At 62.8% G+C, this 115,343-nt stretch carries 95 protein-coding genes, 6 tRNA genes and 6 pseudogenes (1 of these 107 only partly in view); 86 read left to right on the forward strand and 21 right to left on the reverse strand.

What is annotated here, in order from left to right:
* The 4 genes and pseudogenes from BQ7477_RS05045 to BQ7477_RS05055 form a co-directional block, all read left to right on the forward strand.
* On the forward strand, positions 1 to 236 hold a 236-nt coding region (locus tag BQ7477_RS05045; RefSeq protein ID WP_277352390.1), incomplete at its 5' end, for a YbaK/EbsC family protein.
* Positions 237 to 574: 338 nt separating this feature from the next.
* Entirely contained in the window at positions 575 to 718 is a 144-nt protein-coding gene (locus BQ7477_RS11855; RefSeq protein WP_159430583.1) for a hypothetical protein, read from the forward strand.
* The gene (locus BQ7477_RS05050) at positions 711 to 1,394 is read left to right on the forward strand and encodes a Pr6Pr family membrane protein (protein ID WP_073983050.1); all 684 of its coding nucleotides are present in this window, start codon (positions 711 to 713) and stop codon (positions 1,392 to 1,394) included. The genes BQ7477_RS11855 and BQ7477_RS05050 overlap by 8 nt, the downstream gene beginning before the upstream one ends.
* Before the next feature lie 53 nt (positions 1,395 to 1,447).
* Positions 1,448 to 1,871: pseudogene (locus BQ7477_RS05055) on the forward strand (bleomycin resistance protein).
* A gap of 121 nt (positions 1,872 to 1,992) precedes the next feature.
* On the opposite strand, the gene BQ7477_RS05060 reads toward BQ7477_RS05055, so the two are convergent.
* On the reverse strand, positions 1,993 to 2,232 hold the full coding sequence (locus BQ7477_RS05060; RefSeq protein WP_073983051.1) for a DUF3516 domain-containing protein: 240 nt from the start codon (positions 2,230 to 2,232) through the stop codon (positions 1,993 to 1,995).
* A gap of 264 nt (positions 2,233 to 2,496) precedes the next feature.
* Here BQ7477_RS05060 and BQ7477_RS05065 point away from each other — a divergent pair, with 264 nt between their 5' ends.
* Positions 2,497 to 2,886, forward strand: coding sequence for a YccF domain-containing protein (locus BQ7477_RS05065; RefSeq protein ID WP_073983052.1), 390 nt, complete (start codon positions 2,497 to 2,499; stop codon positions 2,884 to 2,886).
* Here the strand turns inward: BQ7477_RS05065 and BQ7477_RS05075 are convergent.
* The gene (locus BQ7477_RS05075; protein WP_084795675.1) at positions 2,858 to 5,530 is read right to left on the reverse strand and encodes a DEAD/DEAH box helicase; all 2,673 of its coding nucleotides are present in this window, start codon (positions 5,528 to 5,530) and stop codon (positions 2,858 to 2,860) included. The genes BQ7477_RS05065 and BQ7477_RS05075 overlap by 29 nt on opposite strands.
* Before the next feature lie 276 nt (positions 5,531 to 5,806).
* Here BQ7477_RS05075 and BQ7477_RS05080 point away from each other — a divergent pair, with 276 nt between their 5' ends.
* The 4 genes from BQ7477_RS05080 (at position 5,807) to BQ7477_RS05095 (ending at position 10,599) form a co-directional block, all read left to right on the forward strand.
* Positions 5,807 to 7,291, forward strand: coding sequence for an alanine/glycine:cation symporter family protein (locus BQ7477_RS05080; protein ID WP_084795677.1), 1,485 nt, complete (start codon positions 5,807 to 5,809; stop codon positions 7,289 to 7,291).
* A 197-nt stretch (positions 7,292 to 7,488) separates the two neighbouring features.
* The gene (locus BQ7477_RS05085) at positions 7,489 to 8,256 is read left to right on the forward strand and encodes a fumarylacetoacetate hydrolase family protein (RefSeq protein WP_073983053.1); all 768 of its coding nucleotides are present in this window, start codon (positions 7,489 to 7,491) and stop codon (positions 8,254 to 8,256) included.
* Between the two features lie 103 nt (positions 8,257 to 8,359).
* Entirely contained in the window at positions 8,360 to 9,805 is a 1,446-nt protein-coding gene (locus tag BQ7477_RS05090; RefSeq protein WP_084795737.1) for a purine-cytosine permease family protein, read from the forward strand.
* Entirely contained in the window at positions 9,802 to 10,599 is a 798-nt protein-coding gene (locus tag BQ7477_RS05095; RefSeq protein WP_073983055.1) for a purine-nucleoside phosphorylase, read from the forward strand. The genes BQ7477_RS05090 and BQ7477_RS05095 overlap by 4 nt, the downstream gene beginning before the upstream one ends.
* 19 nt (positions 10,600 to 10,618) lie before the next feature.
* On the opposite strand, the gene BQ7477_RS05100 is transcribed toward BQ7477_RS05095, so the two are convergent.
* Entirely contained in the window at positions 10,619 to 11,791 is a 1,173-nt protein-coding gene (locus tag BQ7477_RS05100; RefSeq protein ID WP_073983524.1) for a MalY/PatB family protein, read from the reverse strand.
* A gap of 143 nt (positions 11,792 to 11,934) precedes the next feature.
* On the opposite strand from BQ7477_RS05100, the gene gltX reads away from it, so the two are divergent.
* The 5 genes from gltX to pulA all read left to right on the forward strand — a co-directional run bounded on the left by gltX (position 11,935) and on the right by pulA (position 18,149).
* Entirely contained in the window at positions 11,935 to 13,440 is a 1,506-nt protein-coding gene (gene gltX / locus BQ7477_RS05105) for a glutamate--tRNA ligase (RefSeq protein WP_073983056.1), read from the forward strand.
* A gap of 213 nt (positions 13,441 to 13,653) precedes the next feature.
* A tRNA-Gln gene (locus BQ7477_RS05110) sits at positions 13,654 to 13,725 on the forward strand.
* 26 nt (positions 13,726 to 13,751) lie between these two features.
* Positions 13,752 to 13,824 (forward strand) — tRNA-Glu (locus BQ7477_RS05115).
* A gap of 20 nt (positions 13,825 to 13,844) precedes the next feature.
* A tRNA-Glu gene (locus BQ7477_RS05120) sits at positions 13,845 to 13,920 on the forward strand.
* A 191-nt stretch (positions 13,921 to 14,111) separates the two neighbouring features.
* Entirely contained in the window at positions 14,112 to 18,149 is a 4,038-nt protein-coding gene (gene pulA / locus BQ7477_RS05125) for a pullulanase-type alpha-1,6-glucosidase (protein WP_420884435.1), read from the forward strand.
* Between the two features lie 77 nt (positions 18,150 to 18,226).
* Here the strand turns inward: pulA and BQ7477_RS05130 are convergent, their stop codons facing one another.
* Complete coding sequence (locus BQ7477_RS05130) at positions 18,227 to 18,964, reverse strand: IclR family transcriptional regulator (protein ID WP_009647526.1); 738 nt, start codon at positions 18,962 to 18,964, stop codon at positions 18,227 to 18,229.
* A 173-nt stretch (positions 18,965 to 19,137) separates the two neighbouring features.
* On the opposite strand from BQ7477_RS05130, the gene leuC reads away from it, so the two are divergent.
* The 5 genes from leuC to BQ7477_RS05155 all read left to right on the forward strand — a co-directional run bounded on the left by leuC (position 19,138) and on the right by BQ7477_RS05155 (position 24,501).
* Complete coding sequence (leuC, locus tag BQ7477_RS05135; protein ID WP_073983058.1) at positions 19,138 to 20,538, forward strand: 3-isopropylmalate dehydratase large subunit; 1,401 nt, start codon at positions 19,138 to 19,140, stop codon at positions 20,536 to 20,538.
* A gap of 74 nt (positions 20,539 to 20,612) precedes the next feature.
* Complete coding sequence (leuD, locus tag BQ7477_RS05140; protein WP_073983059.1) at positions 20,613 to 21,245, forward strand: 3-isopropylmalate dehydratase small subunit; 633 nt, start codon at positions 20,613 to 20,615, stop codon at positions 21,243 to 21,245.
* Positions 21,246 to 21,313: 68 nt separating this feature from the next.
* On the forward strand, positions 21,314 to 22,639 hold the full coding sequence (murA, locus tag BQ7477_RS05145) for a UDP-N-acetylglucosamine 1-carboxyvinyltransferase (protein WP_073983060.1): 1,326 nt from the start codon (positions 21,314 to 21,316) through the stop codon (positions 22,637 to 22,639).
* A 4-nt stretch (positions 22,640 to 22,643) separates the two neighbouring features.
* Positions 22,644 to 23,612, forward strand: a complete 969-nt coding sequence (locus BQ7477_RS05150; RefSeq protein WP_073983061.1) for a diacylglycerol/lipid kinase family protein — start codon at positions 22,644 to 22,646, stop codon at positions 23,610 to 23,612.
* Positions 23,613 to 23,724: 112 nt separating this feature from the next.
* Positions 23,725 to 24,501 carry a lysophospholipid acyltransferase family protein gene (locus BQ7477_RS05155; protein WP_073983062.1) on the forward strand — a complete coding sequence of 259 codons (777 nt, stop codon included), beginning with the start codon at positions 23,725 to 23,727 and terminating at the stop codon, positions 24,499 to 24,501.
* On the opposite strand, the gene BQ7477_RS05160 is transcribed toward BQ7477_RS05155, so the two are convergent.
* Positions 24,498 to 25,157 (reverse strand): AMIN-like domain-containing (lipo)protein, encoded by a 660-nt coding sequence (locus tag BQ7477_RS05160; RefSeq protein ID WP_234968698.1) that lies wholly within the window; start codon positions 25,155 to 25,157, stop codon positions 24,498 to 24,500. The genes BQ7477_RS05155 and BQ7477_RS05160 overlap by 4 nt on opposite strands.
* 64 nt (positions 25,158 to 25,221) lie before the next feature.
* On the opposite strand from BQ7477_RS05160, the gene BQ7477_RS05165 reads away from it, so the two are divergent.
* The 4 genes from BQ7477_RS05165 (at position 25,222) to BQ7477_RS05180 (ending at position 28,602) form a co-directional block, all read left to right on the forward strand.
* The gene (locus BQ7477_RS05165) at positions 25,222 to 26,241 is read left to right on the forward strand and encodes an NAD(P)H-dependent glycerol-3-phosphate dehydrogenase (RefSeq protein ID WP_073983063.1); all 1,020 of its coding nucleotides are present in this window, start codon (positions 25,222 to 25,224) and stop codon (positions 26,239 to 26,241) included.
* 50 nt (positions 26,242 to 26,291) lie between these two features.
* Entirely contained in the window at positions 26,292 to 27,428 is a 1,137-nt protein-coding gene (locus tag BQ7477_RS05170; RefSeq protein WP_073983064.1) for a D-alanine--D-alanine ligase family protein, read from the forward strand.
* An 89-nt stretch (positions 27,429 to 27,517) separates the two neighbouring features.
* The gene (locus BQ7477_RS05175) at positions 27,518 to 28,435 is read left to right on the forward strand and encodes an ATP-grasp domain-containing protein (RefSeq protein ID WP_073983065.1); all 918 of its coding nucleotides are present in this window, start codon (positions 27,518 to 27,520) and stop codon (positions 28,433 to 28,435) included.
* A gap of 91 nt (positions 28,436 to 28,526) precedes the next feature.
* Positions 28,527 to 28,602 (forward strand) — tRNA-His (locus BQ7477_RS05180).
* A 126-nt stretch (positions 28,603 to 28,728) separates the two neighbouring features.
* Here the strand turns inward: BQ7477_RS05180 and BQ7477_RS05185 are convergent.
* Positions 28,729 to 29,922 (reverse strand): IS1249 family transposase, encoded by a 1,194-nt coding sequence (locus BQ7477_RS05185; RefSeq protein WP_338072949.1) that lies wholly within the window; start codon positions 29,920 to 29,922, stop codon positions 28,729 to 28,731.
* Positions 29,923 to 30,062: 140 nt separating this feature from the next.
* On the opposite strand from BQ7477_RS05185, the gene BQ7477_RS05190 reads away from it, so the two are divergent.
* Together BQ7477_RS05190 and BQ7477_RS05195 are read left to right on the forward strand one after the other, a co-directional pair.
* A complete protein-coding gene (locus BQ7477_RS05190; protein WP_073983067.1) occupies positions 30,063 to 31,121 on the forward strand; it encodes an NAD(P)-dependent alcohol dehydrogenase in 1,059 nt (352 codons plus the stop codon).
* A 274-nt stretch (positions 31,122 to 31,395) separates the two neighbouring features.
* Positions 31,396 to 32,358: an Abi family protein gene (locus BQ7477_RS05195; RefSeq protein ID WP_234968699.1), complete on the forward strand. Its 963-nt coding sequence runs from the start codon at positions 31,396 to 31,398 to the stop codon at positions 32,356 to 32,358.
* A gap of 934 nt (positions 32,359 to 33,292) precedes the next feature.
* On the opposite strand, the gene BQ7477_RS05200 is transcribed toward BQ7477_RS05195, so the two are convergent.
* Positions 33,293 to 33,366: transfer RNA gene (locus BQ7477_RS05200), tRNA-Gly, on the reverse strand.
* Positions 33,367 to 33,468: 102 nt separating this feature from the next.
* Between BQ7477_RS05200 and BQ7477_RS05205 the strand changes: the two genes are divergently transcribed.
* The 8 genes from BQ7477_RS05205 (at position 33,469) to BQ7477_RS05240 (ending at position 39,975) form a co-directional block, all read left to right on the forward strand.
* Positions 33,469 to 33,545 (forward strand) — tRNA-Pro (locus BQ7477_RS05205).
* Positions 33,546 to 33,592: 47 nt separating this feature from the next.
* On the forward strand, positions 33,593 to 33,874 hold the full coding sequence (locus BQ7477_RS05210; RefSeq protein ID WP_073983068.1) for an FMN-dependent dehydrogenase: 282 nt from the start codon (positions 33,593 to 33,595) through the stop codon (positions 33,872 to 33,874).
* Between the two features lie 216 nt (positions 33,875 to 34,090).
* The gene (tig, locus tag BQ7477_RS05215; protein ID WP_073983069.1) at positions 34,091 to 35,410 is read left to right on the forward strand and encodes a trigger factor; all 1,320 of its coding nucleotides are present in this window, start codon (positions 34,091 to 34,093) and stop codon (positions 35,408 to 35,410) included.
* Positions 35,411 to 35,600: 190 nt separating this feature from the next.
* A complete protein-coding gene (locus tag BQ7477_RS05220; protein WP_073983070.1) occupies positions 35,601 to 36,212 on the forward strand; it encodes an ATP-dependent Clp protease proteolytic subunit in 612 nt (203 codons plus the stop codon).
* On the forward strand, positions 36,212 to 36,856 hold the full coding sequence (locus BQ7477_RS05225; protein WP_073983071.1) for an ATP-dependent Clp protease proteolytic subunit: 645 nt from the start codon (positions 36,212 to 36,214) through the stop codon (positions 36,854 to 36,856). Before BQ7477_RS05220 ends, BQ7477_RS05225 begins: the two co-directional genes overlap by 1 nt.
* Positions 36,857 to 37,152: 296 nt before the next feature.
* Positions 37,153 to 38,412, forward strand: coding sequence for an ATP-dependent Clp protease ATP-binding subunit ClpX (gene clpX / locus BQ7477_RS05230; protein WP_073983072.1), 1,260 nt, complete (start codon positions 37,153 to 37,155; stop codon positions 38,410 to 38,412).
* 47 nt (positions 38,413 to 38,459) lie between these two features.
* Positions 38,460 to 38,816: a chorismate mutase gene (locus BQ7477_RS05235; RefSeq protein WP_073983073.1), complete on the forward strand. Its 357-nt coding sequence runs from the start codon at positions 38,460 to 38,462 to the stop codon at positions 38,814 to 38,816.
* Between the two features lie 133 nt (positions 38,817 to 38,949).
* Positions 38,950 to 39,975 (forward strand): LacI family DNA-binding transcriptional regulator, encoded by a 1,026-nt coding sequence (locus BQ7477_RS05240; RefSeq protein ID WP_073983074.1) that lies wholly within the window; start codon positions 38,950 to 38,952, stop codon positions 39,973 to 39,975.
* Positions 39,976 to 40,059: 84 nt separating this feature from the next.
* On the opposite strand, the gene lacZ is transcribed toward BQ7477_RS05240, so the two are convergent.
* Entirely contained in the window at positions 40,060 to 43,098 is a 3,039-nt protein-coding gene (lacZ, locus tag BQ7477_RS05245) for a beta-galactosidase, LacZ type (protein ID WP_073983527.1), read from the reverse strand.
* A gap of 188 nt (positions 43,099 to 43,286) precedes the next feature.
* Here lacZ and BQ7477_RS05250 point away from each other — a divergent pair, with 188 nt between their 5' ends.
* From BQ7477_RS05250 to BQ7477_RS12710, 4 genes and pseudogenes are all read left to right on the forward strand, one after another.
* On the forward strand, positions 43,287 to 44,729 hold the full coding sequence (locus BQ7477_RS05250; RefSeq protein ID WP_073983075.1) for a glycoside-pentoside-hexuronide (GPH):cation symporter: 1,443 nt from the start codon (positions 43,287 to 43,289) through the stop codon (positions 44,727 to 44,729).
* A 308-nt stretch (positions 44,730 to 45,037) separates the two neighbouring features.
* Positions 45,038 to 45,520 carry a hypothetical protein gene (locus tag BQ7477_RS05255; RefSeq protein ID WP_073983076.1) on the forward strand — a complete coding sequence of 161 codons (483 nt, stop codon included), beginning with the start codon at positions 45,038 to 45,040 and terminating at the stop codon, positions 45,518 to 45,520.
* Entirely contained in the window at positions 45,490 to 46,599 is a 1,110-nt protein-coding gene (locus BQ7477_RS05260) for a peptidoglycan-binding protein (protein ID WP_200783478.1), read from the forward strand. Before BQ7477_RS05255 ends, BQ7477_RS05260 begins: the two co-directional genes overlap by 31 nt.
* A pseudogene (locus tag BQ7477_RS12710) lies at positions 46,596 to 46,865 on the forward strand (ATP-binding cassette domain-containing protein); the annotation flags it as partial. The gene BQ7477_RS05260 and the pseudogene BQ7477_RS12710, both read left to right, overlap by 4 nt.
* A gap of 189 nt (positions 46,866 to 47,054) precedes the next feature.
* Here the strand turns inward: BQ7477_RS12710 and BQ7477_RS05270 are convergent.
* From BQ7477_RS05270 to BQ7477_RS13015, 4 genes and pseudogenes are all read right to left on the reverse strand, one after another.
* Positions 47,055 to 48,998: an AMP-dependent synthetase/ligase gene (locus BQ7477_RS05270; protein ID WP_073983077.1), complete on the reverse strand. Its 1,944-nt coding sequence runs from the start codon at positions 48,996 to 48,998 to the stop codon at positions 47,055 to 47,057.
* A 161-nt stretch (positions 48,999 to 49,159) separates the two neighbouring features.
* Positions 49,160 to 49,795, reverse strand: a complete 636-nt coding sequence (locus BQ7477_RS05275; RefSeq protein WP_073983078.1) for an iron chaperone — start codon at positions 49,793 to 49,795, stop codon at positions 49,160 to 49,162.
* A 363-nt stretch (positions 49,796 to 50,158) separates the two neighbouring features.
* Positions 50,159 to 50,443, reverse strand: a complete 285-nt coding sequence (locus BQ7477_RS05280; protein ID WP_073983079.1) for a hypothetical protein — start codon at positions 50,441 to 50,443, stop codon at positions 50,159 to 50,161.
* 165 nt (positions 50,444 to 50,608) lie between these two features.
* Positions 50,609 to 51,936, reverse strand: a pseudogene (locus BQ7477_RS13015) (ISL3 family transposase).
* A 224-nt stretch (positions 51,937 to 52,160) separates the two neighbouring features.
* Between BQ7477_RS13015 and BQ7477_RS05290 the strand changes: the two are divergent.
* Both BQ7477_RS05290 and BQ7477_RS05295 read left to right on the forward strand, forming a co-directional pair.
* A complete protein-coding gene (locus tag BQ7477_RS05290; RefSeq protein ID WP_073983080.1) occupies positions 52,161 to 53,012 on the forward strand; it encodes a HamA C-terminal domain-containing protein in 852 nt (283 codons plus the stop codon).
* Positions 53,013 to 53,016: 4 nt separating this feature from the next.
* Positions 53,017 to 55,152, forward strand: a complete 2,136-nt coding sequence (locus tag BQ7477_RS05295; RefSeq protein WP_073983081.1) for a DEAD/DEAH box helicase — start codon at positions 53,017 to 53,019, stop codon at positions 55,150 to 55,152.
* Positions 55,153 to 55,244: 92 nt separating this feature from the next.
* On the opposite strand, the gene valS is transcribed toward BQ7477_RS05295, so the two are convergent.
* From valS to proC, 4 genes are all read right to left on the reverse strand, one after another.
* Positions 55,245 to 57,953, reverse strand: coding sequence for a valine--tRNA ligase (gene valS / locus BQ7477_RS05300; RefSeq protein WP_200783496.1), 2,709 nt, complete (start codon positions 57,951 to 57,953; stop codon positions 55,245 to 55,247).
* On the reverse strand, positions 57,950 to 58,648 hold the full coding sequence (locus BQ7477_RS11860; RefSeq protein WP_159430585.1) for an NAD(P)-binding domain-containing protein: 699 nt from the start codon (positions 58,646 to 58,648) through the stop codon (positions 57,950 to 57,952). The genes valS and BQ7477_RS11860 overlap by 4 nt, the downstream gene beginning before the upstream one ends.
* A 990-nt stretch (positions 58,649 to 59,638) precedes the next feature.
* Positions 59,639 to 61,003 carry a Na+/H+ antiporter family protein gene (locus BQ7477_RS05315; protein ID WP_073983083.1) on the reverse strand — a complete coding sequence of 455 codons (1,365 nt, stop codon included), beginning with the start codon at positions 61,001 to 61,003 and terminating at the stop codon, positions 59,639 to 59,641.
* Positions 61,004 to 61,081: 78 nt separating this feature from the next.
* A complete protein-coding gene (gene proC, locus BQ7477_RS05320; protein WP_073983084.1) occupies positions 61,082 to 61,888 on the reverse strand; it encodes a pyrroline-5-carboxylate reductase in 807 nt (268 codons plus the stop codon).
* 349 nt (positions 61,889 to 62,237) lie between these two features.
* On the opposite strand from proC, the gene BQ7477_RS05325 reads away from it, so the two are divergent.
* The 5 genes and pseudogenes from BQ7477_RS05325 (at position 62,238) to BQ7477_RS05340 (ending at position 67,914) form a co-directional block, all read left to right on the forward strand.
* Entirely contained in the window at positions 62,238 to 62,984 is a 747-nt protein-coding gene (locus tag BQ7477_RS05325) for a ComEA family DNA-binding protein (protein WP_234968704.1), read from the forward strand.
* 854 nt (positions 62,985 to 63,838) lie between these two features.
* Positions 63,839 to 63,994: pseudogene (locus tag BQ7477_RS12380) on the forward strand (ComEC/Rec2 family competence protein); the annotation flags it as partial.
* 47 nt (positions 63,995 to 64,041) lie between these two features.
* A pseudogene (locus BQ7477_RS12385) lies at positions 64,042 to 64,179 on the forward strand (DNA polymerase III subunit delta); the annotation flags it as partial.
* 53 nt (positions 64,180 to 64,232) lie between these two features.
* Complete coding sequence (locus BQ7477_RS05335) at positions 64,233 to 65,981, forward strand: ABC transporter ATP-binding protein (protein ID WP_073983087.1); 1,749 nt, start codon at positions 64,233 to 64,235, stop codon at positions 65,979 to 65,981.
* Position 65,982: 1 nt separating this feature from the next.
* Complete coding sequence (locus BQ7477_RS05340) at positions 65,983 to 67,914, forward strand: ABC transporter ATP-binding protein (RefSeq protein ID WP_073983088.1); 1,932 nt, start codon at positions 65,983 to 65,985, stop codon at positions 67,912 to 67,914.
* A 233-nt stretch (positions 67,915 to 68,147) separates the two neighbouring features.
* Here the strand turns inward: BQ7477_RS05340 and rpsT are convergent, their stop codons facing one another.
* A complete protein-coding gene (rpsT, locus tag BQ7477_RS05345; protein ID WP_016461197.1) occupies positions 68,148 to 68,414 on the reverse strand; it encodes a 30S ribosomal protein S20 in 267 nt (88 codons plus the stop codon).
* A 462-nt stretch (positions 68,415 to 68,876) separates the two neighbouring features.
* On the opposite strand from rpsT, the gene BQ7477_RS05350 reads away from it, so the two are divergent.
* From BQ7477_RS05350 to BQ7477_RS05415, 14 genes are all read left to right on the forward strand, one after another.
* Positions 68,877 to 69,896 carry a hypothetical protein gene (locus BQ7477_RS05350; protein ID WP_084795681.1) on the forward strand — a complete coding sequence of 340 codons (1,020 nt, stop codon included), beginning with the start codon at positions 68,877 to 68,879 and terminating at the stop codon, positions 69,894 to 69,896.
* Between the two features lie 113 nt (positions 69,897 to 70,009).
* Positions 70,010 to 71,866 carry a translation elongation factor 4 gene (gene lepA, locus BQ7477_RS05355; protein ID WP_073983089.1) on the forward strand — a complete coding sequence of 619 codons (1,857 nt, stop codon included), beginning with the start codon at positions 70,010 to 70,012 and terminating at the stop codon, positions 71,864 to 71,866.
* 8 nt (positions 71,867 to 71,874) lie between these two features.
* Positions 71,875 to 72,690: a tRNA (guanosine(46)-N7)-methyltransferase TrmB gene (trmB, locus tag BQ7477_RS05360; RefSeq protein WP_073983090.1), complete on the forward strand. Its 816-nt coding sequence runs from the start codon at positions 71,875 to 71,877 to the stop codon at positions 72,688 to 72,690.
* A 9-nt stretch (positions 72,691 to 72,699) separates the two neighbouring features.
* Positions 72,700 to 74,010 (forward strand): radical SAM family heme chaperone HemW, encoded by a 1,311-nt coding sequence (gene hemW, locus BQ7477_RS05365; protein WP_073983091.1) that lies wholly within the window; start codon positions 72,700 to 72,702, stop codon positions 74,008 to 74,010.
* Positions 74,011 to 74,309: 299 nt separating this feature from the next.
* Positions 74,310 to 74,999: a SatD family protein gene (locus BQ7477_RS05370; RefSeq protein ID WP_073983092.1), complete on the forward strand. Its 690-nt coding sequence runs from the start codon at positions 74,310 to 74,312 to the stop codon at positions 74,997 to 74,999.
* A complete protein-coding gene (locus BQ7477_RS05375) occupies positions 74,992 to 75,846 on the forward strand; it encodes a hypothetical protein (RefSeq protein WP_073983093.1) in 855 nt (284 codons plus the stop codon). Before BQ7477_RS05370 ends, BQ7477_RS05375 begins: the two co-directional genes overlap by 8 nt.
* Before the next feature lie 25 nt (positions 75,847 to 75,871).
* Complete coding sequence (locus tag BQ7477_RS05380) at positions 75,872 to 76,774, forward strand: DUF3097 family protein (protein ID WP_073983094.1); 903 nt, start codon at positions 75,872 to 75,874, stop codon at positions 76,772 to 76,774.
* Between the two features lie 124 nt (positions 76,775 to 76,898).
* Positions 76,899 to 77,942, forward strand: a complete 1,044-nt coding sequence (gene hrcA / locus BQ7477_RS05385; RefSeq protein ID WP_073983095.1) for a heat-inducible transcriptional repressor HrcA — start codon at positions 76,899 to 76,901, stop codon at positions 77,940 to 77,942.
* 61 nt (positions 77,943 to 78,003) lie between these two features.
* Entirely contained in the window at positions 78,004 to 79,122 is a 1,119-nt protein-coding gene (gene dnaJ, locus BQ7477_RS05390) for a molecular chaperone DnaJ (protein ID WP_073983096.1), read from the forward strand.
* Positions 79,123 to 79,128: 6 nt separating this feature from the next.
* Positions 79,129 to 79,917, forward strand: a complete 789-nt coding sequence (locus tag BQ7477_RS05395; RefSeq protein WP_073983097.1) for a 16S rRNA (uracil(1498)-N(3))-methyltransferase — start codon at positions 79,129 to 79,131, stop codon at positions 79,915 to 79,917.
* Positions 79,918 to 80,085: 168 nt separating this feature from the next.
* Positions 80,086 to 81,417, forward strand: a complete 1,332-nt coding sequence (locus BQ7477_RS05400) for a C1 family peptidase (RefSeq protein ID WP_073983098.1) — start codon at positions 80,086 to 80,088, stop codon at positions 81,415 to 81,417.
* Positions 81,418 to 81,707: 290 nt separating this feature from the next.
* Entirely contained in the window at positions 81,708 to 82,484 is a 777-nt protein-coding gene (locus BQ7477_RS05405; protein WP_073983099.1) for a gamma-glutamyl-gamma-aminobutyrate hydrolase family protein, read from the forward strand.
* Complete coding sequence (locus BQ7477_RS05410) at positions 82,481 to 83,173, forward strand: sugar O-acetyltransferase (RefSeq protein ID WP_073983100.1); 693 nt, start codon at positions 82,481 to 82,483, stop codon at positions 83,171 to 83,173. The genes BQ7477_RS05405 and BQ7477_RS05410 overlap by 4 nt, the downstream gene beginning before the upstream one ends.
* Positions 83,170 to 83,802, forward strand: a complete 633-nt coding sequence (locus BQ7477_RS05415; protein WP_073983101.1) for a peptide deformylase — start codon at positions 83,170 to 83,172, stop codon at positions 83,800 to 83,802. The genes BQ7477_RS05410 and BQ7477_RS05415 overlap by 4 nt, the downstream gene beginning before the upstream one ends.
* A gap of 42 nt (positions 83,803 to 83,844) precedes the next feature.
* On the opposite strand, the gene pflA is transcribed toward BQ7477_RS05415, so the two are convergent.
* The 3 genes from pflA to pflB form a co-directional block, all read right to left on the reverse strand.
* A complete protein-coding gene (pflA, locus tag BQ7477_RS05420) occupies positions 83,845 to 84,723 on the reverse strand; it encodes a pyruvate formate-lyase-activating protein (RefSeq protein WP_073983102.1) in 879 nt (292 codons plus the stop codon).
* A gap of 131 nt (positions 84,724 to 84,854) precedes the next feature.
* Positions 84,855 to 85,106 (reverse strand): autonomous glycyl radical cofactor GrcA2, encoded by a 252-nt coding sequence (gene grcA2 / locus BQ7477_RS05425; protein WP_073983103.1) that lies wholly within the window; start codon positions 85,104 to 85,106, stop codon positions 84,855 to 84,857.
* Positions 85,107 to 85,231: 125 nt separating this feature from the next.
* Complete coding sequence (gene pflB / locus BQ7477_RS05430; protein WP_073983104.1) at positions 85,232 to 87,337, reverse strand: formate C-acetyltransferase; 2,106 nt, start codon at positions 87,335 to 87,337, stop codon at positions 85,232 to 85,234.
* Positions 87,338 to 87,612: 275 nt separating this feature from the next.
* On the opposite strand from pflB, the gene BQ7477_RS05435 reads away from it, so the two are divergent.
* From BQ7477_RS05435 to BQ7477_RS05570, 28 genes and pseudogenes are all read left to right on the forward strand, one after another.
* A complete protein-coding gene (locus BQ7477_RS05435) occupies positions 87,613 to 88,920 on the forward strand; it encodes a homoserine dehydrogenase (RefSeq protein ID WP_073983105.1) in 1,308 nt (435 codons plus the stop codon).
* A 1-nt stretch (position 88,921) separates the two neighbouring features.
* Positions 88,922 to 89,872 (forward strand): homoserine kinase, encoded by a 951-nt coding sequence (gene thrB / locus BQ7477_RS05440; protein ID WP_073983106.1) that lies wholly within the window; start codon positions 88,922 to 88,924, stop codon positions 89,870 to 89,872.
* A 483-nt stretch (positions 89,873 to 90,355) separates the two neighbouring features.
* Positions 90,356 to 91,336, forward strand: a pseudogene (gene rho / locus BQ7477_RS05445) (transcription termination factor Rho); the annotation flags it as partial.
* Between the two features lie 258 nt (positions 91,337 to 91,594).
* Positions 91,595 to 92,770 (forward strand): DUF5129 domain-containing protein, encoded by a 1,176-nt coding sequence (locus tag BQ7477_RS05450; RefSeq protein ID WP_234968705.1) that lies wholly within the window; start codon positions 91,595 to 91,597, stop codon positions 92,768 to 92,770.
* Positions 92,771 to 93,046: 276 nt separating this feature from the next.
* Complete coding sequence (locus BQ7477_RS05455; RefSeq protein WP_234968706.1) at positions 93,047 to 94,249, forward strand: DUF5129 domain-containing protein; 1,203 nt, start codon at positions 93,047 to 93,049, stop codon at positions 94,247 to 94,249.
* Positions 94,250 to 94,501: 252 nt separating this feature from the next.
* Positions 94,502 to 94,723, forward strand: a complete 222-nt coding sequence (gene rpmE / locus BQ7477_RS05460; protein WP_009055255.1) for a 50S ribosomal protein L31 — start codon at positions 94,502 to 94,504, stop codon at positions 94,721 to 94,723.
* Between the two features lie 95 nt (positions 94,724 to 94,818).
* A complete protein-coding gene (gene prfA, locus BQ7477_RS05465; protein WP_084795683.1) occupies positions 94,819 to 95,913 on the forward strand; it encodes a peptide chain release factor 1 in 1,095 nt (364 codons plus the stop codon).
* Entirely contained in the window at positions 95,910 to 96,791 is an 882-nt protein-coding gene (locus BQ7477_RS05470) for a N5-glutamine methyltransferase family protein (protein ID WP_073983109.1), read from the forward strand. The genes prfA and BQ7477_RS05470 overlap by 4 nt, the downstream gene beginning before the upstream one ends.
* A gap of 33 nt (positions 96,792 to 96,824) precedes the next feature.
* Positions 96,825 to 97,490 (forward strand): L-threonylcarbamoyladenylate synthase, encoded by a 666-nt coding sequence (locus BQ7477_RS05475; protein ID WP_073983110.1) that lies wholly within the window; start codon positions 96,825 to 96,827, stop codon positions 97,488 to 97,490.
* Positions 97,487 to 98,593, forward strand: coding sequence for an MraY family glycosyltransferase (locus tag BQ7477_RS05480; protein ID WP_073983111.1), 1,107 nt, complete (start codon positions 97,487 to 97,489; stop codon positions 98,591 to 98,593). Before BQ7477_RS05475 ends, BQ7477_RS05480 begins: the two co-directional genes overlap by 4 nt.
* The gene (locus BQ7477_RS05485) at positions 98,590 to 98,883 is read left to right on the forward strand and encodes a hypothetical protein (protein WP_073983112.1); all 294 of its coding nucleotides are present in this window, start codon (positions 98,590 to 98,592) and stop codon (positions 98,881 to 98,883) included. The genes BQ7477_RS05480 and BQ7477_RS05485 overlap by 4 nt, the downstream gene beginning before the upstream one ends.
* A 98-nt stretch (positions 98,884 to 98,981) precedes the next feature.
* The gene (gene atpB, locus BQ7477_RS05490) at positions 98,982 to 99,857 is read left to right on the forward strand and encodes a F0F1 ATP synthase subunit A (protein ID WP_073983113.1); all 876 of its coding nucleotides are present in this window, start codon (positions 98,982 to 98,984) and stop codon (positions 99,855 to 99,857) included.
* A gap of 41 nt (positions 99,858 to 99,898) precedes the next feature.
* Positions 99,899 to 100,108, forward strand: a complete 210-nt coding sequence (atpE, locus tag BQ7477_RS05495) for an ATP synthase F0 subunit C (protein ID WP_003792932.1) — start codon at positions 99,899 to 99,901, stop codon at positions 100,106 to 100,108.
* A 5-nt stretch (positions 100,109 to 100,113) separates the two neighbouring features.
* Positions 100,114 to 100,674, forward strand: coding sequence for a F0F1 ATP synthase subunit B (atpF, locus tag BQ7477_RS05500; protein ID WP_073983114.1), 561 nt, complete (start codon positions 100,114 to 100,116; stop codon positions 100,672 to 100,674).
* Complete coding sequence (locus BQ7477_RS05505; protein ID WP_073983115.1) at positions 100,671 to 101,489, forward strand: F0F1 ATP synthase subunit delta; 819 nt, start codon at positions 100,671 to 100,673, stop codon at positions 101,487 to 101,489. The genes atpF and BQ7477_RS05505 overlap by 4 nt, the downstream gene beginning before the upstream one ends.
* A 47-nt stretch (positions 101,490 to 101,536) precedes the next feature.
* Complete coding sequence (gene atpA / locus BQ7477_RS05510; protein ID WP_073983116.1) at positions 101,537 to 103,174, forward strand: F0F1 ATP synthase subunit alpha; 1,638 nt, start codon at positions 101,537 to 101,539, stop codon at positions 103,172 to 103,174.
* 3 nt (positions 103,175 to 103,177) lie between these two features.
* Positions 103,178 to 104,107 (forward strand): F0F1 ATP synthase subunit gamma, encoded by a 930-nt coding sequence (locus tag BQ7477_RS05515; protein WP_073983117.1) that lies wholly within the window; start codon positions 103,178 to 103,180, stop codon positions 104,105 to 104,107.
* 25 nt (positions 104,108 to 104,132) lie between these two features.
* A complete protein-coding gene (gene atpD / locus BQ7477_RS05520; protein ID WP_073983118.1) occupies positions 104,133 to 105,581 on the forward strand; it encodes a F0F1 ATP synthase subunit beta in 1,449 nt (482 codons plus the stop codon).
* The gene (locus BQ7477_RS05525) at positions 105,581 to 105,853 is read left to right on the forward strand and encodes a F0F1 ATP synthase subunit epsilon (RefSeq protein WP_073983119.1); all 273 of its coding nucleotides are present in this window, start codon (positions 105,581 to 105,583) and stop codon (positions 105,851 to 105,853) included. The genes atpD and BQ7477_RS05525 overlap by 1 nt, the downstream gene beginning before the upstream one ends.
* A gap of 25 nt (positions 105,854 to 105,878) precedes the next feature.
* Complete coding sequence (locus BQ7477_RS05530) at positions 105,879 to 106,283, forward strand: DUF2550 family protein (RefSeq protein ID WP_073983120.1); 405 nt, start codon at positions 105,879 to 105,881, stop codon at positions 106,281 to 106,283.
* A 22-nt stretch (positions 106,284 to 106,305) separates the two neighbouring features.
* Positions 106,306 to 106,998 (forward strand): endonuclease NucS, encoded by a 693-nt coding sequence (gene nucS / locus BQ7477_RS05535; RefSeq protein ID WP_073983121.1) that lies wholly within the window; start codon positions 106,306 to 106,308, stop codon positions 106,996 to 106,998.
* A complete protein-coding gene (locus BQ7477_RS05540; RefSeq protein ID WP_073983122.1) occupies positions 106,998 to 108,104 on the forward strand; it encodes a DNA glycosylase AlkZ-like family protein in 1,107 nt (368 codons plus the stop codon). The genes nucS and BQ7477_RS05540 overlap by 1 nt, the downstream gene beginning before the upstream one ends.
* A 27-nt stretch (positions 108,105 to 108,131) precedes the next feature.
* Entirely contained in the window at positions 108,132 to 109,322 is a 1,191-nt protein-coding gene (locus tag BQ7477_RS05545; RefSeq protein WP_129582514.1) for an N-acetylglucosamine-6-phosphate deacetylase, read from the forward strand.
* 50 nt (positions 109,323 to 109,372) lie between these two features.
* Entirely contained in the window at positions 109,373 to 109,615 is a 243-nt protein-coding gene (locus BQ7477_RS12390; RefSeq protein ID WP_073983124.1) for a hypothetical protein, read from the forward strand.
* A 151-nt stretch (positions 109,616 to 109,766) separates the two neighbouring features.
* A complete protein-coding gene (locus tag BQ7477_RS05555) occupies positions 109,767 to 111,236 on the forward strand; it encodes a hypothetical protein (protein WP_073983532.1) in 1,470 nt (489 codons plus the stop codon).
* Positions 111,233 to 112,231, forward strand: a complete 999-nt coding sequence (locus tag BQ7477_RS05560) for a hypothetical protein (protein WP_073983125.1) — start codon at positions 111,233 to 111,235, stop codon at positions 112,229 to 112,231. Before BQ7477_RS05555 ends, BQ7477_RS05560 begins: the two co-directional genes overlap by 4 nt.
* Before the next feature lie 98 nt (positions 112,232 to 112,329).
* On the forward strand, positions 112,330 to 113,235 hold the full coding sequence (locus BQ7477_RS05565) for a tetratricopeptide repeat protein (protein WP_073983126.1): 906 nt from the start codon (positions 112,330 to 112,332) through the stop codon (positions 113,233 to 113,235).
* Between the two features lie 1,270 nt (positions 113,236 to 114,505).
* The gene (locus tag BQ7477_RS05570) at positions 114,506 to 114,676 is read left to right on the forward strand and encodes a cation transporter (protein ID WP_073983533.1); all 171 of its coding nucleotides are present in this window, start codon (positions 114,506 to 114,508) and stop codon (positions 114,674 to 114,676) included.
* A 112-nt stretch (positions 114,677 to 114,788) separates the two neighbouring features.
* On the opposite strand, the gene glgB is transcribed toward BQ7477_RS05570, so the two are convergent.
* Positions 114,789 to 115,343, reverse strand: the end of a protein-coding gene (gene glgB / locus BQ7477_RS05575; protein WP_073983127.1) for a 1,4-alpha-glucan branching protein GlgB. The gene runs 1,641 nt beyond the window's last position; only the last 555 of its 2,196 coding nucleotides appear in the window; its start codon lies off the right edge, out of view; it ends in the stop codon at positions 114,789 to 114,791.

A 115,343-nucleotide genomic window follows, 5' to 3' on the forward strand; every position in this document is an offset into this window, starting at 1 on the left:
CCAAGAGCGCCGCCATGGCCGACCCGGCCGTCGCCCAGCGCCGAACCGGCTACGTCGTGGGCGGTATCAGCCCTCTCGGACAGACGACTTCCCACCGGCTGTTCATTGATTCGGCGTGCCTGGACCACGAGACCATGATCGTCTCGGGCGGGCGCCGAGGCCTCAGCGTCGAGCTGAGCCCCCTCGACCTCGTGGAGCTCACGGACGCGGAGGTCACGGACCTCGCGCAGGTCTGACCCGGCCTCGTCCTGTTTCCGTCGTCGTCCTACGCTCCTGCCTGGTCTTCGCCCCAGCCGCTGATACTCTCGTACCCCCACAATTTCGCACGTAATTCCCTCAGCCCTCCTTCAGGTTTTGAATGAGGGTCGTTGAAATCATGCGGTTTTTGAGCTCTCAGCGCGGATCCGAATAATGAATTACGTGCGACGTTGTTGGGGAACCCTGCTGGGAAGTGCTACCTCGCGTCCACGACTCGTGCTGATCCGATGCCGCGGTCCGTATTAGCGCGAAGATCGCTCGACGTACAATGGCACCCGGGTGAGTGAGATGAGAGTGGAACGAGGAGACTGTGATCGTGTCTGCAGATCTGCGGTACAGCGAAGAGACTGAAGCAGCTATGCGCGAGGCTCGCGAGATTGCTGCTGGGCTTATTTCCGCTGCGCGCTATGGCTCTGCGGCGGAGGCATTTGGGGAGAACGATGACAACCGACATGACTGAACTGAGCCGCCGCGGGCGCGCCGCCTACTGGGTGACTGCCGCCCTCGCCTGGGCGAGCGTCGCCGCCACCCTCATCATTACGGCCTTTGATGGCTACGCTCCTGCGACGTACATAGAGGAGGGTCTGTTCGCGGGTGCCCCCCACGGCTGGGCGGGCGCCCCCGAGCGCCTCATCAATTGCCTGTCCTACTTCACCGAGCTGTCCAACATCATGGTTGCGATCATCTCGACCCTCCTCGCGCGCCGAGGCAGCGTCGGAGCGTGGGGGAGAGCCACACACCTGTGTGCCCTCATGATGATCACGGTGACCGCTATTGTCTACGCGACCCTGATCGGCCCCTACGAAACACTGTCCGGCTTCGCGCTCGTCACCAACCCGCTGCAGCACATCGTCGTCCCCGCAGCCTTCGTGGGCACGGCAGCGCTCGCGGGTCCGCGCGGCGGCATCACGTGGGCGACGCTGGGGCGCGCCCTGCTGATCCCGGTCGCGTGGGTGGCGTACACGCTCGTGCGAGGCGCCTTCACGCACCAGTACCCCTACGGCTTCGTGAACGTCTGGCGCATCGGCTACGCGCAGGTCGCCATCAACATCGTGGCGATCCTGATTGGCGCCCTGCTCTTCATGGCGCTCTTCGCGGGCGCGGACTGGCTGATCCGCAAGGCGTCCCGGCGCTGACGGACTGTGCATCTGTCGACCATAGTCCCGTCCGTACCCGCTAGAGTGAGGCCATGAGCAACGAACCCGGGCTTGTTCCTGAACTTTCCGTCACCGATTACGAGGCATCGCGCCGTTTTTGGTGCGACCTCGTCGGTTTTTCCCTCCGCTATGAGCGGCCTGAGGAGGGATTCGGCTACCTCGTCCTGGGTAACGCGCACCTGATGCTCGACCAGATCGACCGCGGGAGGACGTGGGCAACCGGTCCCCTTGAGCTGCCGCTTGGCCGCGGGATCAACCTCGAGGTTCAGATCGACAATCTGGACGGTGCATGGCACCGCATCACCGAGGCAGGGTGGCCGATCTTCGCCGAACCTGAAGAGAAACCGGGCGGGCGACATCGACATTGGAGTCCGCCAGTTCCTAGTCCAGGATCCCGACGGCTACCTGCTGCGCCTCCAGCAGGAAATCGGTGAGAGGCCCGCGCGGCGAGAATAACTCGGACGGCGGGGACCACGACTCTCTGCGCCGCTCACACCCGAGTCATCCGAATTGCCACATCAACGAGGCCGTGGCAGCCCCTGACGCCCCAGCGGTGCCCCCTTGAAACCGGACGGATTTACCGCGCCCCGACCGTGATCGTTGCCAGGGCGACGCGGTTCGCCTCGTCAGAGGCGGGCACGTCCACGAGGGCGACGATGCGCCAGTCCATGTCCTCCTCGGGGTCCAACAGGGTCTGCGTGGCCAGCCAGAAGGTGCCTGCGCCAGCCTGATCGACCGCTTCCGCGATCGCCTCGATGCGCGCCACCTGGGCGCGCTCGAAATCAGAGGACACCACAGCGGGGGCCAGCTCCAGCACGTCCTCGCGGGTCGGCGCCTCGTTCAGGGAGCACAGTGACAGGGCGCGCGCCCGCTGGTCGATGCCGATCCACTCGTNGTGCGGCCGCGCGAGGACGTGGCGCGGTCGATGCGGTCGCGGGCAGCGGCGATGGCCTCGGGAATACTCATGCCTTCATGGTACGCGGGGAGGCGCTTTCAGGGGGCAATCAGGGGTGGCTCAGGGGGAACTGAGCCGATCTGCGTGGCAGACTAGAATGTTCACAGATCAAGGAAAGGACACGCCATGCGTACCCTGCTCAACATCATCTGGTTCTTCTTCGGGGGACTCCCGCTCTTCCTGGGATACCTCCTCGCGGGTGTCGTCGCCTGCATTTTCATCGTCACGATTCCCGCGGGCGTGGCCTGCTTCCGCATCGCCGGATACGTGCTGTGGCCCTTCGGAAAGCGCGTCATCGACCACCCGAGCGCGGGCGCGGGCTCTGGCCTCATGAACATCGTGTGGTTCCTGGTTGCGGGCCTCTGGCTCGCCATCGGCCACGTGACCACCGCCGCCGCGCAGGCCGTCACGATCGTCGGCATCCCGCTGGCCATCGCCAACCTGAAGATGATCCCGATCACCTGCTTCCCCTTCGGCAAGGCCGTCGTTAGTGACCCGACGGCCTCGATCCTCTGATGCGTCCTAGACTGGGGTCATGGCTCGTAAACACAGCAAAGACCACGGCGGTGGCCCCACCCGCGCCATCGAGGCGCTCACGGCGGCCGGCGTTGCTTTTACTATTCACGAGTACGAGCATGACCCGGCCGCCCGGGCGTTCGGCGAAGAAACNGTTCAGGGAGCACAGTGACAGGGCGCGCGCCCGCTGGTCGATGCCGATCCACTCGTGCTCTGCCCAGTAGCGCTCGAGCACGTCGTCCCACTGGTCCTCGCCCCACGGGGCGACCACCTGGGTGCGCGAGGCCTCGTCCAGGCGCGCCAAGGCCTCGACGTTGTCGCGACTCATCGCCTCCACACGCTCGAACAACGCGCCACGGATCGCCGTGCGGAACGCGTGACGGTTCGCGCTAAAGGGAACGGTCCCGTCCTCCCGTGCGCCAAACGCCAGCTCCGTGCCCTCCGTGCCCTCGCCATCGGACGCGGGGAGGGCCTGACCCGTGGACATGGCCTCCCACTCGTCCAGCAGCGAGGAGTCGACCGCGCGGATCAGCGCCGACAGCCACGCAATGATCGAACGCAGCTCGTCCGTCATCAGCTCGTCGGGCACGATCTGGCGCAGCGCTCGGTACGCGTCCGTCAGGTAGCGCAGCACGATGCCCTCGGAGCAGCCCACGTCGTAGCGGCCCACGATCCCCGTGAACGTCAGCGCGTTCTCGATCATCTCGCGCACGACCGACTTCGGGGAAATCTCCTGATCCTCGATCCACGGGTTCGCGTGCAGGTACACCGCGAACGCGTCCCCCAGCAGATCGGCGAGCGGGCGCGGCCACGTGACCTCTTCCAGGGCGGCCATGCGCTCGTCGTACTCCATGCCCTGCGCCTTCATCGCGGCCACGGCCTCGGCGCGCGCCGCCTTCTCCTGCGCGAACAGGAGCGGGCGCGGATCCTCCAGGACCGACTCGATGACAGAGACGACGTCCAGGGCGAAGGTCGGGGACTCCGGGTCCAGCAGCTCGAGCGCCGCCAGCGCGAACGGGGAGAGCGGCTGGTTGAGCGCGAAGTCGTCCGGCAGGTCGGTGGCCGCGCGCAGGCGAGGCTCCCCGGAGGCCGAAGCCTGCGCAGAAGACACGTGCTCGACGACGCCCGCCTGCTTCATCGACGTGTAGATCTCGCCCAGGCGGCGCAGGTGCGGGTTGCGATCCGTTGGCGGATCGTCGTTGTTGCGCGCCAGCCACACGAGGTGCTCGCCCGGGTCTCGCCCGGCCGCGGGCGCACCGGCCAGCACGTTGAGTACCATCGCGTGCGTCATCTCGAAACGGCTCGTGAGCTGCTCGGGGGCCGCGTCCACGAGTCGCTCAAAGGTCGAACGCGTCCACGAGATTTCGCCCTCGCTCGGGCCCTTGCGCTTCTTCGCCGACTTCTTCGCGGCGCGCTTGGCCTCGCGCGCGTCGCGTGCGGCCTCCTGCGCGGCGCTCAGGCGTGCGCGCTCACGGGCGGCGTCAACCTCGTGCTCGGGTGCCAGGACGCGCACGAAACCGACCGTGTCGAAGCCGGCGCGGCCCGCGCGACCCGCGATCTGGTGGAACTCGCGCGCGCTCACGTGACGCATGCGCCGACCGTCGTACTTCACGAGTGACGTCATCAGCACCGTGCGGATCGGAACGTTGATGCCCACGCCCAGCGTGTCCGTGCCGCACACGATCGGCAGCAGGCCAGCCTGCGTGAGGCGCTCGACGAGGCGGCGGTAGCGCGGCAGCATGCCCGCGTGGTGCACGCCGATGCCCTGCGCGAGCAGCGACTTCAGGGTCTGCCCGAAGCCCTTCGTAAACGACACGCCCGCCAGCTGCGCGGCAATCGCCTTCTTCTGCTCCGGCGACAACAGCGAGGAGCGGTCGAACGACTGCGCGGTCGCCACGGCCTCGCGCTGGGAGAAGTGCACGATGTAGACGGGCCAGCGGCCCTCGCCCAGCAGCCGCTCAACCGTGTCGTGCAGGCGGTCCACGACGTACTCGAACTCGAGGGGCACGGGACGCTCCGCGTCGTCGATGAGGGACACGTCGCGCCCGGTGCGCTCCTTCCATGCCCGCTCGAAACGCGTCGTGTCGCCCAGCGTCGCGCTCATCGCCACCACCTGCGGGGTCCTCAGCTCCAGGAGCGGCACCTGCCACGCCCAGCCGCGCTGGCGATCCCCGTAGAAGTGGAACTCGTCCATGACGATCATGTCCGCGTCCAGCGTGGGACCCTCGCGCAGCGACTGATTCGCCAGGATCTCGGACGTGCAGCAGATGATGGGCGCGTCGGCGTTCAAGGACACGTCGCCGGTCACCATGCCGACGTTATCCGCGCCGAACAGGGACACCAGATCAAAAAACTTCTCCGACACCAGGGCCTTGAGCGGCGCCGTGTAGTAGGAGCGCCCCCCGTGGGCCATCGACGTGAAGTGCGCGGCCAGCGCGATCATCGACTTGCCCGACCCCGTGGGGGTCGCCGCAATCACGTGGTTGCCCGCCAGGATCTCCACCAGGGCCTCCTCCTGGTGAGGGTAGAGCGGACGCCCAGTGCCCTGCGCCCAAGACGTGAAGGCCTCGTACAGGGCATCATCGTCGCCCAGACGCCCCTCATCCTCCAGGTCGTCCAGGATCTCGTTCAAAGTCGCGCTCATACCTTAATTGTCCCAGAGTGCGCCCACGTCTGCGTCCCCGCACCGCCGCGGCCTTCCCGCAGCTCATCGACGAGGCCGAGGCGGCACACACGAACATGCGACGGTGGGTGAAAGCATCGAGGCGACGGCGCGCACACATCGAGACGTTACGCGCCGTAACCTCAGCCATGTGGCAAGATGAACAGGTCCCATACAATGCGCGGGCGCGGCCCGCGAAGTGCGCGAGGTCCCGTGACGTAACCACGGCCTCGTCGATAGACACCCCGGGAGGTTCCTGTGGAACAGATAGCTGCGATCGAAAAGGACATCGCCGACTGGATCACGATGCACCTGACGATCGTCATCCTGATCGGCGTGGGCCTCTTCCTCACGGGACGTTCCCTGGCTGTCCAGGTGCGCCTCTTCCCGGAGATGATCCGCACCGTCTTGGACTCGCGCAAGGGCGCTGAGGGCGGTATTTCCTCCTTCCAGGCCTTCGCGATCTCGCTGGCCGCGCGCGTGGGCATCGGCAATGTGTTCGGCGTTGCGGCCGCGCTGCTCATGGGTGGTCCCGGCGCGATCTTCTGGATGTGGGTCGTGGCCCTGGTCGGCATGGCCACTGCGTTCTTCGAGGCGACGCTCGCCCAGATTTTCAAGGTCAAACACTCGGACGGCTCTTTTCGAGGCGGCCCCGCTTACTACATGAAGCGCGGTATGAAGAACCGCACGCTAGCCAACATTTTCGCCGTCATCACCGTCATTACTTGCGGTGTCGTCATCACCTCCGTGCAGTCCAATGCGATCGCCGGTACGCTCACGAGCGCATTCGGAGAGGCCGCTCAGCAGCCCCTGGCCGGCGCGGGCGGCTTCTCCGCGGCGCAGCTGACGATCGCGGGCCTGATCTTCGTCTTCTCGGCGATGGTCATCTTCGGCGGCATTCGTACGGTCGCCCGCGTCACAGAGTGGATGGCCCCAATCATGGCGACGATCTACGTCATCATGGTCGCGATCATCTGCCTCTTGAACATCACGCAGTTCGGCGTCGTGCTGGGCCAGATCTTTGCGTCTGCTTTCTCTGCTCAGGCAACGGTCGGCGGCCTGGGCGGCGGCATCATCGCCGCGATGATCAACGGCACCAAGCGCGGCCTCTTCTCCAACGAGGCCGGCCAGGGTACCGCTCCGAACGCGGCGGCTACCGCGACCGTGTCCCACCCTGTGCGCCAGGGCCTCATCCAGTCCCTCGGCGTCTTCATCGACACCATCGTCGTGTGCACCGCGACTGCCTTCGTGATCCTGCTCGCAGGCCCCGAGGTGTGGGGTGGCGACGGCGTTGATCCCTCGAACTTGACCACCCTGGCCGTCGCCAACGAGCTGGGCGCGTGGACGATCGTCCCCATGGCCATCCTGATCTTCGTCCTGGCGTACTCATCGGTCATCGCGGCCTACGTCTACTCCGACACCAACATGTCCTTCGTGTTCGGCGACGCGCGTTGGGCGACCTGGACTGTGCGCGTCGTGTGCGTGGCCTCGGCGACGATCGGCGCCCTGCTGAGCCTCGATGTCGTGTGGAACGCCGTCGACATCGCGATGGCCGTCATGACGATCACGAACCTGGTGGCCCTCGTGTTCCTGTCGCGCTGGGTCGTTGGCGCGCTCAAGGATTACCAGGCCCAGCGCAAGGCTGGCGTCGACGACCCCGTTTTCGTCGGTCGGGGCAACCCGCTCCTACCCGGCGACGTTCCAGGTGGCGTCTGGAAGCGTCCCAAGGAGAAGAAGCGCTGACAGTGTGGATCGTCGGGTGCGTGGGGTATGCCTCGCGCACCCGACGCGCACCCGGGTCCGGAACGCCTACGCGCGTGCCGGACCCTGTGCATTCCGCTACCGTTGCCCGGCCTCGTCTATTCCCTCTTGGCCCAGGCCTGGCAGCCGACTGCGCTTCACCCGCTCGCCTTCCGTGCCGCACGGGTTAGGCTACTGCCATGAGAATTGCACGTTTTTCCGATGGTACGAATCCGGTGTACGGTGCCCTCGAGGAGGGGTCGACGAGAATTGTGGGACTTAAAGGTGACCCGCTGTTTTCGCCCGTGGAGCCCTCCGGCCTGATCTACGAGCTGGATGAGGTGCGCCTGCTCTCCCCGGTGATCCCGCGCTCCAAGGTTGTGGGCATCGGCAACAATTACTCGGATGCACCGATTGGTTCCGATGAGCGGCCCGATCCGCCGATCTTCCTGAAGGCCAATACATCTGTCATCGGCCCGGATGATCCGATTGCGATCCCCGCATGGTCGAGCGATGTGATCTTCGAAGGTGAGCTCGCGATTGTCATCAAGTCGCTGGCCAAGGACGTGGGCGCCTCGGACGCGCCGCAGGTCATCCTCGGCTACACGATCGCCAACGATGCGACTGCCCGCGACGCCATGACGGGTGGCCCCTGGTCGCGCGGAAAGTCTTTCGACACGTCCTGCCCGCTGGGACCGTGGATCACGGTAGACCCCGCCCTTGACGTCACGAACCTGGCGATCCGCTCCTACCTGAACGGGGAGAAGGCTCAGGACAGCTCGACTGCGCACATGATCTGGGACCCCTTTGAGTTGGTTTCCTACGTGTCCCACCAGATGACGCTGTTGCCCGGCGACGTGATCGCCACGGGTGCTCCCGCGGGTTGTGGCCGCGTGGATGCTGGAGATCGCGTGGAGATCGAGATTGAGGGCATTGGACGCCTGACGAATCCCGTCGTGCGAGCCTAATCGTGTGGCCTCTGTGATAGGATTACGTCGCTTTGACAATATCTCCGTCGCATAGGAGCACACCGTGAGCGAACCCCAGTCATCGGGCGCTCTGGCCGTCGAAATGGCCGGCCTGGACGTCATCCCCGAATCCGATCGCAAGGGGAAACCCTCCGACCTGTTCATGCCGTGGTTCGCGGCGAACATCTCGGTCCTGGGTATCTCGTGGGGCTCGTGGGTCCTCGGCTTCGGCCTCTCCCTGGCCCAGGCGATCGTCGTGTCTGTCGTGGGCGTCGCGCTCTCCTTCGTCGTGTGCGGCCTCATCGCTATCGCCGGCAAGCGCGGCTCCGCGCCGACGCTGGTCCTGTCGCGCGCGGCCTTCGGCTTCAACGGCAACCGCGTGTCGGCGGCGATCTCGTGGATCCTGACGGTGGGCTGGGAGACCTTCCTGGCGATCATGGCCGTCCAGGCCACGGCCACCGTCATGGGGGCGCTCGGCTTCACGAACCATGTCGTCGCACAGATCATCGCCCTGATCCTCGTCGTCGTCCTGGCGGCAGGCTCGGGCATCCTCGGTTTCGAGGCGATCATGAAGGTTCAGACGTGGATCACGTGGGCCACGGCGGCCCTGACGATCGTCTACCTGGTGCTCGTCGCCCCGACGATCGACTTCGCGGTCCTCTCCTCGCGCCCCTCGGCGCCCCTGACGAAGGTGCTGGGTGCGGGCTGCATGCTCCTCGTGGGCTTTGGTTTCGGCTGGATCAATGCGGCCGCGGACTACTCGCGCTACCTGCCTCGCGCTGCCTCGACGCGGGGCGTGGTCGGGTGGACGACGCTCGGCGCGGCGCTGCCCACGGTCATCCTGGTCTTCTTCGGCATTCTCCTGGTCGGCTCGGCGAACGAGTCCCTCTCTGATGCAATCGGCAAGGACCCGATCGGCGCGCTCACCACGCTGCTGCCGACGTGGTTCCTGATTCCTTTCGCGCTGGTCGCGATCCTGGGCCTGATCGGCGGCATCGTCATGGACATCTACTCGTCGGGCCTGTCGCTTCTGGCCACGGGCGTGCCCGTCTCGCGCCCGGTCGCGACCGCGATTGACGGCACGATCATGACGGTCGGAACGATCGTCGTCGTGTTCTTCGCGGACTCCTTCCTGACCCCCTTCACGGCGTTCCTCACGACCCTGGGTGTTGTGATCGCCGCGTGGGGTGGCGTCATGCTCGCGGACATCGCGCTGCGTCGCAAGGACTACGACGAGCCCTCCCTCTTCACGCCGTCGGGCCGCTACGGCTCGGTGAACTGGGGTGCGGTCGCCTCCCTGATCGTCGGCTCGCTGGTGGGCTGGGGTCTCGTCGTCAACGCGAACGCGTCCTGGCTGTCCTGGCAGGGCTACCTCCTCGGCCCCCTGGGTGGTCGCGAGGGTGACTGGGCGGGCGCCAATATCGGCATCCTCCTAGCAATGGTCGTGGGTTTCGTCGGCTACTGGGCAACCAGCGCGGGCCGCGTGCGCGCGCAGGAGAAGTTGGCCTCGCGCACGTACGCGCAGGGCGCGGAAGAAGGTGAGCAATGAGCGTCGACCCGCGCTTCACGGACGCTCTCCTTGACGAGGAGGCCGTGGTCGGCGGTCGCGTCCTCACTGACCTCGCGGGACGCCCCGACGCGCTCGTCGTGCTCGGGTCCGGCCTGGCCGATGCCCTCGACGAGGCCTGGGGCGTTCCTGCGGGCATGGTTCCCCTGGGAGACATCCCCGGCGTTGTTGCGCCGGTCGCGGACGGGCACGGCGGCGAGCTGCGCGCGTACGAGACGAGCGGGGGAGTAGTCCTCGTGGCCACAGGCCGCACCCATCTCTACGAGGGGATGGGTGCCCGACCTGTCACGGCCCTGGTCCGCGCCGCCGTGGCCGCGGGTATCAGCCGCGCGGTCCTCACCAACGCGAACGGCTGTCTGAAGCCCTGGAACCTGGGTGATGTCATGGCGATTACCGACCACGTGAATCTCAGTGGCGCCTCGCCCTTCGATGGGCCGCTGTTCCTGGACGTGTCGACCGTGTGGGACGCGTGTATGACGGGGGTTCTGCGTGGGGTGTGCCAACGTGAGGGTACTTACGCGATCTTGCGCGGTCCCGAGTACCAGACCGTGGCTGAGAGCCGCATTCTCGCGGGCCTTGGTGTGGACTGCGTGGGCATGTCGACCGTCATGGAGGCGATCACCCTGCACGCCTTGGGCGTGCGCGTCGCCGGCATGTCGGTCGTTTCTGACCTGTCCTTCGCCGACGCGCCCACCGATCCGACCGCCGTTGTCGAGGCTGCGTCCGCGGCCCGGCAGACCGTGGTTGTCGGCATCGAGGCGGCTCTGAAAGCCTAAGCGGGCAGACACGAGAAGATCAGAGCAGGGCGAGTATCCGCTCCACGATCCGCGAGGCCACGTCGGGGGCGCACGCCAGGTTGATGCGAGCCCACGAGGCGTAGTCGGTGCCCAGTGTGCGCCCCTCGTTGGCGGCGATGTGTGCGCGTTCGCGCAGGGCCGCAGCGGGGGAGAGGGGTCCCAGGTCGACGCCCTCGAAGCCCCACCAGGTCAGGTAGGTGCCCTCGGGGCGCACGAAGTCGATTGGGGTGTCGGCTAGAGAGCGCTCGACGAGGTCCACGTTCGAGCGGACCAGGTCCTTCACTTCGCGCTGCCAGGCGTCGCCTCTCTCGTAGGCGGCGATCGCGCCGAGCGTGCCGATGACGTTGGCGTCGTGGCGCACGTCGGCGGCAAACACGTCCCAGCGCTCGCGCAGAGCCTCGTCGGGCAGGATCACCTGCGCGGAGGGAAGCCCTGCGATGTTCCACCCCTTCGACGCCGCGGTCGCCGTCACCGTGTGGGCGGCAAACGAGGGGCCGAGACTCGCGTAGGAGACGAAAGGAATCGACTCATCCAAGACCAGGGAGGAGTGGATTTCGTCGGAGAACACGAGGGCGTCGTAGTCGCAGACCACGTCGTGCAGGGCGCGCAGCTCCTCCTCACGCAGGACGCGGCCGACCGGGTTCCACGGGTTACACAGGATAACCAGGCCGGCCCCGGCCTCGAGCCCCGCGCGAATCCCCTCCAGATCGAGCGCCCAGCCGCGCCCGCCTGCGCGCGTGCCGCGCAGCGAGGGCACCTCGATGACGGGATGATCGAACTTGCCCGGAATCGTCAGGAAAGGCATGTAAGCGGGGGTCGGCACGATGATCGGGGCGCCCGGGCGCAGCAGGTGATCGATCGTCGCCTCAAGCGCGGGCAGGACCGAGGCCACGAGACGAACGTGCGAAGCGTTCACGTCCCAGCCGAAGCGACGCTTCTGGAACTCCGCGGTCGCCCCCGCGATGCGCGGCTCCAGCCAGGTCGGCTGGTAGCCGAGCAAGCCATCGTCGATCGCTCCTTTCATCGCGTCGGCCACTTCCGGCGCCGTCCCGAAGTCCATCTCCGCCACCCATGCGCCAATCGTTGGTTCGCCCTTCGTGGTCGTGATACCGGTCCATTTCAGGGAGCCGGTGCGGTAGAGGTGGGAGTCGGAAAAGAGTCGAACGGACACGGTGTCCTCCATTACGTTGCGGCGGATACGGCCAGGCCGATCCCTGTCATGCACCCAGCGTATCCGCGTGCCCGGCGCGCGTCGCAGCGCGCCCGCCCATCAAGCAAATGCAACAGCCAGCGCTGGAGTAGGATGGGGGAATCATGAGTGAAACAACTGCCACTGGTGCCGACGTTCGCGTCCGCTTTTGCCCTTCGCCCACTGGAACCCCTCACGTCGGCATGGTCCGCACGTGCCTGTTCAACTGGGCCTACGCCCGCCACACGGGAGGAACCTTCGTCTTCCGCATCGAAGACACGGATGCGGCCCGCGACTCCCAGGAGTCTTTCGACCAGATCATTGAGTCCCTGCAGTGGCTGGGCCTCGACTGGGACGAGGGTATCGGTAAGGGCGGCCCGCACGGCCCCTACCGTCAGAGCGAACGTATGGACATCTACCGTGATGTGGCTGCCCGACTGCTTGAGGCCGGCTACGCGTATGAGTCCTTCTCGACCCCCGAAGAGGTCGAGGAGCGCCACCGCGCCAAGGGCGAGGATCCCAAGCTTGGCTACGACGGTTTCGACCGCGACCTGACGGAGGAACAGATCGCGGCCTACCGCGCTGAGGGGCGCCAGCCGGTCCTGCGCCTGCGCATGCCGGATGAGGACATCACGTTCACGGATCTGATCCGTGGTGAGATCACTTTTAAGGCTGGCTCCGTCCCGGACTACGTCATTGTGCGCGCTAACGGTCATCCGCTCTACACGCTGGTCAACCCGATCGACGACGCGCTCATGGAAGTCACCCATGTGCTGCGCGGCGAGGATCTTCTGTCCTCGACGCCTCGCCAGATCGTCCTGTACCGCGCGCTTGAGGCCATTGGCGTCGCGAAGTTCATGCCGCGTTTCGGCCACTTGCCCTACGTCATGGGTGAGGGGAACAAGAAGCTCTCCAAGCGTGACCCTGAGTCGAATCTTCTGCTTCACAAGGCCGCCGGCATGATTCCCGAGGGCCTCAACAATTACCTGGCCCTCCTGGGATGGTCGATTGCTCCGGACCGTGACATCTTCTCCATGGAGGAGATGGCGAGTGCCTTCGATATTTCGGACGTGAATCCGAACCCGGCGCGTTTCGACCAGAAGAAGGCTGTCGCTATCAATGCTGAGCACATTCGCCTGCTCGACGGCGAGGATTTTAAGGGTCGTCTGGTGCCCTTCCTGCACCGTGATGGTCTCGTCTGTGCCGGTTCCTTTGATGAATTGACCGAGCGTGAGCGTGAGATCCTCACGCACGCTGCTCCGCTTGTTCAGACGCGTATCCAGCTGCTGGGTGAGGCCACGGGTATGCTTGGCTTCCTTTTCGTTGATGATGATGCTCTGGAAGTGGACGAGAAGGCGGTCTCCAAGCTGAAAGAGAACGCCGCGGATGTCCTGGATGTCGCCATTGAGACCGTCGAGGGCCTGGGGGAGTTCACGACCGCTGCGATTGAAGCGGCATTGCGTGAGCGCATCGTCGAAGGGATGGGCGTGAAGCCTCGTTTGGCCTTTGGCCCCCTGCGTGTGGCTGTCACCGGTCGCCAGGTTTCGCCCCCGTTGTTTGAGTCCATGGAGATTCTGGGCCGCGATTCTTCGCTGGCTCGCCTGCGCGGTCTGCGCGCTTCCTTGGCCTGATCACCGCGCTCGGCCCCGGCCTCGTCGCCCTCTTGTGGGACGAGGCCGGGCTTCGTTGTGGGGCGCGTGCCTCGAGCGGTCGCTCGGGTGTGTCGGGCGGCCACTCGCCAGGCGTGATGGGTGCCACGGTCATTCGATTTGGCAGTCGTGGGAGTGTCCGCTAGAGTTATCTCCTGTCGCCAGCGACGTGAGAGCGGAGCGGGTGATACCCAATGGGGTATGGTGTAATTGGCAACACAGCTGATTCTGGTTCAGCCATTCTAGGTTCGAGTCCTGGTACCCCAGCGATCTGAAGTTTAAACTTCGGTCATGCCCCCATCGTCTAGCGGCCTAGGACGACGCCCTCTCACGGCGTTAACACCGGTTCAAATCCGGTTGGGGGTACGGTTCATGTCTGAATCGAAGCCCCCATCGTCTAGCGGCCTAGGACGACGCCCTCTCACGGCGTTAACACCGGTTCAAATCCGGTTGGGGGTACCACAGGCCTCGTCATCGGATAGGTGACGGGGTTTTGTCTATTGGTTCCGCGTTTTTCCTTGTCCTTGATGGAAAACTGTTACTCGACGTTACTGACTGTCTAACCTAGGAACAGCCCCGACACGCGGGGATCATTTTGGACGAGGGAGTCTTTCGTGACATACCGACACAACAGGACGCTGATACGGCGAACTATGGGTGTGGGCGCCGCGCTCGCGCTGATGGGGGGCGCTCTCCCGACTGCCTGGGCTGAACCAGAGCAGGAATCGACAAACCAAGACGCGATTGCTCAGGCGGTCGATACTGGCGGGGTCGGATCGGGTGATAACCTCTTGGTGACAATCCCTGGTAACCATAACAAGGTAATGGGTTGTGATGCCGACTGGGCGCCCGAATGCGCCAAAGCAGCACTGAAGCGTGACGCGACCGGCATCTACACAGCCACATTTACCCTGCCCGCCGGCGACTACGAATACAAGGTCACAGAAGGAGGAACGTGGGATGTGTCCTTCGGCCAGGGCGGAGAACCCGGCGGCGCGAACATCGCCTACTCCCTCAAGGAAGAAACAGCTGTCACCTTCTACTACAACCATGCGACGCATCGCGTGTGGAACACAGCTACCGACCAGATGGTGACTCTGCCCGGTTCGATGCAAAAGGCCCTGGGCTGCTCGGACAACTGGAAACCCGAATGCCTGGCTCCGCTCATGGAACCGGTCGGCGGGGGAACCTACACTTACGCGACGACTGCGCTTCCCGAGGGCTCCTACGAACTCAAGGTTGCCATCGGTGGCTCATGGAACGAGAATTACGGGCAAGACGGCGCTGCTGGTGGCGCCAACTACCAGTTTGCAACGAAAGCGAACAATCTCGTGACTTTCACCTATGACTCGGCGACCCACAAGCTTGATATTGCGTCTTCCGATGTTCCGGTCGTGGGTTCGGGTGAGCAGCGCGCCTACTGGGTGAGCGCCAATATGCTGGCCTGGCCCACCTCGCTGCTGCCCCAAGGCGTGACGCGCGCCCAGGTTCTCGATGGTTCCGCGGCGCTCACCTATGAGCTGGTGACCGCCCCCGAGGGCGGCGCTACTGTCGCGGAGGGCTCCGTCACAGGGGGCAACACCACGCCTCTGAGCGTCGTCGGTGACCTTCCCGCCGACGTCACCGCAGCTCACCCGAACCTGAACGGTTACATCGCTCTTGAGGCGCCTCTCGACGAGGCCGGCGCGGGTGAGGCACTCACCGGGCAGGTTGCGCTCGCACAGAAGAGCAACGGAGCCATTAACGCCTTCACAGGCGTGCAGATCGCGCCCGCCCTCGACTCCCTGTACGCCGCCAAGGCCACCCAGGCCTCGTACGGTGTGGGATGGAACGAGGGAGGAAGCCCGACCTTCGCGCTGTGGGCGCCCACCGCCAAGGATGTGACCCTGCTGTCGTGGAATACCAGCACCCCGCGCGGCGCCGATGACGAGATCGCCCAAGACCCCGTACGTACCCCGGCCACGCGTGACGACAGTGGCCGCTGGAGCGTCGACAACGCTGACGGTGCCATTAAGGAAGGCGCCCAATACCTGTGGGAGGTACGCGTCTACGTTCCCTCCACCGGCAAGGTCGAAACCAATCAAGTGACCGACCCATACTCTGTGGGCCTGACCGTCAATTCCACGCGCTCTGTGGCTGTCAACATGGACAACCCATCGATCGCTCCCTACGGATGGACGAGTAACAAGGCCCCGGTCATCGACAACGACGCGCAGCGCTCTATCTACGAGCTACACGTGCGCGACTTCTCGGCGAATGACAAGTCTGTACCCGAGAACATGCGCGGCACCTACATGGCGTTCACGCAATACCAGTCCAACGGGATGCGTCATCTGAGCGAACTGGCACGCGCCGGCATGAACACGGTGCACCTGCTGCCCACCTTCGACATTGCGACCATCCCAGAGAAGCGCTCTGACCAACAGGTGCCCGACATCCCAAAGGATGCCGGACCGGCGTCCGAAGAACAGCAAGCTGCAGTGTCCGAAGTCGCCGACCAAGACGCCTACAACTGGGGTTATGACCCATTGCACTGGATGGCCCCGGAGGGTTCCTACGCGACCGCGCCACACCAAAACGGCGGTGCGCGTATCCGCGAGTTCCGCTCCATGGTGGGCGGCCTGCACCATATCGGGCTGCAGGTCGTCCTTGACCAGGTCTACAACCACACCCCCGCGTCCGGGCAGGATTCGAACTCGGTGCTCGACCGCGTCGTCCCCGGCTACTACCAGCGCCTGAATGCCTCAGGTGGCGTCGAAACCTCGACGTGCTGCTCGAACGTCGCAACAGAGAACGCGATGAGTGAGCGCCTCATGATCGACTCGATGATCCACTGGGCGAAGTACTACCACGTCGATGGCTTCCGCTTCGACCTGATGGGCCATCACCCGGCTGCGGCGATGAAACGCGCCAAGGAAGCCCTGTCGCAGCTGACTCTGGAGAAGGACGGCGTGGATGGGTCACGCCTGTACATCTACGGCGAAGGCTGGAACTTCGGTGAAGTTGCCAATAACGCGTTGTTTACACAGGCCACGCAGGGACAGCTCGACGGAACCGGTATCGGCTCGTTTAATGACCGTCTGCGTGACGCCGTCCACGGTGGCGGCCCCTTCGACGACGATCACCGTGTCTTCCAGGGATTTGGTTCAGGCGCTTTCTCCGACCAGAATGGACTCGATACACGCCCCGCGCAGGAGCGGCGTGCCGACTATCTCCACCGGGTTGACCTGGTGAAGCTGGGCCTGGTCGGAAACTTGAAGAACTACACGATGACGACATACGACGGTCAGACGGTATCGGGCATGAAGCTCGACTACAACGGGCAAGGCGCCGGCTTCGCATCCAGCCCGGTTGAAAACGTCAACTACGTGGATGCCCACGACAATGAGACGCTCTTCGACCTGGTGACCTACAAGATGCCGGCCAGCGCTCCGATGGAAAACCGTGTGCGCATGTCGTTGATGAGTCAGGCATCCGTCACTTTGTCGCAGTCACCCGCGTTCTGGGCATCCGGCACTGAGATGCTGCGTTCGAAGTCTTTGGACCGCGATTCCTTTAACTCGGGTGACCACTTCAACGCGATCGATTGGACGATGAAAGACAACGGTTTCGGTCGTGGCCTGCCCGTTAAATCAAAGAATGGCGCCGCGTGGGATCACATGCGCCCGCTGTTGGAGAATCCGGCTCTCAAGCCGACTCCGGAGGATATTGACACCTCGTCGGAAATCGCGATGGACTTCCTGCGTGTGCGATCCTCGACGCGCCTGTTCACGTTGGGAACTCCCGAGCTCATCAACCAGAAGGTGACATTCCCGAACTCGGGCGAGGCAGCTGTCGACGGGACGATCATCATGCTCATTGATGACCAGGCCGGTGACGCGAACGACGTCGATCCTGCTCTTGATGGTGCTCTCGTCGTGTTCAATGCGACGGACAAGCCACTCAAGCAGCGCGTCGATGGCCTCGCAGGTCGTGTGTTCACGCTCCACGAGGCCCAGGCCACGGGTGCTGACGAGATCGTCAAGGGTGCTTCCTTTAACGGTAAGACGGGTGTCGTCGAGGTTCCGGCACGTACCGTCGCCGTATTCACGCAGGCGGCGGGGGACCGTGTCGGACCCGGTCCCATTGCGAGTGACGGAACCTGGGTTCACGCTGCGGACGGGCGTTGGTGGCTGAGCTACCCGGATGGCACTTTCCCGGCGAATGAGCGCATCGAATTGAACGGTGAGACCTACGCTTTTGACTCGGACGGCTGGATGAAGACCGGGTGGGACAAGGAAGACGGCGTGTGGCGCTACTACGCTCCATCGGGTGCGATGGCGAGAGGGTGGACCGCTACCGGCGGCTCCTGGTACTACCTGGATCAGGACTCGGGGTCCATGGTAATCGGTTGGCTCAACGATGATGGCACCTGGTACTACTTGAGCGGCAGCGGTGCGATGGTTACCGGCTGGCAGTACCTGGGTTCCGCCTGGTACTACCTGAGTGGCAGTGGCGCGATGGCCACCGGTTGGGTGAACCTGGGAGGAACCTGGTACTTCCTGAACGGTAGCGGCGAGATGGCCACTGGTTGGGTCAAGGACGGCGACAGTTGGTTCTTCTGCTATCAGTCAGGTGCGATGGCTACCGGACGCGTGGTCGTGGGGGGCACCCCCTACTCCTTCGACGCGAATGGACGTTGGATTCCCTGACGGGTGAGCGACACAATGTGAGCGGGCCGGGACGATTGAATCGTCCCGGCCCGCTCGCTTGTCCGTAGCCTTAAATTTTAGAGGTCAGCGGCGTCCTCGACGGTCGCGAGAAACTCTGAGAGACGGTTAGCTGCTGCCATCACGGATGGGCCGTGCTGGCGTCCTGGCTGGCGGCCCATGCGCTCAATGGGTCCTGAGATGGACAGGGCTGCCAGGACGCGGCCTGAGGGTCCGCGCACGGGTGCAGAGACGGAGGCGACGCCCGGTTCGCGTTCGCCCACGGACTGTGCCCAGCCGCGGCGACGCACCTCGGACAGCATGGTCGCGTTGAAGGATGCGCCGTACAGACCACGGTGAAGGCGGTCGGGTTCCTCCCAGGCCAGCAACACCTGGGCGGCGGATCCTGCGCTCATCGACAGCGTGGCACCCACGGGGATGGAATCGCGTAGGCCCATCTCGCGTTCGGAGGCTGCGACGCACACGCGGTAGTCTCCTTGGCGGCGGAAGAGCTGGGAGGATTCCTTCGTGTGGTCGCGTAGCGCTTGAAGGACAGGCATAGAGGCTTGGAGGAGGCGGTCCTCTCCGGCGGCGGAGGAGAGTTCCTGCAGGCGGGGGCCCAGGATGAAACGTCCCTGCATGTCGCGGGCAACCATGCGGTGATATTCGAGGGCAACGGCTAGGCGGTGGGCGGTTGGGCGTGCAAGCCCAGTGCTGGTCACGAGTTGTGCGAGCGTCGCGGGTCCGGCTTCCAGAGCGCTGAGGACCAGCGCAGCCTTGTCGAGGACTCCGACGCCACTGGATGTTTGCTCTTCCATACAACTATTTAATATCTCATTTATTGAGATGGCAAACTGCCGGATAGTGAAACGCATCAAAGGAGCGTCCGAGAGGTGAGATCGGAACGGTTGTCAGGCGGTCAAGGCGTTTCCATTAGGGAATAACGCATGACTGACACCGCGTCTCCAAAGCGGAGACCAGAGGAGGACCAATGAGTGGAACGATGGCTGAAAAGGTGTGGCGCGACCACATCGTTTCCAAGGGCGAGAACGGCGCCCCCGACCTGCTGTACATCGACCTCCACCTGGTGCACGAGGTCACGAGTCCCCAGGCATTCGAGGGCCTACGCCTGGCTGGTCGCAAAGTTCGTCGTCCCGATCTGACGATCGCCACCGAGGACCACAACACGCCCACTGTCAACATCGACCAGCCTATCGCCGACATCACGAGCCGTACCCAGATCGACACCCTGCGCAAGAACGCGCAGGAGTTCGGCATCCGCCTGCACTCCCTGGGCGACGCTGACCAAGGCATCGTCCACGTCGTCGGCCCGCAGCTGGGCCTCACCCAGCCCGGCATGACGATCGTGTGCGGTGACTCCCACACCTCTACGCATGGCGCGTTTGGCGCGCTCGCCTTCGGCATTGGTACCAGCCAGGTCGAGCACGTGCTGGCCACCCAGACCCTGCCCATGGCCCCCTTCAAGACAATGGCAATCACCGTCAACGGCTCCCTTCCCGCGGGGTCAAGTGCGAAGGACATCATTCTCGCCGTCATCGCGAAGATCGGTACCGGCGGCGGTCAGGGCTACGTCCTGGAATACCGTGGCCAAGCGATCCGTGAACTCTCCATGGAGGGGCGCATGACCATCTGCAACATGTCGATCGAGGCAGGTGCCCGCGCCGGTATGATCGCGCCCGATCAGACGACCTTCGACTACATCAAGGGACGTCCTCACGCTCCCGAGGGCGAGGACTGGGACCGAGCCGTCAAATACTGGTCCTCCCTGGCCTCCGACGAGGACGCCGTTTTCGACGCTGAGGTCGTCCTCGAGGCCGCCGACATCGAACCCTTCGTGACCTGGGGCACCAACCCCGGTCAGGGCGTGCCCCTGTCCGCAACCGTCCCCGCCCCCGAGGACTTCACCGACGAAACCGCCCGCGCAGCAGCCGAGCGTGCCCTGGAATACATGGACCTTAAGGCCCGCACCCCGATGCGCGAAATCGCCGTCAACACTGTGTTCATCGGCAGCTGCACGAACGGTCGCATCGAAGACCTGCGCGCCGCCGCCGCCGTCGTCAAGGGCCGGCACAAGGCCGAGGGCGTGCGCGTCATGGTTGTTCCCGGCTCCGCCCGCGTGCGCCTCCAGGCCGAGGCCGAGGGCCTCGACACCATCTTCACTGACTTCGGCGCCGAATGGCGAAACGCCGGCTGCTCCATGTGCCTGGGTATGAACCCCGACACGATGAACGCGGGGGACCGCTCCGCCTCCACCTCGAACCGCAACTTTGAAGGCCGCCAGGGCAAAGGCAGCCGCACGCACCTGGTGTCCCCGCTCGTTGCAGCCGCCACCGCCGTGCGAGGCACCTTGTCCTCCCCGGCCGACCTCTGAGGCCCGACCTCCCGCCACCCGACAGCGGGGAGGGCCCCGGCCTCGTCCCCCACGGAAGAAAAGACTGACGCACCATGGAAAAGTTCATTACACACACCGGCGTCGGCGTCCCGCTGCGCCGCTCCAACGTCGACACCGACCAGATCATCCCCGCCGTCTACTTGAAGCGCGTGACCCGCACCGGCTTCGAGGATGCCCTCTTCGCCGCGTGGAGAAACGACCCCGACTTCGTCCTCAACCAGGACGCCTACAAGAACGGCTCCGTCCTGGTCGCCGGCCCTGACTTCGGCACCGGCTCCTCCCGTGAGCACGCCGTGTGGGCACTCAAAGACTACGGATTCCGCGTCGTTCTGGCCCCCAAATTCGCCGACATTTTCCGCGGGAACTCCGGCAAGCAGGGCCTGGTCACCGGCATCATCTCCCAGGAGGACTGCGAGTCGTTGTGGAAGCTCCTCGAGGCCGAGCCAGGCACCGAAGTCACCGTGTCCCTCGAGGATAAAACCTGGCGCGCCGGCGCACTGTCCGGCACCTTCCAGATCGACGACTACGTGCGCTGGACCCTCATGGAGGGCCTCGACGACATCGCCTTGACTCTGCGCCACGAAAAGGAAATCGAGGACTACGAAGCCGCACGCCCCGCCTTCAAACCACGCACGCTTCCAGCGAAATTTTTACCAAAGCAAGAGGTGGTATCCGCTCGCGACTGAACGCACCTCGCACACTGGCCCCTACCTAGCTAGAGTAGGGGCCAGTTACGTCATAGTGAGGAGCACTCATGTCATCCATCCTTCAGGTCGAAGGCGGCCATCCCCTCCGCGGCGAGATCACCGTGCGCGGTGCCAAGAACTTCGTGCCCAAAGCGATGGTTGCCTCGCTGCTGGCCGACACCCCCTCCGAGCTGTACAACGTGCCGCTCATTCGCGACACAGACGTGGTTTCTGACCTGCTGAGCCTGCACGGCGTGGCGATCGATTTCGATCAGGACCGCGGCACGCTGCGCATGGATACATCCAACGTGAAGGTTGCCTCTCGTTCCGACATCGACACGCTCGCTGGTGCTTCGCGCATCCCGATTCTCTTTTGTGGTCCGCTCCTGCACCAGCTGGGCGAGGCGTTCATTCCTGAACTGGGTGGCTGTGCCATCGGCGGTCGTCCCATCGACTTCCACCTCGATACGCTGCGCAAGTTCGGCGCGATTATCGACAAGCAGCCTGACGGCGTGCACATCAAGCGCCCTGCCTCCGGTCTTCGTGGCGCGATCATTGAGCTACCCTTCCCTTCCGTCGGTGCCACCGAGCAGACCCTGCTGACGGCTGTTCGCAACGAGGGCATCACGACCCTGAAGGGCGCGGCCATTGAACCCGAGATTCTCGACCTCATTAACGTCTTGCAGAAGATGGGCGCGATTATTTCAGTGGACACGGACCGAACGATCCGTATCGAGGGGGTGGACAAGCTCACCGGTTACCGTCACACGGCCCTGCCGGATCGCATCGAGGCCGCCTCGTGGGCTTCCGCCGCGTTGGCGACCCATGGTGACATCTATGTGCGCGGCGCCCGCCAGCCCGATATGACGACCTTCCTGAACACATTCCGCAAGGTGGGTGGTGCTTTCGACATTGACGCAGACGGTATTCGCTTTTACCATCCGGGTGAGCCGCTTCATTCGATTGCGTTGGAGACGGCGGTGCACCCGGGTTTCATGACTGACTGGCAGCAGCCTCTTGTTGTTGCGCTCACCCAGGCCGAGGGTTTGTCCATCGTGCACGAGACCGTGTACGAGAATCGTTTTGGCTTCACTGAGGCGCTGCGTAAGATGGGCGCGAACATTCAGGTCTACCGCGAATGCCTGGGTGGCACGCCCTGTCGCTTCGGTCAGAGGAACTACTACCATTCGGCTGTCATTTCGGGTCCGACCCCGCTGCATAGCGCGGATATTGAGGTTCCGGACCTGCGCGGCGGCTTCTCGCATTTGATTGCGGCGCTGGCTGCGTCGGGCACGTCCACCGTGTCGGGTATCGATGTGATTTCGCGCGGCTATGAGCATTTCACGCGCAAGCTCCATCAGTTGGATGCGCGCGTGAGCTACGTGGACAACTGACACGATGAGTGTGCGGGGAGCGCGACGGAGCATTCTGCTGCTGGTGTCGTCGATGTCGGCGGGTGGGCGCAGTGTGCGCTTGGGGCCGCGTATCGTGCGTATCTTGCGCGGGGGCGGCTGGGAGGTCGCTGTTCGGCTGACGACGCCGGGCGACGACCCGTCCGCGATCGCCGGCGGGGTGGGTGCCGATTCAATTGTTGGTGCACTTGGCGGGGATGGGTACCTGAGTGCGGTTGCGCGCGGGTGTCACGAGTCTGGCGCTTTGTTTGTTCCCATGCCCGGCGGGCGTGGTAACGATTTGTGCCGCGCCCTTCACGTTGGTACGGATCCTCTCGCTCGCGCTCGTGATCTTGCGCAGTTGGGTTTTGTTCATGCGTCGCGCGGGGACGAGGCCGGGGTTGGGATCTCTCGGTCGTGTTCCGATGGGCTGGAGGAGCGCGTGCGTCCCCTGGATGGCATGTGGGTGCGTTCGCGTGAGGGGGTGCGTCTCGCGCTCGGTATCGTGTCGATCGGCTTGGATGCTCGTGCGAACGTCCTCGCTAACGAGTCTTCTGTGACGTCTGGCCCGTTGGCGTACGGCTACGGGGCTTTTGCTGCATTGGCGTCGCACGAACCGGTTGACGTCGTGGCGACTGTTGATGGCCGTGAGCGCAACATGAGTGGGTGGATTGCGTCCGTGTCGAACTCGGGGTGTTTCGGTGGGGGCATTACTCTCGTGGATTCTTCAGACATGAGCGACGGTATTGTCGAGGTGTGTCACGTGGGGTCCTTGTCGGTCGTGCGGGCCCTACCGATTCTGGCTCGGGTGGTTGCCGGACGCGCGAAGAATCATCCTGCCATCGAGGTTGAGAGTGCGCGGGTGGTGTCTTTCGCTGCCCCTGAGGGCATGGTCGCCATGGCGGATGGGGACCGTGTTGCGTCGATTCCCTTCACGGTGGATGTGGCACCCGGGGTGGTGTCGGTCCTCGTGTGAGGCGTCGGTTTTCCCGTGGTCGCCTGCCAGGTGTGTGAGCTGCATTCGGTTGCTCGTTAACCTAGTGTTGGGGTTTTGCGTTGGAGGGCGGTGCTCCCATTAGAATTGAGCCATGAGTGCTGTCTCCGGCTTTTACGCTTTCGCCAAGGGTGTCTTGACGCCCATCATGACGCCCTGGATTAAGTTCACCGTGAGCGGTGAAGAGAACCTGCCCGCGCAGGGCGGCTACCTCCTGGTGCCGAACCACCTGTCGAACGTTGATCCGCTGTGCCTGTGCTGGTACTTCATGAAGCGTGACACTGCCGTTCGTTTTCTGGCGAAAAAGTCGATGTTTTCGGTGCCGGTGTTCGGGTGGATCATCAAGGGCATGGGTTTGATTCCCGTTAATCGCGATTCGAATCCTGCCGCTGTCTTGGCACCCACCCGTGATGCCCTGAGAGCGGGCGAGGTCGTCGGCATTTTCCCGGAGGGTACCCTCACGCGTGACCCTGACCAGTGGCCCATGCAGTTCAAGTCCGGTGCTGCCCGCCTGGCCCTGGACACGGGTGTTGCGGTTATCCCCGTGTCGCAGTGGGGGCCGCAGGCCATTATGGCTCCCTACAATGCCAAGGGCATGGATATGCGCCCGGGCCGCCGTGTTTCCTACCATTTCGGCGCACCTGTTGATCTGTCTGATCTGATGAGTCCTGCCGGGTCTGAGGACCATGATGCTGTCAACGAGGCGACGCGGCGCATCAGCGACGCTGTGCGCGCGGGCGTCGGGAAGCTGCGCGGCCTGCCCGTGCCTGAGAAGGTCTGGGATCCCGCGACTCAGGCCGGCCCCTGGTGGGAGGAAGTGCAGGCCAAGCGAGCCAAGAAGGCGAAGAAAGCCACCAAGCACAGAGGTTAGTGTCGAATATCAACAATTAGACGCACTGGATTGGTGAGGAAACCGATCTGGAACTGGCGCTGCGTGGGCGAACCGATAGCGATGTGCGTATTGTCCTCGAAGGTGCCGTCCGAGACGATGTCGAGGTCGCCCGCGCGCGTGTGCTCGCCGCTCGGGTAGTTCCCTTTCGGTGAGGTTGCCGTCATCGGTGTGCCATCGATGATCAGTTCCAGCACGGTCGCCCCTTCGACTTCGATGGGTAGCCCCCGGCCCTGCTCGAGCACCTGGTCGCTCCACTGGGCCAGACGAATGCCAGGTGAGCCGTCGCCGTCAAACTCGAGCACGACGCGGGTGAAGCCCTCGTGGGAGGCTGCCCGGATCGCTGTCAGGACCAGCGCTTTGTTGGGGTCTTCGGCTCGCACGGGAGGCAGCATTGATACCGAGGACATCCAATTGTCCGCGTTGATCGGCCTGGTTGAGTCCAGGTCTGTTTCACCCGGCACGTTTGCCGTGCTCGATTGGGCATCCTCGGAAGAGGCGGGGGAGGGGACCTGAATGGACGAGGCCGGGGCGGGCCGTACGGTCGGCTGCACCTGCGGGGACGCGGGCGTGCAGGCGGCGAGTGCGAGGATAGCGGCGGTGAACCCCGCGGCTGGAATGACACGACGGTGAGACAAAGCCCCTCCTTGGGGTGTGACGGTTTTCCCATCCTAGTAGACTGGGCCTGACAGGGAGGTCTCGATGAGTATGACAACAGCAGCGGTTCTGGGAACGGGCGCATGGGGAACGACGTTCGCTCAGGTACTCGCGGACGCTGGCGTGGAAGTCACTATGTGGGGGCGCAACGCCGACACTGTTTCGTTCATTAATGGGCGGGAAAACCCGTCCTATCTGCCGGGTATCACCCTTTCTGAGCGTATTTCGGCGACCAGTGACATTGCCGATGCTGTTGAGGGAAAGCCCCTCGTGGTGGTCGCTGTGCCGGTCAAAGCGGTCCGTCGAACCTTGGAGTCCGCCCGAGATTATTTGGCTCCCGAGGTCGTATTGCTTTCTTTAGCCAAGGGCCTCGAGCTGGGGACGTTGCGGCGTGTGGATGAGATTATTGCCGACGCTTCCGGCGTCCCCGGGAGGCGCATCGCGGTCCTGTCTGGCCCGAATCTCTCGCGCGAAATCGCTGATCGGCAGCCCACTGCGACGGTTGTCGCATCGGGCGACGTGGAACTCGCCAAGGAGATTGCCAGGACGTGTCACAACCCCTATTTCCGGCCCTACGTCTCCACGGATGTCGTGGGCACGGAGATGGCGGGTGCCACGAAGAACGTTATCGCCGTTGCTATTGGTGCCGCCGAAGGTATGGGGTTGGGACTCAACACGCGTTCGACGCTCATCACCCGCGGCCTTGCGGAAATGACCAGGCTCGGTACGGCGCTCGGAGCGGACCCTGCGACCTTCGCCGGTCTGTCCGGCATCGGTGACCTGGTCGCCACCTGCTCCTCGCGTCTGTCCCGTAACTTCTCGCTGGGGCATCGGCTGGGATCCGGCATGAGCATGGCCGAGGCCATGGCGCTGTCTCCGGGTGTCGTCGAGGGCGTCGCGTCGGCTGGGCCGATCCTCCAGGTGGCTGCCTCTGTCGGCGTCGATATGCCGATTACGGGTGCCGTCGTCGAGGTCGTCGAGGGGCGTGCCACGATCGAGGACATGGGACGTATGCTGCTTGCACGCCCGCAGAAGATGGATGGGTGGAAGATCGAACTGGTTTAAAAAGCACACGCGCGGGCGGGGGAAGCATGACGCGCGGTAGGCTTAGACTCATGACTGCACCTTTACGCCCCCGCGTCCTCATTGTGTTCGGTGGACGCTCCTCAGAGCACGAAATCTCCTGTGCGACTGCCGCCGGTATCCTCACCGCCATCGACCGCACCAAGTGGGATGTGATCCCCTTGGGAATTACGCGCGATGGCCAATGGGTGCGTGTTGCCGACGATCCGTCTGCCCTGACATTCAAGGATGGGAAAGGACAGTCGATTACTGCTGGATCCACCCGCGTCGCCTTGACCCCCGGCGAAGGTAACCTCGTTGAACTCACCTACGATGGCGACCCTGATGCTTGCGACTCCCGCGTCGTCGGTGTGGAGGATCTGGGTCACGTCGACATCGTTTTTCCGCTCCTGCACGGCCCCTATGGCGAGGACGGCACCATTCAAGGTCTCTTTGAGATGGCTGGGGCGCGCTACGTCGGCTGCGGTGTCACCTCCTCGGCAATCTCCATGGACAAACACCTGACCAAGACCGTTTTGGCGGCCGCTGGTATTGACGTGGGCCGCTGGGTTCTGGTGACTGCGCGTCAATGGGAAACAGATCCCGCTTCGTGCATGGACCGCATCGAACGCCTCGGCTTCCCTGTGTTCGTCAAGCCCTGCCGCGCCGGCTCCTCCGTGGGTATCTCGCGCGTGACCTGCCGCGAGGACCTACCCGTGGCTATCAAGGAGGCCGCGAACCACGACCCGCGCGTCATCGTCGAGGCCTCCATCTCGGGCCGCGAGGTCGAGTGCGGCGTGCTGGGCTCGCGCCCCGACTGGCGCAGCGGCACCGCGCCCCTGGGCGAGATCGTCGTCCCCGAGGGCGAGTTCTACGACTACGAGCACAAGTACGTGGACGATGTCGTAGGCCTGTCTTGCCCGGCCGACGTCACCCCCGAGTATTCCGAGCGCATTCGCCAGACCGCGTGGCGTGCCTTCGACGCCCTCGAATGCGAGGGCCTGGCGCGCGTCGACTTCTTCCTCGACGAGGCCACCGACACCGTCATCATCAACGAAGTCAACACGATGCCCGGCTTCACGCCCATCTCGATGTACCCGCAGATGTGGGCGGCCGCGGGCCTGTCCTACCCGGACCTGCTCAGTGAGCTCCTCACCGAAGCGTTGCAGCGCCCTCTCGGCCTGCGCTAAAGGAACGGACCCGCCGACCCGCTTCAGTGTGTGTCCAGCGACGAAGCCCCGGCCTCGTCAATTCCTAACACCGACCCCAAAGGAAACAGATGACGACCAACCCTAAAGTAACCCTGGTGACCTGTCAGTCCATGCCTAATCTCTTCCCCGGCGAGCAGGGCTTGCTTGACGAGCTGGCGTCGCGCGGATGCGACCCGCAGATCAAGATATGGAATGATCCCGACGTTGATTGGGCCGATGCCGGCATGGTCGTTGTTCGCTCCGTATCCGATTACGCGCAGGATCGTCCCGCGTTCCTGGAATGGACGAAGCAACTGCGTCGCGTGCAAAATTCCGCTGACGTGCTCAACTGGAACACGGACAAGCATTACCTGAAGGAATTGTCCGCGTTGGGGCTGCCAACAATTCCCACCAACTGGCTCGAAGCCGAACAGAAGCTGACAAAACATCAGATCCACACGCGTTTTCCCGCATTCGGTGAGTTCGTCGTCAAGCCCGCCGTCTCTTCCGGCGTTCGCGACATTGGACGCTACACGACCGTGGATATTCGCCAGCGCCAGGCAGCGATGCGTCAGGTTCAGGGGTTGCTCGGCGAGGGGCGTTCCGTCATGCTCCAGCGTTACGTCGAGGAAATCGACCTGCACGGTGAAATTTCGCTGGTGTTCTTCAACGGGCTTGTCTCACACGCCGTCGAGAAGCGCTCCGCCCTGCACCCCGCCTCCGTCACCAACCCCGAGATGCACGAGGCCGTGGTGACCGCAGATGTCGCTGACTCCGTCGCGTGGCAGTGGGGTGAGGAAATCCGCCGTGTCTTGCATGACTATGTGCGTATCCGCCGGGGCCATGATGAACAGTTCCTATTTAACCGCGTGGATCTCGTTCCCGACGGCAGGGGTTCCTTCCTGGTCATGGAAGTGTCCCTTGTGGATGCTGACCTGTACCTGGGCGCCACCCCCCACGCGCTCGGTAATTTCGCCGACGCGATCTCCGCTCGCGCTCACTGGTGACGCACGCCACCGCCGTGAGGGTAGTGCTCGATTTTTCAAGCTCGGGCGGGTAGTGCTAAGCTCTATCCGTTGCCTTCACGGCGACGCGATGGTGGCTGTAGTTCAGTTGGTAGAGCACCTGGTTGTGGTCCAGGACGTCGCGGGTTCGAGTCCCGTCAGCCACCCCACTGCCCCGACGCATGTGCGTCGGGGTTTTTGTTGTTGGAGTATCTTGGACGTATCTCCAATTGATCGGACGAAGGAGTTGCGGGCTATAGGCGCAAACGTGGTGCTTTAGACGGCGTGTCGTGGGTCTAGTGGGCGCGTCCGGCCCAGCCTTTGCGTGGCCAGAGTCCTTCTTCTGGGGTGGGGGTTCCTTCCGGGATTCCGTGGCGTTTCTGATCGGTGTGGTTGGGGTGTTTGGGTGTGGGGATCCGGCGGGGTGTGGGGCGCCCGTCGTGTTCCCATTGGGTCAGGACTTCGGTGGGGGTCGGGGGTTGTGGGGTGCGCAGGAGGAGAGCCCATTCGGCGATGACGGCTTGGTGGTAGGCACTGGCACCGCGGTGAGCGTGGAGGAGTTCACGCACGACAGCGTTGATGGATTCGACGTGGTTGGTGGTGGCGCAGGCCGGCGGGTCGGCTGGTGTGCCGTCGGGGTTGGTCAGGTAGGTGAACAGCACTCCTTGGCGTGCCAGTCGTGCCAAGCGTCGGTAGGCGCGGCGCGTGCGTTCATGCGTGTACCACCAGGTTTTACCGGTTTTTGACGCCCATGCAGGGTCTTGAGCGGCGAAGGTGCGCTGTGACATCCATTCTCGGAAGGTGTGCCCAAAGTCGTGGAGCATCGTCAACCACGCGCTGGCTTGGTCGACGCTGGTGATGCTCGTCAAGCGTCGTGACAAGGCCAGCAACGCCCGTGCGGGTTCGGTTCTGGGATGCATGGTGAGGTCGCGGATGATGTCACGATGAACGTGGACCAGGCAGCGTTGCACGCGCGTGGAGGGCCATAGGTGCGCGATAGCCGCCAAGGCGCCTGCAGCACCGTCGGTGGTGACCACATCGGCAGGAGCGAGGCGTTCAAGTAGGGCCGTGTAGGCCTGCGCGGATTCGTTGGCCGCCCACTGCCACTCCAGCACATGCTCGCGGTCTCGGGCGATCAGCAGCACCCATTCGCCTGACAGGTGCATGCCGTCAATGAAGATCTGATCGTGGACCTGCCCGGTGACGGGCGGGTGAGGTACCGGCACCTGCCAGCACCAACAGGTACGACGCCGGAAAGCGCGCGCTGAGCCTTCCTGTTCGTCTTGGGTGTGCCGAGACGTCGCCCACGCGATGAAGTCTGCCAGCTCATCGGCTTGTTCGTGTCGGCGCGCACGCCCTGATGGACATGTGGTTGACAGGGCGCACGAGGTGCATTTCCACCGTTGAGCGCCCGCCGCGGTGTGTCCATTCTTCTTCATCGGCACAGCGCACACCGGGCAACGCCGAGCACGATTCGATCGTGTTCTCACCCACTACACGATCACCCCAGAAAGTCAAGGAAGCTGCGCGATTAACCGCCCGAACCTAAATAACAGCGACTTTCGCCCGCAATCCCAACCTAAACCCGGAACTTAAGCACCACGTTCGTGACCGATAGTCCGGAGTTGCGATGCCCAGCGTGATCGCCTACGGCTGCGACGACGCCACCACCCAGTTCCACCCCCTCCAGATCGACATCCGAGAACCCAGCGAAGGCGAAATCTACCTCGATGTCGCCTACGCGGGCATCTGCCACTCCGACATCCACTCCGCCCGAGGCGAGTGGGGTCCCGTGGCCTACCCGCTCGTGCCCGGCCACGAGTTCGTCGGCACCGTCGCCAAGGTCGGCCCCGGCGTCACCAAGTTCAAGGTGGGGGACCGCGTGGGCGTAGGCTGCCTGGTCGGCTCCTGCGGTATCTGCGAGATGTGCGAATCCGGCTACGAGCAGTGGTGCACGTCGACGCCGGGCACCCTGTGGACCTACCGCGCCGACGCTGACGGTAACCCGACGACCGGCGGCTACTCGCGCGGCTTCACCGTGCGCGAGGACTTCGCGCTCCGCATCCCGTCCGAACTGGATTTTTCGGCCTGCGCGCCCCTCCTGTGCGCCGGTATCACCACCTACTCGCCGCTGAAGCACTATCAGGTGGGTCCCGGCTCGCGCGTTGCCATCCTCGGCATGGGCGGCCTCGGACATGTGGGCGTGCAGATCGCCAAAGCCATGGGCGCGGAGGTCTCCGTCATCTCCCACGGTTGCTCGAAGGAAGCCGACGCCCGCCGCTTCGGCGCCGACCACTTCTACGCGACCAGCGAAGAGGGGACTCTTGAATCGCTGCGCGGATCCTTCGACCTCATCCTGTGCACCGTCTCCGCGGACGGCCTCGACTACGCCGGTTACATGGCCGCCCTGCGCCCCTACGGCGTCTTCGTCGATGTGGGTCTGCCCACCGAGCCGGTCTCGCTGCCGCTGCGTGCCTTCGTCAACGGCGGCAAGTCCTTCGCGGGTTCCCAGATCGGCGGCATCGCTGAGACCCAGGAGATGCTGGACTTCTGCGCAGAGCACGGCGTCATCCCGCAGGTTGAGATGATCACCGGTGAGGAGATCACGGAGGCCTACGACAACGTCGTCGCTTCGCGGGTGCGCTACCGCTACGTTGTTGACACCTCCACGTTCCCCGAGACCGCGTGAGCGTGAGGGGGGTAACGCGGAAGCCCCGGGCCACTTGGCCCGGGGCTTTCCGATTCTCTGGGTGAACGATGCTACTCACAGCTAACTCTTCGACACTAAGACAAATATTGAGTGTTTGAGATCACTTCAGATACCATGGATGCTAGTTGTGTTCCCTGGCTGCGTCGTGTATTCTGTCGTCTTGACAGACCCCCGGCCAGGCCTCTGGTGTGGTATAATTCTTACTACGCACATGCACAAATGGCCGGGGCCATTTTATGCAGGGAAGCCTGAAGTGAGTTCAGAAGTCGGTAAAGTTCGGCTGACATACGGTGAACAGCTTGATCTACTAAAGCGTCGTGGCATGCTCATTGAGGATGAGGTAGAAGCCGCAGCTATCTTATCTCGTGTCAACTACTATCGCCTATCCGGCTATTTTCGCTATTGGCAGGTCGATCCGGATCATCAAGACGATTCCTTCGTTGATGGGACAAGCTTCAATGCTGTCTATCGGCTGTATGAGATGGAGCGTCTGCTCAGTCATGAGTGCTCAATGTTGCTAGCCTCATGTGAAATTTTCCTGCGAAATCGATTTGCGTATCATTACGCGGAGCACTTTGCTCCTGTTGCCTCTTATGCTCATGGTGAAGGTTTTAGTCAACCCCAGTCTTTCTCTAAAGAGGAACCCGTGCAGGAACGCATACTGTCCGACCTGGATCGCAGTAGTGATCAGTTCGTTCTGCACTATCGTGATGAGATTAAGTCTGGAACATCGTATCTTCCTCAGGCCTACGACAGGATGCCGATATGGGTTGCTGTTGAGGTTCTTAGTTTTGGGACACTATCGCGTATGATTCAGGCCTCAGGAGTATCTGGTGTTTTAGATTCAATTGTTGCACCCCCGCTTAGTATGTCGCGAAGTAGTTTTCCCTCCCAAGTTCGATCGTTAGTTTATTTGCGAAATCGCTGTTCGCACTTCAACCGGCTTTGGAATATTTCTGTGTCGGATGCACCTGCGTTGAGTCGAAATATTGCAAATAGGATCAAAAAGAACTATCGGACGTTTGATGACCGTTCGATTTATAAGATCCTGGCGGTGATGCATCATTTTGTTCAGAATGCAGGAATTTGTGATGATTGGTTGGGGGTGCAAATCGAGCCCTTGCTGCAGGAGAACCCGCTTCTTGCGTATGGGATTGCGACGCCAAAGAAATACGGGGAAATGCCACGCGATGTTCTGATCGATGCAAACTCGTGATCCGCATGATGGGTCAGTGCCGCGCTACCGCTACGTCATCGACACCTCCGCGTTCGCCGAAACCGTTTGAGCGTGAGGGTGTAACGCTCAAGCCCCGGTCAAAGGTCATAATGTGTTGGTCGCGGTTCGGTCCCAGGCATCATCGAGGGCGGTGTCGTTGGGCTAGTGTGCTCGCGCCACAAGTCTTCAGACAGGATGCGCCCCATCGGGAAGATTTCACCCGATCAGTAGGGGTTGGTTCTTCCCGATCGGGTGTTACACCTCATCGGCAACAAGCGTCGTCGTGGGGCTAGTCGACCGTGACATTCCCCTTCAATGTCGGCGACGCCTCACCGACGTTAAACTGCACCTGGTCGGGCAGCGCTGCACTAGTTAGGGGTCTTACACCAGTTAGCAACAAGCCGCGTCTCGGAGTCGTGAGTCGACGCAGCATCGAAGAGACACTTCGCCCCAAGCGTCAGACCCCACGTCGAGCGCAGGCGGTGTGCCTCGGCCCCGGCAAGGCACCGCGGCGCGCGTCCGTTAGCCCCTGAGATGCGCACGTTAACCCTCTAATTGGTGCGTTAACCCTCTAATGTGAGCGTGGGCGGGGCTGCCCAGGCTCGCATTAGCGGGCCCACGTGCGAGTTAGCGGGCCCGTGTGCGTATTAGCGGGCCCCGTGCGCGGCGAGGAGCGCAGGAAGCTAGCACGCCTCGGCGAACTGCGCCCCTGAACCTGAGCGCCTACACCAGGCCGCGCTTTCGACCACGCATCAGGCATATGGGGCATCCACCCTTCCACGATGGAACAACCACCTGCAACACCGATTTTCCCGCACCAACACAACGAAAAGTCACCCCTCCAGCAACATGTTGTGTCCTATAACCCATAATCCACACGTTGTGTCCTGTAACGCGAAAGCCCCGGGCCGGTGGCCCGGGGCTTTCCCAGTTCTGGAGCGGATGACGGGAATCGAACCCGCGTGATCTGCTTGGAAGGCAGAGGCTCTACCATTGAGCTACATCCGCGTACCCCCGAAGGGGACGTGGATGATCCTAGCGGTAATTTTCCGCGTACGCGACATTTAGCATCACCTCCCGTATGATAGGGCAGCGGACATACGTATCCATCGGGGTGTAGCGCAGCTTGGTAGCGCATCTGCTTTGGGAGCAGAGGGTCGCAGGTTCAAATCCTGTCACCCCGACCATCAGCGACGACACTGTCGCACCCGCCAACGCGAGCAGGAGAGCTGTCATGCCGTCCTACCGGACCATCCTGACGGTCACGACCCTCGCGCCCGGGCGTGCCCCCGAAGAAGTCGAACAGGCGGCGCGCACAGTGACACGGCTCGAATCCTGGGACATCGCCATTGTCGCGAGGCAGCCACGCATCACAGCACGATTCACAGCCGTCGACGACGCAGAAGCACGAACCATCCACGCCGCAATCACCGACGCAGTCCGTGAGGTCGCCGACGTTCCCCGCGCGCGGCTGGCCGCTGTCATGCGCGGCCGCTCCCACTACCTGACCCCCTGAGGACAGCAGACCACTAAGCCCGCCCAGGCCTCGTCCCGGACGAAACAAACACAACAGTGGTGTGCAATTGCGCACGCGTTAGGCCCGTGAGGAGCTCCATACGCCCATTTGCCTACGGCGAAGAGAGACATTAAGCAAAGCGTGGCGTAAACTGGCCAGGTTGTTATGCGCCCGACATGGGCGTTCCCCTATTCGTAGACTACGGAGCGTACGCACGTGAAGAGCACCGTTGAAACCCTCGAGCCCACCAAGGTTCGCCTGACTGTTGAAGTTCCCTTCGAGGAACTGAAGTCCGAAATGGACAAGGCGTACAAGGAGATCGCCGGACAAGTCAACATCCCTGGCTTCCGTAAGGGCCACGTGCCTCCGCGCATCATCGATCAGCGTTTCGGTCGCGCCGCCGTCATCGAGCAGGTCGTTAACCAGGTCCTGCCCGGCCACTACTCTGACGCCGTCAACCAGAACGAGCTGCGCCCCATGGCCCAGCCAGAGGTCGACGTCACCGAGATCCCGAACGTGACCGGTCCCCAGGGCGGCCAGCTCGTCTTCACCGCCGAAGTCGCCGTCGTTCCTCCCTTTGAACTGCCTGAGATTGACGAATCCATCGTCGTCGAGGTCGCGCCCACCGAGGTCACCGAGGAAGATGTCCAGAAGGAGCTCGACGACCTGCGCGGTCGCTTCGCGACCCTGAAGACCATCAACCGCAAGGCCAAGACCGGCGACTTCGCGACCATCGACCTGGTCGCCACCATCAACGGCGAGCAGGTTGACTCCGCCTCCGACGTCTCCTACGAAATCGGATCCGGCACCATGCTTGACGGCCAGGACACCGCCCTGCGCGGCACCAAGGTCGGCGACGAGGTCACCTTCACTTCCACCCTCAAGGGCGGCGACCACGAAGGCGAAGAAGCCGAGGTGACTATCACTGTGAAGGCCATGAAGGCGCGCGAGCTGCCCAAGGCTGACGACGACTTCGCCCAGATGGTATCTGAGTTCGACACCATCGATGAGCTGACTGAGGACTTGAAGAAGCAGGCCGGCGAATCCAAGGAATCCCAGCAGGCCCTCGCCGCGCGTGACGCCCTCATCGACGTCCTCCTCGACAAGGTTGAGATCGTCCTGCCCGAGTCCGCGGTCGATGACCAGGTTGAGCACCGCGTCGGCGAAGATGCTAAGCCCAAGGCCAAGAAGGAGGCCCGCGAAGCAGTCGAGAAGGAGATGCGCACCGAACTGCTCTCCGAGGCCCTGGCCAAGAAGTTCGACGTTCAGGTTTCCCAGCAGGAACTCATCGACTACGCGATCCAGATGTCGCAGAACTTCGGGGTCGACATCAACCAGCTCTTCTCCTCCTCGCAGCAGATGGCCAACGTTGTTGCCGACCTTGGTCGCTCCAAGGCTCTCATTGAGGCCCTCAAGGTCGTCACCGTCAAGGACACGAATGGCGCCGACGTTGACCTCACCAAGTTCTTCGGCGCTGATCCTGGCGCCGAATCCGGCGCGGAGATCGTTACCGAGCCTGCCGACGAGCAGGAATGAGTGGAGGCGCGGTACTTTCCGCGCTGACGAGCATCCCACTGTGATCGCGAGGGGCGAGGCTTAAGCCTCGCCCCTCGCGGCATGTGCCCACAGCGAAACAGCGGCACGGCGCGTGCGCCGTGGGGCGCGCAGCGGGTACGGTTGACACCAATGGGGCCGCCTGGGCCCGTGAACAGACGAGGAGGTACGCGTGAGCGTGCAGAATACCGGTGCTGTCGGCGAAGGCTCGCAGCTGGGACTGGGGGACTCGGTCTACCAGCGCCTGCTCAAGGAACGCATCATTTGGCTGGGCGGCGAGGTCCGCGACGAAAACGCGAACGCGATCTGCGCGCAGCTGCTGCTGCTCGCGGCTGAGGACCCGGACCGCGACATCTACCTGTACATTAATTCCCCCGGTGGCTCGGTGACCGCCGGTATGGCGATCTACGACACGATGCAGTACATCAAGCCGGATGTTGTCACGGTGGGTATGGGCCTGGCCGCATCGATGGGACAGTTCTTGCTGACGTCGGGTGCGCCCGGCAAACGTTACATCACACCTCACACCAGGGTTTTGCTGCATCAACCCCTCGGTGGTGCGGGTGGCTCCGCGACGGAGATTCGCATTAACGCGGACCTGATCTTGGGCATGAAGAAGGAATTGGCGGCCATTACGGCGTCTCGTACGGGTAAGACCGTCGAGCAGGTCGAAGCAGACGGTGATCGCGACCACTGGTTCACCGCGCAGGAGGCGCTCGAGTACGGCTTCGTCGATCGCGTGATCGACAGCCCGCAGGAGATTGGAACGCGAGGAGAGAACTGATGAGCACCCAGCCCTACTTTGAGGCGGTCGCCCGCCAGATGCCCCAGGCCCGCTACGTGCTGCCCGACTTCGAGGAGCGCACGGCCTACGGTTTCCGTCGCCAGAACCCGTACACGAAGCTGTTTGAGGATCGCATCGTGTTCCTGGGTGTGCAGGTCGATGACGCGAGCGCCGACGACGTCATGGCGCAGCTGCTGGTTCTTGAGTCTCAGGACCCGGATTCGCTCATCACCATGTACATCAACTCGCCTGGTGGTTCCTTCACGGCACTGACCGCCATCTATGACACGATGCAGTACATCAAGCCGCAGATTCAGACGGTGTGCCTGGGGCAGGCGGCGTCGGCGGCGGCCGTGCTGCTGGCTGCTGGTTCGCCTGGTAAGCGTCTGGCTCTGCCGAATGCTCGTGTCCTCATTCACCAGCCCGCGATGGAGGGAATGCAAGGGCAGGCCTCGGACATTCAGATTGTCGCGGACGAGATCGACCGCATGCGCGCGTGGCTTGAAGACACTATTTCGGAGCATTCTGGCAAGCCGGTGGAGCAGGTGCGTCGCGACATTGAGCGTGACAAGATTCTTACCGCTCCTCAGGCCGCTGAATACGGTCTGATTGACCAGGTGTTGGAGTCTCGTAAGGCTCTGTGACCCGTTCATCATGGACGAGGCCGTGGCTGTCCCACGCGTAATTGTGTGGTGCGTGCCACGGCCTCGTTGCTGATAGAACAGACGATGGTGTCTGACGAAAGGGGAGTGTGGGCCGACTCGGACAGGTGGTTTCGCCCCGAAAGATTGGTTTGTTTATCGAATGTGGTGATGTGTGACCATTTCATAACGATGTGCGTGCCTGCGTGGAATTTTCCGCTCCGTGCATTAGTTTATTTTCTAGTAAGTGCGAAAGCGTCTCCGACCGAACGGAAAGCGCTCAACCAAGTGGAGGTCTCGTGGCTCGTCTGACTGATGGCGCGGAACTGCTCAAGTGCTCCTTCTGCGGCAAGAGCCAGAAGCAAGTGCGTAAGCTTATTGGTGGCTCCGGTGCGTATATCTGCGACGAGTGTATCGAGTTGTGTAACGAGATTATCGAGGAAGAACTCGGAGCTCAGCAGGCTTCGTCCTCGGCGACACCCCTGCCTAAGCCTCGTGAGATCAACGAATTCCTGAACACGTGGGTGATCGGCCAGGATCGAGCTAAGCGTGCTTTGTCCGTGGCCGTGTATAACCACTACAAGCGTGTGCGCTCGCGCGAGGCGGGCAACGCCGAGGACATGCTGGGCACCAAGTCCAACATTCTTCTCCTGGGTCCCACGGGCACGGGTAAGACGCACCTGGCGCGTTGCCTGGCCCGCCTCCTCGATGTGCCGTTTGCTATCGTGGATGCGACCGCCCTCACGGAGGCCGGGTATGTTGGCGAGGATGTGGAGAATATCCTCCTGCGCCTCATCCAAGAGGCCGATGGGGACATTAAGAAGGCCGAGAAGGGCATTATTTACGTCGACGAGATCGACAAGATTGGCCGCAAGGCTGAGAATGCCTCCATTACCCGCGACGTGTCGGGGGAGGGCGTGCAGCAGGCCCTGCTGAAAATTATTGAGGGGACGGTCGCGTCAGTACCGCCTACGGGTGGGCGCAAGCACCCCCACCAGCAGTTCTTGGAAATTGACACATCCGGCATTCTGTTCATTGCGGCGGGGGCTTTCGCGGGCATCGAGGACATTGTGAAGGCGCGCTTGGGGCGTCGCTCCACAGGCTTTGGTTCCGAGCTGAAGAGTGCTTCGGAAATGGGTGACTTGTACGAGGCCGTGTCCGCCGAGGATCTGCACAAGTTCGGTATGATTCCCGAGTTCATCGGCCGTCTGCCCATCCTGACCTCCACGAAGGAACTCACGGAGGAGGACCTGGTGCGAGTCCTCACTGAACCGTCGAACTCTCTGGTGCGCCAGTACCAGCACCTCTTTGAGCTTGACGACATGGACCTGGAGTTCACCCACGAGGCCCTCCTGGCAATCGCCGCGCGCGCGAACGAGCGCAAGACCGGTGCGCGTGGCCTGTCCTCGATCATGGAGCAGACCCTGTCCGACCTCATGTTTGACCTGCCCAGCCGCGACGACGTCGCGCGCGTGGTCGTCACCCGCGACCTGGTGGAGGGTGTGGGCGAGGCCGAGCTGTACCCCGAACGCTCCTCGGAAGGTAAGCGCAGTGCCTGAGTCTCGCCGCTAGACTGGTGTTAGTGGCGATGAACCAGGAGGGTCCCATGCTGGGAAGTGACGAGGCCGGGGTGGCTGCATCAGCAGACCGCGCAGTAGGTGGTGTTCCCGCCGAGCTGGCGGAGGCGCGCGCAACGATCGACAACATCGACGCCGCCCTCGTGCACATTCTCGCCGAACGTTTCCGCTGTACTCAGCGTGTTGGCCACATCAAGGCGCGCCTGGACCTTCCTCCCGCCGACCCCGCCCGCGAAGCTCGCCAAGTGGAGCGCTTGCGTGCCCTTGCCGCCGCCTCCGGCCTTGACCCCGATTTCGCGGAGAAGTTCCTGGGTTTCATGGTCCGTGAGGTCATCCGTCACCATGAGGACATCAAGGCCGAATACGACGAGGCTTCGCGTCCCTGAGTGTGGGTGGGCAAACCTTGCCCCGGCCTCGTCCATCACACGGGCGGCGAGCCGGTGCGTTGGTTGCCCTGGGGACCCAGCCGGTCGGCTACACTGTCTCGCGTCGAACATCAGGTGTTGGGAATAGGGAGTCATGGTTAATCTAGGCGACATTGCCAAGGCGACGGGATTCTCGAAGGCCACCGTGTCTCGCGTCCTGTCGGGCGATCCGAGCTTCACCGCGAAAGAATCCACCCGACACCGAGTGATTCAGGTCGCCAACGAGCTCGGCTACGCGCTGCGCACATCCCGCTCCAGCATCCCCCTGACCATCGCCGTGCTCGAAAACTTCGACCCGTCCAACGGGCCCCAAGACTCCTACTTTTCCGACGTACGCGAGGCGCTGCGCGAACGAGCAGCCGAGAACATGATGTCTCTGACGTTCTTCCCGGACGTGCGCGCCCTGGTCGAGGCCGGGCAAGACTACTCCGGCTTCGTGTCCCTTGGCCCCGCGCCCCTGACGCGGGACAACCTGGAGGCGCTGCACGAGGCGCTGCCCCACGGCGTGTTCATCGACATCAATCCCGCTCCCACGCTCTTCCACTCCGTGCGCCCCGACCTGCAACAGACCGTCATTGAAGCGATCTATGCGCTGCGCGAGAGCGGCCGGGAGCGCATCGCGTTCATCGGTGGCGACGGGCACGTGATGGGCAGCCACGTGTTCGGCCAGGACCCGCGTACCGTCGCCTTTGACGAGTGGGCGCGCCTGCTGGCCATGCCCATCGAGGGTCTTGTCCGCGCCTCCGGTCCCTTCTCTGTGGACAACGGCCGACGCCAGGTCGACGAGCTGGTTGAGTCCCTGGGCGAGGACCTGCCCGACGCGATCCTGGTCGCCGCAGACTCCCTCGCCGTGGGCGTCCTCCAGGCGCTATCTGCGAGAGCGATCCGCGTGCCCGATCAGGTCGCCGTCGTCTCCATCGACAACCTCGAGGTGTGCCAGTACACGGCTCCGCCGCTGAGCTCCTACGCGATAAAACCTTCCGAGCTGGCCGAGACGGCCCTCATGCTGCTGTCCGACTCGATCGTGGGGCGCTTCACGCACAAGCATCACGTGCTTCTATCGACTCAGCTGGTTGCGCGCCAGAGTTTCGTGCCCGCCACGGCCGAACCCGAGTCCTGAGCGCCGGGCAGAACTCGCGTCGAGGGCCAATAGGCAGCCGGCGGCGGCGCGGTGGGCACTCACCGCGCCGCCGCCGGTTTCATCTCAGATGAGCGAGAGCGTCACGTCGAGGACCTGCGTGCCACTCGCGTCGACGTGGAACTCATCGTGGACCGGTGAGCCCCACGAGTCGTCGCCGCCGACCCCCATCTGAGCGGTGAGGAGGCGCAGGTAGGTCGCCGCGCGCTGCTCAGGTGCGGGCATCTCCCACCAGTGCGCGGCCTGCTCAATCTGGGCCGAGGAGTAGGGCAGGAGCGAGACGCCCAGCTCACCGCGCGCCTCGATGTGCAGGCCGTGGCCCTCGGCGTCCCTCACCTCGCACCAGCGGGCTCCCGGGTGGTAGCCGGTCTCCTGGGGCACCGCGTAGGGCGCGAGTCCCTGCACCGCGCTGGCCTCCCACACGCCGAGGTTCGCCCCGTCCAGGCGATCCGCGTACGCCTCAACGGGGCCGAGGCCGTAGAAGCGCAGGTGGTCAATCGAGGACGGCAGTGCCCACTCCACGCCGAAGCAGGGCATCGTCGGGAGTCCCTGTGCGCCCGGGTAGGTCGCGGTCAAGCGGATCGTGCCGTCAGCGCGCAGCTCGTAGCAGACCGGAACGATCACGTCCTCCACGCCCGCGAGCTTGTACTCGTAGGTCACGACAACGTCGCCGGGTCCCTCCTCGACACTGGTGTCCACGCAGCGCGCGTAGGCACCCGCCGTCGTCCAGCACGCGCGATCGAATCCGTGGCCGCACCCACGGTCGTTGTCCGTGAGCGGACGGAAGGTGGTCAGGCGCGGCGGGCGCAACACCATGGCCGTCTGGCCGCGCTTCCACTGGACGATGCCGCCCGCCGTGCGAGACAGCAGCGCCTCGTTGTCGCCCTCGCGCATGCCGATGTTCCAGCGGCCCACCGTGAAGGAGGCCCCGCCCGCAGGCGCGGTGTCGGCCACCTCGGGACGCGAGTGGATCGTCTGCCCGACGGACACGACGTGTCCGGCCTCGCACCAGGGCGTATCGGAGGCCAGGACGAGCGCGGCCTCCAAAACGATCTCGCGCTGCGTGTCGGCCAGGAGGTCGCTCGGCCAACCCACGGCCACGGCGTTCTCCTCGCCGGGGGCAGCCACGACCTCGTACGTCTCCTCCCACGCGACCTCGCCGTCGGCGAGCACGCGGGCGCGGATACACAGATCGGAGGCAGGGGCGGGCAACGCCACCGCGGACACCGCGATCCCATCCGAGCTCGGGGTGAGCGTCACGGGGGAGTAGAGGGCCTTGACGGCCTGCGCCTGGGGCTTAAGCGTACGATCCGCAAACAGGATGCCGTCGCAGGAGAACTCCCAGTCGCACGGGCGATCGCCGAAGTCGCCGCCGTAGGCCAGGAACTCCCCACCCGACGCGGCCGTGGCCTCGTGGTACAAGGCCTGATCAACCAGATCCCAGATGAAACCACCTCCGTAGGCGGGGTAACGCTCCAAGGCCGTGTAGAGCTGCAGGCCGCCCACCGAGTTACCCATCGAGTGCATGTACTCGCACGACAGGTAGGGCTTCTTGGGAGCAGAGCGCAGGTACTCCTCAATCGCGTCGGGCAGCGCGTACATGCGCGATTCGATATCGGAGGTGTCGTCGAACTCGCGATCCCAGGTCACGCCCTCGTAGTGGACCGGGCGCGCCGGATCCAGCTCGCGCGAGCGGCGGTACATCGAGCGGAACACCTCACCGCCATACGATTCGTTGCCCAGCGACCAGATCAGCACGCTCGCGTGGTTACGATCCTGGAGCACCATCGACTCCACGCGATCCACGCACGCGCCCTCCCACTCCATCTTCGAACCCGGAATCGCCGTCTCGGGCGTCGGAATGTCGCCCGGCGTGCACCACGAGCCGTGGGTCTCCAGGTTCGCCTCGTCGATGATGTACAGCCCAAACTCGTCGCACAGATCCAGGAAACGCGTGTCGTTGGGGTAGTGGCTCGTACGAATCGCGTTGATGTTGAGCTGCTTGCACAGCTTAACGTCCGTGATCATGGTCTCCAGCGACACCGTGCGGCCCGTGCGCGGATCGAACTCGTGACGGTTGGCTCCGCGGAAGATCAGGCGGCGCCCATTGAGCATGAAGACGCCATCGACAATCTCGAAGCGACGGAATCCCACGCGCTGGCTCACGCGCTCCACGCTCACCCCGTCGGGGCCGCGCAGCTCGAGGGTCAGCGTGTACAGAGCCGGCGACTCCGCACTCCACGGGGACACCTCCGCCAGGTCGGCAGTCAGCTCCAGGCGCTCCGCGCTCGCGGGCCCCTCGGTGCGCCATGCGACCTTCCCGTCCGGGTCCGTCAGCTCGGCGGCCACGGTCATGCCCTCGCAGGCCCCCGCGATGGTGGCCGCGACGCTCAGGCTGCCCGAGCCGCTCGTGTGGTCGTAGTCGGCGCCCACCTCGAGGTTCTCCACGTGGGCCGCGGGCAGCGCCACCAGGCAGACCGAGCGGAACAGGCCGTGGAATCGCCAGGAGTCCTGGTCCTCCAGCCAGGAGGCGCTGGAGTACTCGTAGCACACGACGACGATGTCGTGCTGCTCCCGGTCGTCGGCCAGGGCACCCGTGATGTCGAACTCGCTGGCCGTGTAGCCGTCCTCGCAGTAGCCGACGAACGTGCCGTCCATCCAGATGTAGAGGGCCGTCGCGAAGCCGTCGAAGCGCACTCGCACGCTGCCGCGCGTGTCCAGGGTCTGCGCCACGGCCTCGTCCAGTGTGAAGGAACGGCGGTAGACAGCGACGCGGCAGTCACTGGGGGCGGCGGGGGCCTGAGGGTCCTCGTGCCCATCCCAGGGCATCTGGATGTTGACGTATGCCGGTGGCCACAGTCCCTCGGTTTCAAGCGTGGAGGGGACGGGCACTGCATGCACGTGCCCCTGAGTGAACGCACTGGTGGGGTTCTCCAGCGACACGCGCGTGCCCGAGGTCAGCGCCACCTCCCAGGTGCCGTCGAGGCTCTGGCGGGGCGCTGTGGAACGGTGTGCGGAGCGGGCGCTCAGTCGATTGACAGCGAAGGCCTGCGGATCGTGGAGCCAGGCCGGGTCGGGCGTGTGGATAAGAGTGGTGCGGGACATGGAGACCTCCGAACGTGCGACGTTGCGTATGGAGCGAACTTGCTCCACTATCAGGGTAACCGGTTGTTTCGATGAACGCAACTAGGTAACCGCTAAACTGTCTGTAATCAAGAACACTGTTGGGATACTCGGGTAAATATGTTAACTTAAAGGTGTCCAACTAAGAGTTGCTTCGAAGGAGAGGGACCATGTCGCACGAACAGGGTGCACACAAGAGCTGGGTATCGCGCATCTGCTACGCGATCGGCAATTTGGGACAGGCTGCGTACTACAACGCGCTGTCGACTTTCTTTGTCACGTACTACGCGGCGCAGACCCTGTTCCGCGACTATGAGGACTCTGAAGCGAAGGCGATGCTCGCCATCATTACGGCACTCGTCTTCATCATCCGCATCGCTGAGATCTTCATCGACCCGCTCCTGGGGAACCTGGTTGACAACACGACCACGCGCTGGGGCCGCTTCAAGCCCTGGCAGGTGATCGGCGGCGTCGGCTCATCGATCCTGCTCTTCGCGATCTTCACCGGACTTTTTGGCCTGGTCAACGTCAACAAGGGTGTTTTCATCGTCGTCTTCATCATCGTCTTCGTGGTGCTCGACGTCCTGTACTCGCTGCGTGACATCTCCTACTGGGGCATGATCCCCGCCCTGTCCTCCTCCTCGGAAGAGCGAAGCGTCTATACCGCCCTGGGTACCTTCACCGGCTCGATCGGCTACAACGGTGTCACCGCCATCGTCGTCCCCGTCGTCGCGTTCTTCGGTGCCATCGCCGGAGCGGGCTCCGAGAGCCAGGAAGGCTGGAGCGGTTTTGGCGCGGTCATTGGAATCCTCGGTATCGTCACCTGCCTCGCCGTCGCATTCGGTACCCGCGAGGAGGAAAGCGTCCTGCGCGATCCGGGAGACAAGTCCAACCCGCTGCAGGCGTTCCAGGCGATCGGGCGTAACGACCAGCTGCTGTGGGTGTCCCTGTCCTACGTCCTGTACTCCATCGCCAACGTCGCGACCACAGGCTTCATGATCTACCTCTTCAAGTTCGTGCTCAAAAAGCCTGACAACTACTCGGTTGTCGGCATCATCGCCTTCGTCGTTGGCCTGATTGTCACGCCCCTGTACCCAGCGATTAACCGCCGCGTGCCGCGTCGCTACCTTTACCTCGGCGGTATGGTGCTCATGGCTATCGCCTACATCTTGTTCATCCTCTTCTCCGCGAAATACCAGATCGTTTTCATCGCCCTGGTTCTCTTCTACCTGCCTGCCACTTGCATCCAGATGACGGCGATCCTGACCATTACTGACTCTGTCGAGTACGGCCAGCTCAAGACCGGCAAGCGCAACGAAGCCGTGACCCTGTCTGTCCGACCCATGCTGGACAAGATCGCCGGCGCCCTGTCCAACTCCATCGTCGGTTTTGTCGCCATTGCGGCCGCCATGACCAACGACGTCGATCCCGACCTACTGACCACCGCGAACATCGAGACCTTCAAGACTGCGGCCTTCTACGCGCCCCTCGGCGTCATCGTCCTATCCTTCCTGGTTTTCGCCTTCAAGGTCAGCCTGACGGAGAAGAAGCACGGCGAGATCGTCGAGAACCTCAAGCAGAACATGAGTCGCGCCGACATCACGGAGGGCTAAGCTCTCGCGGTCCTGACAAGAGGCTTGTTGGGTGAGGAAAGGGGGCGGGGGACGCGCGGGCGTTCCCCGCCCCGCTTTGTGTCAAGGATCGACGAGGCCGGAGCTGGCCTCGCTCTCACCATGCCCCACGCGAGGCTCAGCCCTGTGCGTACGCGGCCGCCACGGCCTCGTACCGGTGTTTCCAGGGTTGTCTGACGAAACTCTGCGCGCGCTCCCCGATAGTTTTCAGGTAGCTTTCAGGATAGAGGGCTGTAATCTAGGCAGGTAGTGAGAACCATTGCCGATAAGCATTCCTCAAGGAGTTTTCGATGAAGAATTGCGCACAGACGCGCGCCCTTGCCGTCATTGCCATCACCCTGGCGGCGGCCCTCAGCGCCTGCGGATCGACCGGATCGTCTGGTTCGTCCACCTCGTCCACGTCCACGAAGAGCCCGAGCGCGGCGGCCACGAACGCCGCCAGCGGCGACCCGAACCTGGTGTTCGCCCAGTGCATGCGTGAGAAGGGCTTCGACGTGCCCGACACGGGCCTGACGCCCGAGAACCTCAAGGACACGTCCGACGCCTTCAACTCGGCCCTCAACGAGTGCATGGACAAGGTATCCGGCATGACAGGCGACGACAGTGTCGTGAATGACCAGGCTGCGCGTGAGACGCTGGTGAAGGGGGCGGAGTGCTTGCGCGGCCTCGGCTATGACGTGAAGGACCCCGATGCTAGCGGTGGCATCAACCTGCAGGACATCCCCCAGGACGCGATCAACAAATGCTTCACTCAGACCGGAGCGGCCAAGTGAGGACAGCGGGTTCGCCGTGTGCCTTCGTCGCAGCAGCACTGGTTGCCCTCTGCGCTCTGTCCCTGTCCGCGTGCTCGGGAGCCACAGCCAATTCCGATGCGCCGCAGTCCTTCGACGGTGCCACCGCGACGATCACGCGCGGCGACCTGGTGGGGGAGACAACCGTGCAGGGAAACTTGCGTTACGCGGATTCCTACGTGCAAAAGAGCTCCTTTGAGGGCGTCGTCACCGCCCTGCCCACGCCCGGCACGGCGCTGGGCCAGGGCGATCACGTCTACACGGTTGCCGGTGCCAACAGCTATCTGCTCCACGGGGCGATCCCCGCGTGGCGTGCATTCGGTGAAGGTATGAGTGATGGCCAGGATGTGACCCAGTTGGAGAACGCCCTGTCCGAACTCGGCTACTTCGAGGCGACCCCTAACGCTCACTTCGATTGGTACACGACCGCGGCGATCAAGCGTTGGCAGAAGGCCCTCAACCTGCCCCAGGATGGCACCCTGCCCCTCGGCTCTGTCCTCTTCGCCCCCGAGGACCTGCGCGTCGGTGCGTTGAAATCTCGTGTGGGTGATACAGCGACGACGGAAACGGAACTGTTTGCGGTCTCGTCTTCACGCCAGATCATCTCCGCTAACCTGAAGCTCTCCGACCAGGCTCTGGGTGTCGTCGGAAACTCAGTGACCATTCGCCTGCCCGGTTCTGCAACCTCCACGACCGGAACGATCACCTCGGTGGAGCCGCCGACGGACAAGCCCGGCGACGCGTCGTCTAGTAATAGGGAAGCGTCGAAGGAACGCATCGTGCCAGTCACGATCACCCCGGATGATCCGTCCGCCCTCGAAGGCTTGCAGGAGGCGTCTGTCTCCCTCGGATTTACTTCCGAGTCGCGCAAGGACGTCCTCTCCGTGCCCCTGGGTGCGCTCGTTGCGCTGACCTCAGAGCAGTTCGGCGTCGAGGTCGTTGACGAGGCCGGTGCTGTGACACGGGTTCCCGTCACCGTCGGCCTGTTCGCGGGCGACCGCGTCGAAGTGAGCGGCGACGACATCGCCGAAGGCCAGCGCGTGGTGGTACCCAACCGATGAGCCACATCCTGGAATTGACCGACGTGCACCGGTCCTTTGGCTCACCGCCCGTGCACGCCTGCAACGGAGTATCCCTGAGCGTCGATGAGGGCGAGTTCGTCGCCATCGTCGGACCCTCGGGTTCCGGGAAATCGACTCTGCTGAACCTGATCGGAACGCTGGATAGACCCACCTCCGGGAGCGTGTGCATCGGCGGAACCGACGTGTCTTCGCTGCGCGACACTGAACTGTCCGGCGTGCGCTCCTCCCTCATCGGTTTCGTTTTCNCGCCGTCGCCGGGCTCTACCCCGCGATCCGTGCGGCGCGCACGCCTCCGACGGCGGCCCTCGCATCGCAGTAGCCGCACTTACGCACGAGGCCGTGGCCGACTCGCAGTTCCCCTACCCTTCACGGGGGAGCGTGAGCCAGCCACGGCCTCGTCTATGCGCGACGGATCGGGGTGAGCCGGGTGCCGCTCAGGCTTGCACCGGGCCGCCGTAGATCTCGTCAATGATCGGTGCGAGGCGGCGCGTGGCCTCCAGGCGCTTGACCTTCAGCGAGGGGGTCAGCAGGCCGTTCGCCTCCGTGAAGTCGGTCGTGAGGACCTTGATCTTGCGGATCGACTCGGCGCGCGAAACGTGCTCGTTCGCTGAGGCCACCGCCTTTTCCAGGGAGGCCAGGACCTCGACGTTCGTGGCCGCCTCGGCCACGCTCATCGGGGGCAGCGAGTGGGCGGCGAGCCAATCGGGCAGCATCTCCGCGTCCAGCGTGATGAGCGCGGCGATGAACGGTCGCTGGTCGCCCACAACCAGGACCTGGGAGATGAGCGGGTGGGAGCGCATCGGATTCTCGAGGGCGGCCGGGGCGACGTTCTTGCCGCCCGCCGTCACGATGATTTCCTTCGCGCGGCCCGTGATGGACACGTAGCCGTCGCGGTCGAGGGATCCCAGGTCGCCCGTGCGGAACCAGCCGTCTTCGGTGAAGCAGGCGGCCGTGGCCTCGGGGTCGTTGTGGTAGCGCTGGAAGACGCTGGGGCCCTGCAGGAGGATCTCGCCTTCGTCGCTGATCTTGAAGGACATGGGCGGCAGGGCCGGTCCCACGGTGCCGATCTTGGACAGGCGGGGCGTGTTGACGGAGACCGGGCCGACCGTCTCGGTCAGGCCGTAGCCTTCCAGGACGGGGATGCCGACGCCGCGGTAGAAGTGCGCGAGCCAGGGGGCCAGGGGCGCGCCGCCAGAGACGATGTAGTCTGCGTTGCCGCCCACCAGGCGGATGATTTGCTGATAGACGAGCTTGTCCGCCAGCGCGTGCTGGGCCTTGAGCGACGCGGTCGGTCCCTCTTCCGTGTCCAGGGCCTGGGAGTAGGCGATCGCGACCTTGGCTGCCCAGCGGAAGATCTTCTGCTTCGGGCCGCGCGCCTTCGTGTCCGCCGAGTTGTAGATCTTCTCCAGGACGCGCGGGACGACCAGGAGGTAGCTCGGCTTGAAGGACGCCAGGTCGGGTAGGAGGTTCTTGATGTTGGGCGCGTGGCCGAGGACGCCGTTGCCGCTGATCTGGAAGACCTGCAGGAAACGCGCGAACACGTGGGCGAGGGGCAGGAAGAGGAGTAGGCGCGAGTTCTTGCCCGCCGCGATTTCCGGCATCCACGCGTGGGCGTTGAGGCACAGGTTCGTGAAGTTCTCGTGGCTCAGGACCGTGCCCTTGGGCGTGCCCGTCGTGCCCGACGTGTAGACGATGGTGGCGATGTCGTCCTTCGTGAGGGCTTCGGAGCGGGCGAGGACGCGCTCGCGCGGGGTGGCCGAGCCTTCCGCGATGAGGGTTTCGATGGCCTCGGAATCCAGGGAGAGGACGTGCGTGTTGTCGCGGTTTTCTCGTTCGGCGGCGGCGCGCACGATCTCCGCCATGGACACGGACTCAGTGATGATGAGGTGGACATCCGCGTCGACGAGGACGTGGGCGACCTGGTCGATGGAGCTGGTCTCGTAGATGGGCACGGGCACCAGGCCGGCCGCCCAGCACGCGAAGTCGAGGAGCGTCCACTCGTAGCGGGTACGGCTCATGATCGCGACCCGGTCGCCGGGCTCGAGGCCGCGCGCGATGAGGCCGGCGGCGAGCGCGTGCACCTCGTCGTAGAACTCGCGCGCCGTGATGGAGCGCCACGTGTCGCCGATGCCGACCTTGCGCAGGATCAGCGGGCGGGTGGCGCCGCGCTGCACGCGCTCCTTGAGCAGGTGGGGGATCGTCGTGTGCTCGTCAATGCGCACCAGGACGGGGGCGTGCCACTCGAGGGCTTCGGTCGCGGGGGCGGCCTCCTGTGAGTCGGCGGTCGCGTCGGGCGTGTCGGTCGTGACGTCTGTGGTCGTCTGCGCCTGCGTCGTCCCGTCCTCGGTGGACGAGGCCGGGGTTTCCTTCGTGGTCATGCGTGCTCCCTGGAGGCTTGAGTGAGCGCCACCGGGCGAGGCCTGAGCGGCGCGATGCTGCTGGCCCTATCCTACGCGCCAGTAGGGTGGGGGAGTGGAGCCGTCTTTAGGGGTGGCTGCCTGCGTCCGCTGTGGCCGGACGGAGCAAACCTGTGTAGCTGCTAGTTCAGGCCGAGCTCGGCCTTCACCTCGTCGAGCGTGTAGACATCGTCCGGGTGTTCCTCGTAATCGCGAACAGACTGCTTGATGAGAGCATCAAACTCTTCGAGAGTGTGCGCGCTTTCTGGATGTGCGAGGTAGTGCTCGAGCGCGGGCAGGACGGTGGCGCGGAGCCACTCGTCGTCGTCTTCGGTGTACTCGCGAACGACAGGTGGCTGCGCGCCGGATGCGACGGCCTCGGCGGCCGCGAGTTCGTGGTCCTTGGGGCGCCAGAACGATGTGATGTCCTGCTTTTCCGTGAGCTGGTGCTGAATGAAGGCGTCGAGGAGTTCGTAGTCGAAGGGCTTGTTCCACGGTTGGCGGGCGAACATCTTTCCGAAGTCCGTGCCTCGCTCGCGCATGACCGGCTCGAAGCGGATCATGGTGGCGCGCTCGGGTGCAATCGCCATGTGCTTGGACGCGGCGGAGAACCCGATGATGTATGTCCCGTGGTGGGTGAACATCGGTTGGTTCCATGCGATGCGCAGCTTCAGCTCCGGGTAGGTGAATCCCACCCACACTAGGACGTCGACCATCCGCTCACGGTTGTCGTCGTCGGGGATGGTCGCGAGGAACTCGTCGAGCGTCTTGATTGCCATGGCTTCACCCTAACAACGTCCATGCACACCTGCGGTGCGCGTGGTGAAGGAAACCTTGGCATTGGGCCCTGCGCCGCCACCTGATGTGCGAGGGGGTCGCCCGTGGTTTCCCACGGGCGACCCCCAGCAGCCCAAGGTAAAGAGGCGTGATGCCTGAGCAAATGACGTTGCTAACAATGCTAAGTTGAGCGTGAAAGTGTTGGTTATAGTGAGGTGGTGCGGATTCCTTGAAGATCCGAAGGAAAGCGCGAGTCATCAATGGTCTAAAACTCTCACTACAACCTTGGCTAACAGTCACGGGACCACTTAACGGTAGAAGAATCGTATATGGAGCTGTGGCTGAGTTGAAGTACCAAGTTGTTACTAATTCTCTAAATCTTTTCTCATAACCCAGGAGCTGCTCTCAGAGTTCAATTTGTTGGCCAGCTCGGTAAATGTTCTTGACTCGATGGAGGGGAATAGATGCTCAATAGCATCTTCAGTGGTCCACTCCCTTACGGTCCAGACGTACTCGCCTTGGTCCACTGGTTGACTCTCAACTGGATCGGAAAAAGTGCATGTAAATTGTGTTACATAGTCGGAAATGGCAAGTGAATCACCGAACTCCTCTGGTTCAGGAAAGTGATCGGTATGTTGTTGAAGAGACATCAGAGTTCCTTTCTGGTACTACGTTTTCGTAGTGAATTGCTACGAGATTTCGAATTCTAGCATCATGCGTTGTTATTGAGGGTCCTGTGGGGGGCGTGTTGGCCTGATGTTGTGAGCAGTGTTCTTTCTTAGGTGGTGGCAATAGGTTGATCGAATACTGGCTCTTCATAGTTGGGTGTGGGTGGAGGCGTCTAGGCCTCCTGCGATGAGGAGCATTCGGAGTTGGTCGTTGGTGGGGTTGCGGTAGCCTCTGGCGGTGCGTCTGCCTAGTTCGATGATTCCGTTGATGGCTTCTGTTGGGCCGTTGCTTGCTCCGCCGGTATCGAAGTAGGCCAAGAATGCGTCCTTCCACTTGCGTAGGGTCCGGCCCAGGCGAGCGATTTCGGGGATGGAACAGGCTGGTAGGCTCTCGATGAGACGAGCGGCCAGGCGTTGGCCTTGGGCGGGTGTGTCTTGATGGAAGACGTCTCGGACTTGCCCGGTGAAGGTAGGCGACTTCGACACTGATATGCGCCTCATCTGCCGTGAAGGCCTCACGGAGGCGTTCCTTTTGACGCTTCGTGAGCCGATCACGCGAGGCGCGCAAAAGATTGCGGATCTGATAGAGGGGGTCACCTTTGCGCCCGCGGTGACCGGTCGTGTCTTGCTGGACGCGGCGACGCACCTCGTCAAGGGCGTCGCCAGCGAGCTTGACGATATGGAAGGCGTCGAGGACGCTGGTGGCGTCTTGGAGTTGATCGTCGATGGCGTTCTTGCTGTCCCTGGAAGGGATCCAGCGTCGCGATCTGGATACCGGAGCGAAACTCTTCGCCGCGCTCTTCGAGCCAGTTCTCATGCGCGGTGCCAGACCTGCCTGGGACCAGGTCTAACAAGCGGGCCGTGGGGTGATCCTCCCCTCGCGTCAGGTCTACGATGCCGGTGAGCTCACGGGGCCCTCGTCGGCGTCGGTCCTGGTGATGCCATACGTGCTCATCAACCCCCAATACCTGCACGCCTGCGAACCGGGCGGGGTCATCAGATGCGGCTTGCAGGCACGGCTTGATGTGGGACCACACGGTGTTCCATGTGGTTGCCAGTTGTCGAGCCAGGCCAGCGATGGTGGCTCCCTCGAAACGCAACTGTCGGATCGCCCAGCGGATCGCCCGGGCGCCCAGACGCGCCCGGGGTGCGCACACCCGCTCGTCGTGTTCCAGGAATGTCACCGTCTGGCAGGCGTGTTCGCGGCATATCCAGCGTCGTTTATGCCACCGGATACGCGCCGGGACCCCGGCCCAGGGCGCGTCGATCACCTCCATGACCATGCGCCCGTGGCCTTGAGCAATCACCCCACAACCAGGGCAGCCAACCAGCTGGTTGCACGACTCAACATCGAGCACCAGGGCCCCTGGGGTGCGAGTCACGCTCATCAGATGGAAGCCCTCCAAACCGACGAGCAGATCACACCGATCACAACGATCAAGCGACACGGAGCAGCAGCAGGTAGGGTGAGACATTGTCGAGGTCCTTTGAAGATCGCGGGGGTTGAAGTCCGCTCATCATCAAGGACCTCGACCTCTACCCGCAACCCCCGACCAACACCCGGTCACCCACACTCAACTCTGAAGAGCCCATATTCGCATGCATCAAGCAACTGGTATTGGGCCTGTGGCGGCGTGCCGTCCTAGGAAGGTGTGTGATCGCCAGTACGATGGCCCCGTCTTCAAGATGAAGGGTTAGCATGGGAAAAAAGCCGCTCCTTATTTGTCGTGAATCTGACATCCAATGTGAGCCGAAGTTCAGTGTTTTCTGTGTCGGCTATGAAAATAAGCGTTGGCGCGCTAAAGAACTTGTTCGAGACTTCTTTCGACGTCATCTTGCTTCATTTGCGCTTTGTTACTCAGAATGGAAAGAGATAGATGCAGATAGTGCAGCAGCTGCACTATCTAGGTCAGCTAGAATGGTCTATGCAACGGACAAATATGAGCGGAGGGGTGAAATTGGTGAACTTATTTTGCATGGGATCTTGCGAGACTTTTATGATGCTGAGCCGGCAGTAAGTAAGCTGTACTATGCGGATGGGCCGAACGAAACAGCAAAGGGATTTGATGCTGTTCATGTGGTTGTGAATGATGAGCATCAACTAGACCTATGGCTCGGGGAGGCTAAACTGTATGATAATATGAATGATGCGATCAGAGCTATCGTTGCAAGTCTTCAAGAGCATGTTGACCAAGATTTTCTGCGTCGCGAATTTTTAGCAGTTACTAATAAATTTGACGCTGGCTGGCAGTATAAAGAAGAGCTTTCTGATCTGCTCGATGATAATACCTCACTTGATGTAATTGTGGAGCGTATTGTGATGCCGGTTCTTCTTACTTACGGGTCTGATGTGGTTAGTCGCTACGATGCGGTGTCTGACGCTTATGCGCTGGATCTAATTGAGGAAGCTCGTAATGCATGGCGGAAGTTTCAGGCGAAGCTACCAATAGACTTTCCGGTCACAATATATTTCATTGTTTTGCCATTGGAAGATACTGCAGAAGTTCGTGATATAGCTCATGAGGTTCTTATGCAGTATCAAAGTCTTTAGAGAGGTGAAGTGGTTAGAAATGGGAATGGTGGTCTTCGAGGAGTTGAAAGCACTAGTTCGATATACGCGGATGCCGGATAGGGTAGAAGAGGGGCGTGATCGACTCATTCGCTTTCTTGATTCGTTTGACGGTGGTACAGATACTGAGGTGGCAATCGTAGATTCGCTCTGTGCATATTTCGGACTGTTTCCCTATGTGACACAAGGATCTAAGTTTCTGTCGACTGCTGAGGCGATGGCGTATGAGTTTCATCGGCCAGATATTGATCTTGGTAATGAGAGTTTTGTATTTCATGAGGATCAGGCCAAGGTCTATTTTCGACTGTTGGATGGTGAGAGCGTTATTCTATCTGCTCCAACATCATTTGGGAAGTCGGCCATTTTGGATGCGCTCGTGGCCTCCCGCAGGTGGAATAACTTTGTTGTGATTGTGCCGACGGTGGCACTAATCGATGAAGTTCGGAGACGGCTCACTGCTTTTTCGACAAGTTATTGCATGGTGACTCATCCAACTCAGCCCACCGGTGAGCGCAATATCTACGTTTTAACGCAAGAGCGTTTCCTTGATTTACCGACTGTTCCGCAGGTCGATTTTTTTATGATTGATGAATTCTATAAGCTATGTTCGACTGGGGCAGATGTTCAGCGGATGAGTTTGTTGAATATTGCGTGGAAGCAGCTGCGTTCGACGGGAGCTCAGTATTACTTGGCGGGTCCGAATGTTGACAGGCTAGCGGAGGATCTTGATGAGGGTTTACGTCGTAGCCTGTTTGTGTCGCGTTATCAGACAGTTGCTGTAGATGTTGAATATCGTTATAATGTTGCGGATGGTCAGATATTAGACGATATGTGCCAGCTTTGGCAGGAACTGCAAGGGTCAACGCTTGTCTTCGTCTCAGCTCCTTCAAGAGCCGAGAGGGTGGCGGTACAGGTTGCTGGCTTTCCTGCTGTTTTGGAGCCGACGTGCTTTGCTAAGAAGGTTGCTGAGTGGTTGAGCGAAAACTATCATCCAGAATGGCGTGTTGTTCAAGCTCTTCGTTCGGGTGTTGCAGTTCATACAGGTCCTATGCCGCGCAGTCTCCAGCGCGTTATGATTCGCTTATTCGGCCAGGGTTCCGTTTCTGTCTTAGTGTGTACGTCGACTTTAATCGAAGGTGTTAACACCTCCGCAAAAAATGTTATTGTTTATGATAAGAAAATAAACAACAAGCCAATCGACTACTTTACATTTAGTAACGTTCGTGGTCGGGCAGGGCGTATGTTTCGGCATTTTCTTGGGCGCGTGATTTCATATATGGACCCGCCGGCAGAGGTTCTTACCGAAGTTGATATTCCTATTGATTCGCAAGGAGATGCTGCTCCTGTTTCAGCTATCGTTCAGTTGCCGAGTAAGGAGCTTACTGACTCGTCTCGTAAACGGCTCGGGCCTATTTTTGAGCAATCCTATCTCTCTCTCGCTACAATTCGTGCAAATAAAGGATTTGATCCTGAGTTGCAGATCGAAGCAGCAAAGCTCATTTATGAAGATTCCTCGTTACGTGCCAAGTTGGCGAGGTCTGGTGGTTTGAGTATTCGGGAGATGCGTCCAGTGATCGACTTCTGCTTTAATAACATTCTCATGCCCTCGCAGAGGAGGGGGATGAATGTATCACGTCTCGTGGGCATGGTTGATGCAGTGCGTAAAAGCGGTGGCTGCTTAGGTGAGCTCGTTTCAAACCAGGAGCAGTATAAATTTCCTAATGAGGATGTTAGTGATCTTGTTTCTAGGGTCCTATCTTTTGAGCGGAATTGGATGGGTTTCACAATTCCATCTATGTTGCGTTCTTTGCAGCGCATTTACAATGAGATTGCGTCGAATCTCGGTGAACGGGTTGCAAACTATCAGTTTTTCATTTCGCAGGTTGAGAGTTTATTTCTTCCAGCCGGCGTTCTGGATTTGGATGAGTATGGTTTACCAGTTCCGATTGCGATGCGCTTTTATCGTATGGGAATGGTCCAAAGCTCAGATGTTTCACTTGTCCTCTCTTCGTTTGTCTCTCTTGCGAAACGGCCCGAGGTGCGTTCGAAGTTATCGGATGTCGAGCTGTGGATAGTGGATGATGTGCTTGATGGACTCGGAGAATCGTATGTTGTTTCCTAGCAATTTGTGCCTGATTCTACGTTTGTTCGTCTTTTGAGTCAGGGGACCGCCCGTGGATTCCTACGGGCGGCCCCCCAAGGCCAGCTGAAGCGTCAGGCCTTCTTGCGCTTAGCAGGAGCCTCGCCTAGCTCGAAGGACTCGACAACAGCCTCGGTGGCCTCAGCATCGTCGGAGGCAGCCACGGTCAGGGCACCCACGGCCTTCGATGCGGCCTCCAGGTCACCCTTCACGGACTCCAGAGCCTCCACCTGAGCCTGCGGGGCGCGCACCGTCACCGCCAGGAACGGCGTACGCGGCGACACCTTCGCCTCAGACTTCACGCGACGCAGCGCAATCAGAGCAGACGACGCGGCCTCCAGCACCGAAGGATCGCCCTCGACGCCAGCCAGGTCGGACCCGACCGGCCACGGAGCGGTGTGCACGCTTCCCTCGCGGTACCAGCTCCACACCTCCTCCGTCACATACGGCAGGTAGGGGGCCAACAGACGCACCACGTTATCAATAACGATCGCCAGAGCCGCACGGGCAGACGCAGCCGAAGCCTCGTCCCACGCGCCATCACGGTTGTAGGCGCGCTCCTTGACCAGCTCCAGGTAGTCGTCGCAGAACGTCCAGAAGAACGACTCCGTGACCTCCAGCGCGCGAGAGTGCTCGTAAGACGCCAGCGCAGCCGAGGCCTCGTCAATGACGGAAGCCAGCGCCGCCAGCACCGAACGATCCAGCGGCACCGTCACCAGCGCCGGATCCAGATCGATCGCCGCGCCCTCGCCGCCCATCGTGAGCGCAAACTTCGACGCGTTCAGCACCTTGATCGCCAGGCGGCGACCAATCTTCATCTGCTGCTCGTCGAACGCCGCATCCAAGCCCAGGCGAGCCGACGCCGCCCAGTAACGCACGGCATCCGACCCATACTTCTCCAAGATGCCCATGGGAGTCACGACATTGCCCTTGGACTTCGACATCTTCTTGTGGTCCGAATCCAGGATCCAGCCCGACAGGCCCGCGTGCTTCCACGGCAGCGCACCGAACTCCAGGTCCGCGCGCACCACGGTCGAGAACAGCCACGTGCGAATGATGTCCTGGCCCTGCGGACGCAGATCCATCGGGTACGTGCGAGCAAACAGATCCTCGTCATCCAGCCAGCCACACGCCAGCTGCGGAGACAGCGAAGACGTCGCCCACGTGTCCATGATGTCCAGCTCGCCCACGAAGCCGCCGGCCACGCCGCGCTGATCCTCCGTGAAGCCCTCCGGCACGTCCGTCGACGGATCAACCGGCAGAGCAGCCTCAGACGGGGTGATGATGTCGTCGTAGTTCACCTGGCCGTCCGCATCCACGCGGTACCACAGCGGGAACGGCACGCCGAAGAAACGCTGACGCGACACCAGCCAGTCGCCCTTCAGGCCCTTCACCCAGTTCTCGTAGCGCACGCGCATGAAGTCCGGGTGGAACTCCAGCTCGCGGCCGCGGCCGATCAGCTCCTCGTTCAGATCCTTGCCCGAGGCCGGGTTCGTCCACGCGCGGCCACCATTACGGATGTACCACTGGCGCGAGGTGACGATCTCCAGGGGCTTGTCGCCCTTCTCGAAGAAGTTGGTCTGACGCATCGTCTTGGTCGGCTCGCCCTTCAGCTCGCCCGACTCGCGCAGGGCGGCCACCACGGCCTCGCGCGCGGAGAACGTCGTCTTACCGGTGATCTCCTCGAAAGCCGCGCGGCCCGCATCGGTCGTGATCCACTCGGGGGTCTCGGTGATGATGCGGCCGTCCTTGCGCAGGATCGCGCGCAGCGGCAGCTCCAGGTCACGCCACCAGTCGATGTCGGTCGTGTCACCGAAGGTACAGCACATCGCGATGCCCGCGCCCTTGTCCATCTCGGCCTCGGGGTGGGGCAGGATCGGCACCTCGACGCCGTACACGGGGGAGGCGACCGTCGTGCCGAACAGCGGCTTGTAGCGCTCGTCGTCCGGGTGGGCGATCAGGGCCACGCAGGCGGCTAGCAGCTCGGGGCGCGTCGTCTCGATGCACACGTCCACGCCGTCCTCGACGGGCGCACCGGCGGCGGCAGCCTTCGCCGCAGCCTCGGCGTCCGTGATGTGGAAGGCCAGGCGGTGGTAGAAGCCCGGGTACTCGCGGCTCTCCAGCTCAGCCTGGGCGACCGCCGTCTGGAAGGTGACATCCCACAGGCCCGGGGCCTCGGCCTGGTAGGCTTCGCCGCGCGCCAGGTTACGCAAGAAAGCGGCCTGGGCGACCTTGCGGGCACGCGCGCCGATCGTCTGGTAGTTCTGCTTCCAGTCCACGCTCAGACCCAGGTAGCGCCACAGCGCCTCAAACTGAGCCTCGTCCTCGACGGTGAGGCGCTCGCACAGCTCCACGAAGTTCTTACGGGAAATCGGCAACTGGTCGCGAGCCTTGATCGACTTGCCGTCGCCGCCCACGTGCGGGGGCTCAAAGTCGGGGTCGTAGGGCAGCGTCGCATCCACGCGCACGCCGAAGTAGTTCTGCACGCGGCGCTCGGTCGGCAGGCCGTTGTCGTCCCACCCCATCGGGTAGAACACGGACTTGCCCATCATGCGCTGGTAGCGGGCCACGACGTCGGTGTGCGTGTAGGAGAAAACATGGCCGATGTGCAGGGAGCCGGATACCGTCGGCGGGGGAGTGTCGATCGAGTACACCTGCTCGCGCGTCGCGGTGCGGTCAAAAGCGTAGGTGCCCTGGTCCTCCCAGGCCTCACCCCACTTCGCTTCGAGGCCTTCGGGGGCGGCGCGGTCGGGCACGCGAGGCGCCTGCGCACGGGTGTTCANCTCGTCACCCGGTCGATGAGTTGCGCGGGGATCGTTCCCGTCTCGCGCTCGGCGAGGAGCAGCGCGGCGGACCCCGCCATCGCCTGCGCAGCGATCTCGACGGCGCTGTCCTTGGACAGCCCGTACTTCAAGCCCGCGCGTGCGAAAGAATCAATGATCTGAAAATACCAAGCCGGTGAGCACGAGGCCAGGGCTTGGAAAACAGGGAAATAGTCCTCGTCAATGAGGATGGTTCGACCGACTGAGTTCATGAGGTCGCGCACGGCGTTGACCTGTTCGTCGGTCGTTCGACAGGAGGTGAGGGCAGTCATGGACTGTCTGACGGTGGCTGCCACGTTCGGCATGACGCGCACCAGAGGAATCCCCGCACCAAAGTCCTGCGTAATCTGGTCGAGAGTGCGCCCCGCAGCCAGGGACGCGACGCACACGTCGGGGCGTCCGACCACGGTGTGGGCGATCTCCTTGATGACCGTACGCTGGTCCTTCGGCTTGACGGCCAGAACGACGACATCGACCTGGCGGGCCAAGGACACATTCGAGGACGCGGCTACCGCCCCCAATTCGTCCGCCAGGTCGCAGGCCTTGTCGGGCGTGCGGTTGGAGAAGACCAGCGTCGCGGGATCGACACCGGACGCAACGGCGCCGCGAGCGATGGCCTGCGCCATGGCTCCCGTCCCGATAAACCCGATGCGCATGAGCTTCTCCCTGCGTGTGTTGGTCACTTGCCAGGCAGCCTACCCGTGTTTTGCCTTCTCTTGGTGCAGTGGTCGAACTGTGAGACGAGGCCGGGGCGAAGGCACCTGAAACGGCGATCTCAGCCCCGGCCTCGTCGCGGAAAACAACGAAAAACGCTCCTTTGCGCTTGTGCGCGTCGCGGCTTGATCGCTACCACACCGGCACCCCCGGGACACCCGCACCATGCCCTCCTGGACGAACAAGACAGCCTCGTGACTTTTATCCACAGGGGAATACGCCCCATCGCGGCTATCCACAGGGGAGCGTTTGCGGCGTGACATCCCCGATGCCTTGGCCTAGCGTCGAAGGATGGACCTCTCACGATGGCTCGCGCGCCGCAAAATGGCTGCTCTGACCAAGGCCTTCTACGACAGTGCGATCAAAGACGACGACGAACCACCCGAACCGAGAGCCGTACGGCTACTGCCCGGAAGTGCCACCGTCGCCGCGCTCCTAGTCGTGCTCGTCGCACTCGCCCTCATCGGCGTGTGGCGGCACGCGCGGTCCACCGAACTGGCGCGCGCAAACCAGCAAGCAACCGAACAATCAGCCGAACGACAGGCCGAGGAAACGCCGCACGAGGACAACAGGGACGAGCGCTTCAACCCCACAGCAACCGTCACCGCTCCCACCGAGCAGGTCGTCGTGTACGTCTCGGGAGCAGTCGCCACACCCGGTGTCCTCACCCNGGGTGCGCCGGTCCAACGCAGCGCCGACGCGGCGGGTGCGGGTTGCTCACACGAGGCCGGGGCCGCCGTTGTGGGTGCATCGTTACTTTCGCACGTAATTCGTCGGACTTTCATGTCACTTCGTCATGGTTCATCAAGGGTAGTAACGGAATTACGTGCGACTTTTGGTGAAGAGAGCGCACGCGACGACCAACAAACGAGGCCGGGGCCAGGCCACCTCAGCAGTGAACCCAGCCCCGGCCTCGTCAATGAGAGACGGTATTACAGAACCATCGCGGCGATCCAGCCGCCAATGAGCAGCGGAATGTTGTAGTGAATGAACTCGGGGATGACCGTGTCCCGCATGTGGTCGTGCTGGCCATCCACGTTCAGACCGGATGTCGGGCCGAGCGTCGAGTCGGACGCGGGAGAACCGGCGTCGCCCAGCGCGCCCGCCGTGCCGATAATAGAGACGGTCGCGACAGGGGAGAAACCCAATGTCATACACAGCGGAACGTAGATCGCGGAAATAATCGGCAGCGTTGAAAAAGACGAGCCGATACCCATCGTGATCACCAAACCGACCAGCAACATGATCATGGCGGCCAGAGCCTTCGAACCGTTGAACATCGCGGAAGTCTGCTGAACAAGCGGCTCGATCTGGCCCGACTCCTTCAACACCGCCGCATACCCCTGGGCAGTAATCATGATGAGGCCGATGAGGCTCATCATCCGCATACCACCCGAAAAGACGTCATCCGCCTGCTGCCACGGCACGACTCGCATAGCGAGCATGAGGCACAGGCCCACGAGTGCACCCACGAGAAGCGGGTCCGCTTCAGAGTCCATCTTGGTCATGACAGCTTGGATGACGAAACAGGCAACGAGGGCGATGACGGCAGCCCAAGCCTTCATCATGCTGACAGGTTTGTCGTCATTCGTGCTGAACTCAGTTTCGCGCTGCTCGTACTCGCGCGGCTTCCGGTAGGAGACGAAGAGGGCAATGAAGCAACCCACGGCCATTGAGGCGGCGGGGATGGCCATGGCAGCCATCGGGTTGACGACGCCCTCGACGGGCAGGCCAGCGTCCTCAATGTTCTTGTAGAGAATGTCGTGCAGGAAGATACGACCAAAGCCAATCGGCACGAACATGTAGGTGGTGACGATACCGAACGTGATCGCGCAGGCCACCAGGCGTCGGTCCATCTTCAGCTCGTTCATGACGCCAATGAGCGGAGGCACCAGCAGCGGAATGAACGCGATGTGAATCGGGATCAGGTTCTGACTCATCACGCCCATGATGAGGACACCACCGAGGATGCCCCACTTCGCGGAGCGCGCCACACGCGCCGAATTAGACTGATCAGCGTTGCGCAGCTTTTTGATGATCCAATTCGCCAGCAGGCGAGGCAAACCCGAGTGAGCGACCGACATAGCGAACGCTCCCAGAAGCGCATAGGACAGGGCGATCTTGGCACCACCGGCAAGGCCTTCCTGGAAAGCAACCATCGTACCGGAAAGACCCATTCCGGCCACCAGGCCACCCACCAGTGAGGCGACGAAAAGAGAGATGACGACGTGCACGCGAGCGATGCTGAGGGCCAGCATGACGATCACGGAGAGCACGACTGCGTTGAAAAGCAACATGAGCGTTCCTGTGTTGAGGGTGCGCGAGTGCACCAAATGAGGGGGAAAGTAAGCCGCTTCGCGGCAGGTGGTGTGGTGTCAGCCGAGATGAGAATCGGCGTGGATGGAGGCGTCGACGGCACCTACCAGTGCACTCGACAAACCACCTTCCTCGGCGGCCAGCAATCCTGCGATCGTGGTACCGCCGGGGCTCGTCACCCGGTCGATGAGTTGCGCGGGGATCGTTCCCGTCTCGCGCTCGGCGAGGAGCAGCGCGGCGGACCCCGCCATCGCCTGCGCAGCGATCTCGACGGCGCTGTCCTTGGACAGCCCGTACTTCAAGCCCGCGCGTGCGAAAGAATCAATGATCTGAAAATACCAAGCCGGTGAGCACGAGGCCAGGGCTTGGAAAACAGGGAAATAGTCCTCGTCAATGAGGATGGTTCGACCGACTGAGTTCATGAGGTCGCGCACGGCGTTGACCTGTTCGTCGGTCGTTCGACAGGAGGTGAGGGCAGTCATGGACTGTCTGACGGTGGCTGCCACGTTCGGCATGACGCGCACCAGAGGAATCCCCGCACCAAAGTCCTGCGTAATCTGGTCGAGAGTGCGCCCCGCAGCCAGGGACGCGACGCACACGTCGGGGCGTCCGACCACGGTGTGGGCGATCTCCTTGATGACCGTACGCTGGTCCTTCGGCTTGACGGCCAGAACGACGACATCGACCTGGCGGGCCAAGGACACATTCGAGGACGCGGCTACCGCCCCCAATTCGTCCGCCAGGTCGCAGGCCTTGTCGGGCGTGCGGTTGGAGAAGACCAGCGTCGCGGGATCGACACCGGACGCAACGGCGCCGCGAGCGATGGCCTGCGCCATGGCTCCCGTCCCGATAAACCCGATGCGCATGAGCTTCTCCCTGCGTGTGTTGGTCACTTGCCAGGCAGCCTACCCGTGTTTTGCCTTCTCTTGGTGCAGTGGTCGAACTGTGAGACGAGGCCGGGGCGAAGGCACCTGAAACGGCGATCTCAGCCCCGGCCTCGTCGCGGAAAACAACGAAAAACGCTCCTTTGCGCTTGTGCGCGTCGCGGCTTGATCGCTACCACACCGGCACCCCCGGGACACCCGCACCATGCCCTCCTGGACGAACAAGACAGCCTCGTGACTTTTATCCACAGGGGAATACGCCCCATCGCGGCTATCCACAGGGGAGCGTTTGCGGCGTGACATCCCCGATGCCTTGGCCTAGCGTCGAAGGATGGACCTCTCACGATGGCTCGCGCGCCGCAAAATGGCTGCTCTGACCAAGGCCTTCTACGACAGTGCGATCAAAGACGACGACGAACCACCCGAACCGAGAGCCGTACGGCTACTGCCCGGAAGTGCCACCGTCGCCGCGCTCCTAGTCGTGCTCGTCGCACTCGCCCTCATCGGCGTGTGGCGGCACGCGCGGTCCACCGAACTGGCGCGCGCAAACCAGCAAGCAACCGAACAATCAGCCGAACGACAGGCCGAGGAAACGCCGCACGAGGACAACAGGGACGAGCGCTTCAACCCCACAGCAACCGTCACCGCTCCCACCGAGCAGGTCGTCGTGTACGTCTCGGGAGCAGTCGCCACACCCGGTGTCCTCACCCTGCCCGCATCCTCACGTGTCACAGACGCCATCACCGCAGCGGGCGGGGCACTCGACGGTGCCGACCTGACCACCATCAACCTCGCCCGCCCCCTCGTCGACGGCGAGCATATTCACGTCGCAGTCGCCGGTGAATCCCCGCCTCTCGCGCCGGGCAGCGAAGACAACACCCATGCCGCGTGCATCCGCCTCGATACAGCCACCGCCACCGAACTGCAAACACTGCCCGGAATCGGACCCGCTCTGGCCTCGCGCATCATCGACTACCGAGCAACCCACCCGCACATTCCTTCCGTCGACTCCCTCGACGACATTCCCGGCATCGGCCCATCTCTCATCGAGAAAATACGACCGGGGGTCTGCCCATGAGTAATGACATTGAGGGAGAAGAGACGGGTGGCGAGGAACTCCTTCCCATCGCACAGTCGCCGCAACCAACAACCGTTCATCAGTCCTCCCCTGGAGCTGGCAAGCGAGCGCACCAAGTCACCGACCAAAGCGCCCCTCGCATGATCGACCTGCGCCTACTGCCCGCGGCTGTCGCGACGTGGGCGGCCACTTGGTGGGCCACCGCTCACCCCGTAGCACGGCCAGCGATCGTTTTGTGTGCGCTCGCGGCCCTGTCGAGCGCCGCCTCCTACGCGTGGAACCGACGACATGCCCTGCCACCCCGCCACGCGCTCACCCCTTCCCGGTCAGCGCGGCTTGCCGCAACGCTCCTCCTCGCCTCCACCGCCTGCGCGCTTGCGGTCGCCTCCGCGGCCGGCCAATCCTCTCTCTTGGACCCCGCCCGCAGCGACGAAAGTCCCGTGCACGTGCGGGTCCGTCTGCTCCGCGACCCGACACCAGCCTCGTCGGGGTTCTCAAGGCGGAGTCGAGCGCGAGTGCGCATCCTCGCCGTTGAGGTAGGCCAGCGATGGCTCACATCCAACGCGACTGCACTGGTCAGCGCCCCGGGGTGGCGTGACGGCGCGCGCGGTGACGTGTATCAGCTTGAGGGGAGCCTGGATACCTCCTTCGCTGCCCGGCCACCCTCCGTGGGGGTGATTCGCGCGAGGAAAACTCAACTGCTTTGGCGCCCGGGTGGTCTTGATGCCTGGAGGCGAGAAACACACCGGGCCTTCGGCAGTGCATGCGGTAGCCTGCCGCGCGACGCGCGTGGACTCGTTCCCGGCATGTCGATTGGCGATGACCGCCTGGTTCCCTCCGATCTGGCAGACGCTATGAAAGCTACCTCGCTCACACACCTGACGGCCGTGTCCGGCTCCCACATCGTCATCATCCTGGCCACCCTCAACCTCCTCCTGCCCGCGCGCAAGCCCCTGCGCGTCGGAGCAACGATCCTCGTCCTGGCCACCATCGTCATCCTCGTCGGCCCCGAAGCATCCGTGCTCCGATCCGTCTGCGTCGCCTCAGTCGCCTCCCTGGGCCTGGTNACGCCTCGCTGGCAGGGGCCTTCGGCGCCATCGCCACGGCAGACGCCGAAACAAAGGGTGCGTCGCGGGACCCGCAGCGCGCCATCGAAAAAGCCATTATCACCATCTGCAGGCTGCACGGGCGCTGAAAGCTGCCCCGGCCTCGTCTATCGGACGCCCGTAGGGAACGAAGAGGAGATACATGAAAACCATCCGCACACTGGTGGGGAGGCTACGCGAATTTAAGACCGCCTCGATCCTGACCCCGCTGTTCATCATCGGGGAGGTCATCCTCGAGTGCCTGATCCCGCTCACCATGGTCTCGCTCGTAGATGCACTCGACGGCGTATCCCTGAGTCCCGTCATGCGCCTGGGCCTGATCCTGACCGGGCTGGCCTTCGCCTCGCTTGCCTGCGGTATCCTCTCCGCACGCTTCGCGGCGACCGCCTCGGTGGGCCTGGCGAAGAACCTGCGCCAGGATCTCTTCTTTAAGGTGCAGGACTTCTCCTTCGCCGACATCGACCGCTTCTCCACGTCCTCGCTGGTCACCCGCATGACCACGGACGTCACCAACGTGCAAAACGCCTTCGGCATGCTCATCCGCATCGCCGTGCGTGTGCCCCTCATGATCGTCTTCTCGATCGTCATGGCGTGGCGTATCAACGTGCAGATGGCCCTCATCTTCCTCGGCATGGTGCCGGTGCTCGCCATCATCCTGGCAGCCATCGTGCTCATCGCCTTCCCGATCTTCCGCCGTATTTTCAAGAAGTACGATGCCCTGAACAACTCCGTCCAGGAGAACGTTGCGGCGATTCGCGTGGTGAAGTCCTTCGTCACCGAGGACTACGAGACCACCAAGTTCCGCGCTGCCTCGCAGGACGTGCGCAAGGACTTCACGAACGCCGAGAAGCTCATCGCGCTCAACAGCCCCGTCATGATGTTCTTCATCTTCGCCGCGATCACGGCCGTCGACTACGTGGGCGCCTCGATCATTATCAACTCGGGAGCGACCGAGCTGACGAAGGGTGGACTGACCGCGCTCATCACCTACGGCATCCAGATTCTGACACATATGCTGATGCTCGCCTTCATCTTCGTCATGACGACGATGGCCGCCGAGTCCGCGCATCGTATCGCAGAGGTCCTCAACCACGAGCCGTCGCTGACGTCACCTGAGAACGGCGCGACCGATGTTGCGGATGGTTCCGTCGTCTTCGAGGACGTGTCCTTCAAGTATTCGGCGAGCGCCGAAGAAAACGCGCTGTCCGACATCAACCTACGCGTCGAATCCGGGCAAACGCTCGGTATCGTCGGCGGCACGGGCTCCTCCAAGACCTCGCTCATCCAGCTGATCTGCCGACTCTACGACGTCTCCGAAGGCTCCGTGAAGGTCGGCGGGCGCGACGTGCGCGACTACGACCTGAGCGCCCTGCGCGACGCCGTCTCCGTGGTCCTGCAGAAGAACGTGCTCTTCTCCGGCACCATCAAGGACAACATGCGCTGGGGAAACCCGGAGGCCACCGACGAACAGATCGTCCGCGCCTGCAAGCTCGCGCAGGCCGACGAGTTCATCCAGCAGCTGCCCGGCGGCTACGACTACGTCATCGCGCGAGGCGGCACCAACGTCTCCGGCGGCCAGAAGCAGCGCCTGTGCATCGCACGCGCGCTCCTGAAGAACCCCAAAATCCTCATCCTGGACGACTCCACTTCCGCGGTGGACACCAGGACGGATTCGCTGATCCGAAGTGCCTTCGAGACCGAGATCCCGGGCACGACGACCATCATCATCGCCCAGCGTCTGTCCTCGGTGAGCCACGCCGACCAGATCATCGTGCTCGACGACGGTCGTATCAAGGAACGTGGCACCCACGACGAGCTGATGGCGGCGGGCGGGGAGTACCGCGAGATCTACGAGTCCCAGAACGCCGCGAGCGAAAGCGAGGTGGCCTGACATGGCGCGCACGCGCAACTCCCGGATCGACGATGGCGAGAAGCTCGAAGGCATCGATCGTCCCTTCGGTCGTCTCCTGCGATACGTCTTCCGCCATTACCCGGTGCGTATCAGCCTGACAGTCGTGTGCATCATTACGTCCGCCGTGGCCTCGGCCGTCGGCTCGATCTTCATGCAGCAGATCGTCGATAATGTCGTGACGCCGGGCCTCGAGAGCGGCTTTGACGCTGTGCGCGCAACGCTCGTGCGCCTCGTCGTCACCATGGGCGTCATCTTCAGCGCCGGCGTCATCGGTAGCTTCATCTACACCCGCGCCATGGCGATCGTGACCCAAGGGACGCTCAAGCACATGCGAGACGACATGTTCGACTCCATGGAGCGCCTGCCCCTGCGTTTCTTCGACACGCATCCGCACGGCGCGATCATGTCGACCTACACGAACGATACAGACGCGATCCGCCAGCTGATCGGTCAGTCGATCCCGACACTCATCCAGTCGGGCCTGACCATCGTCGTGCTCATCGCCACGATGCTCTACTACTCGGTGTGGCTCTTCCTCGTCGTCCTCATCGTGGGCGCCCTCATGGCCTTCCTGACGGGCAAGCTCGGTGGCCTCTCGGGGCGCTTCATGAAGGCGCAGCAGGCGGCCCTGGCTGACGAAGAGGGCTTCATCGAAGAGATGATGGACGGCCAGAAGGTCGTCCAGGTCTTCAACCACGAGCAGGACGCCAAGAACGAGTTCGTCGAGTACAACCAGAAGCTCTTCGACTCCTCCCAGAAGGCCAACATCTACGGCAACGTCCTGATGCCCGCCCTGGGCAACATCGGCAACATCATGTACGTCGTGGTCGCGATCGTCGGCGGCATCATGATCCTGGAACAGACGCCGAACATCCACCTTGTCGGCATCGACGTCATCACGGTCGGAATCGTCGTGTCCTTCCTGGGCATGGTCCGTAACTTCTCGCAGACGATCGGACAGATGTCGATGCAGGTGCCCATGATCGCGCTCGGCATGGCGGGGGCGGGCCGCGTGTTCGCCCTCATCGACCAGGAGCCCGAGGAGGACCACGGCTACGTGACCCTCGTGAGGGCCCGCGAGCTGCCCGACGGCTCGGTCGAGCCGACCGAGGAACGTACCGGAATCTGGGCCTGGCGTCACCCCCACCAGGCGGACGGCACCGTCACCTACACGCGCCTGCGCGGCGAGCTCGTCATGGAGGGCGTGGACTTCTCCTACGACGGCAAGAAGGAGGTCCTGCACGACATCTCCCTGTGGGCGAAGCCCGGCCAGAAGATCGCTTTCGTGGGCGCGACGGGTGCCGGCAAGACGACGATCACGAACCTGATCAACCGCTTCTACGACATCGCCGACGGCAAGATCCGCTACGACGGCATCAACATCAACAAGATCCGCAAGTCGGACCTGCGTCGCTCCCTGGGCGTCGTCCTGCAGGACGTCAAGCTCTTCACGGGCACAGTCATGGAGAATATCCGCTACGGCCGCCTGGACGCCACGGACGAGCAGTGCATTGAGGCCGCGAAGCTGGCTAACGCGGACTCCTTCATCCGGCGTCTGCCGGACGGATACGACACGATGCTGACGGGCAACGGCTCGAACCTGTCGCAGGGGCAGGCTCAGCTGCTGTCGATTGCCCGCGCGGCCGTGGCCGATCCGCCGGCGATGATCCTGGACGAGGCCACCTCTTCGATCGACACGCGCACAGAGGCACTCGTGCAGGCGGGCATGGACAACCTGATGGAGGGACGCACGGTCTTCGTGATCGCCCACCGTCTCTCGACGGTGCGTAACTCGGACGCGATCATGGTCCTGGAGCAGGGACGCATCATTGAGCGCGGCAGCCACGACGATCTGATCGCTCAGAAGGGCGTGTACTACCAGCTGTACACGGGCGCCTTCGAGCTCGACTAGGATGGGCGGCGTCCGCCCGCCCGCTCAGCCCCGGCCTCGTCCTGCACGAGGCTGGGGCCTCGTCGTGTGCTCGTGTGTTGCCACGTGCGGGTGGGGTGTTTCCTGGCGCCTGGCGTGGTGGGCGCTGCTCGCAACGTGAGGTTATTTGCCAGGTGACGAAGTAGGGAATGAATATACGACAGCGGGCCGCCCCGAAGGGCGACCCGCTATGCGTCAAACGAAAGCGTCTGCGATCAGTCAGCGATCGAGGCGACGCGACGAGCAAGCTTGGACTTGCGGTTCGCGGCCTGATTCTTGTGGATGACGCCCTTGGAGACGGCGACGTCCAGCTTGCGCGAAGCGATGCGCAGAGCGGCGAGAGCCTTGTCCTTGTCGCCGGCCTCGACGGCCTCACGGGTGTGACGGACCAGGGTCTTCAGCTCGGACTTCACGGACTGGTTACGAACGCGGCGCTTCTCGTTGGTGAGAATGCGCTTCTTCTGGGACTTAATGTTTGCCACAGTCGGATTTCTCCTTGATGTATGTCTGACAGGGTCGGTGAGGGCTGTGTCAAGACCGGGACTTAGGCGTGGGGACACCCGCAAACGGTCNATGGAGGTGTGGGGCCTGTTCGACGTGGCGGGGTCCTGATGCGTGCTGGTGCGCGTGTGGGCGCGCTGCGCGGGCTTAGGAGTGGGGGCGGAGGGCTGCGTGGGCGGGTGAGGACGGGGCTGTGGGAGAGTTGTCGTCGAGTCGGTGTTGGTTGGGGAGTTCATGGTCGAAATGAATCCGACGAGTGCGTGCAGAACTCCGTTGACGAATGAACTCATGGCACCAGCATACGTGAGACGCATCGAACACTGGTTATCCACAGGTGGTCGGAGAGGTGAGTTATGCACAGGGTTCTTTCCAACGCGTGACAGTGGTTATATGTCGGTACCACTCTAGATATGTTCGTAGATAAACCTTTGACTGAAAGACGGGTGACAACAATGTCGGCCACATCAATCCACGGGGTGAGTATCCCACTGGACTCCTTCGGGCAGGCGAGCGCTCTGGGCGCAACGGACGCCGAAATGGAGGCCCGCGCCTCGCTCAGGGAAGCCTTGCGGTGCGCCGCTTCGGGTAGGATCGATCGTGCGCTCGCTCAAGCGCGCGATGTGTTCGGTAACGACGCTGCTTCGATGGAGCTGCGCCTCGAGGCAGCCAAGCTCTGCGTCGACTGGCATGCCAGCCTCGGTGCATACGAACAGTGTCGCAAGGTTGCGGCGGATGCCGCCCGGCTGGGTGCTAGCCGCCTCGAACGCGATCATCCTCTCATCCTCATGCTTCGCAACTCAGAAGCATACTGGCTTGCCGTCCTGGGAAATGCGGACATGGCGGCCCGTAAATTCTCGGCCCTGGTGTGCGATGTTAAAAATTGCCCGAACCTGGACCCGCAGATCGCCTTCGCGATTCGAAATAACTCTGCCATGCCGTGGAAGAACACCGGCAAGTGGGCGCGTGCCGCGCGCGTGTATCGCGAACTCCTTGCTGACATGGAACACCAGTGCGACGAGGAGGACATGACGGTGCTGACTGTGCGCGACAACCTCGCAGAAGTGCTCTCTGCTGACCGTCAGTACGAGGAGGCGATCCGGTTGTACGAAACCAATATGGACATTTTGCTACGCTTCGTCGACCATGGCGATTGGCGGGTTCTGCGTCTGCGCAGTGAGATCGCGCGTAACACCTGGATGGGAGGAGATCGCGCGGTGGGGGAGCAACTGTGGACTGTCCTGGCGGAGGACTGCCGCAGATACCTTGGAGATCGAGACGAACTCACGGCGCGCATTCGCACGATTTTGCTGACCCTGGCCACACTGCGTGGAGACGAGGACACTGCGATGTCCATCGCGCGGAAACTGAAGGATGATCATCCCGATGACTGGGCAGACGTGGACATTAGCGAGGCTATCGCGATGATCGCCGAATCTGGTCTCACGGAGAAAGACTTCCAGTAGGGAAAAACGAGCGTGAGTCTGGGAGACTGTGCGCGACCTCCCGGACGCATAACTAGCACAAAAGGCCTCGCCAATGGGACGATAAGGAGGTTAACGACTTCACGGAGGTACACGTGCCCATCCCCACGCCCGCGCAGCAGGAACAGATTCGCCCGTCCCGCACCCCGCAGGCGCAGATTCGTAACTTTTGTATCATCGCCCATATCGATCATGGGAAGTCGACGCTTGCGGACCGTATGCTTCAGCTCACCGGTGTCGTCGAGGCTCGCGAGATGCGGGACCAATACCTGGATCGCATGGACATTGAACGTGAGCGTGGCATCACAATCAAGAGTCAGGCGGTGCGCATGCCGTGGGCGCACGAGGACACCCCTTACGCGCTCAACATGATCGATACTCCCGGGCACGTGGACTTCACCTACGAGGTGTCCCGCTCCCTGGCAGCCTGCGAGGGTGCGGTTCTCCTTATCGACTCCGCCCAGGGGATCGAAGCCCAGACTTTGGCGAACTTGTACCTGGCACTCGAGAACGACCTGGCGATCATTCCTGTCCTCAACAAGATCGACCTCCCGGGCGCGCAACCCGAGAAGTACGCACACGAGGTCGCCCAGCTAATTGGCTGCGACGAAGACGAAGTCCTGAAGGTCTCCGGCAAGACCGGTGAGGGCGTCGAAGCCCTCCTTGACCGCATTGTCGAGGTCGTCCCCGCCCCCGCGGGAGAACCCGATGCGCCGACGCGCGCCATGATCTTCGATTCCGTCTACGACACCTACCGGGGCGTCGTCACGTACGTGCGCGTCGTCGACGGCGTGCTTACCACCCGCCAGCGTGTGCGCATGATGTCGACGGGTGCCACCCACGAGCTCCTTGAACTCGGTGTTATCTCACCCGAGCCGAAGCCCGAAGAGGGGATCGGTGCCGGCGAGGTCGGCTACCTCATCACGGGCGTCAAGGACGTGCGTCAATCCCGCGTCGGTGACACCGTCACCAGTCAGGTGCGTGGGGCAACCGATGCGCTCGCGGGCTACCGTGATCCGAATCCGATGGTGTTCTCCGGTATTTACCCGGTTGATGGTTCGGACTTTCCGGACCTGCGCGACGCGCTGGAGCGGCTCCAGCTCAATGATGCTGCCCTGACCTTCGAGCCGGAATCCTCGGCCGCACTCGGTTTCGGCTTCCGCTGTGGATTCCTGGGCTTGCTGCACCTGGAGATTATCCGAGAGCGACTCGAGCGCGAGTTTAATCTGGATCTGATCGCGACCGCGCCGAACGTTGTCTACAACGTTGTGACGGAGGACGGGACGCTGGTTCGCGTCGATAACCCAAGCGAGTTTCCTGAGGGCAAGATCGCGGAGGTGCGCGAACCGGTTGTCAACGCTACGATCCTGACGCCTACGGAGTTTACGGGCACGATCATGGAGTTGTGTCAGGATCGGCGTGGGTCGATGCGGGGAATGGATTATCTGAGCGAGGATCGTGTCGAGTTGCATTACCAGCTGCCCCTGGCTGAGATCGTCTTCGACTTCTTCGATCAGCTCAAGTCCCGTACGCGCGGCTATGCCTCCTTGGACTACCAGGAGAGCGGCGAGCAGAGCGCTGACCTCGTCAAGGTCGACATCTTGCTCAACGGTGACCGTGTGGATGCGTTCAGCGCGATCGTGCACCGCGACGGTGCCTACAACTATGGTCAGCGGATGACGAAGCGGTTGAAGGAGCTGATTCCTCGGCAGCAGTTTGAGATCCCGGTCCAGGCCGCGGTCGGCGCGCGTGTCATCGCCCGCGAGACCATTAAGGCTCTGCGCAAGGATATGCTGGCCAAGTGTTACGGCGGCGACATCAGCCGTAAGCGTAAGCTGCTGGAGAAGCAGAAGGAAGGCAAGAAGCGCATGAAGTCGATCGGCCGCGTGGACGTGCCGCAGGAGGCGTTCATCGCCGCTCTTACTTCCGACGTGCCGACGGGCAAGAAGTGAGTGGGCATATGGACGAGGCCGTGGCGGGCAACGCCGGGAGCGAGCGTCGTCCGGGCGAGGCCCCCGAGGGCACCGTCTTCATGAGCCGCACGAAGTCTTTCACGCGTCGAACGCGCGAGCTGCCCGCGAATCTGGCTCGCACGTGGGAGGCGCACGCCAGCCGTTACGTGGTCGAGCCGCGCCGAGGCGTCGGCTACACGACTGTCGCGCAGGATTTCACGCTGGACCTGGCCGAGCTCTTCGGGCGCCGTGCCCCCGTCACCCTCGAGATCGGGTCGGGCACGGGTGAGCAGATCGTCGCGGCGGCCTCGGCGCACCCCGAGCGCGACTTCCTGGCCCTCGAGGTGTGGGTTCCGGGCATCGCGAAGCTGATCTCCAAGGCCGTCGAGGCCGGTGTGGATAACATCCGCGTCATTGAGGCGGACGCCGCCCAGGCGCTGCCGATCATGCTGGGGGAGGCCTGCCTCGACGAGGTGTGGACCTTCTTCCCGGATCCGTGGCGCAAGGCCCGCCATCGCAAGCGCCGCCTCGTCTCGGACGCGTTCGCTCTCGAGGTCGCGCGCCTCCTGCGCGATGGGGGCGCCTGGCGTCTGGCGACGGACTGGGACGACTACGCCTGGCAGATGCGCGACGTCGTGGAGGCGTGTGAGCTTTTCGAGAACCCGCACGCGGGGGAGCGCCCGGACCCGGCGGATCCCCAGCCCGAGCGTGGCGGCTTCGCGCCGCGCTACGACGGGCGCGTCGTCACCCACTTCGAGACGCGCGGTATCGACGCGGGGCGTCATGCCCATGACATCGTCGGCGTGCGCCGCCCGCGCGGCTGACGGGCACGCATGAGTCCCGCCCAACCCGACGGAATGCGCTGGCCGGATAGCGGCTCGCTGGACCCCGGCCTCGTTGAGGCGGAGCGGGGGCGCCCCCTGTCCCTGTACGTGCACGTGCCTTTTTGTCGTGTGCGCTGCGGGTACTGTGACTTCAACACGTACACGGTGGGTTTTGGTCCGGGGGCACAGATCGGTGACTATGCTCCTTCGGTTCTCGCCGAGGCGGATCTGGCCGCCCGTGTCTTGGCGGACGCGGGAGTGTCAGGGCGGCTGGCACAGACAGTGTTTTTTGGTGGCGGAACGCCGACGATGCTCGACGCGGGTGAGTTGATCGCTATCTTGGATGGCCTGCGTGAGCGTATCGGTATTGCGGGGGGTGCCGAGGTGACACTCGAGGCCAACCCTGACACGGTGACGCGTGAGGACTTGCGTGCCTTTGCTGACTCTGGCTTCACTCGAGTGTCTTTCGGCATGCAGTCGGCTGTTCCGCGTATTTTGGCAATCCTAGACCGTACGCACACGCCGAAGCGCGTTCCCCTCGTCATTGAGTGGGCGAAGGAGGCGGGGCTGAGCACGTCCGTTGACCTCATTTACGGGACGCCGGGGGAGAGCCTTGCGGATTGGGAGACCTCGGTGCGCGCGGCTCTGTCCTACGACCCCGATCACATCAGCGCCTACGCGCTGGTCGTGGAGGAGGGGACCAAGATGGGCGCGCAGGTTGCTCGGGGCGAGCTGCCGACGCCGGACCCCGACGATGAGGCGGCGAAGTACGAGCTCGTCGATGAGCTCCTGGGTGAGGCGGGGTACGCCTGGTACGAGATCTCGAATTTTGCCCGCGCGAGCGCGTCGGATCGCGCCTCCGGGCGCGCCTCGACGACGTTTGAGCACGCGTCGCGCCATAACCTCGCGTACTGGCGTGACTGGGATTGGTGGGGCTTCGGCCCGGGCGCGCACTCGCACGTGGGGCGGATGCGCTGGTGGAACGTGAAGAATCCGGGTGCTTACGCAGGGCGCCTGCGCGCGGGCGTCTCGCCGGCTGCCGCGGGGGAGATTTTGGGCGAGGAGGAGCGTGAGCTTGAACGCGTCATGCTGGGGCTTCGTACCGCTGAGGGCGTGGAGCTTGACGGAGTGCCCGCAATGGCGATGCGGGATGGCATCGTCTCGGGTTTGTCTGTTTGTCAATCTTTGAGTGGGCGTGTTGCTTCGCTCATTTCGGATGGGTTCATCGACGGTGTGGCAGCCCTTGATGGACGCGCCGTGTTGACCCTGCGCGGTCGGCTTCTGGCCGACTATGTGACGCGTGAATTGATGGGTTATTGAGGTCGCGGGATGGTCTGCGACACGTAATATCCATTGCGTGGTAAACATTCGCGAGTGTTCAGACAAATCGTGAATAAGCTTGTATATGCCGCGATACAAGGGGATGTATGTCAATCTATACCGGCCATTTGACAGTTGTGATCCTTCCCTTGTGTGACAAGCTGCGATTACGTGACAATAATGTTGACATCCTGGTTGAAGTATGTTTGCCTAGAGGTGCCATGTGAAGCCGTGCTGTCTGCAGGCCTTCTCCGCGAAGGGGCTTGTAGGGGGTCTGATACAAGGAAAAGTGTGGAACTGTGACTCTGCGATACGCGGTCATTGCTGACATCGTGGGTTCTCGTACGTTGACCAATCGTGCAGAGGCCCAGAAAACCTTTGAGGCTGTCCTTGAGCGGGCTGCCGAGGGACTCGCCCTCCTGGAGACACCCTGCGCCACTGTTGGCGACGAGTTCCAGGCTGTCGCGTACTCTCTCGAAGATGCGTTGCTCTTGACGCTGCGCGCTCAGCTCCTTCTCCCTCCCCAGCTTCAACTACGCTTCGGCATCGGTGTGGGGCGCATTGAAGAGTTCGCTTCCGGCGTGCACCGCCAGGCGCCCGCACGTCCCCGCCTTAGTGAGGGAGCCTCCCTCCAGGACGGTTCGGCGTGGTGGGCGGCGCGCGCCGCAATCAACCGCGCTCATGACGTCCAGGACTCTTCCAACCCGTTCATTCGCACGTGGTTCGTTGCTCACGCCTCCGTCGAGCCGTATATTTCTGCGACCTGCCAGACTGCTGTCAACGCCCTGCTGAGCTTACGCGATCATGCGATTTTGAAGCTTTCGGCGCGCCACCGCCGCATCACTGCTTCGCTGCTGCTGGGTAAGACGCAGGTGGAGATTGCTCGCGTTGAAAAACTCTCCCAGCAGGCTATTTCTGACTTCGCTCGGGGCACGGGGGCAGGTCTCATCCAGTCCTCTCTCCTCATTGCGGAGGCCGCCCGTGCATGAAACTCTCCTCCTGGGCATTGCAGCCTCGGAGCTCACTGTTTTGCTGACGTCCGACCCGCGACGGTGGTCGCGTCGCCTGATCCTTTTCCTGACGCTGATGATCGCGGTCATCTTCTATTCGTGGCTCGTTCTCGGTGTCAGCGTCCTAGCAAACGTCCTTGGAACTGTGTTCGCCTTCGTGTGGTTCGGCTGGGATCTGGCAGACGGCTCAGCGCGCAGTGTTTTGGCGAGGTGGGCGTTGGCTGCGCTCGGCTTTGTTGCCCTGACGAGTGCCAATGTTGATGCCGTGCCTTCCCTGTCACTGCAGAGCGGACGAGCGATCGATCTCATTATTGCCGTCGTGTTCCTAGTGACGGGACCGGTCAACCACCTGATCTCGGCTGTTCTGTTGTGCGCCCGCGGACGTGCAAACGACCCCGTGCCCGGGTGGATTAACGCCCCCGTTCTGCCCTCGATGCCATCTGTTTCCCGAACCCCCCAAGACGAGGCCTCGGCGCAGGATCACGCGGAAGAAAAGAGTGAGGCGCGCGGTGGTGTGGATCCGGAGGCTCTGGGTGCCCTGCCGACCGTTTCCGAGGTGAGTGCTGGCGCGATCAACACGGGACCTTCCCTGCGTGGTGGACGCTGGATCGGTCCCCTCGAACGGCTTCTTATTATCATCTTGGCCGGAGCTGGGGCCGATGTGGCGATTGGTGCCGTCGTTGCCGCCAAGGGAGTCATTCGATTCCCCGAAATCTCTCAGGATGCGTCAGGTGAAAAAGCTGAGGAGTTCCTCATCGGATCGGTCTCCTCATGGATTCTTGCCGCGCTCGTGGCGATATTCATTCGCGTCAATCTCAACTCCTGAGTTCACCCCCGTTAGAGTATGCCGGGTGAGTGCACCAGATCCCTACGGGAACAATATTTTTGTCTATGACCCGCACAGGGACGGCCCGGGGGCGCGCCGCCCCCGATCGGTGGCCGTTCACGTCGAGATCGGCATGGTCCTCGAAGACGTGGGATCGGGCTGGGTCGGCGCGGTCACGCGCGTCGAAAAGTCCGGCGGCGTCTACCTGGTCGAGCTCGAAGATCGGCGCGGGGTGCGTCGCTCCTTCCCCCTCGGCCCCGGCTTCTGGCTCGACGGTCGCCCCATCGAGGCCCTTCCTCCCAAGCCCAAGCCCGCCCAGGCCTCGCCCGGGGTGCAGCGGAGCGCCGCGGGGCGCCGAATCACCAACTCGGGGTCCTTCGCGCCAGCCTCCAGCGCCCCCACGGTCGCCAAGCGCTCGCGAATCTGGGTGGAGGGGCGCCACGACGCCGAGCTCGTCCAGCACGTGTGGGGCGAGGACCTGGCCGCGGCCGGCATCGCCGTCCAGCTGCTCGAGGGCGTGGATAACCTCGAGGACGTCCTTGAGATCTTCGGGCCCACCGACACCGCCCGAGCGGGCGTGCTCGTCGACCACATGGTGCCCGGTTCGAAAGAATCGCGCATCGCCGACGCAGTCTCCAAGCGCTGGCCTGGCTCTGTTCTGGTCGTGGGGCACCCCTTCGTTGACATCTGGCAGGCCGTTAAGCCCGAGCGGGTCGGCCTTGCCGCCTGGCCGGATATTCCCCGTGGTACCGACATCAAACATGGCACTCTCGGCGCGCTTGGATGGCCCAACGCGGACCAACGAGACATTGCGATGGGGTGGAAGCGCATCCTCGGCACTGTGCGCACCTATCGCGACCTGGAACCCGCCCTGCTGGGGCGCGTCGAAGAACTTATCGATTTTGTGACGGTGCCCTGGGCGCAGTGATGTGCGGACGTGCGTGAGGTTCGCAATGAGCGCACGCCCAGTGCACTGTCCGGCTCGCCGCCGTTCACAGGCGGGGAGTAGCATTGGCACTCAGAAGTAGGGAGTGCCAGACGGAGGGAGTGACATGGCACGCAACAGCGCGCAGAGCCGCAGGCTTGACGTCCTTCGCGCCATCGTCACCCAATACGTCGCCACCCGCGAACCCGTCGGATCGAAGGCCATTGCGACCGGGGGTCTGGGCGTCTCTTCTGCGACGATTCGTAACGACATGGCTGTCTTGGAGGAAGCTGGTCTCATCTACCAGCCCCATACCTCCGCCGGACGAGTCCCCACCGACAGGGGCTACCGCGTCTTCGTTGACCGGCTCGCCCGACTCAAGCCCATGAGCGCCCCGGAACGTCAGGCATTAGAAGCCTTCCTCTCCGAATCCGTTGACATCGACGACGTTGTGGAGCGTTCCGTCCGTCTCCTCGCGCAGGTTACTCACCAAGTAGCCCTCGTCCAGTACCCGGGATCGCGCGTGCGTACACTGAAGCATCTTGAGGTCCTCGGGATCGCCCCCGGTCGCATTCTCACCGTCGTCATCACGACTGATGGGGAAGTAGGGGAGCGCACCCTCACCCTTGATACCCCCCTCGACGACGCTCAGCTCGTCGCCGTGCGTGACCACATGCGCGCCCACTGCGACACCGCTACCTCACAGACCGCGCGCTCCTGTGTGGACGCCGCCACCGCCTCGTGCCGACCGGAACTCGCGGCGGCCGTCACCGCGGTCGGCGCCGCGCTTACCGAGGTCCTTCGTGGGACCGGAGATGCAAAGATTGTTGTCGCCGGCGCGGCTAATCTAGCACGTGGGGCACTGGACTTTCGTGACATTGCCCCCGTCCTTGACGCGCTCGAAGAGCAGGTCGTCCTCATGCGGCTCTTCTCTGAGGCGGATCCAGGCGAGGACCTGCACGTGAGCATCGGTACGGAAAATCCGCACGACGCCCTGGCCGAGGCCGCGGTCGTCACGGGCACCTACCGCGCTGGAGCTGATAACAGCGGCGGTTCGGCACACCTTGGCATCGTAGGACCCATGCGGATGGACTATGCGCACACTATGAGTTCCGTCCGTGCCGTCGCCGCCTACCTGTCCAGGTATCTGGCGCAGGACACCGATCAGTGACCATGTATACGACCGCCTACCAAATCATGACGATTGCCCCCCACGGGAAGGAAGAGCAAGCGTGAGAGACTATTACGAGGTCCTCGGCGTCGCCCGCGATGCGAGCCAGGAAGAGATCAAGAAGGCATACCGCAAGCGTGCGCGTAAGCTTCACCCCGATTATGCGGGGGCCGACTCGGAAGAGGCCTTCAAAGAACTCTCGGTTGCCTACGAGACCCTGTCCGACCCGGAGAAGCGTCAGATGTACGACATCGGTGGCCCAGACGCGCTGCGCGGCGGAGGAGCTGGCGCGGGCGCACCCTTCACCGGCTTCTCCGATATTTTCGAGGCCATGTTCAGCGGCGGCTTCGGAGCTTCCGCGCAGGGTCCTGCCTCGCGCGTACGTCGCGGTAAGGACCAGCAGGTGACCGTTGACATTACGCTCGAAGATGCCACCTTCGGAGCCGCGAAAGAGGTGTCCTTCAAGACGCACGTCCTGTGTGACACCTGCCATGGCGCAATGTGTCAGCCGGGTACATCACCCGAGCGGTGTGCGACCTGTCAGGGCTCCGGTTTTGTGATGCAGGTTCAGAACTCGCTGTTTGGTCGCATGCAGACGCAGGCGCCCTGTCCCACATGTCAGGGTTACGGCTCCACGATCGCTCAGCCCTGCACTGAGTGCAACGGCGCGGGTCGCATTGCAACCCGCCGCACCCTCAACATTAATATTCCGGCAGGTGCCAGCGAGGGTACTCAGATTCGCGTCAGCGGCGAGGCTGAGATCGGTATGGGTGGCGGCCCGAATGGTGATCTGTACCTGATGATTCACGAGAAGAAGCATCCTGTCTTCGATCGTCGTGGCGACGACCTGCACACGTGGATCACGATCCCGATGACGACGGCGGCGCTGGGAACCGAGTTCGAGTTGGAAACCATGGATGGGAAGAAGACTGTCACGATCAACGCGGGCACACAGCCCAACGACGACATTGTCTTGGAGGGACTCGGTGTCGGCCACTTGCAGCGTTCGGGGCGCGGCGCGATGCACGTGCACGTGGACGTGGAGATCCCCAAGAAACTGGATGAGACCTCGCGGACCCTGCTCGAACAGCTGGCGAAGGCGCGCGGTGAAGTCCGTGTCGAGCCACATCGTCAGCAGGCGACATTCTTCGATAAGCTACGCGACACCTTCATGGGCTGATTGGCCATGACGCTGCCTGTTTTCCTCAGTGAGGATTTGACTCCCGAGCCCGCTCGCCTCACTGTCGGGGATAGTGCGACGCTGTCCGGCGCGGAGGGGCGCCACGCCGCCTCCGTGCGCCGTATCGGTGCGGGAGAATGGGTGGATGTCGTGGACGGGGCTGGTCTGCGCTTGAGGTGTGAGGTCAGTGAGGCCGATAAGTCGTCGTTGTCTCTCCTCGTGCGTGAGATTGTGCGGGAGAGTGCGCCTGACCCCGAGGTGGTGCTGGTCCAGGCCCTTGCCAAGGGCGGGCGAGATGAGGATGCCGTGGAGATCTGTACGGAGATTGGCGTCGACCGCGTGATTCCGTGGGCTTCCCAGCGCGCGATCGTCCGGTGGAAGGGGGCGAAGGCGCACAAGGGTCGGTCTAAGTGGGAGGGCGTCGCTCGAGCCGCCGCGAAGCAGTCGCGTCGTGCCTTCGTGCCGACCATTGAGGCGGTCATGGACAGTTGTGAACTAGCGTCGTGGGTTGCCTCCCTCACGCGCGAGGCCGGGGTAGCTTTCGTATGTCACGAGGAGGCAACTGTCTCGCTTGGGGCAGTGCTCGCGCAGGTTCAGGACTCGTGCGCGAATGGGGTTCTGCCTGCGCGCATTGCTCTGATCGTGGGTCCCGAAGGTGGGATCGGTCCGGAGGAGACTGCGTTGCTGGTTGCGGTCGGTGCTCGTACGATCGGGCTGGGGGCCAACGTGCTGCGCTCTTCGACGGCTGGCGCGGTCGCGCTGACGCTGATACGCGCAGCAGCTGGAGCCTACTAGTCCCGTATGGTGCGCAGAAATACGTCGCGCCGCGACGCGCCATCGGTACGTTTCGGCTCCTGTTCTTTGTCTCATGGCGGCGCTCTAGTCAGGGATGGGTCGTCCGTGTCCCAGGGTTCGGAGTATTCTTATAGAGAATGACTCTCGATTGAAAGGAAGCCGTCACTCATGGCCCACGAGATCACCGACGAGCTGATCGATCGCCTCCACGCATACTCGGACACTGCCCGCACGGTCGCCCGTAACGCCGTCGCCCACGCCGGGGTTGAATCAGTAGCTGTCGACCGCGACAAGGTCGTGGGCACGCCCACCGTCGTCTCACACAAGGTGGACGACTGGACGGTCACCTCCCAGAAGAAGTCCGGTCGCTGCTGGCTCTTTTCCTCCCTTAACCTCCTGCGTTCAACTACCCGCACCCACCTGGGACTGAAAAACTTTGAGTTCTCGCAGAACTACGTGCTCTTCTGGGACAAATTTGAACGCGCCAACTTCTTTCTCACCTCTGTCATCTCCACCGCGACGACAGAGAAACTCGATGGCCGCCTTCTACAGTTCCTCCTCGGTGACGTGCTCTCCGACGGTGGACAGTGGGACATGGCGGTATCCCTCTACCTCAAGCATGGACTCGTCCCCAAGATGGCGATGCCCGAAACCGAGTCTTCGGGTCACACGGCTCCCATGAACGCTCGTCTGAAGGTTCTCCTGCGCCGCACCGCCCTGGAACTGCGTGCACTCGTCGCCGAAGGCGCCTGTGAGGAAGAAATTAACGAAGTCAAGGACGCGGCCTTGGCCGACGTGTGGCGCATCCTCGTCATCTGCCTGGGTGAGCCTCCTGCTTCCTTCGAGTGGGAGTGGCGTGACGATGCAGGCGAGTTCCACCGTGACGGCATCCTCACCCCCCGCGAGTTCTATGAACGCTATGTGGATGTGGACCTGACACAGTACGTGTGCCTCGTCGACGATCCGCGCACCTGCCACCCCAAGGGCCACACACTGACCGTTGACTACATGGGCAACGTTGTCGGCGGACGCCCGATCCTCTACGTGAACGCCCCCATTAGGCAGATCCGTGCGATCACTACCTCGGTCCTGACATCGGGCCGCGCCGTCTGGTTCGGCGCCGACTGCCACCCGAACTCTGATCGCGCCTCCGGCCTGTTTGTTGACGGCCTCTACGACTTCGATAACCTTTTCGGCGTAGACTTTTCCACCTCGAAAGAGCAGCGCGTGGACACCGGCGAATCAGCGATGAACCACGCGATGCTTTTCACGGGCGTCGACGTAAACGAGGCAGGGGAGGGACGCCGCTTCCGTGTGGAAAACTCGTGGAGCGAGGAGCCTGGCGACAAAGGATTCTTCACGATGGATGCCCCCTGGTTCGACGCAAACGTCTTTGAGGTAGCAGTGCACGTGGATGACCTGCCCGCCGAGCTGCGCGCCGTTATCTCCGAAGAACCGACGCACCTGCCAGCGTGGGATCCGATGGGCGCACTTGCCTGAATGAGTCGCGCCTGACACAGGTCAGCGAATCCCTTTGTGTGGGACGGGTGATGTGGGACAATTGTTCTGCGGCACTCGTCCCACATCCGCAAGGAGATCATCGACATCGCGTGGCTTCCAGACGAGCAGAAGGAAGCGATGTGTGCCCGAGCGCACCGAACCGTCGCGCAACACTGACAGAGCCGAAGTAACGGGACAAGAAGGATCCTGCGCGCAGACCCCACTGTCACAATAGGTCACCCCGTGAACGCTGCGCGCAGACGCGAGTCCGGCCTGCCATGATAGGAATCATGACGAACCACACGAAGCCGACGTTGTTGATTTCCAACGTCCTTCCGGCACGCCCGGGGGACGAGGCATACAACAACATTTGCATGCGCCTGTGGGATCGTCTGCTTCAAGCCGCCCTGCCCACCTGGAATGTCATTCGCGAATACGCGCAAGAAGACGGTGCTGAGGGGGCACCTCTGCGAGCACGCAGCGCAGACGCGATCATCATCATGGGCGGCGAAGACGTCCACCCCGTCCACTATGGTGCTTCCCAGGGGTACAACCGTGAGGGACACCACTGGTATCGTGCTGACCTCGGTCAGCTTGCCCTCGTCGACTATGCGGCTTCGACCGGCACCCCACTACTGGGTATCTGCCGCGGCATGCAACTCATCAACACCGCATTCGGCGGCACCCTCGAGCAGGACATCGCGGACGGCACCCACACGAATCCCTCCATCCTCACCGACCACCTTTTTGTCCGCCACAACGTGCGTGTGGAAGCTGAAAGCCACCTTCAGCGGGTCCTGTCGCCCGTCCTGCGCGACTCTCAGCTGACCATTTCCTCGGCCCACCATCAGCGCGTGGATCGTCTCGGAGACAACCTGCGCATCAGCGCCTACGCCCCCGATGGCACGGTCGAAGCCATCGAATCCCCCGACGCTCCCATCATCGGCGTCCAGTGGCACCCCGAGGATCCCGCTGACGACATCGCCCAGCTGCTAGTCTTACTCCGACACATGGATGCGCGCCGTGTACCCCGACTCGCGAAGGCATCGACTACCCTGGTCGCATGAGCACCTCACCGGGTACGAACTTTGATGATGCCCGTTTTCACGCTGACGCGCGCACACCCTCCCAACGCATGACGGACGGGGATTACTACGTGGCCGACGATGAACTGTCAGCCCACACGAAGCGCGCCGTGCGACTCCTCTCGCTCTACGAGCAGGCGCATCCCACCGATCCAGACATCGCTCGCTACCTCCTCGCCCAAGTTCTCGGCGAGGTAGGGCAGGACGTCGAGATTCGCCCACCCCTGTGGGTCGACTACGGGTACAACATCGCAATCGGCGACGGTTCCTGGGGCAACTACGGTCTCACCGCCCTCGACGTCGCTCCTATCGCCATTGGTGCAGATGTCCTTATCGGACCCAACTGCTCGCTCTACACCGCGGTCCACCCGACCGAGCCCGGGCCTCGTCGCGCCAAGTGGGAATCCTGCGAACCCATCACTCTGGAAGACAACGTCTGGCTGGGTGGCTCGGTCACCGTGTGTCCGGGCGTGACCATCGGCGAGAATTCAATAATCGGGGCCGGTGCCGTCGTTACGCGTTCCATCCCGGCCAACTCCATCGCCGTCGGCAACCCTGCCCGCGTCATCAAAGCACTGGACCCGCGCGCGCCGCGCCCCATTGAAGCAGTGAGCGTCGGTGTCATCAACGAGTACGCAGTGCCGAAACGAATGACCAGGAAACGGACATGAGCATCCTCCCGATCTACATCACGGGCCAATCCGTCCTGCACAGAGCCGCCGAACCCGTCGAACGCTTCGACTCCTCCCTCTCCGATCTGGTCACCGACATGATCGACACAATGCACGCAGCCCCCGGCGTCGGCCTCGCAGCGCCGCAAATCGGCGTAGGACGACAAGCTTTCGTCTGGTCCTATCGGGGAGGCGGTGCCTTTGACCGGCGCTACCGGCACATTCTCCAACTCGAACGTGCCTCGGCTCTCGGCTTCAACAATGCGGTGAGCGGAGTCGTCGTCAACCCGATTCTCGACCTCATCTGGGACGATTCAGGAGCGCGTGCGATCCTGCCCACCGATCTCGACATCGCGTGTGAATCCGAAGGATGCCTGTCCGTTCCCGGACTCCAGTACCCGCTGCGCCGAGCACTCGGTGCCGTCCTTCGCGGCTACGACACCACAGGGACACCAATCACCGTGGCCGCGCGCGGATGGCTCGCGCGTATCTTCCAGCACGAATACGACCACCTCCAGGGAACACTCTACGTTGACCGGCTCGAAGACCCCTACACGCAGATCGCCCGTCAGGCTGAAGCGGATAAAGGCTGGGGGCGCCCCGGATGCACGTGGACCCCAGGGGAGTGAACCTAAGCCACCCCGCTGGGATCCCTCTACGTGCGTCGACCCTCAGTGGACTTCGAAACCCAGTGAGCGGAAGCACTCGCGAACGTTCTCTGTCGCTTCCGGTGTAGGGGCCTTCGCATCCTCAAGCTGATAGTTCAGACCCAGCGAATGCCACTTGTCTTTGCCCAGCTGGTGGAAGGGAAGAACCTCAATGCGGTCGATGACCTCCTTCCAACGCGTCACAATGTTGCCAACCTTGCGAATGTTCTCAGGGTCGTCGGTCAGACCCGGGACCAGGACGAAACGAATCCACATACGCGTCGCGCCGCCGCGCGCAGCAATACGATCGCCAAAGGCAATTGTGGGGGCAAGGTCACGCCCAGTCGTCTTCTTGTAGGTCTGTTCATCGCCGCTCTTGACATCTAACAGCACCAGGTCAGTTGCATCAAGCATCTCGTCGTCGCAGTTCGCGCCCAAGTAGCCGGAGGTGTCGATGCACGTGTGGACGCCCATCTCTTTGGCGCCGAGCAAGATCCGCTTAGCGAAATGAGGCTGCATAAGGACTTCGCCACCGGACAGAGTGATTCCGCCCTTCGTTGTGCGGAAAATACGCCGGTAGCGCGCAATCCGGGACAGCAGTTCTGTGTCCGATACGGGCGCTCCGTCCTTCATGAGGAAAGTGTCGGGATTATGACAGTACAGGCAGCGCAGTGGGCAGCCGTTGAGGAAGACCGTCATACGCGTCCCGGGACCGTCGACAGCGGTGACAAGCTCCCAGGAATGAATTGAGCCGAGCGTTCCCTCACGCATGCGCCTCAGGCGTTCAGACCGCTCCAGGTCCGTGATCTCTTCCAAACCTTCGACGCCGGCTCCGACAGTACGGGACTGGGGGGCTTGGAAGTCCTGTTCACGGAACGTGGGGATGGCAAGAGACTGCGTCATGTTATCTTCTTCGATGTCGTGTGGGCTCTGCGAATGCTTGATCGGGGGAAAGCGCCGGAGGAACGCGGGCACCCGCGGGTATAGCGGTGGGGCGCTGGGCGCACGCCCAGCGCCCCACCGCGTCGCACCGATCAGGCCGAGTGGTGGAAAGTGCGGGACAGGACGTCCAGCTGCTGCTCACGGGTGAGCTTAACGAAATTGACGGCGTAGCCGGAAACACGAACGGTCAGGTTCGGGTACTTCTCCGGATGCTCCATGGCATCCTTCAGTGTGGACTCCTCAAGAACGTTGATGTTCGCGTGATAGAGGCCATCCTTCTCGCCGCGCTCCTCGCGGGCGGCCTTCATGTCAGCGAGGCGCTCCTCGTAGGTCTTGGTTGCCATAACATTTCTCCTTAATTGTGTGATACCGGTGCTTCCGGCTCGGGTAACGCCGGATCGCGACGTTACCCACGGGTGGGGTGGCGGGGATCAACGAGGGTGTCGGCTGATCCCCGCCGACGAGTCGATCAGTAACCCTTGGTGCCGTCGTAGGCGCAGGAATCATCCGGGACGAAACCAGCGTCGAGAATACCGACCAGGTTCTGAATCTGCTCTTCCTTCGAACGACCCAGGCCCTGGGGCGTGATCGTGTTGGTCAGCGAGATACCGTCGAGTGCGTCGTTGTAGTCCAGCTTGCCGACCGACAGCATGGAGGCAACCATGCCGTGCGTGTCAATGCCGTTCTCCGGGTTCGCGCCGGGGGCGAAGGGGGTGCCCTTCTCGTGGCCCGACGGGAAGGCGCCGGTGGCCTTGCCGTAGACGACGTTCGAGGTAATCGTCAGGACAGACTGGGTCGGGATGGCATCACGGTACATGGGGATCTGACGAATCTTGTCCATGACGGTGTGGACCACGGTCGCGGCGATGTCGTCGGCACGATCATCGTCATTGCCGTAGGTCGGGAAGTCGCCTTCGGTGCGGTAGTCGACGACAAGGCCGGTTTCGTCGCGGATCGGGTAGACCTTCGCGTACTTGATCGCGGACAGAGAGTCAGCGACGATGGACAGACCGGCGATACCGCAACCCATGGTGCGGACGATCTCGGCGTCGTGCAGAGCCATTTCGACGGCCTCGTAGGCGTAGCGGTCGTGACAGTAATGGATGATGTTGAGAGCCTCAACGTAGGTGCCGACGACCCAGTCCAGCATTTCCTCGTAGCGCTTCCACACGTCGTCGAAGTCGAGGGGGCCATCGCCCTGAACGGGTTCGTAGCCGTCCATAATCTGCTTGCCGCTCATCTCGTCACGACCACCGTTGATGGCGTAGAGCAGAGCCTTGGCGGCGTTGACGCGGGCACCGAAGAACTGCATCTGCTTGCCGACCCTCATGGGGGACACGCAGCAGGCGATGGCGGCATCGTCGCCCCAGTGGGCGCGAATCTGCGGATCGGACTCGTATTGGATCGAGGAGGTCTCGATGGAAATGCGAGCGCAGAATTCCTTGTAACCGCGGGGCAGGTTCTCGTCCCAGAAGATCGTGATGTTCGGCTCGGGCGCGGGGCCGAGGTTCACCAGAGTCTGGAGCAGACGGAACGAGGTCTTGGTCACCAGCGTGCGGCCATCGTCGCCGAAGCCAGCGTCGGACCACGTGGCCCAGTAGGGGTCACCGGAGAAGATCTGGTCGTAGGCGATGGTGCGCAGGAAGCGCGTGATGCGAAGCTTGATAACAAGAGCGTCGATGATCTCCTGCGCGCCGGACTCATCCAGCGTGCCGTTCTTCAGGTCGCGTTCGAAGTAGCAGTCGAAGAAGCCGGACAGGCGACCGATCGACATGGCGGCGCCGTCCTGAGACTTCACCGAGGCCAGGTAGCCGAAGTAGGTCCACTGGACGGCCTCGTGCGCGTTGGTGGCCGGTCCGGAGATGTCGTAACCGTAGGATGCGGCCAGGTTCTTCAGCTTCTTCAGAGCCTTGATCTGCTCTGCGTGTTCCTCGCGGTAGCGCGCCCAGTGCTCAGAGAAAGGCTGGTCGGCGTAGCGATCCTTGTCCTTCTGCTTTTCGGCGATGAGATGGTCCACGCCGTACAGGGCCACGCGGCGGTAGTCGCCGATAATGCGACCGCGACCGTAGGCATCCGGCAGGCCGGTGATGATGTGAGACGAGCGGGCGGCGCGGATGCGCGGGGTGTAGATGTCGAAGACCGCGTCGTTGTGGGTCTTGCGGTACTTGGTGAAGATTTTCTTCACCTCGGGGTTGTATTCCTTGCCGGCCTCGTGGATAGCGGTCTCGACCATGCGCCATCCGCCGTTGGGCATCATTGCACGCTTGAGTGGGGCATCGGTCTGCAGGCCGACGATCACATTGTCGTCCTCGCAAATGTAACCGGGCTTGAAAGCATCGATGTCGGCCGGGGTGTCCGTGTCAACGTCAAGGATTCGAACCTTGCGCTCTTCGGAGAGGTACTTCTCCTCAAGGGTGTTCCAGACCCGCATCGTCTTGTCGGTGGGGCCGGACAGGAACGAGGCGTCGCCCTCGTACGGCGTGTAGTTCAGCTGGATGAAGTCGCGAACATCGATTTCATCGCACCAGTTACCCTTGACAAAACCTTCCCAGGCTTTCTGGTCTGCTGTCGTCATTCTTCCTCTTCTCGAATGTTCCGTAATCCCTGTGGGGACGGTCGTTGGGAGCGAAGCTCCGTCAGTGCGTCGGATTCCGGCGCTTGGGTCTATTGTCCTACGGTCTGTGGGTGAGCGACAAGCCGTTTCGTCGATCGACCTATGTTCTCTGTCTCAGGATGTGGGTCGAAGGTTTCCTGCGCCGCAATTATAGGACGAAGGTCCCCGCAAGGGAAGTGGAGCTGCCGACCACATACACTGGTACCAGTGCCCGTTTCACGAAGGAGAACATTCCCATGTCTGCACCCCGCCCGGTACTCGGAGTTGGCGTTCTTGGAGCTGGAACCGTCGGTAGCCAGGTCATTCGCATCCTGCAGGCGAGCCGCGAGGATTTCGCCGCCCGTTCCGGTGCCGAAATGGACGTGCGTCGCGTTCTTGTCCGTAATGTGGATGCACCGCGCGACTCGCCGATTGACCGCGAGCTGCTGACGACGGACCCGGCTGAGGCCATTGACGGAATGGATCTGGTGGTCGAACTCATCGGCGGTATCGAACCCGCACGCACGCTGGTTCTGCGGGCGCTCAACCAGGGGATCTCGGTCGTCACCGGGAATAAAGCCCTGCTGGCTGCCCACGGTCCCGAACTCTACGAGGCCGCTGCATCCAACGATGCCGACCTCTACTACGAGGCTGCCGTCGCCGGCGCTGTGCCCGTCGTTTACGGCCTGCGCGAATCGCTGGCCGGCGACCGCGTCACCACCGTGATGGGCATCGTGAACGGTACGACGAACTTCATCCTGGATGCGATGAGTTCCAAGGGCCTGAGCTATGAAGAAGCCCTCAAACAAGCCCAGGACCTAGGATTCGCTGAGGCCGATCCCACAGCTGATGTCGAGGGCCTGGATGCGGCTGCGAAGTGCTCGATCCTGGCGTCCCTTGCCTTCCACACCCGCGTCGGCATCGACGACGTCGCGGTCGAAGGTATTTCGAACATTACCAAGGAAGACATGGAGGAAGCCGCGCGCGTCGGCCACACCATCAAGCTCCTGGCGATCGCCGAACGCCGCATCGGCGAGGATGGTCGCGAGGGCGTTGCAATGCGCGTCCACCCCGCCCTGGTCCCCTCTGATCACCCCCTCGCTTCCGTCGACGGTGCCTTCAACGCGATCCTCGTTGAGGGGGAGAACGCTGGACGCCTCATGTTCTATGGCCAGGGTGCCGGCGGCGCCCCCACGGCCTCGGCCGTCCTGTCTGACCTGGTGGCCGCGGCGCATCACCGTGCCTTTGGCGGTCACGCACCGCGCGAGTCCGTTTATGCGCACCTGCCGATCCTCGATCCCGGCTCGACCTACACGCGTTACCAGATCCGCCTCCAGGTGGAGGATCGCCTGGGCGTCCTGTCCGACGTAGCCGGTATCTTCGCCCGCCACGGTGTCTCCATCCAGTCGGTGCATCAACGCAACGACGAGGTGCCCGGTGCCTGCGTTATCGTCGTGACCAGCCACCAGGCCCGAGAAGCCGACCTGCGCGCGGTCGCCCGAGCGCTTGCCGTCTCTGACGCGGTGCGCGAGGTGACCTCCACGATCCGGGTTGAGGGTGAGTGACGTGCGCGTGCGTGACGACTTCGTCGCGGTGACAGTTCCTGCGACCAGCGCGAACCTGGGTCCTGGGTTTGATTGCATGGGCCTGGCCCTCGACCTGTGGGACGACGTTTCGGTCCATGCGATGACGGGGCCGACGTCGGTCATCGTCGAGGGGGAGGGTGCCGGAAACGTCGAACAGGGCGAAGACAATCTCGTCGTTCGTGCACTGCGCTTTGCCCTCGACCGCGTGGGTGCCCCCCAGGTCGGAGTGCGCATGCATTGCACGAACCGAATCCCCCATTCACGAGGCCTGGGTTCCTCTGCGAGTGCGATCGTCGCCGGTGTGGCGCTTGCCCGTGCGCTCGTCGGTGAAGAGGACGTGCTCGGGCGACAGGAGATTCTTCAGATCGGCACCCAGATGGAGGGGCACCCCGACAACGTGGCACCCGCCGTCTTTGGCGGTGCAACGGTCGCGTGGATGGACGAGGAGACGAACGCAGTGGGATCGCTGCGGCTGACCCCGCCCGCGGGCGTTGAACCCGTCGTCTTTATCCCGGATTTTAAGCTGCGCACCGCAACCGCGCGCGCCGCATTGCCGGATACTATCGCGCACGTTGACGCGCGTTTTAATGTCGCGCGCGCCGCTGCGCTCGCAGCAGCCCTGTCGGGACAGGCGCAAGCTAGCGGGGGAGCGGACATGCACTGCGTGCTGATGGAGGCCACACGCGATCGTCTGCACCAGGAACAGCGTCGAAGCGTCATGGAACCCTCTCTCGCGCTCGTCGACTGGCTGCGCGGTGCCGGCTATGCGGCCGTGGTGTCAGGTGCTGGCCCCACTGTGCTCTCTCTCGAAGCTGTTGGGGCGGATGTTCGCCGTGAGGCAGCGGCATCGGGGTGGCGTGTGCTGCCGCTGGGAGTTGCCGCTACTGGAGTTCAGATCACCCGAGGATCCCTTGCGAAAGTTGCCTTCTAAGTGGCTTCTCAGCTGTGAGTTTCTCCGCAAGCACCGCCAGTCGCGCCGTCTACATGACAGTGGGCTGGCGGTCTTGCTATATTCTTCCTAGGTTCGAATCGACAGTTCGACTCCGACCGTTGTGGTGCGTTTTTTACGCATCTTCCTTATCAAGCTTTTTCTTGTGCTTGAGCAATTCACCTCGCCCCATTTCGGGCGCATTCCAGTAAGGATCACTTCGTGAGCAACGAAACCCCCGCCGAGATGACGACCGCGTCGCTGTCGGCGATGAAGCTGCCCGAGCTCAAAGCTCTGGCTGTGTCCCGAGGATTGAAGGGCATCTCCCAGCTTCGTAAGTCCCAGCTGATCGAGCTTCTGAGCAATGGTGCCGGCGCTCCGACCACGCCCAATGCCGATACCCGTGAGGAGGTTCAGGGCGTCGAGGAAACATCGTCAGTTGCCCTCACCCTCGAGGAAAGCTCAACCCAGGCTCCGATCTCCNCCGGGGCCGTTCGTCTGCCCCGCGAAGGTGAGCGTCAGCGCCAAAAGTACAACGCCCTCGTGCGCGTCGACTCCGTGAACGGCATGACGATCGAGCAAGCGCAGGCGCGCCGCGAATTCGGTAAGCTCACCCCGGTCTACCCTTCCGAACAGCTGCGCATGGAGACCTCACCGAAGGCTTACACGCCGCGCGTCATCGACCTGGTCGCCCCCGTGGGCAAGGGGCAGCGTGGTCTCATCGTCTCGCCGCCTAAGGCCGGAAAGACCATGGTCATCCAGCAGATGGCCAAGGCCATCGAGCTGAATAACCCCGAGGTGCACCTCATGGTCGTCCTGGTGGACGAGCGCCCCGAAGAGGTCACCGACATGCGTTCGATCGTCAAGGGCGAGGTCATCGCCTCCACCTTCGACCGTCCTGCCTCCGACCATACAACCGTCGCCGAGCTTGCGATTGAGCGCGCCAAGCGCCTCGTCGAGCTTGGGCAGGACGTTGTCGTCCTCCTTGATTCGTTGACGCGTCTGTCGCGTGCCTACAACCTGGCTGCGCCCGCATCGGGTCGTATTCTCTCCGGTGGCGTCGACGCCTCGGCCCTGTACCCGCCTAAGAAGTTCTTTGGAGCGGCCCGAAACATTTCTGAAGGTGGCTCACTCACGATCATCGCATCCGCATTGGTGGAGACGGGTTCGAAGATGGACGAGGTCATCTTTGAGGAGTTCAAGGGAACTGGCAACATGGAACTGCGTCTGTCGCGTCAGCTCGCCGAACGCCGCATCTTCCCAGCCATCGACCTCAATGCGTCGGGTACCCGCCGCGAGGAACTCCTGTTCAAGCCTGAAGAGCTGCGCATCATGTGGAAGCTGCGCCGTGTTCTGGGTACGCTCGATCAACAGCAGGGTCTCGAACTGGTGCTCGACAAGCTCAAGGAGACCCAGTCGAACGCAGAGTTCCTCATGCTCATCCAAAAGACCACGCCCTCCGAGTGATCGGAGCGTAGGAGGCGGGGCGAGTGGCGAGAGCCGCTCGCCCCGTTTTCTGATGAGGCGCACCTGCTNAAGGACTCTGGCCACGCAAAGGCTGGGCCGGACGCGCCCACTAGACCCACGACACGCCGTCTAAAGCACCACGTTTGCGCCTATAGCCCCCACTAGACCCACGACACGCCGTCTAAAGCACCACGTTTGCGCCTATAGCCCCACCTGCTCATACCGGACAACTAATAAGGCCTGTGCCAGAATTGGCGCATGGTGAACACGACACCGAGTGTGGCCAGTACGCGGGTGGAACGGGGGACCTCGCGCCGATCCTGGAGCGCTGCGCGCGGACTTCTGCGCCTCGTTGTAGGGCTCTTTCTCTTGCTGACGGCTCCCCTTCAGCTGGCAATCGCCATCTACGATCAGGCCCATCACGGGATGGGGGCGGCGGTTGACTGGCCGAATTGGACCGGCTGGGTCATGACGCTATGCGGAATCGGCGTGCTGTGGAGCGGAGTCAGTCGGCGGCGCTCGGGGCGTCAGAAGATGACGACGATTGCGCAGACGTGGGCATCCTTGGAAAAGCAGCGGGCGCAGGTCGAGCGCGTGTTCTCCGCGCTCGTTCGCGCCGGGCACTACGAGAGCGGACTGACGGCGCGCTATGAGTGTGCCCGAGCCGAACGCGTCAGGGTTGGCACTCGAATCGAGGAGTACAGGTCGCCGGGTTTCCTCGCGTCGCTCAGCGAGGCATCCGCAGGCGCGGGGGATGAGATTTTGTCTGAGATGACTCGCCTGGCGGACGCGGATACCGCGATCATGGCGGCGCACGACTTGTTCGCGTTCGCGCCCGGCTGGCGCGACGTGTGGGACAACGAGATTGGCCCGCTCATCGAAGACTTGGACGTCCTCGATGACGTCGCAGACAGCCTCGAAGCAATCGGCACGGACCCGCACATCCTGACGGACATTGAGGCGTTCCGAGAGCGTGTGGGGGATGACAAGGACACGGTGATCAACCTTGGAGAACGCCTCGAGGGCAGGCAGCTCGATCCTGCCCAGGCGCTGGAAGAACTCGACCGGATAGCCAACGAGGCGCGAGGACGCACCGCCGAGCTCATCGAGGCGACTCTCGCCGCCGATGCCTCGTCGCAGGGGCGCGCACGCTACGCGCGATGGAAGGGTGCGGGAATCAGCCTGACCGCGGCTAATGCGGAGTACGACAGGGCCTACTGGAGCGAGGAGGCAGACACTGACGTCGAGTACAATCCGGCAGCCACGATCCGACTGATCGCAAACTCTGCGGGCGTTGACCTGAACGGGCTGCCAGCACCGGCGACCGGTGTTCTGACGGCTGGCCGCTCATCCATCTATCTGCTGCCGATGTATCTCGATCGATACCTGACTGGCGAGGTGGATGCGGCGGGCGATGGCTGGTCCTCGGACTGAGTGGTAGCGAGGGTCACTTGCGCCGTTGCTGCGTCTCGAAAACGCTTGTGCCACCGTGCGTGAACCTGACCGGCATGTCAGTGTAAAGGTATGACGTCTTCGACGTGCGATGCAATGAACACCGGTTTCGAGGGACGTGGATCCCGGAGCATGAGCCTCAGCGCACGCGGTTTTCTGTGAGTCATGGTGGGGCTTCTCAGGATCGGGCTCGTCCTCGTCCTTCTGATGACATCACAGTGCTGAGCGGATGGGGGCGAAACATGCCAGAGTGGAGCCATGACGTCAGTGACAAACGCTCCGATGAACAACGCCGCCACCCCCGGCGAGCTGTCGCCCAGCGCGCGCGGTTGTCTGCGCCTCGGAGCGGGCCTGCCCCTGTTCCTCGCGGCCCCCGCGTGGCTCGGCATCGCTTCACTGTTGGACGCTTCACACGCGATCCAGTGGCCCGCCTGGTACGCGTGGGTGGCCTCGATCGTGGGCGTTGTCGTCCTGGTGCGTGGCGCGATGCTGCGGCGCCGCTCGCGTGAGAGCATGCGAGAGGCCATCCGGGGGTGGGACGACCTGGAGAGGTGCCATGCGTCGGTCGAACTCGCTGTCGCGACGCTCCTCACAAGTGGGCGCTACGAGCGCGGCGTGAACGCGCGCTACCAGGCCGCCCGCGCGCAGCGTGAGAGGGCGCGAGCCGTGATCGCCTCGTGTGGTGCGTTATCCTTCCCCGCGTCGCTGAGCGCGGCGACGTCGCGGAGCGTGGAGCGGGCCGTCGCAAGCTTTCCCTCGCTGATGGATGCCGACGCCGCGATGATGGCCGCGTGCGAGTTCTTCGATCGCGGTCCCAATTGGCGGCGGATATGGGACAACGAGATGGGCGTCGTCTTTGAGGACATGACCGTTATCGAGACCATCACGGACTCCATCCAGTGGCGAAGCAGGGTGCCGATGGTGAGGGCCATGGTCGCCTCCCTCGTCGAGTGGATGGATCAGCAACGCCTGGCCGTCATCGACATCTCAGAGAGCCTCGATCGCGTAGCGATTACTCCCGGGCAGGCCCTGGAGCGCCTCGACGCCATCGCCGACGAGGCCAGGGTGCGTTTGGTGGAACTCATCGAGGCGGTTCTCGCCTCCGACACGTCGATGCTTGGGCGCAGGCGCTACAAGCGTTGGCGCAATGGGGCAGGGGAAAAGCTGCGCGCGAACGAGACTCGCTACATCGGCGCGTACCGTATCGCTGGCGTGACGTACTCCTACAATCCCGCCCAGGCGGTTCGCCTGACGGCAAACAGCGCGGGTATCGATCTTGCGGGAAGCGCCGCCCATTCCACCGCGCGTTTCGTGGCGTTCAACGCCGAGGTCTACGTGCCACCCGCGTACCTCCACCGCTACCTCGTCTGGGATGGGATGTCGCGGTACGGATCCTCGCGCGCGACGTACCTGACGTCGGCCGCGAACATTGGTCCGCACAGGAGCGAGATCGCGTTCTAATCGAGGCCGGCGCCTCGTCGTCCAACTGGCGGGCAAGGGGGACGATGGTCGGGCTTCGCCCATAGCTGATCTCACGCCCACGGGGGGCTGTCGTCGTTGAAGCTGATGGGGCGCTGTGCCATAATGACGTGTCGGCTTACCGGTTCACCGGCATGCCCCAGGCGCTTGCGCGCGCTGGAGGGCGAGTCCCCGTCGGATGCGGGGGACGCTGCATGTCCGGACCCGGAGCACCAAACGATCCAGGAGAATTCCATGCGAAAGGGCATCCACCCCGAATACGTGGACACCGTCGTGACCTGCACGTGCGGCAACTCGTTCCACACCCGTTCCACGATCACCTCCGGCGAGATGCGCGTGGACGTGTGCTCTGCCTGCCACCCGTTCTACACGGGCAAGCAGAAGATTCTCGACACCGGCGGCCGCGTCGCCAAGTTCGAAGCCCGCTACGGCAAGCGCGTGCGTCCCTCCAAGTGAGGGTGAGCGGATAGCTCGACGGCGGTGTCGTCGGCCTGAAGGCTGGCGGCACCGCCGCGTTTTTAACACTGTGTAGGCGAAGGATGTGGTGAATCGTGGCCGCGACTGATGAGCTGGGCGCTCTGGGGCCACTGCTGGAGGAATATGCGCAGGTCGAGGAGCAGATGGCCGATCCTGTGACCCTGACAAACCCACAGCTGATGCGTCGCGTGGGCAGACGATACGCCGAACTCGGTCGCATCAAGGCTGCCGCCGATCGCCTGAATATCGCGGCGGGGGACCTTGAGGCTGCGCGCGAGCTTGCCGCTGAGGACCGCTCATTTGCAGACGAAATCCCGGCCCTTGAGAAGGAAGAAACCGCTGCCCATGAGGCGCTCGTAAAGATTCTCGCGCCGCGCGATCCAGAGGACGCCATGGACGTCATCCTCGAAATTAAGGCTGGTGAAGGCGGTGAGGAGTCCGCGCTCTTCGCTGCCGACTTGGCGCGCATGTACGGGCGCTACGCGGAGGAGCATGGCTGGAGCGTCACCCAGATGAGTGCGACCCACACCGAGTTGGGTGGCTTCAAAGACATTACGTTGGCGATCCGCGCGAAGGGGACGCCCGCTCCCGATGAGGGCGTGTGGGCTCACTTGAAGTATGAGGGGGGCGTGCACCGCGTACAAAGAGTGCCCGTCACCGAGTCGCAGGGGCGCATCCACACGAGTGCCGTCGGTGTCTTCGTCATGCCTGAACTTGAAGACGATGATGACATTGTTATCGACCCGAACGATTTGCGCATTGACGTGTATCGATCAAGTGGCCCTGGAGGGCAGTCTGTCAACACGACGGACTCAGCTGTGCGTATCACTCACCTTCCCTCGGGTATCGTCGTGTCGATGCAAAACGAAAAGTCGCAGCTGCAGAATAAGGAAGCAGCCATGCGCGTGCTCGCCTCACGCCTCGCGGCCGAAGCGCGCGCGAAAAAGGAAGCTGAGGCTTCGGCTCAGCGCCTGTCCCAGGTACGCACCGTGGACCGATCGGAGCGCATCCGCACGTATAACTTCCCGGAGAACCGCATCGCTGATCACCGCACGGGCTTTAAAGCCCACAACCTTGACCAGGTTCTGTCGGGCGCGCTTGACGGAGTCATCGCGTCGCTGCAGGAAGCTGACGAAGCTGAACGCCTGGCGGCAGTGGCACACGCATGAGCGGGCAGAACGAGGGACAGTGGGGTCTGCACGAGGCCAGGGCCTGGGCGCGCGCTCGCCTGGGCGAGGCCGGGATTGACTCGGTGGATGCAGATACGCGTGAACTCCTCGAGTGGGCGTGCAATGCGTCTTCGCAGTGGGAACTACCGACCGCTCTCACGCAGCGTCAGTCCGAGGCGCTGCGGTCAGGTGTTCGCGAGCGCTCCCTGCGCATTCCCCTCCAGCATGTCACGGGCCGCATGTTCTTCCGTTCCCTGACGCTGCGTTCCATGCCCGGCGTGTTCGTTGTGCGTCCCGAGACCGAGATCTTGGCTGGCTTCGCCATAGAAGAGGCGTGCCGAGTCGTCGCAGATCGTGGCGAAGCGCGTGTCGTCGACCTGTGCACCGGCTCCGGTGCGATTGCCCTAGCAGTGGCTGCCGAGGCTCCCTGCACTGAGGTCTGGGCGGTCGAGAAGGAACCCGACCCCTTCGCCTTGGCGTGCCGCAACCGGGATCTCACCGGTTGTCATGACGTGCACTTAGAACGCGGCGATGCGACTGAACCCATTACCCTCGACTTCCTTGATGGCCTTGTCGATATTGTGGTCACCAACCCACCCTATGTTCCAGCTAACGAGATGCCCACACAGCCCGAGGCCTCAGCCGACCCGCACTGCGCCCTCTACGGTGGCAGTGCGGACGGGACACAGATTCCCAGCAAGATTATCCGACGCGCACTCACCCTCCTACGCCCGGGCGGCCTTTTGCTCATGGAGCACTCGCCCAGCCAAGCTGCTGTCCTGCGCGAACATGCCACCCGCGTCGGTATGGTTGACGTGTCCACCGCACCCGATATGACCGGACGGTTGCGCTTCCTGCGAGCACGCGCGCCTCAATGACGGGCACCGGACAATCTGACACAATGAGCCGTGATGAGTACTGAGACGATCCTACGAGCGATACCGTCGCTGAGCGCCGATGACCTGGCCGTGGCAAGCCGCGAACTGCGAAACGGTCGCCTCCTCGTCGTCCCCACGGACACCGTCTACGGTATCGGATGCGACGCCGCTAACCCCAGCGCCGTCGCCGATGTGCTCGCAGCAAAAGGTCGTGGCCGCCAGATGCCGCCCCCCGTCCTCGTCTCCTGCGCGAACGCACTCGACGACTTGTGCGTCGACGTTCCTGACTATGCGCGCGCTCTCGCACGCGCATTCTGGCCCGGTGGCTTGACCCTGATTCTGCGTGCACGCCCCGACCTCGGCTGGGACCTCGGTGAGACGGGTGGCACGATCGGGGTGCGTATGCCTGATCAGCCCGCTCTGCTCGCCCTCCTGCGCACGTTCGGCCCAATGGCCGTGACATCGGCGAACCTCACTGGAGAGCCGCCGGCCACGTCGATCACAGAAGCGGTGAGTTCCTTCGGCTCTTGTGTCGCCGCCTATCTGGATGCCGGACCGACCGAGAGCGCCACGGCCTCGTCCATCGTCGACTGTTCCCATGGCGATCCCCGCATGATCCGCAGAGGAACCATCAGCCTCGAGGAGCTGACGAGCGCCGCTGGCTTATCAATCGTGGACGTGCAGGGGGCGCGTCCGTGAAGGTCTACCTGCTGCTGGCTGCCATCGCGATGGCACTCACGATCCTCCTGACACCCGTCGTTCGCTGGGGATGCCTGCGCTTCAACATTTTGCCTCCCCTACGAGGGCGCGACCTCCAAAAGAAACCGATCCCGCGTCTCGGTGGTGTCGCCATGACACTCGCCCTGATCATCACGATGGCGCTGGCCTCGCGTATTCCCTACATGGCACCGCTCTTTGAGGGAACCATTCCGTGGGCTGTCATGGCGGGGGCCGGAGCGATGTGCCTCCTCGGTATCGTCGATGACATCATCGAGCTGGACTGGATGGCCAAACTCGGCGGACAAGTCCTCATCGCGGGGGGCATGGCCTTCGGGGGCGTCCAACTCGCTTCGTTCCCGATCTTCGGTTTGACGCTAGGGTCATCACGTCTGTGGCTCTTCGTCTCCGTCTTTTTCATCGTTGGCATCATGAACGCCGTTAACTTCATTGACGGTCTCGATGGGTTGGCGTCGGGAATGATCGCCATCGGAGCAGGATCCTTTTTCATCTACTCGTACATCATTACCCGGCTGATGGGAGCAGTGTCATACGCGACGACCGCGAGCCTCACTGTCATCGCCCTGCTCGGCGTGTGCGCCGGCTTCCTCTGGTTCAACTTCCACCCGAGTTCCATCATGATGGGCGGGGGAGCGGAGACCATGGGCCTCGTCCTGGCGTCTGCTGGCATCATCGTCACCGGCAAGATTGATCCATCGCTGCTTGAAAGCCAGCAGAAACTCGTTTCCGCGTTGCCCCTGATCTTGCCGATGTCGGTCATCTTTATGCCCGTTCTTGACCTGGTCGTAACCTCTATCCGTCGTATGAGACGAGGCAAGAGTCCATTTGTGGCTGATCGGTCACACTTTCATGACCGACTCCTCGTTGCCGGGCACTCTCACCGCGGTGTCGTTGCGATCTTGTGGATGTGGACCGCCATCGTGTGTATTCCGGCCGTCGGCCTCCTCGTCTTCGACTGGTGGGGTGTTGCCCTGGTCGCGATTATCGCCGCATCGATTGGTGTCGCCATCACGACCCGCGAATTCCCTAAGGAAGACGCAACCGCACAGGAGCACACCGCATGACCTTAATCCTCGCACTCATCATGGTTGTCCTGATCGGTGGGGCCCAATGGTTCTTCACCTCGCGTGCCCTGCGATCACCCGCCCATTTCGTCGGCTGGGTGAGCGGCGGATACGCGGCAAAGATCGCTCTGCTCGTCACTGGGCTCTATGTGCCCCGAGTCCTCGGAGTGGACGTACGTATGGCCGCTCTCGCCACGATCATCGCGATAATTGTGTCCTCGACCGTGGAGATGGGCGTCATGATGCGAAGGCGCACCATGAACGTCGATCCTCGCCCCGACGACGAGTAGTTGTTGCAGGTGCCGTGGGTCCACAGTCTGTATAGAATGGAATGTGTTGCTAGCGCAGCGAACACCCCACTGGAGTTCAGACGAAGGAGGCACGTTCCGTGTCCAATAACGCGCCCGCTCGCACCGCCGCAGCGTCCAAGCCGCGTTGGTATTGGGTGAGTCTCGCAATCCTTCTCCTCCTCATTGGCGCGACCGCCTATCCGGCGTTTACTCAGCATCCCCACCAGCCCGCTCTGAAGGATTTTTTTCCATCGGTAATCTTTGGAGAGGGAACGTTCTTCGAATTCAACCGACTGACGCTGGCCCGCGTCATCATGGGGTTCCTCGTGTGCATCGTGCTCGTTGCCGTTGCACGTAAGCCGAAGCTCGTGCCTTCGCGCGGTCAGATGGCCGTTGAAGCCGTCGCCGGGTACATCCGCGACAACGTCGCTCTCGACATGCTCGGACCAACGACCGGACGGAAGTTCTCCGGCTTCGTCGGCTTCCTGTTCTTTGGTGTCCTTGCCATGAACATCGCTGGCGTTATTCCAGGCATCAACATCGCGGCCTCCTCCGTGGTGGCAGTCCCCATGGTCTTCGCGATCATCACCTACGTAACCTTCATCGGTGCGGGTATCGCTAAGCAGGGCGTCGGAAGATTCTTCGCTGCCCAGCTTTTCCCGCCCGGGCTGCCCGTGCCAATGTACTTGCTGATCACGCCGATCGAGTTCCTCTCCAACTTCATCGTTCGACCCGTAACGTTGACGCTGCGACTCCTGTGCAACATGATCTCCGGTCACCTCCTGCTGGGCATGACCTACTTCGGCACAGCGATGCTGTTGCACGAGCTTTCCATCCTGAGTGCTGCCTCCGCTCTGACCGGTGCCGCTGTCTTCATCATGACTGGCTTCGAAGTTTTCGTGGCCTTCCTGCAGGCCTACATTTTCACGATCCTGTCGACCGTGTACATCAAGCTTTCCGTCGAACACCACTGACCCCTAACGCCACCCGGCGTTACTAACAGAAGGAAACCACTATGGGAACCGCTGCATTCGCCTACATCGGCTACGGCCTCGCCACCCTGGGCCCCGGCCTCGGTATTGGCCTGATGGTCGGCAAGACCCAGGAAGCGACTGCCCGCCAGCCTGAGGTTGCCGGTCGTCTCTTCACCAACATGATCATCGGCGCCGGCATGGTCGAGGCACTCGGCCTCATCGGCTTCGTTCTGCCGCTCATCGTTAAGTGATCGCCATGTACCAGATTGTCGCCGCTGCGGACCAGGAGGTCGGCGGACTCGCCGTTATCCTGCCGCCGCTGTACGAGATTTTCTGGTCGGCTGTTGTTCTGCTCATCGTCCTGCTTCTCGTTGGACGCTACGCGCTTCCTCGCATCTACAAGACGATGGACGAGCGCGCTGCGGCGATCGAGGAGGGGCTTGGCGCCGCTGAGCAAGCGAAGGCTGACCAGGCAGCCGCTGCGCGCGAACGCGAGGAGATCATTCGCCAGGCACATGCCGAGGCACACACGATTCGAGAGCGGGCCAACGACGAAGCGAAAGCCATCGTGGCCGCCGCTCGCAACGAGGCCACCGGCGAAGCAAACCGCATCCTGGAGGGTGCGCAGCGCCAGGTTCTGGCCGAGAAGCAGGCTGCGCAGATCTCTCTGCGTTCCGAGGTGGGCCTGCTCGCCTCCGAGCTCGCCGAGAAGATCATCGGGGAGCAGCTTAAAGACACGGCCCTGACCTCTCGTGTGGTCGATCGTTTCCTCGACGAACTCGAGGCCGATAACGCGCTCGTCGAGGAGAAGCGATGACGCAGGTGCGCACGATCGAGTCCGTCCCGTTTGCATCCGACCTCGCGGCGGCCCTCGCCGACCCGGGCGTCGATGCGATGCGGGTCGCCGAAGACTTCTTCGGTTTGGCCGACCTGTTCAAAGAGAACGCCCGCCTCGGACGTGCGCTGACCGACCCGGCGCGGACAACCGCTGACAAGCAGGCCCTCGCCGCACAGGCATTCTCCCCGCATATCACGAGCGCGACCATGTCCGTCATCAATGTCGTCGTGGCACACCATTGGCGTCACCCCGCTGACGTTACCGACGCACTCGAAGTCCTCGGTATCCTCGGCGTGCTGAACGCGGCTGGCGCTCACGACGACCTCGACCTGGTTCGTGAGGAGTTATTCCAGGTGCGCTACTTCTTGGCCCACAACCGCGAGGTGCGTGTGCGCCTCTCAGACAAGGCCAAGGGCAACTCCCACGAGCGCGGCGATATTGCGACCGCACTCTTCGGATCGCGTGTCAGCGCATGGACGATGCGCCTCGTTCGCCGAGCTGTCGGTCGATCGAACCACGGTCGTCTGCTGCACAACCTTCGCCGGTACGCGCAGTGGGCGGCGACCATGCAGGACCGCCTCTTCGTCACTGTTGCCACGGCCTCGCCGATGAGCCAAGCCCAGGTTGAGCGCCTGCGGGACATTCTGACCAAACGCTACGGCGTCACTGTCGACCTGGCGATCTCCGTCGATCCCGATATTATCGGGGGTTTCCGCCTGCGCGCAGGGATGACCGCCATCGATGCGTCGCTTGCCTCCAGGCTCAGCGCCGCACGGGACGCGATCGCTAGTTAGCGCCCCTCGTACACCACATTCATCATTTTTCTTAGTTAGGAATCCTCATGGCTGACCTCAGCATCTCCCCGGAGGAAATCCGAGGAGCACTGGACTCCTTCATGGAGTCCTACCGTCCGGCGGACGTGGCCACCGAAGAGGTGGGGCACGTCATCGAAACAGCCGATGGTATCGCTCACGTCGAGGGCCTGCCCGGCACCATGGCGAACGAACTGCTGCGTTTCGAGGACGGGACGCTAGGTCTGGCCATGAACCTGGACCAGCGCGAGATTGGCGCCGTCATCCTCGGCGATTTCGGAGGTATCGAAGAAGGACAGGTCGTCCACCGAACGGGCGAGGTTCTCTCCGTCCCGGTCGGTGACGGGTACCTCGGTCGCACGGTCGATCCCCTCGGTCGGCCCATCGACGGCCTCGGCGACATCACCAATCTGGAAGGACGCCGCGCGCTCGAGCTGCAGGCCCCCGGCGTCATGATGCGTAAGAGCGTCCACGAGCCCCTCGCCACCGGCCTGAAGGCCATCGACTCTATGATCCCGGTTGGTCGCGGCCAGCGTCAGCTCATCATCGGTGACCGTAAAACCGGTAAGACCGCCATCGCCTTGGATACGATCCTGAACCAGCGCGAGAACTGGAAGAGCGGCGACCCGAACAAGCAAGTGCGCTGCATCTACGTTGCCATCGGCCAGAAGGGGTCGACGATCGCATCCGTGCGCTCGACGCTTCAGGACGCCGGCGCGATGGAATACACGACAATCGTGGCATCCCCGGCCTCGGACCCCGCCGGTTACAAGTACATGGCCCCCTACACGGGTTCCGCCATCGGTCAGCACTGGATGTATCAGGGCAAGCACGTCCTCATCGTCTTCGATGACCTCTCGAAGCAGGCCGAGGCCTACCGCGCGGTGTCGCTGCTGCTGCGCCGCCCGCCGGGGCGTGAGGCCTACCCGGGAGATGTTTTCTATCTGCACTCGCGTCTGCTGGAGCGCTGCGCGAAGCTGTCGGATGCCCTCGGCGGTGGCTCCATGACGGGCCTGCCGATCATCGAGACGAAGGCGAACGACGTGTCGGCCTACATCCCGACCAATGTCATTTCGATCACCGATGGCCAAATCTTCCTCCAATCGGACCTGTTCAACGCGAACCAGCGCCCCGCAGTCGATGTCGGTATTTCGGTGTCACGCGTCGGTGGTGCCGCGCAGCCTAAGGCCATGAAGAAGGTCGCCGGCACACTCAAGCTCACGCTCGCCCAGTACCGTTCGATGGCCGCCTTTGCCATGTTTGCCTCCGATCTGGATGCTGCAACCCGCCGCCAGCTGACCCGCGGCGAGCGCCTCATGGAGCTGCTCAAGCAGCCCCAGTCCACGCCGTACGCGCTGGAGGACCAAGTCGCGTCGATCTGGATGGGTACGAAGGGCTACCTCGACGACATTGAGGTCTCGGACGTGCTGCGCTTCGAGCGCGGCCTGCTCGATCACCTGCACGCCAACTCGACGGTTCTAGACACTATCGCAGCGAGCGGTGACCTGACCTCCGAGACGGAGGAAGCGCTGAAGGATGCCGTCGAGGAATTCCACCGTCAATGGCTGAGCGCCGGTCGCGGTGTGGACGACCTTGAAGACGGCCAGGTCGAGGCAGAGCGCACCCGCGAGGAAATTTCGCGCGGTCGCACGAACGAGAAGGCCTAAACGATGGGCGGACAGCAGAGGATCTACAAGCAGCGCATCGCCTCAACGACGACGCTCGCCAAGGTCTTCCGCGCCATGGAGATGATCGCTGCGTCTCGCATTGGCGCGGCGCGGCGCGCTGCCACCGAGGCGGGTCCCTACGAAAAGGCACTCACCCAGGCGGTCGCGGCGGTCGCGGTCCACACAGACCTCGACCATCCGCTGACGGAGGAACGCGAGGATACCAAGCGCGTCGCCGTCCTGGTCGTCGCCTCGGACCGCGGTATGGCCGGCGCCTACTCGGCGACCATCCTACGTGAGTCGGAGAAGCTCATTAGCGACCTGAAGGCTGAGGGACGCGAACCCGTCCTCTACACCTTCGGGCGCAGGGCGGCGGCGTATTTCCGTTTCCGTGGCGTGGTTATCGAACGCGAGTGGGAGGGCGAATCGGATTCGCCGAGTCCCGACACATCGCGCGACATTTCTCGCGTCTTGCTTGAACGATTCTTGGACACGGACCCCTCCACCGGCGTCGGCGAGCTTCATCTCGTCTACACGCGTTTCAAGACGGTCATGAGTCAGGTTCCCGAGGTACGCCAGATGCTGCCGCTCACGGTTGTGGATACCCCCGAGTCCGACGAGGAGCGCACGGTCGAACGCGGCTACGCCGATGATCCGGCCTCGGCGCTGCCCGAGTACGAGTTCATTCCCTCGCCCGAGGCAGTCCTGGACACGCTGCTGCCCCTCTACGTCGAGGCACGCATCCACAACGTCCTGCTTCAGTCGGCGGCGTCCGAACTCGCGTCGCGCCAGCGCGCCATGCACACGGCGACGGACAACGCCCAGGAACTCATCACGAAGTACACACGTCTGGCGAACTCGGCCCGCCAGGCGGAAATCACCCAGGAAATCACCGAAATCGTGGGCGGGGCCGACGCTCTGGGCGCGAGCTGAGCCCTTCGAGACACGGAGTAACACAATGACTGATACACCTGCAATCGCCGAGGGACGCGTCGCCCGCGTCGTCGGCCCTGTCGTCGATGTCGAGTTTCCCCCGGACCGCATCCCGCCCCTGTACAACGCGCTGACCGTCGAGGTTAACCTCGCCGGTCAGGGAGAGGGCGAGTCGAGCTTCACGATGACCCTCGAGGTCGCCCAGCACCTCGGCGATAACCTTGTTCGCGCAATTGCTTTGAAGCCTACGGACGGCTTGGTTCGCGGCGCCCCCGTCACCGACACCGGTGCACCCATCTCCGTTCCCGTCGGTGACGTGACCAAGGGCCACGTCTTCAACGTGACCGGCGATGTGCTCAACCTCGAAGAGGGCGAGACCCTTGAGATCACCGAGCGTTGGCCTATTCACCGCCAGCCACCGGCTTTCGATCAGCTCGAGGCACGCACCAAGATGTTCGAGACCGGTATCAAGGTGATCGACCTGTTGACCCCCTACGTGCAGGGCGGGAAGATCGGCCTGTTCGGTGGCGCAGGCGTCGGCAAGACGGTCCTCATCCAGGAGATGATCCAGCGCGTGGCCCAGGACCACGGAGGCGTCTCCGTGTTCGCTGGCGTCGGCGAGCGTACTCGTGAGGGTAACGATCTGATCGGTGAGATGGAAGAGGCTGGCGTCTTCGATAAGACCGCTCTCGTCTTTGGCCAAATGGATGAGCCGCCGGGGACGCGTCTGCGCATCGCCCTGACCGGCCTGACGATGGCGGAGTACTTCCGCGATGTTCAGCACCAGGACGTGCTGCTGTTCATCGACAACATCTTCCGCTTCACTCAGGCGGGATCCGAGGTGTCCACGCTGCTGGGTCGAATGCCTTCGGCCGTGGGTTACCAGCCGAACCTGGCTGACGAGATGGGGCAACTCCAGGAGCGCATCACCTCCGCCGGTGGCCACTCGATCACCTCCCTGCAGGCGATCTACGTGCCCGCCGACGACTACACCGACCCTGCGCCGGCGACGACCTTCGCACACCTGGACGCGACGACCGAGCTCTCCCGAGAGATTGCGGCTAAGGGTATTTACCCGGCCGTGGACCCCCTGGCCTCGTCCTCTCGTATTCTCGATCCGGCCTTGGTTGGACGCGAGCATTACGACGTTGCCACGCACGTCAAGGCGATTCTGCAGAAGAACAAGGAACTGCAGGACATCATCGCGATCCTCGGCGTGGACGAACTGAGTGAGGACGATAAGGTTACGGTCGCACGCGCGCGCCGCATCGAACAGTTCCTCTCGCAGAACATGTACATGGCCGAGAAGTTCACGGGAGTGCCCGGCTCTACCGTGCCCTTGTCGGAAACCATCGAGGCGTTCAAGCGTATCGCCGAAGGTCACTATGACGATGTTCCCGAGCAGGCGTTCTACAACTGCGGTGGCATCGACGACCTGGAGCGCAACGCCCACGAACTGGCCAAGGAAGCCTGATGGCATCGAGCAAGTCCTTGCAGGTGGAGGTCGTCTCTCACGAGGGACGACTGTGGCACGGAGCGGCACTGTCCGTGCGGATTCCGACGGTGGATGGCGCCCTGGGCATCCTGCCGGGGCGGCAGCCGCTGCTCGCGCAGTTGGGCGAGGGAACAGTCACGGTGACTCGCGCGGACGAGGTCGTATCCTTCGAGGTCAATGGGGGATTCGCCTCAGTTGACTTCGACTTTGTCACGCTTGTCGCTGATAGCGCTACAGTGGCAGCACAATAAGTTGACGCAACGCGAGGAGGACCTCATGAACCTGACGCATTTTTCGATCTGGTGTGTGGTTCTCCTGGTGTGTGTTGGGGTGATCCTGTGGGCGTACATGAATGTGCGCGCCCGCAGGATCACGTCGCGTTTGGGCGCGTTTCGGTGTTGGTCGCGCCCCGACCATCACTCGGGTTGGACGGCCGGGATAGGCGTGTACGGGGTCGAGGAACTCTCGTGGTATCGGTTAGTTGGCCTCACGTTCACGCCCGTCTATACGATTCCTCGGCGTGGGATGGAGGTCTCCGCTCCGATCTCGCACACCGCCGACGGGGCGATGGTCGAGGTGCGCTTGGCCTATGGTGAGCATCGTTACGAGGTGGCCGTGGAACGCCTGACATATAACGGGTTAGTGTCCTGGGTGGAGTCGGGTCCTCCACGCCGCCCGTGAGCGGGATTGGTAAGCTCACGGAGTGCGTATTGTTATTGCCTCTTGCACCGTTGATTATTCCGGTCGTCTGAGCGCCCACCTTGACGCCGCCAAGCGCGTCATCATGCTCAAGGGTGACGGCTCGGTTCTCATTCATTCCGAGGGTGGCTCCTACAAGCCGCTCAACTGGATGACGGCGCCGTGCACGGTCTCCGTTGGCGATCCTTCCGAGGACGAGGAGGACGTGGAGGCCGTGTGGACGGTGCAGGCCGATAAGACGGATGACAAGCTGATCATCCGCATTCACGAGGTGATCGCGGACGTCAGCGAGGACCTGGGTGTGGACCCCGGCCTCGTGAAGGACGGAGTGGAGGCGCACCTGCAAGAGCTACTGGCCGAGCAGGTTCCGCAGATCCTCGGAGAGGGCTGGGAATTGGTGCGCCGGGAGTATCCGACGCCCGTGGGCCCCGTGGATCTCATGGTGCGCGACGCCGACGGCAATCACGTGGCGATCGAGGTCAAGCGTCGCGGCGGCATCGACGGCGTCGAACAGCTGACGCGCTACCTGTCGCTGCTGGGGCGCGACGCGCTCTTGGGTGACGTGACGGGTATCTTCGCCGCGCAGGAGATCACGAAGCAGGCGCGCACCCTCGCGGAGGATCGCGGGATCCGCTGCGTCATCCTGGATTATGACGCGATGCGAGGTTTTGATGACCCCGAGTCGCGTCTGTTCTGATGGTGTTATCTGCGCGGGTCAGCCTGGGGAGAATCGTCGCCCAAGGACTCGTCTCCGCGACCGCTTCGCGCTCACCGCTGGATGCCGTTGAGAATCTGGTGGCGCTGCAAGGCCAGCAGGCCAGCGCGATCCCGTGGGCGATCGGAGTGCGCTGCCAGGTCGCGTCGCGCGCCGATATTGAGGATTCGTTTGCGCGTGGGGAGCTGGTTCGTTCCTGGCCGATGCGTGGCACCGTTCACGTGACGAGCGCTCGTGACCACCACTGGCTGCGTCGCTTGCTGCGCCATCGACGTGCGGCGTGGGAACGCCAGGCGAACGCCCTCGGCCTCGATGATGCGATTGTCGAGCGCGCGGCTCAGGTGGCGTGCGAGCTGCTGGAAGCGTCGCCGATGGGGGTGAGCCGCGGGGAGCTGGTTGAGGCGTGGGCGCGCAGCGGGATCGACACTGTGACGGTCTCTTCCTCCGGGGCGGGCCTGCGTCGTCGCCACCTCGTGATGCGCCTGCACGTGGACGGGCTGGTGACCTCGGGTCCCGTGCGCGGCGGGGAGCATCTGATCGTTGACGCTCGACCGCTGCCCGGAGCCCCGGGAGTGGCGAAGGGGGAGCCGGGGCACGAAGAAGCTCTCGCTGTCCTGGCAGCGCGCTACGCCTGGGGTCACGGACCTATCGACGAGGCCGACTTAGCCAGGTGGACCGGGTTGACTGTGACGGAGGCGCGTCGGGCGATGGACGGCGCGCGCGAGGCGGGGGAGAGCATCGGTCTACCCGTCGCAGAGTTCGACGGCGCTTTGGCGCGCGCAGACCTCGCGGACCTCGTAGAGGAGAACCGTGCCGAGGCCGAAGCGATGCTCGCGTTGCCCTCGTTCGACGAGCTGCACGTTGGGTACAAGGACCGCTCCTGCCTGACTGACGAGGCGGTTGAGGCCCTGATCTGCCCGGCGAAAAACGGCATGTTTCGTCCGATCATCGTCGAGGGAGGTCGAGTGGTGGCCGTGCGGGCTCCTGGGCGTCAGGTCGTGATGGCCGCAGGATGCCAGTCCTTGCAGCAATTGGCGCGTTGCGCGTTCATCGAATGGGAGAAATGGTTGTCTGAGACACAGCGATGACGTGTCAGGTGTGCCACAATGAGGATCATGACTGTTTCTGTGCTGCGCGGTCGTCTGGTTCTGGAAGATTCCATCGTTGAGGATGGAATTATTGAGATCGACGGCCCGACCATTACTCGTGTGTGTCCCGTGTCAGATTATGAGGTTGAGGCGCCAGAAGCTACCGATTCGACCTTCCTGCCCGGCCTCGTCGATGTGCATTGCCACGGTGGTGGAGGGGAATCCTTCCCTAATGCTGAAAGTGCCGAAGCTGCGCTCGTGGCTGTCATGGAGCATCGCCGCCACGGTACGACGACGTTGGTTGCTTCCTGCGTGACCGCCTCTGCGCAGGTGCTGCGCGCTCGCGCGAAGACCCTCGCGGAGCTGGCGAAGGCAGACGAGATTGCCGGCATTCACTTCGAAGGTCCCTTCGTGTCCCACGAGCGCTGCGGTGCCCAGGATCCGACCTTCATCATCGATCCCGACACGGAGTTGACGCGCACGCTCCTGCAGGACTGCGAGGGATACGCGCTCTCGATGACGCTAGCACCCGAGAAACCGAATGCCTATGGGCCGGGTTCGGTCGCCGAGGCATTGATCGCGGGGGGAGCGATTCCCTCGTGGGGGCACACCGACTCGAATTCAATGAAGGCCCGCGAGGCACTGGCATACTCACGCGAGCGTTTCTCCCAGGTGGTGACTAAGCGTGGCCCCCGCGCAACGATCACGCACCTCTTCAATGGCATGCGTCCTCTGCACCACCGTGATACGGGTCCTATCGCCGAATTCCTTTCCGATGCGGCCCGCGGTGGCGCGGTCGCGGAACTCATCTGTGACTCGATCCACGTCGATCCGACTCTTGTACGCGATGTCTATGAGATGGTGGGGCGCGAGCACGTCGTCTTCATTACTGACGCGATGGCAGCCGCTGGCATGGCCGACGGCCAGTACACGCTGGGACCGCAAGATGTTGTCGTGAAAGACGGCGTGGCGCGCCTGGCACAGGGCAATGCGATCGCTGGCGGTACCGCACACCTGATGGACTGCGTGCGCGTAGCCGTCACCCATGGTGGTATCCCCCTCGTCGATGCCGTTTACATGGCGTCCATGCAGGGTGCCACGATCCTGGGAGATCGTACAGTCGGCTCGCTTGCACCCGGTAAGAAGGCCGACATTGTTGAGGTGAGTGGGGATCTGAACGTGCGCCGCGTGTGGCGCCGTGGCACTGTGGTTGAGTGAGAGGTAAACGGAGCAAAAAACGACCGTGGGGCCAGGCGCGTCCGCTGCAGATGGACCGCCTCGCCTCCGTGCCGCGCACCGAGCGCGGCCCGGATGGGATTGATTACCAGGTTCGTCACCTACCCCGTGCGGCGAAGGAATATACGTGTCCGGCGTGCCTGCGTCCGATCCCTCGGGGCACAGCGCACGTCGTGGCCTGGCCACAGGAGGCTCCCTACGGTTTGCCTCAGGGCGTGGAAGGGCGTCGCCACTGGCATTCGGAGTGTTGGCGTCGGAGGCTTCGACCACTGTGACAAGAGATGTGATGCATCACTGCCCCGCCTGCGAATGTGCCTGTTCACACGGTTTGCACGTAGAGTGGGGGCTGAAGAATGCCCGCTGTGTGGGCGTTGGACCTGAGGAGCAACCGTGGAACTCTTGAAGCGATACGTGGCGGCATCGTCGATGGGCGCTGTCGCACTCGTATGCGTCCTTATCGGGCTGCTTGGCGTGACCGTGCTACGGCCGCCGACGCAGCAGGTCTCGTCGGTGGACTCTGCGACAGACCTGATTATGACGCGTGACAACGTGTTGTCGATCGTCAAGGATGACGTTACGGTGACTGCGACATCGAAGTCGGGTGCCCCGGTGACGCTCGTCATCGGCACGTCGCAGGATGCGAAAGGCTGGATCGGGAACGCCGCCTACACCGAGGTCATCGGTGTGGAGGCGGACCGCAATAAGCTCAAAGCGGAATCACACGAGGCGAACGGTACCGGCATGGTGAACACGCAGCCGCCCGCTCAGAAGTCAGCCCAGTCGGGCGCGCAGGCGAACGTTCAGTCCGGTGCCCAGCCCATCGCAGATCCGACGTCGGCTCAGCTGACTGATGAGCTGGCCAAGTCGCCTATGTGGTTCAAGCAGGAAAGCGGCACGGGTAGCGTGGCTATCGATTTGGAGAACGTTCCCAGTGGTCGTTCCGCGGTGGCGGCCTCCGCTGGAGGCCCCGGCGACTTGACACTGACGCTGACATGGAAGATCGAGCAGACGAACATGCTCGCGATTATCGCTTTCCTCGCGGCCTGCGTCTTTGCTCTCATCGCCCTCGCGATGTTCCTGACCCGCTGGCAGCTGTTGCGTTTGCGTAAGATTCGTGCAGCTCGCATCGAGGAACGCCGCAAGGCCGACTCACTGGAGACCTCGTCGATCAACACCGCAGAGGTTGCCGAGCGCATGGCTGCCGCTCGCGATTCTTCTTCCACTTCGGCACCCGAACCCGTCACTCAGGAAGCCGCCGTTGACGACGTCGGAGTGCAGGGAAGCGACGAGGAGCCGGTTGCGGAAAAAGCAGAGACAGACGATGAGGAAGCAGCTGCGCCCGCGTGGGGTGCAGCAGTTTTCGCAGCGACGTCCGGTGAAACGAACGAACCGAGTGCAGACGATACTGCCATTCGTGAGGCTCTCACACAAGAACCCGTACACCAGACGGTCATTCGTGAATCCATCGTGGGCATCCCAGCACCGGACCATAGCGCCGCGTTGGCTCAGGACGAGTATGTTCCCGACCCGATGACCGACACTTTTGAACGCCGAGGACGCCACGGCCTCGACAATGGCCCCATCGATCAGGATCCGCCCGAGCGCGCTACAAGTGACACGGGTGTCATCGACTTGTCTGGCATTCGTGGCGGTCGTACCCTGCCGTCGCGCCGCGCCTTGCGTGAAGCGCGCAACAAGGGTGAGGAGGTCGTGGTTGTTGACGGGCAAGAGTTCAATACCGGCCTGATTCCGATCACTCGCCCACGCAACGCAGCCGAGCAGACTCCCACGCCTACGGCACCCACCTCCGCCCCCGACGACGACGCATCAGCGACCGGCGGGTGGACCTCGATCATGTCCGGTTGGCTTAAGGACCGCCAGGGAGGAAAACAATGAAACGACGAACCCTTGCGGCCGCAACGGCCCTCGTGCTCATGACGTCCACGCTCGGCCTGAGCGCCTGCTCCAAAGAACTTGTTGCCCAATCCGGCTCCGACGCGCAGAGCACCGCTAACCTCGATCTTGAGCGCATCTCATCCGTCCTAGATGATGTCGGCAGCGCGATGGCGAGCGCCGATGCATCGCAGAATGCTGCCGATCTGGGCGATAAAGTGACGAATGGGGCCCTGGAAACGAGGACCGCGCAGTACGCGTTGGCCACCGCCACCGGGCAGGCTCCTCTGACCCTCGATTTCACACCAGCGTCCCTGGCGATCACGAACTCCGACTCGTGGCCGCGCGCGATCTTCAATATTTCCGCGTCCACCAAAACAGCTCTGCCTGTTGTGCAGGTGTACGTACAGGATTCGGCCCGTTCGGACTACAAGCTGACGAACTTTGCGCGTCTGCTGGGTGGAACCCAGCTGACCCTTCCTCCCGTCGGAACCGGCTCCGCTTACGTGACCGGCGACTCCGAGGGGTTTACCGTCAGCCCCGACACTGCTCTCGCGCAGTACATCACGATGCTGAATTCCGGCACACAGGACACGAGTCAGTTCGTGGCCGATGAGTTTACGAAGCAGACCCTCCAGCAGGTCACCGATTTGAACTCGTCGGTCAGCGCTGCTGGCTCCGTGACGATGGCGGCGTCCGCGACTGATTATCCAATCTCCGGGCTGGTCCTGCAGGACGGCTCCGCGCTGGTGGCCGCGAACGTTGCGTACACGCTCACCTACCAGCGCACGGTCGCGGGTTCCACAATGAACCTGGGAGGCGCGACCGCCTCGCTAAGTAAGGACGGCACGACAGTCGAAGGCACGGCAACGGTCGACTACATCGAGACCGTCATCATGCGAATCCCTTCCCAGAAGGCGGGCGGCAACGTTCAGATCGTTGGTGGAGATCGCGCCATCGTGAAGGTTGCGCTCGATTCCTCGTCGAGTCCGGGCTGATTTTCACCCGTAGCGCACACGTCGTCCCCGCGCCCTGTGGCGCGGGGACGACGCATATTATCGTTATGGACACTCAACGCGATCCGGAGAGGACACTCATGAACACGCCAGACCCACGCAAAGCTGCCCCAGCTGCGCCCGTCGTTCCCGCCGACTCTTACGGTGCTTATGACCTCGCGGAACGCGCGAGCCTGCCTGCCAACGACGAGCAGACGCCCGCGACGGGGGAGGGACTCCACATCCCGCTCATTACATCCGCGGACGAGGCCGGTTTCCAGGACGTCATGTCAACGTCCCAGGCGGTGCCGGTCATCCTGGCTCTGTGGTCGTCTCGCTCACTTGAATCGAAGCCGACGCTGGCGATGCTTGAAGAGATAACGCGTGAGCATGCGGGTGCCTTCCAGCTCGTCGAGGTGGACATCGACAAGGCTCCAGCGATCGCACAGGCCTTCCAGATTCAGGCAGTGCCCACGGTCGTTGCTCTTGTCGGAGGGCGACCTGTGCCCCTCTTCCAGGGCAGCGCAGGTAAAGATCAGGTTGCTCCCGTCATTTCCCAGATTCTTGAGGCTGGAGCCCAGATGGGCCTCACCGCTCGGATCGCCGTGGCCGCGCAAGACACCGTCGCTCCGATCCCTCCCGAGCACGAGGCACCGTTAGCAGCCGAGGAAGAGGGACGCCTAGACGAAGCGATCACCCTGTGGGAGCGGGTCGTGGAACTCAATCCGCGCGACGAGGACGCGAAGTCTCATCTGTCTCGCGTGCGCTTCGCTGCACGCGCCTACGGGGAGTCCGATGCGAGTGATCCGGCGGCCCGCGCCGATGCGCTCTTCGCCGCCGGCGATGCCACCGGAGCATTCGACGTACTGCTCGAACTCCTCGCAGGCACCACGAACGCCGAAGAACGAGACGCGCTGCGCGTGCGTCTCCTCGACCTTTTCCGCGTCGCCGGCTCATCCCCCGAGGTGTCCAAGGCGCGCACGCGCCTAGCGATGCTCCTTATGTGACGGTGCACGAAGCGGCTCCTAGCCGTACTGCATTTCAGCTGCACCACAAGAGAACCGAGGCCGGAGTAGGAATCCCTACCCCGGTCTCGTCATATCAGCTCATGCGGCAACGCCTCTCGGCATTCTAAAGAACGAGCTAGAGGACAAAACGTGTTGGTTGGGGCTCGGTCCCCTGGCATTGTTGCCGGAGGCATCGGTGGCGCTGGCGTGCTCGCGCCGCCGATGGGGGTTGGCCGTGACGTGCGCTTGCGTCGTCCGTCATTGTGCTTGCGTGCTTGCATCGCCGATGGGAGGCATCCCATCGGAGGGTTCCACGTGATCGGGAGGATTGCACCCGTTAGGGAGGATTGCACGTGATCCGTTGGGGTTGGATCTTCCCGATCGGGTGTTTCGCCTCATCGGCAACAAGCGTCGCCTGGGAGCTGGCCGCCCGTGCCCCGGCCCCGTTTCTGTCGGCGACGCCGTTCGGACATTAGCGGCGCCTCGCCTTACACGCGCCCGTGCGGCAGGGTCCCGTCGGCGACTCCTTACCGGTGTTTATCGGCACCCCGCCGGGCAGTCCTGCACCAGTGAGGGAGCATAACACCAGTGAGGGAGCATGACACCGGGGGTAGTGGTGGGGGTTTTGCAGCATTAGGAGCCTCCCTTCGGCGTGTCGCCGGCGTGTCGCGCCTCTAATGGTGCAATTCCCCCCGTTTGGTGGCGATGTCATCGGCTGGCAAGTCACGCACGGGTCCCCGTGTAGCGCACAACCCCACCTGGCACAGCGGCCTGGCACGGTGGATACCGCCGACGCAAACAACCTGCCCAAGCTCCACCGAGACAGATCAAGGGACCACGCACAGACTCACAATAAAACAAACAACTTCAATGTTGATTTTCCCGCACTAACAAGCCGAAAAGCCACCACAAAACCAGCACGTTTTGTCTATCCTTCAAGTTGGCTACCACCACCTCCAACACCAACTTCCCCGCACTAACACGCCGAAAAGTTACCACAAAACCAACACACTTTGCCCATCCTCCATGTTGGCACCCGCCACCTCCAACACCGACTTTCCCACGCGACAAAGCCGAAAAGTCACCCCTCCAGCAACACGTCTTGTCCTTTAACCGTTAAAGAACGGGCATACTACTTGAATACTGGAAACCGCGTCGACTGGTACCCCAGTCTGTGGGTATGCTTGAACATCTGGGATCCCACTCATGAGGATTATCAGGTTGCGCAACGTCTCACTTGGTTGGGCTATGGCTCGAGGGGGTGAAACCGGTGAAGTGGTTCATTATTGCGATCGTCTTCGTTGTGGTTGCCGTTTGGTACGGGTGGCATTCCACGCACAACGAACTGACGAAGAAGATCGATCGAGAGCCTGACCCGGAAGTCAGGAGCGAACTCATCAAACTACAGGGGCAAATAGACCGGGGGAGGGCTGGCTTCTGACCGGTGCCCGCACACAACGCCGCGCCCCCAAACCTACACGTACAACGAATAGGCAACGAGACAGGCCGGGGCAGGAATCCCTACCCCGGCCTCGTCGTATCACTCTATGGCGTCAGCGCACCTGCGAGGCGGGTACCAGCCAGAGGGCACCCAGCGGCGGCACGCGCAGCTGCGCGGAGACCGGGCGACCGTTCCACGGGGTGTCCTCGGCGATGATCGGGCCGACATTTACCACGCCGGAGCCACCGAACTCCTCGGCATCCGTATTGAGGATCTCGACCCACTCGCCGCCAAACGGCAGACCAACGCGGTAGCCTTCGTGCGGGTTGCCCGCGAAGTTGGACACGCAGACAACGACCTCGCGGTCACCATCCGTATTCGTCCCCTTACGCAGGTAGGAGATCAGGTTGTGATCGCCGTCGGAGGCGTCGATCCACTCGAAGCCCGTGTAGTCGTCGTCCCACATGGCGGGGCTGTCCGTGTAGATCGCGTTGAGACGCTCGACCAGCGCTGCGACACCGGCGTGGCCCTCCTGGTCCAGCAGCCACCAGTCAAGAGAGTAGGATTCATTCCACTCCTGCTCCTGACCGATCTCCTGGCCCATGAAGAGGAGCTGCTTACCCGGGTGACTCCACTGGTACGCGTAGAGGGAACGCAGACCCGCCAG

It is taken from the genome of Actinomyces bouchesdurhonensis (genome assembly GCF_900128465.1).
Lineage (GTDB): Bacteria > Actinomycetota > Actinomycetes > Actinomycetales > Actinomycetaceae > Pauljensenia > Pauljensenia bouchesdurhonensis.

Bases quoted from the DNA above. Each gene is read 5' to 3' on its own strand.
- leuC (WP_073983058.1), top strand. From the start codon at position 19,138: ATGAGTGGAACGATGGCTGAAAAGGTGTGGCGCGACCACATCGTTTCC.
- pflB (WP_073983104.1), bottom strand. From the start codon at position 87,337: ATGACGACAGCAGACCAGAAAGCCTGGGAAGGTTTTGTCAAGGGTAAC.
- grcA2 (WP_073983103.1), bottom strand. From the start codon at position 85,106: ATGGCAACCAAGACCTACGAGGAGCGCCTCGCTGACATGAAGGCCGCC.
- BQ7477_RS05240 (WP_073983074.1), top strand. From the start codon at position 38,950: ATGGTTAATCTAGGCGACATTGCCAAGGCGACGGGATTCTCGAAGGCC.
- BQ7477_RS05280 (WP_073983079.1), bottom strand. From the start codon at position 50,443: ATGTCTCTTCAACAACATACCGATCACTTTCCTGAACCAGAGGAGTTC.
- hemW (WP_073983091.1), top strand. From the start codon at position 72,700: ATGAGTCCCGCCCAACCCGACGGAATGCGCTGGCCGGATAGCGGCTCG.
- BQ7477_RS05450 (WP_234968705.1), top strand. From the start codon at position 91,595: ATGGTGAACACGACACCGAGTGTGGCCAGTACGCGGGTGGAACGGGGG.
- BQ7477_RS05415 (WP_073983101.1), top strand. From the start codon at position 83,170: ATGAGCATCCTCCCGATCTACATCACGGGCCAATCCGTCCTGCACAGA.
- BQ7477_RS05475 (WP_073983110.1), top strand. From the start codon at position 96,825: ATGAGTACTGAGACGATCCTACGAGCGATACCGTCGCTGAGCGCCGAT.
- BQ7477_RS05485 (WP_073983112.1), top strand. From the start codon at position 98,590: ATGACCTTAATCCTCGCACTCATCATGGTTGTCCTGATCGGTGGGGCC.
- BQ7477_RS05470 (WP_073983109.1), top strand. From the start codon at position 95,910: ATGAGCGGGCAGAACGAGGGACAGTGGGGTCTGCACGAGGCCAGGGCC.
- BQ7477_RS05225 (WP_073983071.1), top strand. From the start codon at position 36,212: ATGAGCACCCAGCCCTACTTTGAGGCGGTCGCCCGCCAGATGCCCCAG.
- murA (WP_073983060.1), top strand. From the start codon at position 21,314: ATGTCATCCATCCTTCAGGTCGAAGGCGGCCATCCCCTCCGCGGCGAG.
- BQ7477_RS05540 (WP_073983122.1), top strand. From the start codon at position 106,998: ATGGTGTTATCTGCGCGGGTCAGCCTGGGGAGAATCGTCGCCCAAGGA.
- BQ7477_RS05250 (WP_073983075.1), top strand. From the start codon at position 43,287: ATGTCGCACGAACAGGGTGCACACAAGAGCTGGGTATCGCGCATCTGC.
- BQ7477_RS05150 (WP_073983061.1), top strand. From the start codon at position 22,644: ATGAGTGTGCGGGGAGCGCGACGGAGCATTCTGCTGCTGGTGTCGTCG.
- lacZ (WP_073983527.1), bottom strand. From the start codon at position 43,098: ATGTCCCGCACCACTCTTATCCACACGCCCGACCCGGCCTGGCTCCAC.
- BQ7477_RS05270 (WP_073983077.1), bottom strand. From the start codon at position 48,998: ATGACCACGAAGGAAACCCCGGCCTCGTCCACCGAGGACGGGACGACG.
- BQ7477_RS05505 (WP_073983115.1), top strand. From the start codon at position 100,671: ATGACGCAGGTGCGCACGATCGAGTCCGTCCCGTTTGCATCCGACCTC.
- pflA (WP_073983102.1), bottom strand. From the start codon at position 84,723: ATGACGCAGTCTCTTGCCATCCCCACGTTCCGTGAACAGGACTTCCAA.
- BQ7477_RS05545 (WP_129582514.1), top strand. From the start codon at position 108,132: ATGACTGTTTCTGTGCTGCGCGGTCGTCTGGTTCTGGAAGATTCCATC.
- BQ7477_RS05165 (WP_073983063.1), top strand. From the start codon at position 25,222: ATGAGTATGACAACAGCAGCGGTTCTGGGAACGGGCGCATGGGGAACG.
- BQ7477_RS05130 (WP_009647526.1), bottom strand. From the start codon at position 18,964: ATGGAAGAGCAAACATCCAGTGGCGTCGGAGTCCTCGACAAGGCTGCG.
- atpA (WP_073983116.1), top strand. From the start codon at position 101,537: ATGGCTGACCTCAGCATCTCCCCGGAGGAAATCCGAGGAGCACTGGAC.
- BQ7477_RS05275 (WP_073983078.1), bottom strand. From the start codon at position 49,795: ATGGCAATCAAGACGCTCGACGAGTTCCTCGCGACCATCCCCGACGAC.
- BQ7477_RS05405 (WP_073983099.1), top strand. From the start codon at position 81,708: ATGACGAACCACACGAAGCCGACGTTGTTGATTTCCAACGTCCTTCCG.
- trmB (WP_073983090.1), top strand. From the start codon at position 71,875: ATGGACGAGGCCGTGGCGGGCAACGCCGGGAGCGAGCGTCGTCCGGGC.
- BQ7477_RS05410 (WP_073983100.1), top strand. From the start codon at position 82,481: ATGAGCACCTCACCGGGTACGAACTTTGATGATGCCCGTTTTCACGCT.
- atpF (WP_073983114.1), top strand. From the start codon at position 100,114: ATGTACCAGATTGTCGCCGCTGCGGACCAGGAGGTCGGCGGACTCGCC.
- rpmE (WP_009055255.1), top strand. From the start codon at position 94,502: ATGCGAAAGGGCATCCACCCCGAATACGTGGACACCGTCGTGACCTGC.
- BQ7477_RS05190 (WP_073983067.1), top strand. From the start codon at position 30,063: ATGCCCAGCGTGATCGCCTACGGCTGCGACGACGCCACCACCCAGTTC.
- BQ7477_RS05515 (WP_073983117.1), top strand. From the start codon at position 103,178: ATGGGCGGACAGCAGAGGATCTACAAGCAGCGCATCGCCTCAACGACG.
- BQ7477_RS05175 (WP_073983065.1), top strand. From the start codon at position 27,518: ATGACGACCAACCCTAAAGTAACCCTGGTGACCTGTCAGTCCATGCCT.
- atpD (WP_073983118.1), top strand. From the start codon at position 104,133: ATGACTGATACACCTGCAATCGCCGAGGGACGCGTCGCCCGCGTCGTC.
- BQ7477_RS05065 (WP_073983052.1), top strand. From the start codon at position 2,497: ATGCGTACCCTGCTCAACATCATCTGGTTCTTCTTCGGGGGACTCCCG.
- BQ7477_RS05525 (WP_073983119.1), top strand. From the start codon at position 105,581: ATGGCATCGAGCAAGTCCTTGCAGGTGGAGGTCGTCTCTCACGAGGGA.
- BQ7477_RS05400 (WP_073983098.1), top strand. From the start codon at position 80,086: ATGGCCCACGAGATCACCGACGAGCTGATCGATCGCCTCCACGCATAC.
- BQ7477_RS05435 (WP_073983105.1), top strand. From the start codon at position 87,613: ATGTCTGCACCCCGCCCGGTACTCGGAGTTGGCGTTCTTGGAGCTGGA.
- BQ7477_RS05085 (WP_073983053.1), top strand. From the start codon at position 7,489: ATGAGAATTGCACGTTTTTCCGATGGTACGAATCCGGTGTACGGTGCC.
- hrcA (WP_073983095.1), top strand. From the start codon at position 76,899: ATGGCACGCAACAGCGCGCAGAGCCGCAGGCTTGACGTCCTTCGCGCC.
- BQ7477_RS05170 (WP_073983064.1), top strand. From the start codon at position 26,292: ATGACTGCACCTTTACGCCCCCGCGTCCTCATTGTGTTCGGTGGACGC.
- gltX (WP_073983056.1), top strand. From the start codon at position 11,935: ATGAGTGAAACAACTGCCACTGGTGCCGACGTTCGCGTCCGCTTTTGC.
- atpE (WP_003792932.1), top strand. From the start codon at position 99,899: ATGGGAACCGCTGCATTCGCCTACATCGGCTACGGCCTCGCCACCCTG.
- BQ7477_RS05050 (WP_073983050.1), top strand. From the start codon at position 711: ATGACTGAACTGAGCCGCCGCGGGCGCGCCGCCTACTGGGTGACTGCC.
- BQ7477_RS05210 (WP_073983068.1), top strand. From the start codon at position 33,593: ATGCCGTCCTACCGGACCATCCTGACGGTCACGACCCTCGCGCCCGGG.
- BQ7477_RS05340 (WP_073983088.1), top strand. From the start codon at position 65,983: ATGGCGCGCACGCGCAACTCCCGGATCGACGATGGCGAGAAGCTCGAA.
- proC (WP_073983084.1), bottom strand. From the start codon at position 61,888: ATGCGCATCGGGTTTATCGGGACGGGAGCCATGGCGCAGGCCATCGCT.
- BQ7477_RS12390 (WP_073983124.1), top strand. From the start codon at position 109,373: ATGGACCGCCTCGCCTCCGTGCCGCGCACCGAGCGCGGCCCGGATGGG.
- BQ7477_RS05235 (WP_073983073.1), top strand. From the start codon at position 38,460: ATGCTGGGAAGTGACGAGGCCGGGGTGGCTGCATCAGCAGACCGCGCA.
- pulA (WP_420884435.1), top strand. From the start codon at position 14,112: ATGGGTGTGGGCGCCGCGCTCGCGCTGATGGGGGGCGCTCTCCCGACT.
- BQ7477_RS05325 (WP_234968704.1), top strand. From the start codon at position 62,238: ATGGACCTCTCACGATGGCTCGCGCGCCGCAAAATGGCTGCTCTGACC.
- BQ7477_RS05095 (WP_073983055.1), top strand. From the start codon at position 9,802: ATGAGCGTCGACCCGCGCTTCACGGACGCTCTCCTTGACGAGGAGGCC.
- BQ7477_RS05290 (WP_073983080.1), top strand. From the start codon at position 52,161: ATGGGAAAAAAGCCGCTCCTTATTTGTCGTGAATCTGACATCCAATGT.
- BQ7477_RS05565 (WP_073983126.1), top strand. From the start codon at position 112,330: ATGAACACGCCAGACCCACGCAAAGCTGCCCCAGCTGCGCCCGTCGTT.
- BQ7477_RS05530 (WP_073983120.1), top strand. From the start codon at position 105,879: ATGAACCTGACGCATTTTTCGATCTGGTGTGTGGTTCTCCTGGTGTGT.
- BQ7477_RS05155 (WP_073983062.1), top strand. From the start codon at position 23,725: ATGAGTGCTGTCTCCGGCTTTTACGCTTTCGCCAAGGGTGTCTTGACG.
- BQ7477_RS05090 (WP_084795737.1), top strand. From the start codon at position 8,360: ATGGCCGGCCTGGACGTCATCCCCGAATCCGATCGCAAGGGGAAACCC.
- BQ7477_RS05255 (WP_073983076.1), top strand. From the start codon at position 45,038: ATGAAGAATTGCGCACAGACGCGCGCCCTTGCCGTCATTGCCATCACC.
- leuD (WP_073983059.1), top strand. From the start codon at position 20,613: ATGGAAAAGTTCATTACACACACCGGCGTCGGCGTCCCGCTGCGCCGC.
- BQ7477_RS05560 (WP_073983125.1), top strand. From the start codon at position 111,233: ATGAAACGACGAACCCTTGCGGCCGCAACGGCCCTCGTGCTCATGACG.
- BQ7477_RS05455 (WP_234968706.1), top strand. From the start codon at position 93,047: ATGACGTCAGTGACAAACGCTCCGATGAACAACGCCGCCACCCCCGGC.
- BQ7477_RS05315 (WP_073983083.1), bottom strand. From the start codon at position 61,003: ATGTTGCTTTTCAACGCAGTCGTGCTCTCCGTGATCGTCATGCTGGCC.
- BQ7477_RS05260 (WP_200783478.1), top strand. From the start codon at position 45,490: ATGCTTCACTCAGACCGGAGCGGCCAAGTGAGGACAGCGGGTTCGCCG.
- BQ7477_RS05395 (WP_073983097.1), top strand. From the start codon at position 79,129: ATGACGCTGCCTGTTTTCCTCAGTGAGGATTTGACTCCCGAGCCCGCT.
- BQ7477_RS05555 (WP_073983532.1), top strand. From the start codon at position 109,767: ATGGGCGCTGTCGCACTCGTATGCGTCCTTATCGGGCTGCTTGGCGTG.
- BQ7477_RS05335 (WP_073983087.1), top strand. From the start codon at position 64,233: ATGAAAACCATCCGCACACTGGTGGGGAGGCTACGCGAATTTAAGACC.